The following is a 110,836-nucleotide window of genomic DNA, read 5'->3' on the forward strand; positions in this document are numbered from 1 at the left end:
CCAATACTTTGTGTCCGAAGCTACGGTTTACCGCCTGCTCAAGGCCCACGATCTGATCACCAGCCCGGCATACGTCGTGGTGAAAGCGGCTGATGTGTTCCATACCAAGACGACCCGGCCGAACGAGATGTGGCAGACCGATTTTACCTACTTCAAGATCATCGGGTGGGGCTGGATGTATCTCTCCACCGTGCTCGACGACTTCTCGCGCTACATCATCGCCTGGAAGTTGTGCACCAACATGCGGGCCGAGGATGTGACCGACACGCTGGATGTAGCGTTGGTCGCATCCGGATGCGACAGCGCCACGGTGTTGCACAAGCCCCGGCTGCTCAGCGACAATGGTCCCAGCTACATCGCGGGCGAACTGGCTGAATACATCGAGGCCAACAAGATGAGCCACGTGCGCGGCGCCCCGATGCACCCCCAGACCCAGGGCAAGATCGAGCGCTGGCACCAGACCCTTAAAAACCGCATCCTGCTCGAGAACTACTTCCTGCCCGGCGACCTTGAGGCCCAGATCGAGACCTTCGTCGAGCACTACAACCACCGCCGATACCACGAGAGCCTAAACAACGTGACGCCCGCAGACGCCTACTTCGGCAGGGCACCAGCCATCATCAAACAACGCGAAAGGATCAAGCGACAGACCATTGAACATCGGCGCTTGCAACACCGTAAGCTCGCCGCCTAAAACCCAACAACAGACGAGGCCCGCACTCCGCTAATTTACGCCGCGACCTGTGCCAAATGTTCTGACGACGGACAGCCGAGCCGGGTGGACACCGAATTCGCCATCGCTGCCGACCTGCGGCGCATTGGTGACAGCCACAATCCCAACGACCCGCATTTTGCCGAGTTCAAGGCAATTCTGCTCAAGCGTTATGGAGTCAGCAAGGTCGAGGACTTGCCGTTCAACTATCGCGGCGTGCTCGCGCAGGAAGGCGAGCGGCTGACCTCCGGACTGTTCAAGCGCTATGCTGCGCGTGCCGCCGATATCCAGAATGCGCAGGTCGATCGGCTGACCGTGCTCGGCGTGATCAGCCCGGCGCTCGCGGTGCGCCGCGCCTCGATGACCGGCGCTGCGACCGATCTTGGGACGCATCTGGCGTTCCTCGCCGCCGCCGAAGCCTATCGCTATGACATGGTGCAAAAGCTCAACGGGCTGCAGGCCACTGCGGTCGCCAGCGCCGACGATGCGGCGCGCAGCAAGGATCCGATTGCCGACCGCCGTACCCGCATCTCGGCGGATTTCTGGAAGTCTATCCCCGATTTCGACTTTGCCGCGCCCAGTCCCGCCCAGCGCGCCAGCGCGATGGCGATGCCCCTCGCGGTGCTTGGCCTGTGGGTCGCACTGGCCCTGGCCCTGTTCGCGGTCGCGAGCCGTCGCCTCGAGAGGGCACGCGCATGACCAGTATCTCGCGCGAAATCTGGCTAGTGCTGCGCAGCAGATCCGCGATGCTCGCGCTGCTGCTGCTCGCGATCTGCGCGAGCGCCGCAGTCGGACTTGGTCTTGCAAGCGTCGCGCGTGATCGGGCTGCGATCGACCGCATGCTCGCTGGGCAACCTGTCGAGGAACGCGCGCTTGAGGCATTCGTGGAGGATGCTGGATCGGGCGCCTATTACGGGTTTCAGCCCACCTGGGATGCGCCATCGGACCTTGCCTTTGCCGCACTGGGCAGCCGCGACATCGCGCCCGCCATGCTGCGCGTTCGCTCGCTGGCGCTCGAAGCGCAGATTTACGAGAACGAGGCGGCCAATCCCGAACTCGCGCTGCCGGGCCGGTTCGATCTCGCCTTTGTCGTGATCTATCTTGCGCCGCTGGTGCTCATCGCCTTGTTGCATGATCTGTGGTCGGGCGAGCGGGAAGCCGGGCGCTATCATGCGCTCGCCGCGCTGCCGGGGGCGAACCGGCGGCTGTGGAGCGCGCGCGTACTGGTGCGCGTTGGCGGTGTTCTCCTCGCCCTGCTGCTGCCGTTTCTGGTCGGCGCGCTGATCGCGGGCACTGCACCGCTGCGTGCGACAGGCTTTGCCGGGCTGATCGTGCTGGTAGCGGTGCTTTGGACTGCGATCATTCTGGTCGTCGCACGGCGGGGCGCGCGGTCGGCGGTGCATGCAGCATCGCTCGCAGCGATCTGGTTCGCGCTGACGCTCGTCGCGCCTGCGGGCGCGAATCTTGCCATCAATGCCGCGGTGCCGGTGCCCGACGGGGCAGCGCTGGCGCGCGAGAATCGCGAATATGTTCATGCCGGATGGGATCGTCCGCGCGACCAGACGATGCGCGATTTCCTCAAGCTCTATCCAGGGCTCGCCCCAGGTGCGGCGATCCCGCAAACCTTCAGCTGGAAATGGTATTTCGCCTTCCAGCATCTGGGCGACCTGCATGTCGCCGAGGAATCGCGGGCCTATCGCGAGGGGATCGAAAGGCGTGCCGAGCTTGCCAAGGCTGCCGGATGGCTGTTGCCGCCTGCAGGCCTGGCCCAGGCGATGACCGCACTGGCCCGCACCGATGTCGCCGCCCAGCTTGACTATCAGATGCGCATTCGCGCTTACCACCAGCGCCTGCGCGAGTTCTATTATGATTATCTGTTCAGCGAAAAACCTTTCGGCCCGGAAGACCTGCAGCGCGTTCCGCGCTTCGATCCTGCTATCGGCGGCTAGTCTTTCCCTTTCGTCCGCGGCGCAGGCGCAGCGCGTCACCGACAATGCCGCTGCCGGGGCCGAAGATGCGTTCGGCACCAGCATCGGCAACGAGCGGGTCGGGCTGTACAGTGGTAGCGACGTGCGCGGCTTTTCGCCGGTCACCGCCAACAATATCCGGCTGGAGGGGCTGTATTTCGACCGTCCGGCCTCGTTCACCGATCGCCTCGTGCAGAGCAATGTCGTGCGCGTCGGTCTGACCGCGCAGAACTATCTCTTCCCCGCGCCCACCGGGATCGTCGATTACAAGATCCGCCCGGCGGGCAATGATCTGGTGGTCAGCACCATGCTGGGCCTCAACAGCTGGGGCGGCGGCAGGCTGGAAATCGACACACAGATACCGGTGATCAAGGACAGGCTCAGCCTGGTGGCGGGCGCAGCCGGTTTTGTCGACGAGCTCGCTCCCGGCAACCAGTCCTTCTTCGGGTCCTATGCGCTGGCAGCGCGCTGGAAGCCGGGGCGCAATATCGAGGTGATCCCCTTCTGGAGCCGGATAGACCTGTACAATCGCGAGGCCGCGCCGCTGTACACGCCGGAAGGCGCGTTCCTGCCGCCCAGGATCGAGCGACGGAAATTCCCCGGACCCGAATGGGCGGACCAGCGCAATACGGTGCAGCATTACGGCGCGCTGACCAAGGCGGGGCTGGGGAGTGGCTGGGATCTGGCAGCGGGGCTGTTCCGATCGACGTCCGACAGCGCGACCAATTTCGCGACCAATTTCACGGCGCTGCGCCCCGACGGCACGGCGGTGCGTCGCATCACCAGCGACCCACCGCTGTCGCTCGCCGGAACCAGCGGCGAATTGCGGATCAGCAAGAGCTTCATCGAGGGCCCGCGCCGTCATACCCTGCATGCCGCGCTGCGCGGGCGCGAGCGGGTGAGCCGCTATGGCGGCGGGGCATCGGTGACCTATGCGCGGGCGCCGGTCGACGAGCTGCTGGATGCGCCCGAGCCCGATTTTCGCTTCAATCCGCAGACCGGCGAGACGGTGCGTCAGGCGATTGCGGGCATCGCTTACGACGGGCGCTGGCAGGGTGTCGGCGGGCTGAGCGTCGGACTTCAGCATACCTGGTATCGCAAGCGCGTCGATCGCCCCGGCGCGCCGCTGGCGCGCACCGACGATGAGGCCTGGTTGCCCAATGTCACCGCGTCGATCGAGGCCACGAAGCGGCTCGCCTTCTACGGCGGCTTTACCAAAGGGCTGGAAGAAAGCGGCATCGCGCCCGACAATGCCGCGAACCGGACCGAGGCGCTGCCCGCCATCCTGACCAGCCAGGTCGATGCCGGGCTGCGCTGGAAGATTCCGGGCGGAATGAGCTTGGTCGCGGGCCTTTTCGATGTGCGCAAACCCTATTTTGCGGCCGACAGCGCCAATCTGTTCCGCGAACTGGGCGATGTCCGCCATCGCGGTGTCGAACTTTCCGCAACCGGCACTCTGGTGCCCCGGCTGACCGTGGTGGCAGGCGCGGTGCTGATGAAGCCGCGCGTCACCGGCGAAGCCGTGGAGCAGGGAAGAGTCGGACGCAGGCCCCTGGGTCAGCCTTCGCAGATCCTGACGCTGTCCACGCAGTATGAAGTGCCCGGGCTCGATGGCGTGCAACTCACGCTCAACGTCACGCATCGCGGAACCCGCGCCGCCGATACGCGCAACCTGGTCATCCTGCCCGCGCGCACGATCGTCGATGCGGGTTTTCGCTGGCGGTTCGACCTGGGCGACAATCCCGCGCTGCTCAGGGTTACGATGCTCAATGTCGCCAACACCTATGACCTCGCGCTGATCGGCAGCGGCAGCTATCAGGTGAATGCCCCGCGACAGGTCACGATGTTCCTGACGGTCGATTTCTGAAGCGGCAGCCCGTCTGTATTGACGGCGGCGTTGCCATTCTTGTTCCGCCTGTTGGTCTGGTCTATCTGGCCGCAAGCCAATCAAGGTCTATCGCGGAGTTCTCAATGCGCCATTCTGTTTTGCTTGCGTCTACTGCCCTGCTGCTGGCTGCCCCTGCATGGGCTGAAGAAGGCATGTGGTTGCCGGGACAGACTCCCGCGCTGGGCGACAAGCTGAAGGAGGCGGGGCTTGAGCTTGCGCCTGCGGACCTCGGCAATCTCAAGGTGGCGCCGCTCAACGCCATCGTGTCTCTGGGTGGGTGTTCAGCCTCGTTCGTCAGCCCCGAAGGGCTTGTCGCGACCAATCATCACTGCGTCTATGGCTCGATCCAGTATAACTCGAAGCCGGGCCAGGACTATCTGACCGATGGGTTCCTCGCAAAGACCTATGGCGACGAGCTTCCTGCGGCGCCGGGATCGCGCATCTATGTGATCGAGGATCTGCGCGACGTTACGGCGGCAATGAACAAGGGTGTGACCACCAAATTGTCGGGGATCGAACGCTACAACCGGCTGGAAGCGAACCGCAAGGCGCTGATCTCGGAATGCGAGAAGCAGGCGAACCGTCGGTGCGACGTTCGCCCCTATTTCGGCGGGCAGACCTATTTCCTGCAGCAGCAGCTCGAAATCAAGGACGTGCGGCTGGTCTATGCACCGGCGGGCGGTATCGGCAATTTCGGCGGCGAGACCGACAACTGGCAATGGCCGCGCCATACCGGCGATTTCGGCTTCTACCGCGCCTATGTCGCGCCGGATGGTTCGTCGGTGCCCTATGCGAAGGAAAACGTGCCCTACAAGCCCAAGTCCTGGCTGAAGATCGCCGACAAGCCGCTGCGCGAAGGCGATTTTGTGATGGTCGCAGGCTTCCCCGGCGTGACCCAGCGTCACTGGACCGCTGCCGAAGTGCGCCATAACTTCGAGCAGGTCTATGCCACCGACCAGCAATTGCGCGCCGATTATTCGGCGGCGATCGAAAAGGCAGTCAAAGGCAACAAGGAGGCCGAGATCAAATACGCTTCGATCCTCAAGGGATCGGACAATTACAAGAAGAAGCTGCTCGGCGAGATTGCCGGGGCCGATGCCATCGACCTGCTGGGCCGCAAGGACCGGGCCGATGCGGAATTCCGCGCCTGGGTGGCTGCGGATCCGGCGCGCACCAAGATGTACGGCCAGGCGCTGACCGATCTCGACGCGCTGGTGGCGGAGTCCAACCAGGCGCGGGTCGACAGCCTGCGCCTTGCCACGATCAACCGCGCGCAGCTGCTTACGTCGGCGCAATTGCTGTATCGCTGGGCCAAGGAGCGCGAAAAGCCCGATGCCCAGCGCGAGCCAGGCTATCAGGATCGCGATCGCCTCTCGATGCGCGAACGGCTGACCCAGGTCGAGCGCCGCTTCGATGCGGGTGTCGACCGCGTGCTGTTCGAACAGGCGCTGGGCGAATATGCCAAGGTTGCCGCAGACAAGCGCAACGCGCCGCTGGAAGCGAAGATCGCCGAGATCAGGATGGACCGGCTCTATGGCGATACCCGGCTTGGCAATACGTCTGAACGCATCGGCTGGATGGACAAGCCGGCAGCCGAGTTCGAGGCCTCGAGCGATCCCTTTATCCAGCTCGCCGTCGCTGCCTATCCGGGCCAGAAGGCTGATGAGGACAAGGCCAAGGAACGCGCCGGTCGTCTGCAGGCGGCACGCTCGGCGGTGATGGCGGGACAGATCGCCTTTGCCAAAGAACAGGGCCGCACACTCTATCCCGACGCCAATGGATCGCTGCGCTTCACCTATGGCAAGGTGATGGGCAAGCAGCGCGACGGGCTGATCTGGACGCCGTTCACCACGGCCGAGGGTCTGGTCGCCAAGCAGACCGGCCGCGGTGAGTTCGACGCGCCCAAGGCCGCGATCGACAAGTTGAAGGCGCGCGATTTCGGGCGCTATGCCGACGCGAAGCTGGGCACGCTGCCGGTCGATTTTCTCTCCACCGTCGACATTACCAACGGCAATTCGGGGTCGGCCACGCTCAATGCGCGCGGCGAATTTGTCGGTCTGGCGTTCGATGGCACGCTTGACGGCGTGGTGTCGGACTGGTCGTACGATGCCGCGATCAACCGCACCATCCATGTCGACAGCCGCTTCATGCTGTGGACGATGGACAAGGTGGATGGCGCGCAGCGCCTGCTCACCGAAATGGGTGTCGGCCAGTAAGGTTTCCTGTCAAGGGCAGCGCTATTCGGCGCTGTCCTTGCGGGTGCGGAACAGCTCTCGGTCTTCGGGTCCGAACCCGCGCCGCCAGATCACCCAGCCATAGACGCCCAGAATGGCGGGGATGCCGAAGGCGAGTTCGGCCCATTCGGGCAGCTTGGTAAAGCCCCAGCCCACGGCGGTCGCTGCTGCCCCCGCCCATACGAGGGCCCAGCGCCAGCCATTGACCGGCGCACCGAGCAGCTTCGAGAGCAGCCGCGCCTTGACGATCGAAGCGAAACCGAGGGCCAGTGCCAGTGCCAGCGCGACGCTCGCCGCCTGGAACAGCGGTGGCAGGCCCAGCGCCTGGGCGCTCAGGATCAGCGCGACGCTCAATCCGCCCTGCAGCGCCAGCATGGCGAGCGAGATCATCAGGTTGCGGTGGCGCGCGATATAGACCAGCGCAGCCTCGCTCACTGCTGCAGTTGCCGCGACGACCTCTGCCGCCAGCAGAAAGGCCAGCGCGCCCGTACCTCCGACGAAATTCGGTCCCACCAGGCCCATCACCCCTTCGCCCGGAATGCCGAGCGCCAGGGCAACGCCCAGTTGCGCGGCAATGATCCAGAAACCGACCTGGCTGACCTGGCGAGCGATCTCGGCCATCTTGCCGCTCTGCAGGTTGCGCGCGATCACCGGGCCCAGGATGGGGTCGAAGCTGGTCTTGAGCTTCTGCGGCAGACTGGCGACCTGTTGCGCGATGTAATAGACGCCGACCACCGCTGGTGCTGCGAACAGCCCCAGCACGGCAAGATCGAGGCGGCGGCTGCCCCATTCGATCGCATCTGCAGCGGCCAGCGGAGCGTTGCGCCGCGCCATGCGGAGCAGCTTGAGCGGGCGCGGCATCCAGCCTGCAGGCATCCCGTAGTTGCGCAGCATGGGAATGATCGAGGCGATGAATGCCGCCACCATCGAGGCGATATAGGACAGTATCAGGCCGTCGGTCGGCGTTAGATAATAGAAGATCCAGGCGGTGATGCTGATCGTCCAGGGCTCGATGATCGAGCGCGCGCGGACCGTTGCGGCTATGTCGAACCGATAGGCGAGCGCCGCCAGCGCCACGTCCGATCCGGCCACGGCAAAGATCACCAGCGGCAGCAGCCGGTCGATCTCGCCTGCGGTGCTGTTGGGGAACATGATCTCGGGCAGCAGCATCAACCCTGTCGCGGCAATGGCCGAGGCGACGAAGCTGACCAGCATGCCGTCGGCGACCACCTGGGCGTGGGGACGCGACGTACGGGCGAGCTGGGCGGCCAGGCCGCGCTTCAGCCCGAGCGTGGCAAGCTGCGCGGCGAATTCGACGACCAGAATGGCATAGGCGAAGCGGCCCAGCGCCTCGGCTCCGTAAAGGCGCCCGGCGATGAAAAGAAACGGCAGGCGCGCCGCCAGGCGGAGCAGAAAGCCGAAGAAATTGGTACGCCCGCCCTTGGCCAGCGCCTGGATGTCTCCGCCCTGTCTGGGATCATCGCCCGATTGCGCGGCGGCATCCGGCCCGGATGCAGCATCCGGTGACTCGGGTCTGTTGTGCGGCGGCGATGATGTCAAAACAGGATTTCCAGGGCCAATCAGGCAAGCTCTTAAGCAGCTTTGCGGTGCTTTGGCTAGGCGGCGCGTGTCCGGGCAGCGAGCGCTGCGGCTCCAGGAAAATTTTTACAAGGCGTTGCAACCCTCCAACGCCCCACCCGTAGAGGCCTTCATGCATTGTGCATCAACAGGGAAGTGGAGCGAAATATGCGTAAACTGATTCTCACCAGCGTCGCCAGCATCGGCCTCATCAGCCTCGGCGCGTGCCAGAGCGAACAGGCCGACCAGGTCGAAGACCAGGCCGAAGCCCAGGCTGACGCGATCGACGACATGGCCGATCAGGCTCCGACCGAAGCCCAGGAAGATGCCCTGGAAAACCAGGCTGACGCGGTGGAAGCGGCTGGCGAAGAAAAGGCCAACGCAATGGATGACAACGGCGAAATCGCTCCCAGCGAAGTTCCCGGAACCACTCCGAACCAGTAAACCTTCCCCTTCGAAGGTAACAGGCGGCGGCGGATCGAAAGGTCCGCCGCCGTTTTTTGTTTGTCATCACAAAAGTCATAGAGATGCATCCGAAACGGACCAATCAGGTGCTGTGAACAGGCTCAGAATGCCAGCCCGTGATTGACTTGTTGGAAAATGTTGCTGATATGTTCTTGCCGTTTTTCCTGACAGGAGCGGCAAGATGCGGGATTCGGCGCATGGGCAGCAAAGCGGCTTTGCGATCTGGATGCGAACAGGGCGCTGGCCGAATCCCGAGGCGAGCGCCGGGATCGAGCGCAAGTTCAATCCTTGGCACGATCCCGACGACGGGCGCTTCACCTTCGCAGGCCAGGGTCGGCATCATGGGTCGGGCGGCGCAAGGTCCGCGGCGACGGCACCACGCAAGCGTAGCTCGATCAATCCAGGCGGGGGATCATTTGGCGGTGCGGGTGCCAGTGGCTCGTTCGGAAAGCCGGCACCGGTCAAGCCAAAGCCTAGGCCAGCGCCACAAAAGCGCCGGCATCTGCCGGGCAGTCTTCCTGCCAAACCCGCTCCATGGCCAAGGCCCCCTGTCAGGCCTGCGCCAGTCCAGCCTGTCAGAACGCCTCCGCTGCGACCCGTCAAGCGCAACGGATATACATATCACCTCGATAAAAGGGGCGACCCGCACGAAATCGAGGTTCCGAAGCTGGGCACCGAAGCGAAGACGCCACGCTCACGATCGGCGCAGCGGAATGCGGGCAAGCCTGACCGGCTCCCCACCGATGACGGTGGTCATTTCATCGCACATCGGTTCAACGGGCCCAATGACGCCTTCAACCATTTTGCGCAGGACAGGTCGTCGAACCGTGGCCGTTACCGCGTGGTCGAGCAGATATGGGCCGACGCTCAAGCCGAAGGCAAGGATGTGTCGTTCAAGATGAAGATCGACTATCCAAAAGGATCAAGACGGCCTGACTTCGTCCATATCTGGTATAGCACTGGAGGGCCGACCATTTATGAAAAGATAGATAATCGGCCCGGCCACTCACCAGTCAAGCTTAAATCACGGAGGAAAAAATGAGCGACTGGATGACCGAGATGGCTGACATCATTCATGATGTCGCTTGCAATCTTGTCCGCAAACATGGAGCCGACAATCGAGGAATCCTCGTTTTGGCTGACCTTGACGGCGGCGTCCGTTATTCGGTTTATGTAGGTAGGCAACGATTTGTGGAGTATATCTTCGTCACCGAAGACGAGTTCACAAATGTCGATCTTCTCAATGATCTCAGGTTCGTGCCACCACCTGACAAGGTGCCGCTGGGAATCGAGATTTTCATCAAGGACGGAGGAGCATCCTCAAAGATCGTGTATCCACAGGATGTGCCCGAAGATCAGCTGCCTTATGATGACCGAGAGTCATTTGTCATTTCCTATTTCGGGGATTTTCCGATCAGATATCCGCCCATGCCCAGCGACGCGCAGAAACTTCCTCGCACGGGATGGCGTACAAAGATGCGCTGAGCGACGGGCAGAGCCGTGCCTAGCGTACGACAGGGGGAAACAATGTGGAACGTGGGGCCCAGGCGATGGAAAGGCGAACTGATTGCTGATCTCGTCTCGACCCTGCGCGCAGAGAGCAGCTTCAGTCCCCTCGGCACGCTCCTAATTGCAGCGGTCGAAAGCCGATACATGAGCCTCGCGCGGTTCTTGGATCGTGGCAGCTATGTCGCTTTCGCTCAGCCCGATTATGAAAAGTATCGCGACACGCTGCTAGAGCTCTGGGCCATGGAGCCGCTCAGCAGCCGCTGGGACGAAATGCATTGTCTTGTCCGTGGCGGCGACACGCGGATCACGTATCTATACCCCGAGGATATCGTGACCGACGTTCCCGAGCTCGACCGCTGCTGCGACGCAGCCCAGGCCGTGTTCGGCTTGAAAAAGATCGTTTTTCCGCACGGTCGTGGCAGCACTCAGATCAGATAGCGTTGCCGATACCCATCACCCGCTGTTCCTCAGCGCCGTCGCGATCGCGTTGATCGAGAGCTGGATGCCTTCGGAAATGCGCTCGTCCGCCTCGCCTGCGCGGTGGCGCTTGATCAGCTCGATCTGCAGCAGGTTCAAAGGCTCGATATAGGGCAGGCGCAGGCGGATCGAGGTGTCGAGCGCGGGGTTGTTCGCCAGCAGCCGCGGCTGGCCGGTGATGCTCAGCAGACTGTCGTGCGCAGCGTTCCAGCCTGAGCGGATTTCCCCGAATACATGCTCGCGCAAGGCCTCGTCGGGCACAAGTCCTGCATAATGACGCGCGATGGTCATGTCCGATTTGGCGAGCACCATTTCCATATTGCCGAGCAGCGCCTGGAAAAAGGGCCAGCCCTGCGCCATCGCGGCGAGCAGCCCCTTGTCGGCAAAGCCGCCCAGTGCTTGTCCCACGCCATACCAGCCGGGCAGCATGATGCGCGCCTGCGCCCAGCTGAATACCCAGGGAATGGCGCGCAGATCCTCGATCCGCTGGCTCTTGGAGCGGCTGGCAGGGCGCGATCCGATCTTCAGATCGGCAATCTCGCTGATCGGGGTAGCCGCGCGGAAGAACTGGTTGAACCCTTCGGTGCCGTAGACCAGATCGCGATAGGTGCGGAAGGCATCGCGCGAGATCATGTCCATCGCGGCGGCAAAGCGCGTCTCGTCGGCCTCGCTGACCCCGTCATGGTCGAGCGTCGCGATCAGGGCGGCCGAGGTGATCGCCTCGAGATTGAGCTCGGCACTCTCGACCGTGCCGTACTTTGCGGCGATGACCTCGCCCTGTTCGGTGATGCGGATGCGGCCCTGCACCGTGCCCCTGGGCTGCGCGCGGATGGCGGCGAAGCTTGACCCGCCGCCGCGCCCGACTGCGCCGCCACGGCCGTGGAACAGCTGCATCGCGATGCCGGTTTCGGCGAAAACCTTCGCCAGCGCGCGGCTGGCATGGTTGAGCGACCAGGTGGAGGTGAGATAGCCGCCATCCTTGTTGCTGTCCGAATAGCCGACCATCACCTCCTGATAGCCGCGCGCCTTGACCAGCGCGGCGATCTCGGGCAGCGCGAAATACGCGCGCATGATCTGCGGCGCGTTCTCCAGGTCGCCGATCGTCTCGAACAGCGGAACCGCCATGATCGCGGCCTGCGGTACGGCACCGGGGCGATAGAGACCGGCTTCCTTGAGCAGCAGGTTCACCTCGAGCATGTCCGACACGCTTTCGGCCTTGCTGATATTGTACGCGGTGATCGATTGCGGCCCGTACCGCGCGTGCGCCTGTGCCGCTGCCTCGACGATCGCGAGTTCCTTGACCGTTTCCTCGCCATAATCGTGCCAGCGATTGATCAGCAGCCGTGAGTGACCCAGCTCGGCACGCAGCAGCGCGATGCGCGCCGCCTCGTCGAGCGCGGAATAATCGGGGCAGACGCCCGCGACCTTGAGCAGCTCGCCGACGACGCGCTCGTGCACATCGCTGTTCTGGCGCAGGTCGAGCGTCGCGAGGTGGAAACCGAAGATTTCGACCGCGCGGATCAACCGGCCCAGCGCGCCGCCGCTTGCCAGAATTCCGGCGCCATTATCCGCCAGGCCATTGGCAAGCACCACCAGATCGCGCCGCAGATCGCCCGGGCTCGCATAAGCCTCGCCATCGATCGCGGAAGGCCGCGGCGGCTGCTTGCCGGTGAGCGCAACATGCGTGGCGCATAGCCGCGCATAGATGCCAGCGAGCGCGCGGCGATAGGGCTCGTCGGCGCGGCTGGGGGCGTTGTCGCCGCTGCTTTCCGCCAGTTCCAGAACGGCAGAAGGCGTGTTCGACAGACCGGTGGCGATGCTGAGATCCTGGCCGAGTGCATGGACGCCGTCGAGATAGTGGACGAGCGCGGTTTCGGCCTGCCGTCCCAGCGCATGGCGCAGCGCTTCTGCGGTGACAAAGGGGTTGCCGTCGCGGTCGCCACCGATCCAGCTGCCCAGCCGCAGGAAGGCGGGCGGACGGTGGCCCAGCACGCGCTCCCACCGGGCATAGAGCATCGGCAGCACCGGCAGGAACACGTCCTGCATATAGGCGCGCGCATTCTCCACTTCGTCGGCAACGAACAGCCGCTCGCGGCGCAAGGGCCGTGTCTGCCAGAGCAGCGCGATCTGGCGGTGCAACGCCTCGTCGATCCGATCGCCGCTGGGTGTCTCGTCAAGCCCCGCATCGCGCAGCTTCATCAGGTCCGCGACGCGGTTCTTGTGGTCGATCATCGACTTGCGGCGGACCTCGGTGGGGTGTGCGGTCAGCACCGGGACGATAAGGCTATGGGCCAGCAGATCGTTGATCGCTTCATCGGCAACGCCATTCTGGCGCAGCCGTTCGACGGCCTCCGCAACGGTCGCCCCGTTTTCCTGCGCAACGCCCTGCCGGTCCTCGGCCAGATTGGCGAGCATCGAGAACAGCATGAATCCGCGCACGAAGGACAACGTATCGTCAAGGTTCAGCGCCTCGAGCCCGGTATCGATCTCGTCCGCGCCAGCAATGCCGCGATGGCGATCGACGCTGGCGGAGCGGATATATTCGGTCTGGCGGAACAGCTTTTCGCCACCATAGGCACGGATGACGTCGCCCAATATCCGCCCCAGATAGCGGATATCGGGGTTCTGACTGATCGGGGCGAGGGAAGCGGTGTCAATATCGGCCATGCAACGATGCTGCAATGCAAAATGGCTGCGGTCAAGCCTGTCTGTCAAACGGCTGCAATCGTTTGCGTTACGGACGGCCTGAAAAGTCTCGAATTTGTCATGGCTTCGTGACACAGCGACACCGCTATTGAAGGAGTCCCGTTGCATGAACCGTCCACTCGCCGCCCTGCTGTGCCTGGCCGCTCTGTCCGCCACACCCGCGCTGGCCCAGCACAATGCGCCCAAGGAAGCCGCACCCGACAAGGAGCGGGGCGAGCAGACCGCAGCCGATTATGCCGCGCAGGGTCAGGAGCAGTTGCAGGCACGGCTCGCGATGCAGGCGCGCAACGGCAAGGCCAAGAACCTCATCATCTTCATCGGCGACGGCATGGGGGTGAGCACGCTCACCGCAGGTCGCATCTGGCAGGGCCAGAAGGCCGGGCGTGACGGTGAATCGACCGAAACCGCGATCGACGCCATGCCCTATTCCGCGCTGGTCAAAACCTATAGCCATGACTTTCAGGTGGCCGATTCCGCCGCGACCGCGACGGCGCTGGTCACCGGTACCAAAACGCGCTCGGGCATTCTCTCGGTGACGCCGGCGGCGCTGCGCGGCAAGTGCGAGACGGCGGCGGGCAAGGACGTGCCGACCCTTTTCGAACAGGCGGAAGGCGCAGGCAAGGCACTTGGCCTCATCTCGACCGCGCGCATCACCCATGCAACACCAGCCTCGACCTATGCGCACAGCGTCGATCGCAACTGGGAGGCGGACAGCGAGCTTCCCGCCGGTGCGACCTGTCATGACATCGCGCGCCAGCTGGTCGAATGGCCGCATGCCAGGGGGCTGAAGCTTGTGCTCGGCGGTGGCCGCGCCGCGTTCATGCCCAAGGACCAGACCGATCCCGAATATGCAGGCAAGAAGGGCAGCCGCGCCGATGGCCGCGACCTGATCGCCGAATGGAAGAAGAAGCATCCCAAGGGCCAGTATATCTGGAACGCGGCGCAATTCGCGGCGCTGAACCCGGCGGACAACGCGCCGGTCATGGGCCTGTTCGAACCCAGCCATATGCAGTTCGAGGCGGATCGCGCGAACGACCAGGCGGGCGAACCTTCGCTGGCGGAGATGGTCGAGCTGGCAGTCAAGAAGCTGGGATCGTCAGAGCAGGGCTATGTGCTGATGGTCGAAGGCGGGCGCATCGACCATGCGCATCATGGCGGCAATGCGCACCGCGCGCTCGACGATACGATCGCGTTCGATGCGGCCATCGCCAGGGCGCTGGAGATGGTGAACCTGGACGAGACGCTGGTACTGGTCACCGCCGATCACAGCCATGTCTTCACCATCGCCGGCTATCCGCCGCGCGGCAACTCGATCTTCGGGCTGGCGAGCGTGACCGAGGACGGCGAGCCGATCACCGCCAAGGACGGCAAGGCGTACACGACATTGGGCTATGCCAACGGTCCCGGTGCCAAGGTGGGCGAACAGCGCGCCGATCCGGCTGAGGAGGATACCGAAGCGCTGAACTATCTGCAGCAGTCGCTCGTCCCGACCTCGGGCGAGACGCATGGCGGCGAGGATGTCGTGCTCAAGGCGGCCGGCCCGCAGGCGCAGCTGTTCCACGGCACGATCGAACAGCACACGATCTATCACATCGCGAAGCACATTCTGGGGCTGTGACTCCCTCAAAATCCTCCCCCAGCTTGCAGGGGGAGGGGGACCGCCCGCACAGCGGGTGGTGGAGGGGCAGCGAGTGCGTGCAACGATCAAATGACGTGCCATCTCGCTTCCCCTCCACCACCGACCTTCGATCGGTGGTCCCCCTCCCCGAGACAAGCTCGGGGAGGATTTCGGTGAGGGCGAGCGGCTACTTCCCTATCGGATCCGCCTTGGCGTCCGCACTGTCGGCGTAAGTGGGCGCGACACGCGCCTTGCTGGCCTGTTCGAAGGCATAGCCGGCCTTGATCACCGCATGGTCCTGCCACTGGCCACCGATGATCGACAGGCCGACGGGCAGCCCGGCAACATAGCCCATCGGCACGGTGATATGCGGATAGCCCGCGACCGCGGGCAACTGGCTCTGGCTTGGACCGATGCTGTGATCGCCATTGACCAGATCGCTGACCCAGGCGGGGGCATTGCTGGGGCCGACCAGGAAGCGGACATTGTGCGTCTTCAGCAGCTTGTCGATCCCTTCCGCCCCCGCGAGCCGCTTCGACTTGGAGAGCGCCTCCTTGTACTCGGGGTCGTCCGGCCCCTTCTCGCTCTCGCCCAGATCGAACAGCGACTGGTCGAACCAGGCCAGTTCGGTTTCCGCGTTCGCTGCGTTGAACGCGATCACGTCCTTCAGCGTGCGCACGGTCACCTGCGGAGGCGTGGTCGCGAGATAGGCGTTGAGGTCGGCCTTGAGCTCGGTCATCAGCACCTTGAACTCGGCCTCGCCCAACCCGTCGAGCCCAGAGTGGCTGTCCGCGATCTCGACCAGTTCGGCTCCTGCGGCCTTCAGCTTCTCCAGCGCCTGCGCAAACGCCGCCTGCACGCGCGCATTGCCGCCGCGCCGGTCCATCAGCACGCCGATCCGCACACCTTTCAGATAATCGGACGAAAGATCGGCCGCATAGTCGGTCTTGCGCTTGTCGGCTTCGGCAGTTGCCGGATCGGCGGGGTCGGTCCCGGCCAGCGCGGTCAGCAGCAGCGCCGCATCGGTGACCGAGCGCGCCATCGGGCCTGCGGTGTCCTGGCTATGGCTGATCGGAATCACATGCGTACGCGACACGAGGCCGAGCGTGGGCTTGAACCCGACCAGGCCGTTGATGGACGAGGGGCAGATGATCGACCCATCTGTCTCGGTACCTATGGTTGCCGCCGCGAGGCTCGCCGCTGCTGCCGCACCGCTGCCCGAGGAAGAACCGCAGGCATTGCGATCGAGCGCATAGGGGTTCTTCACCAGCCCGCCGACGCTCGACCATCCGCTGACCGAATCGTTCGAGCGGATGTTCGCCCATTGCGACAGGTTGGTCTTGCCCAGGATGATCGCACCTGCCGCGCGCAGCCTTGCCACCAGCGGCGCATCGCGGTCGGTGACATTGGCGAGCAACGCCGTCGATCCGGCGGTGGTGGGGACGGGGCCCTTGGCTTCGATATTGTCCTTGATCAGCACTGGAATGCCATGCAGCGGGCCGCGCAGTTTTCCGGCCTTGCGTTCGGCGTCGAGGGTGCGGGCGTCCTCGATCGCGCCGGGCATGACAGCGATCACGCTGTTGAGCATCGGTCCCTGGCGGTCCAGCGTTGCAATTCGATCCATATAGGCCCGGACCAGTTCCTCGCTGCTGACCGCGCCGGTCCGGAGCATCGCGGCGAGTTCGGAGATCGATTTCTCCTCGACCTGAACCGCCAAGCGCGCGATGCGCGGCGGCTCGGTCTGGGCGTGGGCAGCGATGGGGGCGAGGGCGGCAAGAGCCAGGGCAAGGGTGCGCATGGGCGCCACGATAGCGCGCACCGGCGGCCCGGCAAGATGGGGCATGCGATTTTTGCGCTGCCTCTGGCGCACGCCCCCGCCCACGCCCATATCCCCGATCATGCCGGACAAGCGTTATACCAAGTCGACTCTGCCCGAGAAGGTCTGCGAGGCGTGCGGCAGGCCCTTTGCCTGGCGCAAGAAATGGGCGCGCGACTGGGACAATGTGAAGACCTGTTCCGAGCGCTGCAAGGGCGATCTCAGGCGCAAGAACCGCGCGGGATAATCAGGCCGAAGCGGCAATTCGCTCCGCGATTGCCACCAGCTGCCGCGCCTGTTCCAGATGGAGCAGTTCGGCCATTCTGCCTTCGACCCTGATCGCGCCCTTGCCGGCATTTTCGGGCAGCGCAAAAGCGGCAATGACGGCATGCGCCCAGGCGAGTTCCTCGTCGCTGGGGGAGAAGACGGCGTTGCAGGGCTCGACCTGATCGGGATGGATCAGCGTCTTGCCATCAAAGCCGAACAGCAGCCCCTGGCGCGCCTCGGCCTCGAACACGGCCAGATCGCGAAACTCGTTGCACACCCCGTCGAGTATCGCGACGCCGTGCGCGCGCGCGGCGGCTACCGCAAATGTCAGGATCGGCAGGAAGGGCGTGCGCTCGGGCGTCAGCCGCGCCCGCATTTCCTTGGCCAGATCGTTCACGCCCATGACGAAGGTCGACAGCCGCGTCGAACGGCCCAGCGCGGCGAGTGCGTCGAGATGCGGAAGGACCGCGCAGGTCTCGATCATCGCCCATAGCCTCAGCCGCGACGGCGCGTCGGCGAGCGCGGCGTTGCACGCGGTGATGTCGCTCGGGCGATTGACCTTGGGTACCAGCACGCCGTCCACGTCCGCCTGCGCGACAGCGGCGACGTCATCCTGACCCCAGGGCGTATCGAGCGCGTTGACGCGGATGATCAGTTCGCGATGCCCGAAGCCGCCTTCTGCCGCCGCCGCGATCGCTGCTTCTCGCGCAATCTCCTTGGCCTCGGGCGCGACCGCGTCTTCCAGATCGAGGATGATGACATCGGCAGGCAGGCTGCGCGCCTTGGCCAGGGCCCGTGCGTTGGATGCGGGCATGTAGAGCGCGCTGCGACGGGGTCTTGCGATGTCGGACATGGAGCCTCCTGCCAGTTTCATGCGGCGGGATTAGCACCCAGATAGCGGAAGGCAACCACGGTGAGGTCGTCGCTGGGATCTGCGCCGTTCTCGAAGCCGCGGACCGCGTCGCGCAGGCTGGAGACCATCGCCGCGGCGCTGGTCTGGTCCGTCAGCAATGCAGCCCGCGTGCGGTCATTGCCGAAGAGCTGACCCGCTCTGTCCTGTGCTTCGGTGACTCCATCGGTGATCAGAACGATGGCCTCGCCGGGCTGCAACACGATGGCCTCGGCCGGCCAGGGATAATCCATGATGCAGAAGGGCGGTCCTCCCTCCATCGCCTCCTCGACCACCCTGCCGTCGCCCGTGATCCGCAACGGATTGTCATGGCCCGCATTGACGAACTCGGCGCGGCCGCTGGCAAGATCGAGTATGCCGAGCAGCATGGTGAGCCCCAGGGCATCGCCGCTGTCGCGCATCAGTTCCTCGTTCAGCATCGCGGCGGTATCGGCAAGCCCGCCGGGGCTGCGCAGCATCACGCTGCGCGACAGGGCCTTGGACAGGGCCATGAACAGCGCCGCAGGCACGCCCTTGCCGGTCACATCGGCAATCAGGATCACGATGCGATCCTTGTCGAGCCGGATGATGTCGTAGAAATCGCCGCCGACCGATTTGGCCGCTTCAAGCTGCGCGGCAATATCGATGCGTGGGTCGAGCTTCGCCAGAGCGGCACGATCGGGCAGCATGCCCAGCTGGATCGCGCGTGCCGCCCCCAGCTCACCCTCGCTGCGATTCTGCGCATCGCGCAGCGCTGCACGCTCGCGCCTCGCCTCGCCGAACAGCGCGGCAAACACCGCGAGCGCGCTGCCGCTCGCCAGCAGCAGCGGACGGATCGGATCGAACAGAAGGTCGCCAAGGCTGAACAGCAGCCAGCTCGCCAGCGGCAGGCCGGCGCCCGCCATCATCAGCACCAGCCAGCGGCTTCGAGCGCCCGCCTGACTGGTGGCGAGAACGAGCAGCACCATCGCGAGCAGCGCTCCGATGATCCATTCTGCGGCCCTGACGATCGGCGGCCGCACAAGCCAGCCGCCCCGGCGGATGGCATCTGCGGCCTGGGCCTGGACGAGGACCCCGTACATTTCCGAACCGAGCGGGGTCGCAACAATGTCCTGCGTGCCCTCTGCGGTCAGCGAGACAACCACGATCTTGTCCTTGAGCTGCGACAGGTCGAACTCCTCCGACATGATCTCGATCGCGGAATGGATCTGCGTCTGGGGCAGATCTGCAAAATGCAGCCGCATCCGCCCCTGGGCGTCAATCGGGATGCGGCGCTGGCCGATGGTCACGCTGGCGGGGTCGACGACGATCTGCGGATCGGTGCCGCTCTGCTGTTCGATGGTGACACGCACCATCTCCAGCGCCAGGCCGGGGACCAGAACCTCTCCGGTCTTCAGGACAAGCGGCACGCTGCGCACCACGCCGTCGGCATCAGGCGCGCCGTTGAGCAGGCCGAAACCGGGCGCGCGTGCCTCCAGCGCCGCCAGATTGCTCTGCACCAGCGGATAACGGACCAGAGCTGGCGGCGGCGAGCCGGTGATGGTGGCCCATTGCGTCAGATTCGCGGGCTCGGCGCCGCCCAGTGTGACGCCGGCACGGCCCAGCACCACCGGCGCGGCGCTGATTGCGTCTGCAAATTCGTCGTCCATGCTGCCCAGCCCGTCGAGCCAGGCCTCGATGGCCGGATCATCGGGCGCATAGAGCCGCGAGAAGCGGGTCGGACTGACCGCATCGGGCTCGACGAACAGAATATCGAAGCCGATGGCAGCGGCGCCGCCTTCGGCGATGCGTCTGGTCATCGTTGCCAGCACCCGGCGCGGCCAGGGCCAGCTGCCGATCACTTCCAGGCTTTCATCGCCGATGGCAACGACACGCACGTCGCTGCCAGACAGGTCGCGCGGTGCAAGATGCTGCCACCCGTCGAACACTGCATTCTCGGCACGCGGGTTCAGCGCGAGGCTGAGCAGGGCGGCGAGGGCAAAGCCTGCCAGCGCGGCCAGCCACATCCCCCGCCGGGGGATCGCAGGACGCGATGGGCTAGAGCTGGACTTCGAGGCCGTCATAGGCGCACAGCACCTCCAGCGGATCGTGCTCGCGGGTCAGTTCCTCGTAGCGCATGCTTTCGGCGTGCATCCGAGCGATGTCGGCATCCGAATAGACCGGTTCGTGATGGAACAGGGCGAGCCTCTTGGCACGTCCGCCATGGCACAGGTCGATCGCGACGATATTGCTCGAATGGCCCCAGTCTTCCTTCATCGACACGCTGTCGGCGAGCGAATACATGGTGTCGCAGATCACCAGATCGGCCTCGCGGAAGAAATGCGCGACATCGGCTTCGCCTTCCATCTTCTCCAGCTTGTGCTCGCTGTCGGTGCTGAACACCGCCACCTTGCCGCTGGCATCGGTGAAGCGATAGCCGAAGCTGCTGTGCGAATGGTGCTGTTCCATCACCTCCACCTGCACTGCACCGATCCGATAGGTCTCGCCGGGCTTGAGCGTCACGAACTCGATCCTGGCGCGCAGCCAGTCGAAAGAGACCGGGAACGAGATTTCCTCCTGCTGCCGCCGCAGCGCGGTTTCTGCATCCTCATGCCCGGAATGGATCACGATATGGGCATTGGGGTCGAAGGCCGGCACGAAGAACGGGAAGCCCATGATATGGTCCCAGTGCAGATGCGACATGAAGAAATGATAGGTACGGGCATGGCCTTCGGAACAGCGGCGCATGGCATCAAGGCCGAAGCCGCGCAGGCCGCTGCCCATGTCGCAGATGATGAAGGGATCGCCAGCCGCCGGATCGCCAGCCTCTATCTCGACACAGGTGGTGGCACCGCCAAAGGTTCCGCTGGTGGCGAAGTCGAGCTCGTTGCGGGCGAAGCTGCGCGCCTCGTCGAGATCGGCAAAGCTTCGGCCCGAAGCCGCCAGCAGCGCCTGCGCCACCTTGTCCTGCACGATCGTGGCCGTCGCTGCGACAGGCAGCGACCCGCGCGTTCCCCAGAACCGGACCAGCATGGCATCTCCCCCCTGTCGTGCCTTGGCGTCCCCATGTCGCCGTTGAACTAGATTGCAGTCTCGATGGTGTCGGTGACGGCGAACAGCTTGTCATAGCGGCTGATCGCCAGGATCTCGCGCATGACCTCGTTGGGACGGGCCAGCGCCATCGCCACGCCTGCGGCATCAGCCTGGCGCTTGGCCAGTGTCAGTGCCCGCAATCCGCGCGAGGACATGTAATCCAGCCCCGCCAGATCGACGATCAGCTTCTTGCCGGCACAATCGGCAGCCAATGTCACGCTGCTCACCAGATGTTCGGTAAAGGCTTCGGCGGTGGCCTCGTCGACGCGGCCATCGGGACTTGCGACGATACAGCCCTGAAGCTGGGCGCTGGACCACTGCATATCTTCTGCCTTTCGCATAGGACGCGAAGCTTAGCGCCAATTTGACTCGGTGGGAAGTTGCCCCGGCCCGGTCCCTGAAAGCTTTACAATTGCGGGATTTGTTGCCCGCAGCCGTCCTTATGCGATAGAAGGCAAGGGATGACAGATGGGGAGAAGGTCGCTGGACGGATTGCGCTGCAGGAATTTGCTCCTGCCGCCCCGCGATCCATGTGCACCGATTGCGGCATCTCGCGCAGCAGCGATCCCAAGGCCTGCGGCCGCGCCTGCCAGTTCATCAAGCCGGATTATCCGCGGCTGGAACGCAAGGTCCATGGTCGCGAGCGCGATGCCGAAAAGCCCGATGAGCTGTTCTTCGGGCCGTTCAGGCGGATGGTCGCGGCCGAACTGGTAACGCCGTCGCTGGGCGCGCAATGGACCGGAATTGTCACCCGCATCGGCGAGCGTCTGCTGGAAACCGGCGCCGTGGATGCGGTGCTCGCCATCGGCCCCCATCCCGAAGACCGCTGGCGTCCGACGCCGGTGCTGATCACGCGGGCCGCAGACATGGCCAGCGTGCGCGGCATGCGGATGGGTTATGCGCCGCTGCTGGCGTTGCTGGAGCCGGCGCGGGCAGCGGGACACAGGCGGATCGCGCTGATCGGCATTCCCTGCCAGGTCTATGCGTTGCGCGCGCTGGAGGCAGAGCTGGGCTTCGAGCGCATCTATGTCATCGGAACGCCCTGCGCCGACAATACCACGACCGAGAATTTCCATCTTTTCCTCAGCTTGCTGTCCGACAAGCCGGACAGCATCTGCTATCTGGAATTCCGCTCGGATTATCATGTGGAGCTGCGCTTCGATGACGGAACGGTGCGTGAAGTCCCGTTCCTGCAGCTTCCCATCTCGGACCTGCCGCCCGATTTCTTTCCGCTCACCTGCCGGACCTGTGTCGATTACACCAATGTGCTGGCTGACATCACCATCGGCTACATGGCCGGCGGCGGCAAGCAGTGGCTCGTCGTCCGCAACGAGCGCGGTGAGGAACTTGTCGCGTTGCTGGGCGACGAACTGCGCTCGCAGCCGGTTATCTCTGCCGGCAATCGTGCAGGTCCGGTCAAGGGCTTTCTGGTCAATACGGAACGGGCCGCGGGCGGTCTGCCGCTGCGCCGGATGCCCAAGGCATTGCGCGGCCTGTTCGGCTGGCTGATGCCGCGAATCGGCCCGCGCGGCGCGGAGTTCGCAAGAGCGAGGGTCGAGATGAAGGCGATCGAGACCGTGCTGCACCTGCGCCGGTCAGCGCCCGCCAGGATGAAGTCGATGATTCCCGGTCATGTCTGGGAACTGGTCAGACGCTATGGCCTGGAGCCTTTGCCCGGCGAGCGTCCGGACCGGCCGGAGCCTCCTGACCTCTAGCGTGCAGTGGAGGTTCAGGGCCGCCTGGCGAGCCATATGGTGTGCCGCGCGCCACCGCCCGTCCGCCGTGCCCGGACGATCTCCTCGGCCACCGAAAAACCGGTCTTCTGCAGACGCCGGGTAAAAGCTGCATCGGGGCCGCTCGACCAGACCGCCAGTACGCCGCCCGGTTTCAGGGCGGCCCAGGCCTGTTGCAATCCCGTGGCGGTGTAGAGCGCGTCATTGCCTTCGCGCGACAGGCCATCCGGCCCGTTATCGACGTCCAGCAGGATGGCATCGTAATGACCGGCCCCTGCGCGGATGATCGCGCCGACATCGCCGACATGCATCTGCACGCGAGGGTCGTCCAGAGTGCCTTCATGGAGATGCGCCATCGGTCCGCGGGCCCAGTCGACAATCTCCGGCACGAGTTCGGCAACTTCTATCGCGGCATCCGAACCGAAGGCGGCGAGCGCCGCACGCAAGGTGAACCCCATGCCCAGTCCGCCGATCAGGATGCGCGGGGCGACCACGTTGCCGATCTGTGCCCGGGCAAGCGTGCTCATGGCCTCTTCCGATCCGCTGAGCCTACTGTTCATCAGCTCGTTCGCGCCCAGCATGATGGAATATTCGCTGCCCCGCCGGATGAGACGCAATGGCGCATCGCCGCCAGGTACGTGGGCCGTGGCGATCAATTCGCGCGGGATCATCCGCCGCATCTTCCGGATGCGGTGATGGCGGAGCAGTGCGGGCGTTCTGTCATGTCTTTCCGCTAGCCGCTCCTTTCGGACAGGCATAGCCCCATAGCTGCGTGGCAGCGGACAATGTGCCGGGTCGCGCGGGCTTGGCCCGTCGCGCCGGGGAACCGTTTCATCGCTCCGCCGTACCTCAGCCAGGATGACCTGCCCCGAAACGCGCGGGATCGGCATCGAGACAAAACAGGAGGAACATATGGGTTTGATTCTGGCGCTGATCATGGGCGGCATCATGGGCTGGCTGGCCAGCAAGGTGATGAATCGCGACGCGCAGATGGGCATTTTCTGGAATGTCGTGGTCGGCTGTATCGGTTCGGTGCTCGGTCGGTTTCTGTTCGGCGGCCTGATCGGCGGCGGAAGCCTGCGTGCGGACGCGTTCGATCCGCTGACGCTGCTGACATCGTTCCTCGGCGCGGTCGTGCTGCTCGCCATTGTCAATCTGGTTCAGCGCGGACGCGCCCGCTGATCGCGCCATCGCTTGCGGGGCGCGCACGAGACACAATCCGCCAGAAGGCGCCGGACCCCGCGTCCGGCGCCTTTTTTGCGCCTGCCATAACCTGGAACAATTGCCATCAGGCCTGACACGTTCTAAGGGCACCGCCTGCAGCGCAGCATTATGGCTTGCGCGCGGTGACTTAATTGGATAACACAGCTCCATGACGTCTCCCCGACGCAGTCGCGTCCACGGGGGGCAGCTTCCATCGCTGATGGCGTGCCCGGCCTTCAATCCTCATCGGGCCAAGGTTCATCCGGCGACAGGATTATCAGATTTGGACGGATCGGGCGATGAATTACGAGAGCAGCTTTGGCGGGGATACGATCACCGCACGCAGCGAAGATCTGTACGGTTCGGAGGGCGAGGTCGAAACCCGCTCGCGTCGCCGCAACACCATCATTGCAGCCATTGTCGCGCTGGCGGTGCTGATTGCAGCAGGCGTGTACTTCTTCGGCGGAAAGCCTGAGACGGCGGCTGGCGAAGGCGCTCAGGCCGGCGCGGGGACGACCGATTCGCAGGCGCCAGCCGTGACCGTGATCGTGCCGGGGTCCGGTGCTGTCGAGCGCGTGATCAATGCAACCGGCACATTGGCCGCCCGCCGGGAAATGCCGATCGGCATCGCGGGCGAGGGTGGTCAGGTCGTTCGCGTTCTGGTGCAGCCGGGCGACTGGGTGCGCACCGGCGAAGTGCTGGCCGTGATTGATCAGGATGTCCAGGCCCAGCAGGCGCGTTCGCTCGCCGCGCAGATCGAGGTGAGCCAGGCCGACGCTGTTCTGGCGCAGAACGAACTCGATCGCGCGCTGCAGCTTGTCGGTCGCGGCTTCATTTCCAAGGCTGATGTCGATCGGCGGCGTGCAACCCGCGACGCGGCGGTGGCGCGGGTGGAAGTTGCGCGCGCCCAGCTGCGCGAAGCGCAGGCCCGTAACGGTCGGCTGAGCATCCGTGCCCCCGAATCTGGTCTCGTGCTCGAGCGCAATGTCGAGCCCGGTCAGGTGGTTGGCGCCGGAAGCGGCGTGCTGTTCCGCATGGCCGCCGGCGGCGAGATGGAACTGCGCGCGCAAATGGGAGAGGCGGATCTGGCAGCGCTCAGCGTCGGTGTGCGCGCCGATGTGCGCCCGGTGGGGTCGGACAGGACGTTCAACGGCCGTGTCTGGCAGGTCGCGCCGATCATCAACGAAACCTCCCGTCAGGGAATTGCCCGCATTGCCCTGGGTTATGACAAGGCACTGCGCCCCGGCGGTTTTGCCAGCGCAGCGGTGATCAGCGGATCGAGCCAGGCACCGGTGCTGCCTGAATCTGCCGTGCTCAGCGACGACAAGGGCAGCTATGTCTATATCGTGGGCAAGGACAACAAGGTCGAGCGGCGCGATGTGACCACGGGTACGGTGACCTCGCGCGGCATCGCCATTGCCAGCGGCATCACCGGCAAGGAGCGGGTCGTGCTCTATGCGGGCGGCTTCCTCAATCCGGGCGAGACCGTGCGGCCGCAGATGCAGGGCGGCAAGCGCAGCTGATCGCGCAACACCGGTGGCGCTCCTGCTTGCGCCGACGGTCGTCGAACACCCGCGTGCGTTGGTCGAGACAATGGCCTGCAACCGGACGTTGCAGGCGCCTACGGGTTGCACGGGCCATGCATCTGGCCGTAATGTGAAAACGTAGCTGGACCGGGCATTGGGTCTGGCGGGACGAGGACAAAGCGATGAACTTCAGGAACATATCGGCCTGGTCGATCCGCAATCCGATCATCCCGCTCGTGTTTTTCACTGGCCTGCTGTTTGCCGGTATCCTGAGCTTCATGCGCATGGACGTGGTGAACAACCCGGACATCGATTTTCCGGCCGTGCAGGTCGTGATCTCGCAGCCCGGCGCGGCGCCGACCGAAATCGAGAACCAGATCACCCAGCGCATCGAAGCGGCGGTGCGCAGCATCAACGGCGTCAAGAATATCAGTTCGACCGCCAGCGAAGGCAGCTCGAGCACGTTTGTCGAGTTCGAGATCGGCACGGATACGATCGAGGCGGTCAACGAGGTCAAGAATTCGGTCGACCAGATTCGCGGCAGCCTGCCCGAAGGCATTCTGGAACCCTCGGTGACCAAGGTCGACGCAACGGGCGAGCCTATCGCCTATTATGCCGTGGAAGCCGACGACATGACGATCGAACAGCTGAGCTGGTTCGTCGATGACACGGTGACCAAGCGGTTGCTTGCGATCGACGGCATGGCTGAAGTGGATCGGTTCGGCGGCGTCAGCCGCGAAATCCGCGTGGTTCTGGATCCGCAGAAGATGCAGTCGCTGGGCGTCACGGCCGCTCAGGTCAACAACGCTCTGCGCCAGATCAACATCGATGCGGCAGGGGGGCGCGCCGATATCGGCGGCACCAAGCAGTCGCTGCGCGTGCTGGGCAATGCCGACAACGCGTTCGATCTCTCGCAAGTCCAGGTGCCGCTCGGCGGTGGGCGGACCATCAAGCTGACCGATGTCGCAACGGTGACCGATGGTTACGGCGAACCGACCTCGATCTCGAAGGTGCGCGACAAGGAAGTGGTGAATTTCGCCATGACCCGCTCCAAGGGCGCATCGGACGTGTCGGTCTATTACGACGCGCTTACGGCGATGGACGAGCTCAAGAAGGAAAATCCGGGCATCGAGTTCATTCCGCTGGGAACGAGCGTCAAATATACCGAAAGCCAGTATGAAAGCTCGATCGCATCGATGATCGAGGGCGCCGTCCTTGCGGTCGTCGTGGTGTTCTTCTTCCTGCGCGATTGGCGCGCGACGATCATCTCTGCCATTGCCATCCCGCTGTCGGCGATCCCGACCTTCTGGTTCATGGACCTGCTGGGCTTCAACCTCAACTTCCTCTCGCTGCTCGCGCTGGGTCTGGTGGCCGGCGTGCTGGTCGATGACGCGATCGTGGAGATCGAGAATATCGTCCGGCACATGCGCATGGGCAAGTCTGCCTATCAGGCGTCGATCGATGCAGCCGACGAGATCGGCCTGGCCGTGGTTGCGACCTCTTTCTGCATCGTCGCCGTGTTCCTGCCGGTCGGGCTGATGCCCGGCATTTCGGGCCAGTTCTTCAAGAATTTCGGCTTCACGGTCGTCGTTTCGGTGCTGATGAGCCTTGCCGTCGCGCGCATGATCACGCCGATGGTCGCGGCCTATTTCCTTGAAGCCAAGGGCCATGCCTCGCATGGCGAAGGCCGTCTGATGGACGGGTACATGAAGGTTCTTGGCTGGTCGATGGACCAGAGCCGGGCGCGCGCCTTTCGTGGCACCAATCCGAGCCGCCGCCGCAAGATCGCGGCCATGTTCCTCGACCATCGCGTCTGGATGATGGGAATCGGCCTGCTCGCCTTCGCGCTTACCGTGGTGCTGTTCGCGATCACCCCGGCGCAGTTCCAGCCGACGATCAACGAGGACAACAGCCGCATCCAGATCGAGATGGTCCCGGGCACGACCCTGGAACAGACCAAAGTGGTGGCCGACAAGGTGGCGGCGATCATGTATCAGCAACCCGAAGTCGAGCGTGCCCTGATCCGCATCCGCGAAGGCAATGGCACGATCTTCGTGACGCTCAAGGAGGATCGCAAGAAGACCTCGATCGAGTTCGAGCGCGATCTTGCCGAGACCTTGCAGGCCATTCCCGATGCGCGCGTAACCTTCGCGTCGCAATCGGGCGGAGGCGGCACCAACCGCGATATCTCGATCATGCTGACCGGGTCCGATCCCGACAAGCTGGATGCCGCAGCCGGCACACTGGTCGAACAGATGAAAGGCCTGAAGCTGATCACGGGTCCGCGTGTCAATGCCGACATGCGCCGACCCGAGATCATCGTGAAGCCACGCGCTGATCTGGCGGCGCAACTGGGGATCACCACCACCTCGCTGAGCCAGGCCATTCGCATCGCGACGCTTGGCGAAATCGAACAGAATGCGGCGAAGTTCTCGCTCTCGGATCGCCAGATCCAGATCCGTGTCGTGCTGCCCAAGGAATCGCGGTACGATTTCAAGACGATCCAGAACCTGCCGGTGCAGACGGCAGCTGGCGGATCGGTGCCGCTCAGCCGCGTGGCCGATATCTCCTTCGGTTCCGGGCCCACGACCATCCAGCGGTACAATCAGGAGCGTCGCGTTTTCGTGGGCGCGGACCTGGCGCCGGGCGTCGTGACCGGCGAGGCCATGACTGCAATCAACAACCTGCCGATCATGAAGAACCTGCCCACCGGCGTCAGCAACAAGCCGTTTGGCGAGCAGGAGTGGCAGGCGGAACTGGCGATCAACTTCGTCATTGCGCTGGTCTCAGGCATCCTGCTGGTGTTCGCGGTCCTCGTGCTGCTCTACAAGCGGTTGATGTCGCCGCTGGTGAACATGGGCTCGCTGGCCCTGGCCCCGCTGGGCGGCATCTTCCTCGTCTGGGTCGTTGGCCAGCCAGTCTCGATGCCTGTGCTGATCGGGGTGCTGATGCTGCTGGGCATCGTGTCGAAGAACTCGATCCTGCTCATCGACTTTGCCATCGAGGAAATGCATCGCGGCGTGCCCAAGCATGAGGCGATCATGGATGCGGGCCACAAGCGCGCGCAGCCGATCGTGATGACGACGGTCGCCATGACCGCAGGCATGGTGCCGACTGCCCTGTCGCTTTCGGGCGATGGTGCATGGCGCGCGCCGATGGGCACGGTGGTGATCGGCGGCCTGATTGTCTCGACATTGCTGACGCTGGTGATTGTTCCGGCCGGCTTCAGCCTGGCCGATGGCGTCGAAAAGCGGGTGGGCCCGTGGCTGCGCAATCGCTTCCTCACCTACAAGCCCGGCGATGACCGGCATGATTCGCCAGAGGTTCAGCCGGCCGAGTGACCGGTCCACACCGTACGATGTCTGCTGCCAACCCGTCCAGACAGGCTGATCCGGCCTGGCGCATGCGCGCCATCGCGACCGGCATGCTCGTGGTCATGGCCGGAATATTCCTGGCGACGCACTGGGCCGAGGCGCATGTCGATGACCGCTGGGGCTATGTCCGCGCCTTTGCCGAGGCGGCGATGGTGGGCGGGCTGGCCGACTGGTTTGCGGTAACCGCGCTGTTCCGCCATCCGCTGGGCGTGCCGATCCCGCACACGGCGATCATCCCGCGCAACAAGGACCGCATCGGCGACACCATGGCGCAGTTCCTGCGCAGCAACTTCCTCACCCCGCTGGTCGTGGCGCGCCGGATGCGCACCATGAATGTCGCAGCGGCAGCGGGGCGGTTTCTCGTCCAGCCGACCGGCGGCGAGGGCCGATTGCGGCTCGGCGCATCGAACATGGTCGCCGATGTGCTCGAATCGCTCGATCAGGACCGGCTGGGGGGCAACGCCAAGGAGGCGCTGAAGGTCCAGCTGGAAAAGCTCGATGTTGCGCCGCTGCTTGGGCAGATCCTGAGCGCGGCGATCGCCGACAACCGCCATCTGCCGCTGATGGACGGGATCATCAAATGGACCCAGCGCACGCTGTTCGCCAATGAGGAACTGCTCAAGGAAATGGTGCGCTCACGCGCCAATTCGATCATGCGATGGACGGGCCTCGACGAGCGGCTTGCCACCGGAATTATCGACGGCCTGCACAATCTGCTGTTCGATATGGCCGAGGATGTCGACCATCCGCTGCGCCACAAGGTGGAGGAAGGGCTGGAAACACTGGCCTATCGACTGCTCAACGATCCAGAAATGCAGGACAAGGTGCGCGGCATCAAGTCGGAGATGCTTGCCAACCCCGCGATGGCGCGCTGGCTCGATGGTCTTTGGGAGCGCAGCCGCGCCGCCCTGCTGCGCGCAGCGCGCGATCCCGATAATGCCCTTTCGGGCCAGTTCGGAGATGGGTTGAGGCAGATCGGCGAATCGCTGATGAACGACCCGCGCATGCAGATGCAGATCAACCGCTTTGCGCGGCGCACGCTGGTCGGCATCGCCAACCGCTATGGCGACCAGATCGTGCGGCTGGTGTCGGAAACGGTGCGCCGCTGGGATGCGCAGACCATTACCGATCGCGTCGAGAATGCCGTGGGCAAGGACCTGCAGTTCATCCGCATCAACGGGACGCTGGTGGGTGGGCTGGTGGGCTTGACGATCCACACGGCGACGGTGTGGCTGGGATAAACGCGCGGCGGTAGACTCATCCCGTCACCCTGAACTCGTTTCAGGGTCCATCTTTCGTCACGCAGCTTCGGTTTTTGCGGCGCGATGGATCCTGAAACAAGTTCAGGATGAAAATTGAAGAACCCCCTTATCAGCCCGCCAAAGCTTCACCCATCGCCCGCACCGCCTCGACCTTTGCGAACAACGGCCCCCAGTCGTCGCGCTCGGCGATGGCCGCCCAGATGCTCTCCACCTCGTCGATCAGCATCGATTGCGGTGCATTGCCCTGCCAATAGGGGTGCTTGCGGTCACGCGCGGCCGCATAGCCCGTCTTGACCTCGCCGAACGCCGCCCAGAGCGCCTCGCCATCGCTGCCGTGCAGCGCTTCGGGGCATTCGGGCGCCGCATCGCCCATCCACGCGAAGAAGAACTCGTCGATGCCCACGCCACCCTGCAGCATCAGCGCCTCGGCCGCGCCGATCAGCACACGGTCCTGCTCCAGCCCCTGCGGCACGACGCCCAACCGCCAGCAGAAGCGCCGCGCCAGCGCCTCCTGATAGAGCGGGCCGAAACGCTCGAGCGCAGCAATCAGCGGCGGCGCGTCGCTGATCAGCCGCAGCGCGACGGCAAGCTGACCCAGGTTCCAGTGGATCGCCTCGGGCTGCCGCCCAAAGGCATAAAGGCCGCCATGGTCGAAATAGGCAGCCGTAAAGCCCGGATCCCATTTCGGCGCGAACCGCCACGGGCCATAGTCGAAGCTTTCGCCGGTGATGTTCATGTTGTCGGTGTTGAGCACGCCGTGCACGAAGCCTGCGACCATATAGCTTGCGGCCAGATCGGCCATGCGCTCGACCGCAAGGTTCAGCAGCAGCGCAGGCTCGTTCTCGCCGGTCCTGCCATCATAGAGCGCATCGAGCGCATAGCGCACCACCCGGTGCATCTTATCCTCGTCATCCTCATAGGCGATGCGCTGGAAGGTGCCGAAGCGGATATGGCTATGGCTGAGCCGCACCAGCACGGCGGAGCAGGTCGGCGAAGGCTCGTCACCGCGCCACAGGCTCTCGCCGGTCTCGATCACCGAAAAGGTCTTGCTGGTATGGACACCCAGCGCCTCGAGCATTTCGGTCGCCAGGATCTCGCGCACCGCACCCTTGAGTGTCAGCCGTCCGTCGCCGTCACGGCTGAACGGCGTCTGGCCCGATCCCTTGGTGCCGAGATCCAGCAAGTCCCCCTTGTCGTCACGCATCTGCGCGAAGAGAAAGCCGCGGCCGTCGCCGATCTGGGGATTGTACACGCGGAACTGGTGCCCGTGATAGGCCAGCGCCAGCGGCTGGGGCAGGTTGCCGGGCAATGGCGCGAACCGACCGAAATGGCGGCACCAGGCGTCATCATCCAACGTCTCCAGACCGACGGTGGCTGCCTGTCTGTCATTGCGAAAGCGCAGCCGCGTTTCCGGAAAATCGGCGGCCTTGACCGGGTGCGCGATGGCATCGGCAATGTCCAGAATGGCGGGATCGGCGCGATAGGCTTGCGGTTCTGCGGTCATCGGGCGATAGTGGGGCGTGAAGGGAGCCTGCGCAACCATGGCGAGCGACAATCGGAGCTATAGCGACGGGTTCTGGTGGTCCAACGACGGCTTGAGGCTGCATTTCCGCGATTATCCGGCGGCGCCCGAGCATGCGGATCGCCCGCCGATCATCTGCATTCCGGGTCTGACCCGCAATGCGCGCGATTTCGAGAAGGTGGCCGAGCGTCTGGCAGGCCAGTGGCGTGTGATCTGCGTCGACCTGCGTGGACGTGGCGACAGCGCCTATGCCAAGGACCCGATGAGCTATGTACCGCTGACCTATGTCCAGGACATGGAGGCGCTGCTGCGCGAACAGGCCATCGACCGGTTCGTCGCCTTCGGTACCTCGCTGGGCGGTCTCATCACCATGCTGCTCGCCTCGACCCGGCCGGGCCGGGTGGTGGGCGCTCTGCTCAACGATGTCGGTCCGCAGCTCGAGCCTGAAGGCCTTGCGCGTATTCGCGACTATGTCGGCCAGGGGCGCTCGTTTCCCACCTGGATGCATGCGGCGCGCGCGCTGTCCGAAGCGCAGGGCGCCGTCTTCCCCGGCCATGGGGTGAGCGAATGGCTCGATCTTGCCAAGAAGACGATGAAGATCGGACCCGGAGGACGGATCGTCTATGATTATGACATGAAGATCGCCGAGCCATTTGCCGTCCCGGGCGGCGAGGCAGGGGTCGATCTGTGGCCGGCACTCGGCGGTCTGGCGACGGCGCAGGTGCTGATCGTGCGCGGCGCGCTGTCCGATGTGTTTGCCGAGGCCACGGCTGAGCGGATGCTGGCGATGCTGCCGCATGGCGCGCTGCTCACGGTCGCGAACAAGGGGCACGCGCCATCGCTCGAAGAGCCCGAGGTGGCACAGGCGATCGACCGCATGCTGGCCCAGGTCGATACAGGGGGCGATTGCGGAGTTGGTACGGCGGCGCTTGCGGAGTTGGTACGGCGGCGCTTGCGACCCAGGCCTGAGCAGCTATAGCCTCGCCCCGATGAAACCTGCCCGCATCCTGCACCTGCACAGTACCTTCGACCTTGGCGGCAAGGAGGCGAGGGCGGTGCGCCTGATGAACCATTTCGGCCAGGCAGCGCAGCACACGATCCTGACCGCGGTGCCCGATGCGCTGGGTGCGCGTGCGGCGATCAATCCCGGCATCCGTGCCGATTTTCCGAACAACGCGCCGTCGCTCGCGGGCAAGCCCAATCTGGCGCGCTACAGGCAGTTTGCCGACTATTTCGCCAATTTCGACCTGATCCTGAGCTATAACTGGGGTGCGATGGATGGGGTGATGGCGCGCACCATCTTCAACTCGATCACGCCGCTGCCGCCGGTGATCCACCACGAGGACGGGTTCAACGAGGACGAGGCGGTCAAGCTCAAGGCCAAGCGCAACTGGTTCCGCATGGTGGCCCTTGCGCGCACGGATGCGCTGGTCGTTCCCTCGCACACGCTTGAGCAGATCGCGCTCAAGGTCTGGAAGCAGCCCGAAAGCCGGGTGCGCCGCATCCCGAACGGCATCGATGTTGCTGCCTATGCCAAGCGCCCGCAGAAAGGCGCGGTCCTCGGTTTCCAGCGGCGCGATGGCGAGATTGTCATCGGCACGCTGGCGGGCTTGCGCGCAGTGAAGAACCTGCCCCGGCTGGTGCGCGCGGTCGCGGCGCTCGACCGGCCCGTACGGCTGGTGATTGTAGGGGAGGGGCCCGAGCGTGCTGCCATCGAAGCGGAGGCGGCAAGGCTGGGTATTGCCGATCGTCTGCTGATGCCGGGATTTCTCAAGAACCCGGCGCGCTATGTCGGGTTGTTCGATATCTTCGCCTTGTCGTCGGACAGCGAGCAGCAGCCGATTTCAGTGATCGAAGCAATGGCGGCGGGATTGCCGGTCGCAGCGCCCATGGTGGGCGATGTCGCGCACATGGTCGCGCCCGATAATGCCATCCTGCTCGGCGAGCCGGGCAGCGAGGCCGGGCTGATCGACAATCTGAAGCGTCTGGCCGATGACCCTGCGCTGCGCACCGCGCTCGGCAATGCCAACCGAGCCAGGGCCGAAGCCGAGTTCGACGAGCGCAGGATGCTGGAACGCTATGCCGCCCTATATGGCCGTGCGATGGGTCGGCCCGAATTCGGGCGCTGACCCCGAAGCTCAGCCGCGCATGATCGCTTCGGCGGCGTCGCTTGCAAGTCTGTCGGCACGCTCGTTCTCCGGATGGCCGGCATGGCCCTTGACCCAGTGCCATTCGACGGTGTGACGGGCCACCGCGCCGATCAGTTCATGCCACAGATCGGCATTGCGCACGGGCTTTTTCGAGGCGGTCTGCCAGCCGTTGCGCTTCCAGCCATCGACCCATTTGGTGATGCCGTCCTTCACATAGCTGCTGTCGGTATAGAGCAGCACGTGGCACGGCTCGATCAGCGTGTCGAGCGCGCGGATCGCGGCCATCATCTCCATGCGGTTGTTCGTCGTGTCGCGCTCGCCGCCCGACAGTTCCTTTTCGTGTTTGCCGTAGCGGATGATCGCGCCCCAGCCGCCAGGGCCCGGATTGCCCTTGCACGCGCCATCGGTGTAGATTTCGACCGTCTTCATCTTCGTTCAATCCAAGCCCAACCGATGGTCCGGTTCAGCCGAACAGCCCGGCCTTGGCCGGGTCTGCATAAAATATCAGCCGCCGGGCAAAAGCCATCGGATCCTTGCGCGTCACCAAAGCATCGGGCGGCGTATTAATCCAGTCATAAGCGCGACTTAATGTGAAGCGCAGTGCCGATCCACGTGCCAATATGGGAAGCGCGGCGATTTCTTGCGGAGTCAGCTTCAGATTGGCGTGATATCCTTGCAAGAGCGCGTCGGATACTGCGGAATCGAACTGGCGACCATCGGGCGAAAAGCACCAGGCGCTGTGCGTCACGGCAAGATCATAGGCGCGCGCATCGCGGCACGAGAAATAGAAATCGATCAGACCGCTGACACTGTCGCCCAGCATCAGCACATTGTCGGGAAAGAGATCGGCATGGATCACCGATTGCGGCAGGTTCTGCGGCCAGTGTTCCGCAAGAAAGGCGAGTTCGCCTTCTACCAGCGCCTCGAGAGCCGGATCGATCTGCTGCCACTGGCCGTCGCATCTGCCAGCCAGTTCGTGCCAGCTGGCCAGCCCCATGCTGTTTGGCCGCGCGCCGTCAAAATCCGCGACCGCATGATGCATCCTCGCCAGCGCTTCGCCCGCAGCCCGGGCCTGGGCCGGGCTGGGAGAGGTCAGCGATATGCCTTCCAGGAATTCGATGAGGCAGGCAGGCCGTCCGGCGAGCTCGCGGATCTGCACGCCATTGCGATCGGCGATCGCGCGGGGGACGCGGCAGCCGCGCTCTGCCAGATGGTCGAGCAGCGCCATGAAAAACGGCAGATCACCGGGATCGACACGCTTTTCGTACAGCGTCAGGATGAAGCGATGACCATCCTTGCCGCCGCGCGTCTCGACCAGGAAGTTGCTGTTCTCGACGCCCTCGGCAATGCCCTTGAAGCTGATCAGTTCGCCGGTGTCATAGTCGCGAAGAAACCGCGCCATCATTTCGGCGCTGACATGCGTGTAGACGGCCATCAGGCAGCATCGGCCTCTTCGGCCAGGGCCCGGGGCAGCTTGAAGGTGATGCGTTCATCCACCGTCTTCACCCGTTCTTCCGTCACGTCGAAATGGCGGCCCAGCATGTCGACCACTTCGCGGACGAGGATTTCGGGAGCGGATGCGCCTGCAGTGAGCCCCAGTGTCTGCACGCCATCGAACCAGCGCAGTTCGATCTCGACTGCACGCTGGATCAGCTTGGCCCGAGTCCCCTCGCGCTCCGCCACCTCGACCAGGCGCAGCGAATTGGAGCTGTTGGGGGCACCGATCACCAGCACCAGATCGCAATCATCGGCCATCACCTTGACCGCTGCCTGGCGATTGCTGGTGGCATAGCAGATATCCTCTGCCTTGGGGCCGACAATGGCCGGGAAGCGCGCCTTGAGCGCATTGATGATCTCGGCGGTATCATCGACCGACAGCGTCGTCTGGGTGAGGAAGGACAGCTTGCCTTCATCCTCGAACGACAGTCTTGCGACATCCTCGACTGTCTCGACCAGCGTCATGTGACCAGGCTCTACCTGGCCGAACGTGCCGACGACCTCGGGATGGCCACGATGGCCGACAAAGATGATATGGCGTCCTGCCTCGACCTGCCGTTCGGCCTGGCGGTGGACCTTGGACACCAGGGGGCAGGTGGCGTCGAGATAGTTGAGCCCGCGTTCGGCGGCCTTGTGCGGCACCGCCTTGGGCACGCCGTGCGCGGAAAACACGACGGGCACGCCATCGGGAACCTCGTCCAGCTCTTCGACGAATACCGCGCCCTTGGCCTTGAGGCTATCGACGACGAACTTGTTGTGGACGATTTCGTGCCGGACATAGACCGGAGCGCCATATTTGTGCAGCGACAGCTCCACAATCTCGATGGCACGGTCCACCCCGGCGCAGAAGCCGCGCGGCGAGGCAATCTTGACGAGCAGCGGAGGCTTGGCGGTTTCGGTCATGTTCAGAAAGGCTTTCGTAGTTCGGCACAACTCTTAGGCGATGCTGGGCGCGCTGGGAAGCCTATCCCAGTTCAAGTCCGTATCGCGGCAGGAAAACGCGAGAATCTGGCCGTTGCGCTGGAAGGCGTCGGCAGATAAGGAGCGTTGCACTGTGGCCTCGAAGGATTTCTGTTTGCATATGCCCAATCTGCCCATCAAACCGTCGATCGCCATCATGGGGGCGGGGATGGCGCTGCTCGGTCTGGCGGGCTGCGCGGAAAAGAACCAGCTGGTCGTGGACTCCGGCGTGGGCGTCAGCTCGACCCTGTCGGCCTGCCCGAACACCGCCATTCCCGAACATACCGGCGACGTGACCGTGTTCAACCCGCCGAGCAGCCGCGATGCCGCTGCGATCGACGTCGTTGCCACCATCACCAATGTGCGCCCCACCTGTGACGAGACCGGCGCGGAGATCTATGCGACCGCTACATTCGACGTGCTGGCGCGGCGCAGCGACAATCGTGGCGCGCGCACCGTGACGCTGCCCTATTTCTCGACCATCATGCGCGGCGGCAACACTGTCGTCGCCAAGCGGCTGGGATCTGTGACGCTGAACTTTGCCGATGGTGAATATCGCGCGCAGGCGCAGGCGAGCGGCGCGGGCTATATCAACAAGGCAGCGGCGACGCTTCCCGAGGACATTCGCGAACGCATCACCCGCCGTCGCAAGTCGGGCGACCCGGATGCCGCGATCGATCCGCTGAGCATCCCGGAGGTACGCACCGCGCTGCAGCGCACCAGCTTCGAGCTGCTGATCGGCTTCCAGCTGACGCAGGAGCAGCTGCAATATAACGCGACGCGATGAAGCCAGCGCACTCCTCTCTCCTTCAGGGGAGAGGATACATGGCCTTGTCAGCTTGCTGACCTAGGCCATGTTGGAGAGGGGAGCCGCGCACGCGGTTCGCACTTGCCCCTCTCCGACTGCGACTAGGCCTGCATGCAGGCCAAGTCTCGATGTCCTCTCCCCTGAAGGGGCGAGGAGTTTGGATGCGAACAAGGCCAACACGATGACTCTCTACACGCTTTTCACCCAGCATCTTCATGACGCGCTCGACGCGCTCGAGGCCTCCGGCACGCTGCCAGCAGCCCTCAACCGCACCGCCGTCACCGTCGAACCGCCGCGCGATGCGGCGCATGGCGACCTCGCCACCAACGCCGCGATGGTGCTCGCCAAGCCGGCAGGAACCAACCCGCGCGCGCTGGCCGAGGCGCTGGCAGCGGAGCTGCGCAAGATCGAGGCGGTGACCGAGGTCGAGATCGCCGGGCCCGGCTTCCTCAATCTGCGGCTCGCCCCCTCGGTCTGGGCGGACGAGCTCAATGCCATCGCGGCGCTGGGCAGGGATTACGGCCGGTCGGAGCTCGGCAAGGGCAAGACGGTCAACATCGAATATGTCTCGGCCAACCCGACAGGTCCGATGCACATGGGCCATTGTCGCGGCGCGGTGGTCGGTGATGCGCTGGCAACCTTGCTCGAATATTCGGGCCACAAGGTGATCCGCGAATATTATATCAACGATGCGGGTGGACAGGTCGATGTGCTCGCGCGCTCGGTGCACTGGCGCTATCGCGAGGCGCTGGGCCTCGAAAGTGGCGAGATGCCCGAGGGCCTGTATCCTGGCGACTATCTCGTGCCGCTGGCGCAGGAACTGGCCGGCGAATTGGGCAATGCTCAAGCCGATGCGCCCGAAGGCGAATGGCTCGTCCCCTTCCGCAAGCGCGCGGTCGCCGCGATGATGGACATGATCCGCGCCGATCTTGCGCGGCTCGGCATCCATCACGATGTGTTCGCGTCGGAGGCCGAATTGCAGGCGGCGGGCAAGCCCGAGGCCGCCGAGGCGGTGCTGCGCGAAAAGGGCCTGGTCTATGATGGCGTGCTTGAAGCGCCCAAGGGCAAGGTGGCCGAGGACTGGGAACCGGTCGAGCTGCCGCTCTTCCGCTCGACCGCGTTCGGCGACGATCAGGACCGCCCGATCCGCAAGTCGAATGGCAGCTGGACCTATTTCGGCGCGGACCTCGCCTATCATTTCCAGAAGCTGCAGGATGCCGACGAACTGATCGACATCTGGGGCGCGGACCATGCCGGCACCGTCAAGCGCATCAAGGCGGCGGTCGCGGCGCTGACTGACAATGAAGCGCGGTTCGACGTTAAGCTGGTGCAGATGGTCAAGCTGATGCGCGGCGGCGAGCCGCTCAAGATGTCCAAGCGCGCGGGCAATTTCGTGACGCTGGCCGATGTCGTGCAAGAGGTCGGCAAGGACGTCGTGCGCTTCACCATGCTGACCCGCAAGGCCGATGCGCAGATGGAGTTCGATTTCGAGAAGGTCGTCGAGGCATCGAAGGACAATCCGGTCTTTTACGTGCAGTACGCGCACGCGCGGATCCATTCGATCCTGCGCAAGGCCGCTGGCGAGGGGCTGGCGCCATCCGCCGATCATCTGGGCACGCTGGGCAGCGAAGAGCAGGCGCTGATCGCGCTTGCGGCGCAATTCCCGCGCATCGTCGAGGCCGCCGCGCTCAACCGCGAGCCGCACCGCATCGCCTTCTATCTGGGCGATCTGGCCGCAGCCTTTCACGCGTTCTTCAATCTGGGCAACGATCGCACCGACAAGCGTATCGTTCTGGCGCATGACCCCGAGACCAGCGGCGCGAGGCTTTTCATGGCGGCAAATATCGGGCAAGTCATCGCCAACGGCCTTGGCCTGATGGCGGTGGAGGCGGCGACGCAGATGTGACGCCGGGCCTGCCGGGCCAAGCGACGGCGCGTTGATGGGGCGGATGAATGAGCAATCGGCTGGATAATGGGGTGGATGGCGAGCTGCGGGATCAGTCCCTCGGGCTGGACGCCGATGATGACCGGCTGCCCTGGCTGGAATCGGTGGACGACGTACCGGCGAACGACGGCAATGGCGCCAAGATCTTCGGCTTCGTCTTGCTGGGGTTGGTCGGGCTTTCGATCGTGCTCGCCGCCATTTGCTGGCTTGGCGGATCGGGGAGCGCGCCCGAAGGCGATGGCAGCCTGATCGCGGCGCCGCAGGGCGATTACAAGGTCCGCCCCAAGGACAGCCAGGAGCAGAAAGTCGAGGGAACGGGCGATGCCAGCTTCGCCGTCAGCCAGGGCGAGCAGCCGACCGGCCAGCTGGCGGATGCTGCCGGTGCCCCGCCGCCTCCAGGCAGCGCGCTGGTGCAGCTTGGCGCCTATACCGACGAGGCCAGTGCTCTGACCGGATGGCAGACGCTGAGCCAGCGGCATGAAGTGCTCAAGGGCCTGGATCGCCGTATCGTGCAGGCGACGGTTGATGGCGGCACCGTGTTCCGTCTGAGTGCGGTACTGGGTAGCCCCGCCAGTGCGAACCAGGTTTGCGACCAGCTCAAGAAAGCTGGGCAAAACTGCCTTGTGGTGCGTTGATTTCTGCGTCCGTCCGGTCGTAAACCGGAAGGATGAAGCCTGTCATCTTCGGCCTTGCCGGTCTCAGCCTCTCGCCTGACGAAGCCGCCTTTTTCAGGGATGCTGCGCCTGCGGGCTATATCCTGTTCGGCCGCAATATCGAGACGCGCGCGCAGCTTCGCGCGCTGACCGACAGCTTGCGCGAACTGCACGGCGATGACCGGCTGCCGATCCTGATCGACCAGGAAGGCGGGCGCGTATCCCGCATGAAGCCGCCCGAATGGCTCGCCTTTCCGCCCGGCGCGGCGTTCGACAAGCTTTACGATATCGCCCCGGCGAGCGCGATCGAGGCGGCCCGGGCCAATGCCGAGGCGCTGGCGCTCGATCTCGCCGAGGTGGGCATCACGGTCGATTGCCTGCCGCTGCTCGATGTCGCGATCCCCGGCGGTACGCCCGCAATCGGTGATCGCGCGCTCGGGCAGGAACCGCTGCGCGTGGCTGCGCTAGGCCGCGCGGTGCTCGACGGGTTGCGGCGCGGCGGCGTGCTGGGCACGATCAAGCATATGCCGGGCCATGGTCGCGCGCTGGTCGACAGCCATATGGAACTGCCGCGCGTCACTGCGAGCGAAGAAGAACTCGAGCAGGACATCGCCCCGTTTCGTGCGCTCGCCAGCGCCGAGATTGGCATGACCGGGCACATATTGTTCGAGGCCTGGGACAAGGAGCGCTGCGCCACGCATTCGCCGTGGATCGTCGAGCATATCATCCGCCAGCGCATCGGCTTCGAGGGGCTGCTGCTCAGCGACGATCTCGACATGAAGGCGCTGGCCGGCCAGGTGCCCGACCGCGCGGCACGGGCGATCGAGGCGGGCTGCGACATTGCGCTCAACTGCTGGGCGCGGATGGACGAGATGATCGGCATCGTGAACGCCCTGCCTGATATTTCCGATGTCTCCCGCGCGCGGCTTGACCGGGCGCGGGCGGCGATCAACCCGGTGGCCGACTGGTCGCATCAGGCCGAGCTGATTGCCAGACGTGACGCGCTGCTGGCGCTGGCGTGACCGCCGATGACCTGATCATCGGCGCGCCGCCGGCCGCGCTCGATCCGTCAGGCGGCGACTATATCTTCTTCCGCGAACCCGTGCCCGCCGCCACCGCCGCAGCCGAAGCCCTGCTGATCGATGTCGATGGCTGGGAAGGCCCGCTCGACCTGCTGCTCGATCTCGCGCGGCGGCAGAAGGTCGATCTGCGCCAGATATCGATCCTCGAGCTTACCAACCAGTATCTCGGTTTTATCGAGAGCGCGACCAGCCTGAAGCTGGAACTGGCCGCCGATTATCTGGTGATGGCCGCCTGGCTCGCCTATCTCAAGTCGGCGCTGCTGCTGCCCGGCGATCCCGAGGTGGAGCCTTCGCCCGAGGAGCTGGCACTGCGGCTGCAACTGCGCTTGCAGCGCCTTTCCGCGATGCGCGAGGCGGCGGCGCGGCTGCTGGGCCGAGACCGGCTGGGCCGCGACGTTTTCGCTCATGGTCAGGCTGAAGGCTTGCGGCTGCTCACCAGGACGCGGCACGATTGCTCGCTGTTCGACCTGCTCGCCGCCTATGGCCGCGTCAAGCAGCGCAGCGAGCCGGTGGTGCACATGGTCAAGTCGCGCAAGGTGATGACGCTGGAAGATGCGCTGGCGCGTCTCTCCTTCATGCTCGGCACCGCGCTCGACTGGACCGAGCTCAGCGCCTTCCTGCCCGAGACCGCCGATCCGCAGCTCAAGCGCTCGGCCAAGGCCTCGACCTTTCTCGCGCTGCTCGAACTGGCGCGACAGGGACGGGTCGAACTGGCGCAGGAAGAAGCGTTCGCGCCGCTTCAGGTGCGCAAGGCCGGATGACCGGGTCCGATCCCATCGTGCGCGCAGTGGAGGCGGCGCTGTTCGCGGCGATCGAACCGCAGACGGTGGAGCAATTGCGCGCGCAGATCGGTGACGAGGCAGATATCGCGGGCGCGCTTGAACGGCTGGTCGGCGACTATGCCGGACGCGGGGTCGAGCTCGTCGAACGCGGCGGGCGCTGGCATTTCCAGACCGCTCCGGACCTTGCCTGGCTGCTGCGGCGCGAGACCGAGCAGACGCGCAAGCTGTCGCGCGCGGCCACCGAGACGCTGGCGATCATCGCCTATCACGAGCCGGTCAGCCGCGCCGAGATCGAGGCGATTCGCGGCGTGCAGGTGAGCAAGGGCACAATCGACGTGCTGATGGAAGAAGGCTGGGTTGCCCCTGCCGGACGCCGCGAGGTGCCGGGCAGACCATTGATCTATGCCACCACACCCGCCTTCCTCACCCATTTCGGTCTGTCCAGCCGCCGCGATCTGCCGGGTCTGGAAGACCTCAAGGCTGCAGGTCTGCTTGATCCGGTCGATCTGGCGCTCGAAGGCGCGCTGGGCACCGACGCTACGGACGACTTATCCGAAGAATCGGATTCATTGCTGGAAATGCCGGACGAGGGGGACTAGATAGCCGCCAGGCTTTCAGGAGATTTGCCATGGGATCCTTCTCCCTGATGCACTGGGTTATCGTGCTGATCATCATCGTCCTGCTGTTCGGCGGCGGACGCATTTCCTCGATCATGGGTGACGTTGCCAAGGGCATCAAGAGCTTCAAGAAGGGCATGGCCGACGATGAAGACGAGCCGGTTCAGCCCAAGCGCCCCGTGGCGCAGATCGAGGCGCCCCCGGCGCGTACGATCGACGGCACCGCGACCAGCACCGAAGAGCGCAAGCCCGGTTAAGTTTAGGCCGGTCCGTCGCACCGGCCCGCATGAAGGCGTGACCATGTCATGATGGACATCGGATCGACCGAATTGCTGATGATTGTCATCGTGGCGATCGTGGTGATCGGCCCGAAGGACCTGCCGCGCGCGCTCTACAAGGTGGGGCAGGTGATCGGCAAGGCCAAGGGCATGGCGCGCCATTTCCGCAGCGGGCTGGACGCGATGGTGCGCGAGGTCGAGCTGGAGGAAATGGAGAAGAAGTGGAAGGCGGACAACGAGCGCATCATGCGCGAATATGCCGCCGCCAATCCTCCCGCTTCCCCTGCAGTGACGCCCGCACCGGAACCGAGCCCGGCGATGGAGCCGCTCGCCGAGCAGCCTGCCGCCATTCCTGCCCCTGCCACGCCGGTGACCGAGGGTGAACGGTGAGCAGTACCGATGAAGACATCGACGCCTCGCGCGCGCCTTTGCTCGATCATCTGATCGAGCTGCGCCAGCGGCTGGTCCGCTGCGTCATCGCGCTGCTGATTTCCTTCGGCATCTGCTTCTATTTTTCCGAGCACATATTCTCGTTCCTGGTCGTGCCGCTCAAGGATGCGTTCGGCGATGGCGGCGGACGACTGGTCTATACCAAGCTGTACGAGGCGTTTTTCGTGCAGGTGAAGGTCGCGATCTTCGCCGCCTTCTGCCTGTCCTTTCCGATCATCATGAACCAGATCTGGGCGTTCGTCGCACCGGGCCTGTACCGGCAGGAAAAGCGGGCGCTGCTGCCGTTCCTGTTCGCTACCCCGGTGCTGTTCACTTCCGGCGCGGCGCTGGCCTATTATGTCGTGATGCCCACGGCCTTTCATTTCTTCCTGCAGTTCCAGGGGGAATCGGGCGGACTGTCGGTCGAGGCGCTGCCCAGCACCGATGCCTATCTTTCGCTGGTGATGCAGTTCATCCTGGCCTTCGGGATCAGCTTCCTGCTGCCGGTGCTGCTGATGCTGCTCAACCGCGCGGGCATCGTCAGCCGGGCGCAGCTGATCAGCGTGCGCCGTTACATGATCGTCGCGGCCTTCATCGCCGCGGCCATATTGACGCCGCCCGATGTCGTCTCGCAGCTGATGCTCGCGATCCCGCTGATCCTGCTCTACGAACTGAGCATCGTCGCCATCTGGTTCACCGATCGCAAGGCGGTGAAGGACAAGCCTGCCGAGGAAGCTGCCGACGCTCCTGCGGAAGCGCAGTCGGAACCAGCCGAATAGTCTATTTGCGCAGCGCGTCCACGCAGGCGGCGCGATCAACCGACTGCCCGTCCTTGCGGCGGGCATCGACATAGGTGGCGATCTGCGCGCCGCCCGCGCCTTCGGGATAGAGAAACACGTCGAGCACGCAGGCCTGGCCCACGAACTGCAGCTTGCGCGCGTCGAATTCGCGCACATCCAGTCGGGGCGTGCCGAACATCCGTTCGAGATCGCGCTGGCCTTTGCCGAGTACCGATTCCAGCCCCTTGATCGGCAGCGTGGTGCTGCGCGCAGGGAGCGTGGGGCGCACCGGCGCGACCGTCTTTTGCGGCGCCGCGCAGGCGGCCAGCCCTACGCTCAGCGCAAGCAGTACGGGATAACGCATCAGACCTTCCCCCCGGCCGCGCGCAGATGAAAGAGGTGCGTGGCCATCGCCGCGGCTATAATCGGCGCGAGCAGATTGACCAAGGGCGCGAGCAGCAACAGGTTGGCGATCAGCCCAAGCAGGAAACGGCTGGTCCGGGATGCGCCTGCGAGCCCCAGATGCGGGTGCCGCGCGGCGACCATCTCGTCGAGATCGCGCCCGACCAGCACCGCGTTGACCGCCAGGAACAGCATCGGCGCGCCGATGCCAGTGAACAGCAGGATAAGCGCAAAGGGCAGGGCGATGGCATTGTAGAGCAGCGCGCGCATCAGGCTGCGCAGCGCCATTGCGATCGACGGCCCGATCGGCAGGTCGCGCGCGCTCGCGGCGGCATCCGGATAATGCTTGCGCTCTACCGCGATGACGATGCGGTCGGCGAACAGTTGCAGCACCGCGATCACGACGACGCGCCACCAGAACCAGAAGGCGATGATCGTCGCCACCGCCGCCAGCACGCCGGTCCAGTCGGCATAGCCGGACAGCGGCCCGCCATAGCGCGCCATCGCCCAGGCCAGGCCCTGCCACAGCGCCCAGCCCGATGCGGCGAAGATCAGCAGCGCGCACAGGATCGTCCAGAACAGCGCGCCGAGGATCGCACGGTCACCCAGTTGCCCGAGGCTCTTGAAAAACGCGTTCAGCATCATGGCCGGTGTCGGCCAATTCCTGCGCCCGGTCAATCGGGCTGCATTCGGGCTTGAACCCGTGCGTCCAAGCCTCTAGGCGCGCGGCAACCGTTTTTCCGCCAGACCGAAAGCACAGCCTTCATGACCAGCCCCCGTTTCGACGTCCTCGCCATCGGCAATGCCATTGTCGACGTGATGGCCCCCGCCGATGATGCGCTGCTCGCAAAGGAAGGGCTGACCAAGGGCGGCATGATGCTGATCGATGCCGACCGTGCGACTTCGCTCTATGCGGCGATGGGTCCGGCGCAGGAAATCAGCGGCGGTTCGGCGGCCAACACGCTCGCTGGCATGGCGGCGATGGGCTGCAAGTGCGCGTTCATCGGCCAGGTCGCTGACGATCAGCTCGGCGAAGTCTTCGCGCATGACGTGCGCGCGCTCGGCATCGATTACGCGACGCCGGTGCGCGCCGGGAGCGACGTGCCGACCGCTCGCTGCCTTATCCTGGTGACGCCCGATGGCCAGCGCACGATGAACACGTTCCTGGGCGCATCGCAGTTCCTGCCCGCCAGCGCTCTCGACGCCGCGATGATCCAGGATGCGGCGGTGCTGTATCTCGAGGGCTATCTGTGGGACCCCGAAGAGCCGCGCGCCGCGATGCGCGCCGCCATCGATGCCGCCCGCTCGGCAGGCCGCAAGGTTGCCTTCACCCTTTCCGACGCCTTCGTGATCGATCGCCACCGCGCCGATTTCCTCGACCTGCTGGACAAGGGCCAGATCGACATCCTGTTCTCGAACGAGGCCGAAATCTGCTCGCTGGCACAAGTTGACGATTTCGAAGCCGCGGTCGCCACCGTCTCGGCCAAGCTGCCGACCCTGGTCGTCACCCGCAGCGAAAAGGGCGCGATCGCGATCCATGACGGCCAGCGCTACGCCGTCGCCGCCGAGCCGATCGACAAGGTCGTCGACACCACCGGCGCAGGCGACCTGTTCGCCGCCGGTTTCCTGGCAGGTCAGGCGCAGGGCCGCGATGTCGAGACTTCGCTGCGCATGGGCGCGATTGCGGCTGCCGAGATCATCTCCCACTTCGGCGCGCGCTCGTCGGTGGACCTCAAGGCGCTGGTGGCGCAGAAACTGGGCTGAGGGTGAGGCGGGTCCGGGGGTGATCGCCGGACCGTTGGCCAAATTGGAATGGTAGCCGGAATTCGTAGTTTTCTGCGGCCTCTTGTCGTGGTTGCTTTTGGCAGGGTGTTTCGATTGCACCAAAATCAAAAGCTTCGTGGAAAGCTGCCGTTCCTGTCAAGCGGCTAGCAGGTCCTGCGCTGCACTGGCGGCCGCTGTCACGTTGACCCACAAGCAATGTTCGATGAAGTCGTCATCACTCTTGTCACCTACAACCTTCAGCAAAGCGTCCAAAGCTCGCTTCACAGCACCTACAGCAGCGACCTCCTCGGGATTCAAAAAAACAACGCCAATGCCACTTTCATCAAAATCATGGTCATCGAAGAAGAAGTAGCACACCTCGTCTATTCCAGATGAGAGTCCTTCCTGACGCTCTTGCTGCCAGATCGTTCGGGGATCTTCGGCTGCCAACTCACCAATATAATGGCTAAGCTCCTTTCGAAGCTGAGGAGCGGCTAAAGATAAAACCTTGTCCATGCCAGCATAGTGCCGCTAGCTTAAGGTGGCTGCAAGGGGATCGCTTGCTGAAGCTAGGGCTTTTTCCTCAACGTCGCAAAAGCAGTCACTACGTCCGCTCAGCCTGAGCTTGTCGAAGGCCCCGCGATACGGCCAGCGTGGGCGCGGGTCCTTCGACTACGCGGGCTGCGCCCGCTGCTCAGGATGAGCGGGGGTGGTTAGGGGCGATTTTGGCGCGCAAGGGTGCGTTGTCGCGCGTTCCCCTCCCTGCCAGGGAGGGGTTAGGGGTGGGTCGGCGTTGTAGCGCGACACAAAAATCGGGAGTCCCGGACAAGACATGCTGGAGCACTTAGCACCGTCGAATCGAGACGATCGCGCTGGCCTTCACCGCTACCTCGTTTCCGGCATCGGCAGTAACGACGATGAAGCCATCGTCGTCGTAAGCGGACAACCCTTTGATCACTAGAGGGTCAGGACACCCTGTGATACGGAGCTCGACATAAAAGTCCGGCGTGTCGAGCATCGCGTCGATATGCTCCCAAACACCTTGGTCACTGTAGGGCATCGATCATCACCTCCTGAAGCCTGCGCGTCACCCTTTGGTGATAATCAGTTCGCGAGCGGGAGTCACTGCCCCGCTGCGGCGATAGTTGAGGGTGACCTCCTGGAGGGTGAACCCGGCGAAGATTTCGCGGATCTCCGGGGTGTCGTTGATGGAGAGGATAAACGCCCCCTGAAGGGCAGCTAAGACGTCCCTCAAGCGCCCGAAATCGGCCTCTGAGAATAGGTCCTTTCCATAGTCGTCGGTGCAGCCCCAATAGGGCGGGTCGCAATAGAACAGCGCGCCAGGCCGATCATATTGCCGAATCATCTGCTCAAAAGGTCGGCACTCGATGATGACCCCGCTCAGGCGCTCGTGCACGTCCTCCAGCATCGCCCCCAGCTTCGTCAGATCGAACCGCGCGCCATTGGTGTAGCTGACGCCGAAGGTGCGCCGGTCGACCTCGCCGCCGAAAGCCAGGCGCTGCAGATAGAGGAACCGGGCAGCTCGCTCCAGATCGGTCATCGTTTCTGGATCGACCTTCATCAGCCGCTCGAACTCGGCGCGGCTGCTGAGCTGCCATTTCAACGTGTCCATGAACTGCGGATAATGCCGCTGCAGGATCCGGAAGAGGTTGGCGACGTCGCGGCTGCGATCGTTGATGACCTCGCACACCGGACGATGCTTGCGGCGGAAGAACACGCCACCCATGCCGACAAAGGGCTCGGCATAGAGCTTGTGATCCATCCGGCTGATCATTTCCACCAGTCGGCCGGACAGGGCACGCTTGCCGCCGACCCAAGGAGCGACGGGCTTCACCGGACGGACCGGCGTCAAAAGACTCGACTCTTTCATTTCTCACATCTCATAAGGCCCCTGCCGGTGCGCCGGTGGAGGGGATCAACGGGCCGCTGCAGCGGCCTTGAGATGCGCGGTCACTTCGCGCGGCTGCGGGGCGTTGCCGCGCCCCTTGGCCTCCCTCCTGTCAGGAAGTCGGCCAGGTCTGCGATTCCATGTCGATCGGCGATTCCGGTTCGCCGGTGCGAATAAAGAACTCCTCGGCCTGGACGACTTTGAACTCGCCGTCGCTGAAGAGCTTTCGTGCAGCCTGAGCATACTGAGGCGCATCAGCCGGTGCTCGCAGCGCCTTGATTACCGCCTCTTTGTCGAGTTCTTCCTTGGTGCGGATGAACCCGCGCGCGCCTTTCCACCTTAGACCCTTCAGCCATGCGAGCGCGGCCTCGGCGTTCATGCCCTTGGGCAGCTTAAGCTTGGGCATGCCGGTGCGCTCGCCGAGCGTGACGGGACCGAGCTCGATCGAGCGGCGCTTGCCCTTAGTCAGCTCGGCCGAGTTGGCAGCCCACCAGGCGCGCAGGCCCGTGAAGGCGTGCTGAAGATGCGGCTCGATGTTCTCCATCCTTCGCGCATGATCCGCCTTGGCCTTGGCGATCTGGTCGTCGAGCAGCTGCTGCGACCAGCTCGCGGTGCGCTCCGCTTCCACATAAAGCTGAGCCAGCGCGATCGCCTCGCCTCTGGTCTGCGGTGCCTCGACGGCGGCCGCCTTCCTGCGCTTGGCCATCAGATCGACCCTCCGAGGTCATCATCGGGCGCAATCGGCCAGCCCGCGCCCTCCATGTCCAGGTCGCGCAGCTGCTGCCGATAATGCGCCCAGTTGGCCTTGAGCGACGGGTCATCGGCCAGCGTGTCGGCAAGCTGGGTCCAGTCGCTGGCCGCGAGCAGGCGATCGCGCTGGGCGCGGCGCGCGGCGAGCCGCTCCTCGGCCGAGCGCACCTGGTCGACCGCGACGGGCTTGCCGCCGCGCGCGATGATCTGCCTGCCCTTGGCGACCTCGGCCATGAGCCGGGCGTGATCGGCATCGCTGATCGGCACCGCGTCATCGGGAATTTTGCAGGCCGGGTTGGGGATCGTCTGGGGCCGCTTGCCCGCCTTGCGCTCGCGCGCAGTCTGCGGCTTCTCGATCTCGAAAGCACCGTGGATCGCCTCGTCGAAGAACGATCCGGTCGAAGGGCTGAAGAACTTGCTCATGGGGTTGCTCCTTAGAAACCGATGGCGAAGACGACGCCGATCGTGCCCTCGTCGCGCGCGCTGAAGACCGTCACGGTGCTGGCCGACCGGTTCGAGACGAACGGGTCGTTGTCCTGGGCGTTGGTCAGCGCAGCGCCACCCGAGAAGGTCGCGAAGACGCACTGGCTGGGGAAGGTCGTCGGCAGCGTGACATTGGTCGATCCGTTGGCGCTGACCGATGCGGTGACCCACTGCATGATCACGCCGCCGAGCAGCGTGATATAGCCGCTCGCCGCCAGCGACTTGCCGCCGATGCCGCCTGCCAGCGCCAGCGGGGTGACGGCCTTGGTATCGTCTGTGCCGGCGGCGACCTCTGCCGCGCTTGCCTTAGGGACCGTGATGACGCGATTGGTGGTCAGGTCGCCGCCGCCCGTCGCCAGCCCAGCGCCGGTAACCGTGAGAGTCGTCGGCACTGCGCCGTCGCCATCGCCGACCACGCCCGCGATCATAGCCACGATCGCGTCGCGCAGCTGGTCATAGTTCCCCTTCTCAAGATCGATGCCGGCGTCCTCGATCACCTTGGCGACATTTTCCTGCATGTCGTTCAGCCAGGCCGCACCGAGCCGCGTGGCCTGCTGGCCGATCGCCGGGTTGCCCTCCTGAAACAGGCCGGCAACGGCCCCTGATGTGTCAATCCTGTGCATCTTGATGTCTCCTCAAACGGCAGGGCCAGGGTTGGTGAAGTCGATCCAGAAGGCGGCGTCCGGCTCGATCTGATAGGCAAACAGCGCCGCAGTGTGCGCGGGCGCGGCGCGGCGGATGGCGCATTCGATGTCGATCGCGCCGAAGCCGCGAAGCCTGCCGCCGACCTCGTCGCCCACCTTCAGATAAGCGAAGAAGTCGGCGCTGGTCGGCAGGTCACCCTCGAACGGCTCGACATTGACCGTCCATCCGTGCGGTTGCCTGGCCGCGAACATCAACGACCAGCGTGGCCTTGCCGCCGACCTGGACCTTGTCTGCGCTGGCGCTCGGGGAGCCGGGCACCTTGGCGCGGGGCATCGCTGCGCGCGGCGAGATCGGCTTGCTCATGTTGTCGAGCCAACTGCCCGGCTTTGGCCTCGACGCGGGGCGACGACGCGGCGTCCCATTCTGCCGCGCATCAAGCTCCTGGAGCCCGCGAACGGCGGCGGCCCGATCCTCCGACGAGCTAAACCACCCGTCGCGGATATTCTCGAGCTGCTTGCGCTGCACGTCCGCTTGCCAGCGCGACCAGGCGGATGCTGCCCTGCCGATGAACGCAATGATGGTGCCGAGGACGCTGACGATAGCCTGCATGCCATCGGCGACCGCCTGCCAGTCGGTCTCGGTGACGAACTTGTAGCCCCAGTCAAAGGCGCGTTCGAGCTTGTCGCCAATACGCTCAGCCCAGGCTTGCAGCCTGCCGTCGGACGCCATGGTCTCGACGCGGGCGAGGATTTCCTCGAGCCGCCCCTTGACCTTGTCGAACACGCCTGCGTCGGCAACGGCCAGCTGGAACTGCGTCCATTTGTCCTTTAGGTTGGACAGAAGCCCGAAGAACGTTCGGCTCTGGGCCTTCATGCCACCCCCATAAAGCTGTGACATTTGTTCGAGCACCAAGCCCTTGATTCCGAGAGCCGTCTTCTGCGTTGCCTGCGATATCTCTTTGCCGTTTTTGACGTAGCTCAGCGTGACCTTGTCACCTTCTTGCCGAGCCGTAATGCCGAATTCCTTGAGCCTTTCAAATTCGAAGCGCATGGCGTCGCCTAATGCTTCGACACCCATCTCCAAGGGGACCGCTGTGCCAGAGGTTGCATCGCCTAGTGTCCGAAGCGATCCATCCACTGGATCGATTCCATAGAGTTTCAGCCGCCTAAATGCCTGAGCGACATCCTGAAGCTCATAGGGCGTTTCAGCTGCAAATTTTGAGATCCAAGCCATCGACTTCTTAGCTGCGCCAGACGAGCCCATCAGACCTGTCAGTGCGATTTCGATCTGCTCAAACTCACCCGCCGTCTTGAACATGTCGAACAGCGCAAAGCCGGTAGCACCCGCGCCCGCCGCCGCGCCCCATTTGGCCAGGCCCAGTGCAGCACCGCCGACATACCGCAACAGCCGACCCGCTGCGAAGCCTGCCTTGTCCATGGCTCGGCCGAAAAGGTCGATGCCGTTGGGCCCGGCCGCCCGGTTAGCTGCCACAAGCATGCCGAGCATCTTGGCACGCAGCGCCTGGACTTTGCCGCCTAGCCGATCGACCGACCCACCGGCGCGGTTGACCTTGCGCGCGGCGCGCTCGACGCCATCGCCCATGCGCTGCACACTGTCACGGACGCGGCGCACGGGTGCGCTGATCCGGTCGACCGCTTGCAGCAGAAGGGAGAGCTTGAGCGCCATGCGTCAATCAGCCTTGCCAAAGATGCGGACCGCCTGGGCGGTCCAGAACGCGATATCGTCGAGGTCCATTGCCATCAGCTCGGATGGCTGGAACCGGAAATGCCCTGCGAGGTCGCCTAGCCGGTCGCCCCAGTCTTCGGGCCATCGGGCAAAAAATCGCTGACCACGTCCGAAAGGTCGCCAAAGTCCTCGGCATCGAGCTTCTCGATGACCTCGATCTCCTGGCCGGAGAGCGCGGCGATCAGCGCGATCATCATGCCGACCATCTGGCTGCCATAGCTGTCGACCAGACGCAGGTCCCTGGCAGCGGGGCGACGGAGCTTCAGCTCGGTGATCGACTCGTCGCGGATGCTGCCGTCGCTCTGACGGAACTGGAGGGCGACGGGATGCTTGAGCCGGTGGATCGTCTGCGCGGCCATCAGAGCAGCTCCTCGGCCGGCGGCCCCATCATCACCACGGCGGCCTTGCCGTCGTTGCTGGTGAGCGTCGCGGCTTCGCTCACATAGGCGTTGCGGATGACATAGGTCTGGCCGGTATCGGTCTTGAACGAGACCGTCGCATTGTCGATCGCGCGGATCTGCGCCAGCGATCGGCCCTGCTTCACCAGCAGGCTGCAGTTGAGCTGCGACGGCCGGGGGGTCTCGTTGAAGCTGCCGGCGTCATAATCGCCGATGACCGAATTGCGGGTGACGCCGCCGATATCGAGCGTCGATTGGCCATCGGTCGGCCAGCGTTCGCCGTCAACCGTGATGGTCGCCTGGCCGACGACCTTGTTGGGATTGGACATAGAGCCTCCTTATGAGCGCATGAAAGGGTTTTGAGCGGGCCTTCAGAGCCGGAACTGGACCTGGGCGGCGAAGCTGCGGAACTGGTTGACCAGGTCCGGCGGCACGAGCGCGTTGACGCGGTTCGGATCACTACCGTCGCGCTCGACGATCAGGTCGGCGACGAACTGATCGAGCTGCTCGACCAGGCCCGCTTCCTCCAGCTCGCGGAACAGCGCGACGATCTCGGCCCGGATGATGCTGGGCGTCACGATCGCCTGGCCGCGCGAGAATGCGTTGCCGTCGCTGGCCAGCTTGTGGCGCGGGAACTTTGTGGCGATCCGGATTCGCAGCGCCTGGCGGAAGAACGCCAGCGTGTGAACCGTCTCCATGTCGAGATAGGCGGTGTCGTCCAGCCCGGCCGCGTTGGTCTGCCAGGTCGTGATCGCCCGCTCGATGCGCACTGTGCCGTCCTGGTCCGTCGCATAGGTGGCGATGCCATCGCGCAGCAGCAGCTCGCGCTCGGCGCGGGTGAAGCGCGCCCCCTCCTTGGGGCCAATCACCAGCGGCAGCGCCAGCGTGTGCAGCGGCCGGGCTGGGTCGATATGCGAGTAATAGCCGCAGATCGCGCCATAGCTCGATGCGAACTCCCAGGGCGGGGTCGGGCTGGCACCGGTGCCGATGATGCTGATAAGCTGCGAATTGAGCGCGCCGCCGAACGCCGAGGCCGCAGCCTGGTTGCCGGTCTTGGCGCCATAGGCCATGCTTTCCAACATGCGCACCGGCCCCCAGCGATCATCCAGCTCGGTCTTGGCCGCGCCCAGGATGGTCGCCGTCGCGGTGCCCAGGATGATCGTGCGATAGTTGCTGTCGCCGACAACGGGCCAGACGGTCGCATAATCCGGGTCGCCCGCACCATTGGCCATGGCGACGATCGCCAGCGCGATTCCGGCAGGCAGACCTTCGCCCTGGTAATGGCTGTGGCGGACATCGATGTCGTTGCCGCACGTGCCCTTGTGCCGGGCGGTCAGAGTGACGACCGCCGCGTTGACCGTCGCAGTCACCGGCAAGTCGAGCGCCGCGTTGATCGCCGCGCCGATCGCTGTGGCTGTGTTGTTCGCGCTCAGGCCGCTGGCGACCGTCACAGGCACGCGCTGGCCCGCGATCATCAGCGCGATCGTGCCCGCCGCCGTCGAAGGGCCGGTGACCGTGATCGTGCCGGTCGCGGCGGTACCGGCGTCGAGATCCGCGAGCGGGATGACTGTCAGTTCCGAATAGCGATCCGCCGCCTTGACCATGCGCACCATGCGAGTGAGCATCGATGCGCGACCGAACAGCGCGCTGGCGGCCCCGGCCTCGGCGACCACCACCGGGGCAAGCGCTGCAGCGGTCCCGGCCGCCAGCTTCTGGCCGATGACCAGGATGCGGTTGGGCAGCGCCGGCAGGCCGTTGGTCGCACGGCTCGAATCGAACTCGATATACTGACCGGGGACGCGCAGGCCCACGGGGATGCTGTTGAAGCTGATCGTCATGAAGTGGCTCCTTCAAGGGTAACGGTGTCGGTTGCGTCTGCCGGTTCATCATCGGGCAGCTCGGGGCCGATGCCGCCCAACGGCGGGACGTCCCAATTGGCGTGGAAGGTTTCGAAGCTGGCGAGCTCGCCATCGGCGATCAGCGGCATGATCGGCACGCGGACCTCCCACTCGAACGCAATGAGCGAGATCTTCGCATTGCGCGTTTCGGGAGTGCGGGCGACCAGGGCCAGGCGGCGCGGCCTGATCGGGCCAAGGCCGTCAAGCCCAAGGTCATTGCCTGCCAGCAGGCCGATCGCATCTAGCGCGAGCTGGTAGCTCCCCGGCTTGGCCTCGCCACCGCCGTGGCGCGTTGCCTGCTCGTTGCCGAGATGCTCCGCGCCCATGACCAGGGCGAACCGGGCGAGGCCATAGGTTACGCCCTCATCGTCCTGCTCCATGCTGACCAGGCCGAGAAAGACGCACCAGGCACCCGGCCAGCGCAGAGGCCCCTTCAGGTTCTTCAGATACTCGTCCCATTCGTCGGGATAGGTTTCGAGCGTGCGATAGACATAGCCCAGCCGACCGTCGGCTCCGGCATCGCGCAGCACGTCGATGACGGCGTTCTCGATCGCGGCGATCATGGCCAGCGCCTCGTGCACGGGTCTGTCAACGCTTCGACAAAGGACAGCGCGATCAGCGACACCAGCGCAAGCGGCCAGAATAGCGCGACCATCACGCGGCCGATCGGCTGGTCGTTCATGAGCGGGCCGAAGATGAACCACAGCATGGCGGCAATCACCGCCCAGACCGTGCCGCCCAGGATCAATGCCGCGCTCATCCCTCGATCTCCGGAACCGCGCCGCGCTCATAGTCCTCGGCCAGCGCCAGGATTTCTTCCTCGTCGTCGGCGCTGAGGCCAAGAAACGGACGTGCAGGCATGATGACCTCGCTGACGCGCCGGAAGCCAAGGCCACCGGGCAGCGCAAAGGTCAGATAGTCGCCGTTCTTCGGTCGGATCGTTCCGCCCATCTGGTGGATGCGCGCGTAGATCAGGTTCGTGCCCACCTCGGCTTCGGTCGCCGAGGCGCGATGCGTGATCGAGCTCTTGAGCCTGGCGCTATCGGTCAGCGTCTTGCCGCCCTGTTCGCGGGCGCGGCGCGAAGGCGTCCACTTGCTGCCATCGGGCGCGGTCTCGGTATCGAAGCGCTCGATCGTGCTCGATTCGAGATACAGGCCGATGCCGTCCATCAGGTCGGACAGGTCGCCATTGGCAGCGGCTAGTGCCGCCAGCCTGGCGTCGATCGCGGCCGAGCCGGCGACGCGTGCAGAGATGGAAACGCCAGCCATCAGAAGCTCTTGAGGCTATCGCGGCCGAACGTGTTCGGCTGGCCCGGGAACATGATCGCATCAGGGCGCGGCTCGGCGACTTCCTGCCCGCCATCGAGCACGATCGTGCCAGCGCTGATATCGCTGAGCCGCTTCATCGCGTCCTTGTGGCGATCCTTGACATGCTCCGGCCGGTCGCCGCGCCACAGCTCCTGGAATGCCAGGTCGCAGGCGATATCGCTGAGCAGCTGGTTGCCGGCGAGCAGCGCCACATCCTTGTGACGGCGGGCGACATAGCCGGTGATGATGGCATCGGCCCTGATCAGCGCGGCGTCGACGCGTGCGGCGTCGATCTCGCCGGTGCCTTCCTCGTCGGTTAGCTGGACCAGGTCCCGCGCCTCGAAGCGAGCCTGCATATCGGCAAGGGTCGCAAACAGGGGCACGTGACGGGTCCTTTCGATCGATCAGAGCAAATGCCGGGTGCGTTCTAACGGGCAAGAGCGCACCCGGCTGGAGCGGGCCGCGTCAGGACGCGGCCTTGGCCTCGGACGCCTTGGGCTTTGCAGCCTTCGGCGCGCGACCCGAGGGCTTTTCGGGTTCGGAAGCGGGTGCGGCGACCGGTGCGGGAGCAGCGTCCGCAGCCGGTTGTTCTTCTCCGGAAGGCGGGGTCGCCGCTTCCGTCGCTGTCTGCGAAGCATCATCACCCGTCGCCGCCGCAGCGTCGGATGCCAAACTGGGCTCAAGCGGAGTTTGGCTATCAGCGCCGCCCTCCTCGCCCGTTCCGGTCATGAATTTCGCCAGGGTATCCTGCATGTCGACCAGGTCTGCAGGCTCGATCACCCGAAAGCGCTCGCCATCGCCAAGCTCGCAGATCAGCTCGGACTCGTTCACGAGAAGACCCAAGGTCACGAGCGTCAGATTGCAGAGCAGCAGAATGATGGGCTCATGCCCGAAGGCCATCCCGGCGCGGCGGAAGCTGCGGCTGCGCGCGGTGACGCGCAGCTGCAGAATATCCTCGCCCGACATCATGCCAGCCACGGCGCGACCATCAGCTCGGCCGTGCCCTTCCATTCGTTGGTTTCGCCGCCAGCAGCATATTCGCTGTTGAGCAGCTTACGGGCCGCGCTCTCGTTCGATGGCGCGACGACGAGCAGGTTGGGCATGATGCCCAGCGGGCGGCCATAGTCGCCCTTGAAGTTCTGCATCGCGGCGCGCGCAGCGGCATAGTTGGCGGCGCTGAGGGTGTCCTTCGAGCCATAGGCGAACTGCCAGAAGCCGAAACCGACATTCATCCGCGCGTCGGCCCCGTAGAGGAACTCCTTGCGGCTGAAGACATTGTCGTCCGTCGGCTCGTCCTTGCTGACGAACTGGAAGTCCTTGCGAACCTGCAGCAGGATCGGCTTGAGCGCGCGGCTGGTGTCGATCAGGAACCAGGGTGAGCCTGCGCCGCCGCCCGAGTTCGACACCGAGACGGGAACACCATCAGCATCGAGCACCGGGTGATCGGTGTCGAAGAAGAACTGGCCGTCATAGCACTTGGTGTTGAAGCCGGCCTTCAGCAGGTCGAACACCAGGCGGCACTTGTGCGCGCCGGTCGACAGGCCCATCTCGCGGAACAGCGGGCCATAGATGCCGATATTGTCGTCCTCGATATCGTTGCGATCGACGCCGATCGTCAGCTCGAAATCGCGGTTCTTGATCGTGTAGTCGTGCTGGCTGATGTTCTGCACGACGCGATCGCCAAACCATTCGCGAACATTGGGCACCTTGCCCAGCCAGCCGTATTCCTCGCGGCCATTGGTCGAGGGCACGAGGGTCGAGACCATCTCGTGCTGCACCGGAGCCTGCGCTAGGCCCTCCTGGTAGTTGCCCTTATAGCCGACGCCGAGCGTGGCGAGGTTGCCCTTGTTGATAAGCATGTGAGGTGAGCCTTTCTGTTACGCGAAGCGAACCCAGACGCCCTGGGCGTCCACGTCCACGACCTTGCCTGCGATTGAGCGGGTGTTGGTGCCGCTCGTCTTGGCCACCGTCTGATCGTCGACGATGTAGCAATCGTCGCCGATCTCGGCCCGAGTGATGGCATCGGTCGAGCCGCTGTTGGCGAACCGGAACACACCCTTGAAGACGCGGACCTTCAGGTCTCCGTTCGAGCCGCCCGTGTTGTCGACGGCTTCCTGGGCAACGCCGTCGGCCACCAGCGTGGTGGCGGTCGAACCGGGGACAGCCCAGCCGGTTGCCGAGAGGCATACGATTCCACCCGCAAAGATCACGGCATTGGCGGCGACATCACGCGAGAACACGTCGGCCTGGGCAAGGCGCGGCGTGGCGCGGTCCTGGGTAAGCGCGGTCATCAGTTCTTCCCTTCGTCACGGGCCTTGAGGAACTGATCCTCGGTCAGGCCCAGCTGGCTGGCGATTGCGGATTCCTCGGCGGTCAGCTTGCTTTTGTCCGCGTCGGTCTTGGTGTTGAGCATGTCGCCGGCCGCGAACGGCACAGCGGCGTCGAGGAAAGAGTGAAAGCTGGCCAAGTCCTTCTTCGCCAGGTCGAGGGCCCAGTCGCGCTGGACCGGGGGGACCTTGCCATCAGCAACGGCCTGGTCGACGGCGGCGATCGCTGCAGCCTCGGCTCCTTCGCGAACCGTCTTGGCCAGCGCATCATAGCTAGCGCGCGGCACGAACTGGGCGGGGTCGATTGCGGCGGTCTTCTCCGCCAGGGCGGCGGCGATGGCAGCACCATCGGCATCGGCGGCAAGCCCGACAGCGACGCGGACCTCGCCAAGCGTCGTGTCGATCGCCGCCAGCTGGGCCGACTGCGCGGTGGACTTTTCCATCATGTCCTTGATGGCGGCGAGGACTTCCTCCTCGCTGGCGTCGTCGGCAAGGCCGAGCGCCGAGGCAATAGCTTTCATGGACTTGGTGTCTCCTTCGTCATCATCCGCCTCGTCTGTATCCATGTCCGCAGACGCGATGGCGGCCAGGTCGAGGTTGGGGGAATTGGTGAGGCCCGCGTTGACCAGGCGCGTGATGCGGCCGTCCTTCTGCGCGAACCGGAAATGCGGGGAGATGTAGCGATACTCGCCCGCCTGCAGCGCCTGATGCGCGGCGGCGGTCCATTCGACCTGACCATGGATACCATCGGCCTCGACGGTCAGCGCCTTGATCCAGCCCGCCGCCCTGGCCGTGCCGCCCTTGGGCACGGCCAGCACGCTCTGGTGGTCATAGTCGATGAAGAGCTCGGTGCCGTTCTGGACCGCGAGCGTTGTGTCGATCACCGCCTGGGCGTGCGCTGCATCGGCCAGGCGATACGGGCCGCGACCGTCGCGGCCATAGATCGGGTCGCCAAAGGGAAGCAGCTGCACCTTGGTGCGGACCTTGCCCTCGGCATCGAGCGCGGCCTGCGACGTGGCGATCGCCACGGCCGTGCCAGCATCGGGGGAGGTTTTGTGCTTCGTCATGGTGACAAAGCGATAAGCCAAGGCCGATGCTCAGATAGGGCTGTGGTCCTGCAGCACCTTTTGTCGGCTCCTTCAGCCTGGCTTAACCGGCTTCGGGACTGCTGGCAATTGCCGCTTCAGCGCTGCCAGACGATCTTGCCGCCGCCTGCCGATCGCAAGGGGGTCGTCCGCCAACCAGCGCGACCGATATCGAACGCGACGGTGCCGGCGAGATAGCGCCGCATCAGCATCATCCGGCCGGTCTTGTCGCGCACCCAGACCAGGCGGATCGTGTCCGGCCTTGCCAGGGCAGCCAGGCCGAGCTCGTAGCGCCGCAGCTGCGACCGGTTGGGGAGCTGCAGATCGCCGCGCGGGCTTCGGAACAGGCCCGCGCCGATCGCGAACGGCCAGCCGGTTGCGTCGCGCCAGATCTTCCCGCGCTGGATCTCGCCGGCTTCCAATTCGAAGGGCCGCAAGAGCCGCTTCAGCACCTTCTCGGCGTCCGCTGAAAGGTCGGCCGCAGCCGTCGCATCACCCTCGCCAGGCTGGCCGGGCATCGGCTTGGGGCTGAGCGGATCGAGATAGGCCTTGCCGACATTGAACGAGAAGCCGGGATCGATGCCGCGTTCGGTCCGCGTGATCTCACCGGTGCGGCGGTTGACATAGTCCTTCTGGGGGAAGCGCACCGGCTGATCGGTCACCTTCTCGCCGCGCCGGTCGAGCATGCGCTGGTTGGCCGGGCGCGCGGTGCAGCGGCAATTCCATCCGCAAGGCGGGTAATGCGTATCCCACCAAGGATCATCGACCGGCAGGATCGTCTTGTGCCAGGCCCCGTGCTCGGGCCGCTCGCGCCCGTCCTTGACCGATTCGTAGATCAGGAACGGGAAGACCCGCTTCTGGCGCTGGATGCGCTCCCATCGCCCGGCCGCATAGGCGCTGCGCAGATTGGTGTCGAAGATGGTGCGCAGCCTGGCCGGGCTGCCGAGCTGGACGACGCGCTGCTCGCCGGTCAGCGGATCGGTTTCCAGGCTGCGGCCCCACCAGCCACGCGCCATCAGCAGCGGGGTGAGCTGCTCGCGGAAAGTGGCAAGCGTCGTGCCATTGACCAGCGCGTCATCGACCGCTTGGCGAATGTCCTCGAGCAGATCGCGCGACATGGCCTTGGCCACGGTGAACGCCTTGGCATGCTCTTCCTGCCAGACATCGCGCCAGTCGAAGCCGAAAGCGATACCCTTGGCGCGGAAGAACGCGATCGCCTCTTCGGGCAGCAGCAGCGGCGGCGTCTCCTCGAGCATGTCAGGCCCCGATCAGCGGGCGACCGGCATCGTCGGCCAGGGCGGCGACCGTGTTGGCTGCCAGGACGCGGGTCAGTGCCCAGCTCTGGCGGCGATACCGCACGAAACCCGGCTCGAACCTGCTGCCCTGCCGGGCGCGATAGCCTGCGATGACACCGATCGAGACGTGATGCCCGGCAATGCCGAGGCACGCATCGATCGTCGCCTTGGCATCCTCGCTATACCAGGCACGGCGGACAAGCCCTCCGCCGATATCGAGCGCATGCAGAACCGTCACCCGCGCCGATAGGAGGTCCGCCGGCAGCATAAGCGCATCAAGCCGGACGCGGTCGGCTTGCCCGAGCTGTTCGCCCGGCTGGACCAGAAGGCCGCGCGGCGTGCCATCCGGCAGATGGTCGAACCGGGGAACGCCGGGACCCGCCGTAGTGACGGCACCTGCCGCATTCCGATAAGCCGCCGCCGTCGGCCGCGTGAACGCGAACGCGATATCAAAGTCGCCCTGGTCGAGATCGCCGTCAGCCATCGGCCGCTTCGCCACCTTCGCCGCGCGCCTCGATGTCGCCCAGCAGGCGCGAGCCGAAACCCGCACGCGCCAGCACCGATTGCATGGCGCTGACGTCCATCGCCTGGAGCGCATTGATCAGCCCGTCGCGAACATCCTCCAGGCTCTCGGCGCTTTCGAGCAGCGCGTCGATCGGTCCGCGCATCGGATCGACAAGCGCCTGCCAGTCGTCCAGCGCCTCGTCGATCGCGCGATCGATGCCGTCCGGCTGTCGTTCCGACTGCGCAGCCGCGACCGCCCCTTGATCCTGATTGCCCCCTGTGGGCGATTTAAAGGGCTCTAAGGGGGCGCTCGCCGGATTTTTCCGTATGTCGGGGGCTGCCGCGTCTCCTGGGGCTTCTCCGGGCGAATTTGAGGGGGTCGAAACCTGCAGGGGTTCTTCGCCCTCTTCCGGTGCCGGAAGACCAGCCCGCTCGCGCATCTGGGTGCCTCCGATCTTGACGCCCATCGCCGCCAGTTCCTTGGCATTGGCGATATCAATAGCTGCGTCGATCTCATCCGGCCTGCCGATGCGGATGCGCGGATAGGTTGTGCGCACGCCCCGGTTGAGCATGATCATCGGCACGACAATGTCGCGGTTGATCGTCGCGCTAACCAGCTTTGCGTCCGCGTCCATGATGTCGCCGCGCACATCGTTGTGCACGTTCGCCTGGCCGGAACCAAGGCCGCCCGCCTGCGCATCGGTGGTGTTGGTCTGGCCCAGCACCGCCTTGCTGAACTGCAGGTCCCAGAACTCGGCCTTGCTGCGCCACAGATCGTTGGGCGCGGTGCCCGCCTTTCGGTCGATGAACTCGACTTTCATCGTCTCGGGGATGGTGCCCCAAGCGTCAGCCCCCAGCTGGGTCAACGCGTTGGCCAGGATGCGCTTGTTCGCCTCGGTCTCGTTCGGGCCGTATTTGCCCAGGCGCAGCGGGTGGCCATAGCCCTCCAGGAAGATGACCCAGTCCTTGATCGCATAATTCTTGAACAGATAGCCCCAGGCGAGCGCGCGCATCAGCCCGCCCCGGATCGGCAGGCCGCTCTTGGCCTTGTGCTCATGCACGACGAACTTGGCGGCGGGCAGCCGCTTCGTGCCCTCGTTGGTGCGCAGGCGCAGATCCTCGCCCGTCGTCCGGTCATATTCGAAATGCCGGGGATCGCGCCACTTGATCCGATCCGGCGTCCAGAGCTGCGCCGTCGTCTTCCAGATGATCTCGCAGGCCGAGCGGCCCTTGCCGATCGCGTCGAGGATGTCGAACAGCGCCAGCTCCAGCGCGCCGGTGTCCAGCCAGTCGCGCACCAGATCGGCGTCGGCCTGTTCCTCGGGGCTGTCGCCAGCCGCATCGACCTCGATCGGAAGCGCGCAGACCGCGCGCTTGCGCGTGCCCAGGATCGAGAGGATGTGCAGGTCCTTTTCCTCGATCTCCTCGGCCAGCTCGAAATAGGCGATCTCGTCGCCACCCTCGGCCGCGCGTAATATCTGGCCCAGCTTGCGCGGGTCCATGCCCTGGGCCGGATGGCCCGACTGGATCGAGCGCACCGAGCCGACGGATGGCGCGGCTATCTCGCGGCGCAGCGTGTCCATTATCATCGGCCGGCCATCGGCCCAGACCAGCGGGGGAGGTTTGGTTGCCATCTGCTGTTCCTTCACCAGGCACCGCGCGCGGGCATGCGGGTGCCGCGCGGGTCGCGCCTGTTGTCATTCTGGGGAGCGCGGCTGGGCATGCCTTGCCGGCTGTCGCTGGAGCTCCCGAAATACTCGTAAAGCGCACCGCCGAGCTGATAGGCGCGCCACGCCAGGGCATAGGCCCAGAAGCGGTCGGCATGGACGTCGCCATCGTTGACGATCCGGACGCTGCCCGATTCCTCGCTGCCCATCTTCTTGAGCGCCATCAGGTCGGCGCGCGTGATCGCGTCGGACCGTATGCGGACCTTGCGCTGCTCGAAAGCCTTCTTGAGCCCGATCGCCAGGTCATAGCGGTTGGGGCCGGTCAGCAGCTCGCCATAGACCCGGGTTGCCCCGTGCTTGATGATCAGATCCTCGACGACCTTCTCGCCCATGCCGGTCTGGTCGACGCGGGCCTGCACGACGCGGCGGCGCAGGAACAGCCCGTCGAAGAACGCGTCCTGGTGCGCGAAGGTCTGGCCGCTTTCCTCGTAAGTGTCGCGCTGCCAGAGCACGTCGCCGATCAGCTCCATGCAATATTGCACCTGGCCGTCGCGGCGGCGGGCCACGTCGCGGCCGACATAGCACAGCCCGCCGGCATAATGATCGGGCAGGCCGCATTCGGGATGCTCGGCCGCGATGATGTCCTCCAGCGCGATCAGGCAGCCCGAACCGGTCTTGGGAACGCAGTCGAGCTCTTCCTCCGCGTCCTCGCCATAGGCGGCTCGGATCTCCGCTTCCCATTGCTCCTTGCCCGGCAGCTCGGTGCCCTTGGTCCGCGCGACCAGGGCAACGCGCTCGTAGAGCCCGGCCTCCATCGCATCGGCGAAGGTGATCTTCATCGTCTGCCCGGCGCGCTTGCCCGCTCGTATCTCGTCGAGCAGCACGTTGAACGGGTTGGCGACGCCGTCATGGGTCGAGATGACCACGACCTGGCCGCCCCAGATCAGCAGCGCCATGGCCGACTTGATGACCTCGTTGACGTTCTTGTGGAACGCGGCCTCGTCGATGATGACGATGCCCTGCTTTCCTCGCAGCGCACGCGGCACGCTGGGCAGCGCGGTTACCCGGAAGCCGCTGGCAAAGCGGATGCTGAAGGCCTTGACCCCATGCTCGCGGCCGTTCTCGTCGGTATAGAGGACCTCTTCTTCGACCAGCTCGCCCGCGACCAGGCCAAAGGCCCGCGCCCACATGGCGCAGACCTCGATAAACTCCAGGGTCATGTCCTTGTCATAACCCATATACCAGACGTTCTGCCCACCGGCATCGACGGCGCTTGCTGCCTTCAAGGCGGCAAAGGCAGCAACGCCCCAGGTCAGTCCGATGCGCCGGCTCTTCTCGATGACCAGCAGCGCGGTGCCGGCGAACAGCTTGTCGACCGTCTTCTGCTGATAGCCGAGCAGTAGGTCGCCCTTGGGCAGCCGCACGATCGCAGCCTCGGCCGCAGCGCGATCGCCCTGGATTTCGCGGCGGCGGATTTCCTCGTCGCGCTTGGCCTGGTCAGCCGGTGACAGCTTCACGAATCGCTCCCCAGAACGGCGTGGCGGATCGCTTCGACGGTGTCCCTGGACAGGCCCTTGGCGCGTGCCGCCGTGGTCGCCTTCTCGGCCGCAGCCTTGGTCGCCTTCTCGGCCGCGCGGCGCTCGGCCTTCTCGACCACGTCCAGGTCCGTCTTGCGCGCCAGCGCCAGGTTGCGCAGCGCCTCGGAGAATTCCTTGGCCTCTTTCGGAGTGAGCTGGATGCCATTGCCGTCTTTCTCGGCAAGCATCAGGCGGAACATGTTCGCGTGCAGCAGCTGGCCGTTCAGGTCGAGCAGCTCGGACTGGCTGGAGTTGCCAGCCTGTTTGGCGAGCGCCTCGGCATACGCCTGGGTTTCGCGCATCTCGCTGCTGATATCGGCAAGGGTCCGCACATGACGGCCGAGAGCGGACCGGCTGATATGGCCCTGGCCCATCTTGATCAGCTGGTCCCTGATCTCGTCGATCGTCCAGCCCTTGTCGATCCGCAGCTCGTTGATGAGCGCGCGGATCTCCGGGTCCAGCCGGTCGATGCTGGACAGCGTATGCTTCAGGGGTTTGGGACGGGCACGCCGCGCCATGTCAAACTGCCGTGCCGGGGCTGGGCTTCTGCACGCCGGGAGCGTGCGACTTGCCCGCCGCAACATCGCCGCCGCGCTCGCTCAGCGTCGCCACCATGACGGTCGATGCGCCCGGCCGCAGGATGGTAATCAGGCGCTGCTCTTCCAGCCAGGTCAGGTGTCCGCGCATCTGATCGCGGGTGCAGACCAGGCCATGCGCCTCGACGCTCTGGTGCAGGATGCTGTCATTGGCGAAATAGCCCGGCGCATCGGCCAGTAGGCGCAGGATGCACAGGCGGATATGCGCCGCATGAAGATCTGCGAAGCTGCCGCTCATTTGCCGTTCACTCCCTTCTCGAGGAAAAAGTCTTCCAGTCGGCGCACGCCCTGGGCGGTGCGGTCGGAAAGCTCGCGGTGCCCGTCGAGCTTGGTCTCGATCCGCGCCAGGTCCGCCTTGGTTGCCATCTGGCCGACGCTGCGCTCGATCGCCTCGAACCTGGTCTCCAGCTCGCGGACCTCGCCCTTGATGGTCATCAGGTCCTTGCTGATCTTGCCTGTGTTCTCGGGGTTGGCCCGGCCATGACGAAACGCCACGACAATGCCGATGATGATGAAGGCCATGATGGCCAGTTCGAAAGGGCTAGTCGGCGGCATGTCGGGAATCCTCGGGTATCTCTGGCTGAGCGAACAGGTCGGGTTGCTCGGGTGGCGGTGGCGGCTGGCCGATCGCACGGCGCAGGCTTGCCATGATCTGGGTGCCGATGAGCTCGATCACGCTGAAGCCTGCGAAGCCGAGGCCGATCGACACGACCAGGGCGAACAGCAGGCCCGGCCTGCTGTCGATCACCCAGACCAGGGCCAGCAGTGCCAGGATTGCCGACACAGCCAGGTTGCGGCCGAGCGACAGCGACGGGTTGCCCTTGGGGCTGAGAGGCCGTGCCAGGAGCACGCCAATTACCGCGACGGCAGACGTGACGATCGGAACTGAGACGCCCAGCACATCGGCGCTGTAAGGCGTGGCCTGGTGAAGGGGTTGCGTCGCTGCTGTGGCAGCGAAGGCCGGTGGCCAGAGCGTCATGAACGCCATTGATGCGGGCTTGATGGTCATGCCAGGCCAAGCTGTTCGACCGCAGCGCGGCCATATTGCTGAAGCTCGAAGATGCCGGGGTGGTTGCCGCCTGCGCCGATATTGGTGGAGCAAAGCGCCTCGGCGGGCATGCCGATCGCACCGAGATTGCGATCATCGGCAATCGCCGTCGTGCTGATGAAGGCCGCGCCCGAGTCCATGGCGGCGGCTTCCAGAGCGTCGCAGGTGTAGCGCCAGTTGCTCACACTTTCGTCTGCGTGAGGCCGGGGACAGCCCATGACGATCGGGATCGCACCCTCTGCCTGAAACTGCCCGACCATGTTGACGATGTTTGCATAGGTCGAGGTGCTGCCGCGTTCGTTCATGCCGAAAGCGATCACGACGGCATCAAGGGATGCAGCCAGCGGCACGGCGATGCGGGCAGGCCACAGGCCGTTATTGTCGCTGTTCGCGCTCGTGGTCCCACCGATGCCGTAATTCAGATAATCGACAACATCAGCGCCCGCGAGCGCATCAAGCGCCGCCTTGATCGACCAGTTCCAGCCAATCTTGGTGTGGACCTGGCCGGACCCGTCGCCGAAATCGAACAGCGGCAACAGCGCGAGCGTGTCGCTGGGATAGGCCGAGAAATAGACCGATCGCCTGTCGCGCCATTCGCCATTCGCCGCATATCGAACCGCCGCATCGCTTGGCGCGCCCGTCTGCAGGGCAGTGATGCTGTCGCCATAGCCGCCCCAGTTGATCGCATCGCCGCGCATCGCCTTGCCGATCACGGGGCGCAACAGGCCACGATTGCGCTCGGCATGGCGCGCCATGTTTGGTTCCTGGCCGATCTTGATCAGCCCACGGAACTGCGCGCAGTTGACCGCCCCGACCGCGCCACTGTCGCGAACCAGCGCGCGGGCTAGCAAGACCTTGCCGGCAGGCGTGGCTGGCAGATACTCGATCGCGTCAAGTTCCTCGTCGCGCTGTTCGGTCGCCTCAGTTGAAATCGCCCCGGTCAGCCGGTCAGCGTAAACCCCGAACGCCCATTCTTTTCCAGCAGCGGCGGCGGTGAATGTCACAGTGTCGCTGACAGCCACCTCATTGCCGTTGGCAAACAGCTTACCCGAGACGGTCAGATTGTTGCCGACCAGCGCGACATCAACGCTGGCACTGCGGAACGGGTCAGCCTTGACCGCTCCGGCACCGGTATCGAACAGCTCCGTCGTCACCGCAAAGGCCGGGCGGATGGCGATGATGGGGATGGCTTCCCAAAAACCGGCGGCTTGTCCCTCAAAGCGATACCAGCCATACTGATATTGCTGGGTCGCGCCGCTGACCGGGCCGTGCGACAGATTGTTATACTGCGGCACATCCGAATTGTTGACGGCGACCACATCGAAAATCAGCAACGTGCCATCCGGCGCCGTCTGGCCGCCGAGCGGGATCGTCGCGACACCGCCGACGCCGGAAACCAGACCAACCTCGGCAAGCGTGAATTCGCGCGTGTCAATAACCGTGTCGCCAGCATTGCCCGGCTGGCTGTTCAGCCAGGCATCGGTGCTCAACCTGCTGGAACGCTTGACTATGATCTTGGTCGCCGCGCTGCTGGTGAACGTGAAGGGAACCAGCAGGGTGGCAAGAGGCGTGTCCGCGGGCACATCTTCGCCGCCCATCACTGCGACAGCAAGGTTTGTGCTGTTGCCGGTGCTGTAATTCCCTGCTGCCGGGCGATCGACTGCGGTCGCGATGATGGTGTCGAAGCTCGCGTTCACCTTGGCGTTCGTCGCGATCGTATCTGCTAAAAGGGCAGCGGCGATGGCTGCACTTTCACCTGCGGCCTCTTCAGAAGCCGATGCCTGATCAACCAGCGCCTGGACTTCGGCACTGGCGTCGGCAGACAGCTTCTCGAACTGTAACCAGTTGCCAGTGCCGGGCGCGCCGACCTTACGCCACCATCCATTCTTGGCCGGGTTGGGGTCTGCAAATACCAGGCCGATGCTGTTGGCGGGATAGTCGAGCAGCGCCTGCAGGTCTGCCTCTTCCTCGGTCGTCTCGTCGGTCGAGATCAGCCTGCCAAGCAATTGCCGGATTTGAAGCTTTTGCATCGGCCCGCCAGGCTCCTGCACGGCGGTCAGCGCATTCGGGCTGACCGCCGTGGCTGCCGGCAGCTGCTCAAAGGATCGCGTCTCAAGGTCGCTCATCTGGGGCACTGGTCCTTCGCGTCGTGAATGCGGCCTTCCACCAGGCCGAGGTAGATCAGGGTGTCGGACAGCCAGGCCATGCCCGGCTCATTCCCGTTGATGACGGCATCGGCCGAAGGCTGCGGCTTCATGGGCAGCGCCGCCGTGATCTCGGGCGGGCAAACCGTTCGAACGATCGTGCGCGTCTCGATCAGCGGGTCGGGCTCGATTGATGGGCGGTCAGTCGGCGAGGTCGCGCAGGCATGAAGCATCGCAGCGGATAAGGCTGCCAGCATCACGCGGCGCACGGGCGATCGTCTGGGCATGGGCTTGGGCTTTCTGGTTGGCCGTGGCGGCGCGGGTTTCGGCGCGCAGCACAGCAAGGTCCTGCGCATCGATCAGCGCGGCGATGGTTTCGTTGGCCTGGGCGAGCTCGCCCTGGGCCAGCTCGCGGGCAAGAAACTCGCGCTTGACCTCGGCCGAGCAGACCAGCCGGATCGCGGCGCGACTTTTGATCAGGTCGGGCGCGCCGAGCGCATGGTCGCAGGCCTCGGCGCGGCGCTGCGCCTCGATTGCTTGGCGCACCTTGGGCAAGCAGGCGTCGATCGGCTTGTCGGCCGCGCTGGCGGCCTTGTCGCAGGCAACAGCAGCGTCGGCCTTGGCCTTCTGGTGGAAGCGGTCGGCAGCGAGACCGAAGAGCGCGCCGATCGCAATCGCCAGGCCAGCCAGGCCCAGGAATCGCCAGATGGGAAAGCCGCCCATCATGCAGCACCTCGCGCGAACTTGGCATGCGCGGCAGCGATCTTCTCGTCGTAGCGGTTGTCTGCGAAGCCGCTGCCGTTGTAACCGCGCGCAAAGGGCTGGCAGTCGAGCGCCCGATTGCTGATCTGGCGCAGGGCCGGGACGAGCTTCTTGTTCATGATTAAGGTCACGAACGCATCACCGCCATCGATCGGGTCACGCCCGCCGCCTCATAGCGCTCGATCCGCTGCACCGCGTCCAGGCGGCGCTCGGCCTCGGCCCTGGTCTTGGCGTTCTGCGCCTCATACCAGCTCCACAGCTGCGATGCCGCGATGCCCGATGCGTCGTCGGGCGAGGCGTGGACCTGCCCGTCGATCGAGATGCCGCGCCGGACCAGCTCGGCCCGCGCGATCGCCGGCAGGATGCGGATCGAATATTCGAGACCGCCGCCCCGGCCAGCGCGCGGGCGCGCCAGCGGAGCGCCCCGGCTGTCCACCGCCAGCGCCCAGCGCTCGTCTGCGGCGCGCTCGTTCACCTTGCGCTTGATGCGCGGCAGTCCGGGCAGGGCCAGCTCGGCCAGCTCTGCTGCGGTGAACCACGTCTTTGTGCCTGACTGGATCAACGTCCGCCCCTCTTCATCGGTTTTGCTATTGTTGCGAGCATTCGCTGGCGGGCCTTCAGCTCCGCCACCTGCCGGTCGATGTTGCCCATCTCTGTCAGGATCATTTCATCCCCAACCACCAGAGCCGCGCCGATCCGGCGCATCAGCGGATCGATGACATCAATGCGCCCCGTCACTGCGATCAGTGCCAAGGCCCGGTGGAAGGGAATGTTATGGTTGCCACGCGCCTCGGACGCATAAGCATCGAGCATCAGTGCCGAGACTTCCTCGTCCAGTAAGGCTGACATCGCGCCTGCAATCTCTTGCCGCGAGCGCGGATCGCCCTTCAAGACCATACTGACGCCAGCCGCTGTCATGGCACCGAGACCAGCCAGATCGGCGGGCTTGGTTGCAGGCTTAGGAACTTCAAAACTGAAGCCCAGCTGGCTGCTGTCAAAGGAAGGGCGGCGCTTGCGGGTCACGGGCGCGCAGGCTCCTGCGGTGCCCAACGGGAGCATGCCGGTGCGTTGACCTTGATGTCGGTGCCGGGTCCCTTGGTCCAACGGATCAGGGCGCATTTCGGGAAGGTTTTCGCCCCGCCTTGGACGCGGCGAATGTGGCGGCAGGTCTTGCACTTTTCGCCAGCAGGACCGGTGCCAGGCTGCGCGGCATAACCGCTCTTGCGCTTGCGCTTGCCGCTGACCAGCCGGATGCTCGGCCTTTCGGTGAGCGGCATGTCGAGCGCCAGTTGGATACGGGGATCGATCGGCATCAGCCGTGCTCCCCCATGCCCAGATCGCGCGCGTGCTCGATCACCTGCTCGGCCTGCATCGGCTCGCGCTTGCCGCTGACCCGATAGCGGCGGACCATGGCGCTGCGGTCGGTGCAGTCGACCAGGATGCAGCGCGCCTTCAGGAATCGGATGGCGGCGTCCAGCCGCGCTTGGCGCTCGGCGATCGGATCGGCCCGCAGCGCCGGTGCGGGCTTGCGCGGGTTGCGCGGGGCGGCGATCGGGCGGGCCTGGATGGGTGCGCTCGGTGCAGTCGCCGGGCGCAAATCGAGCTGACCTGCGATCTTGCGGATCATCGCAAGCCGATCGACCTTCAGCTCGGGCGCTGCGGCGTCTCGCTCTGCATCCGGGCGAGCAGGTCGGGTGGCAGCTCCTGGTCGAGCCGATCGAGAAACGACGCGAGGCGCGCGGTCGCTGTCATCAGCTCGTCCTTTTGGTTCGCCCTGATCGGCCCCGGCCTGTCCAACCCGGTCATGCTCGCCGCCAGCGCGACGTTCTTCGGGGTCAGCGGCAGCATGGGCAGGCTCCTCGGCATCTGCAGGAAGGGATGGCGCGGTCGGCTCGGGATCGCGAAGAGCCGACCGCGCCCCGTCGTCACAGCCACGAGGGGGTTCAGACTGTGGGACGGATGGGAAAGATGCGGCCTCGTCGACGATGACGAAGCCCTGGCGTCCGCGGATTGCAGGGACAGTAAATTCCGCCTCGCTGGTCGCGCGATCGAAGCCCGAGAAGACCGGCTTTTCCGGGTAGGAATCGCAGTCGGGCCGCATGCATGCGGGCACGTCAGCGGGGTCGATGCGGCGCGCGGGCAGGCTGCCCTTGACCTGATCGGCGAGCTTGATCCGCTCAAGCGGTAGATAGGCGGCATCGGTGCCCGCGTGGATCATGCCGAGCAGCGCCCGGACGGTATCGGCGGTGATGCCCCTAGCACGGCGGATATTGGGACGGGATTCGCGCATCATCAGTTCCTCATCATCCAGGGGGCGTCGAAGTCTTCGTGAGGGGCGCTGCAGGGCGGCTCGATCGGCGCAGGCGGCGTCGCCTGGGCGATCGCGCGGCGGGTCTGCTGCATGCGCTGCTGGGCCAGCTCGCGGGCGTCGCGGCGCAGCATGGCCTTGGCCTCGCGCAGCGTGATCCCGTGCGCGACGGCCAGCTCGAACGTCCGCCGATGCGCCCGCCACTTGTCGCCCTGCGCGCCCATCACTTGTGCACCTTCAGGGTCTTGGGGCGCGGCTCGATCCAGATCGTTCGGGTTTCACCCGGCTCGGTCTCGGCAAAACGCTCCCAGACCACCCACATGAAATCGACCTTGCCGTGACGGAAGGCGTTCTCGCCCAGCGCCTCGACGACATCGCCCGGCGGCATCGAGGGGCGCTCCGACAGGATCAGGATGAAGCGCGGCGGATGCTCGTTGAACAGCTTGTGCCGCCCCTCGCTCGCCAGCCATTTGACCGGCAGCAGAGCCGCGATCGTGTTGGCCTTCAACGCAATCGCCTTGCGGATGAACTTCTCGGCCAGGCCCTTGACCTTGCGCCCGCCCTGCACCGAATAGGGCGGGTTGAAGACGATCGACTTGTTCTCACGCGCGTCGAGCAGGCTGGCTTGGTTGCCAAGAAAGTCATGCTCGAACAGGAACAACGGGTCGCTGGTGCGCGCCTCGATGTCCGACCCGGCGACCCAGTGGCCGCGAGCGATGAACGGGCGCAGGGTATTGCCCATGCCGCAGCAGGGGTCCCAGATCAGGTCATCGCCAAACCAGTTCTCGTAGCAGCCGCAGAGCGGACCCTGCAGCGTCTCGATCAGCTTCTCGGCGCACCAGGACTCGTCGACATACCAGTCCCACGGATGCCGAGTCGCGGCGCTGGAAAGCTCGCCGCCGCTCATGCCTGCACCTGTCGGATAGCGGCGAGCAGCTTGGCCGATCCGGCGCGAATGCTGGCTTCCTCGACGCGTTGGTCATCGCGACCGCTCAAATCGGAAACGATGCTGTCGACTTTCTTCGGCTTGATGTTCAGGGCAGCAGCAATGTGCGCCTTGGTGAAGCCGTTGTCCCACAGGTCCATGACCCGTGTTTCTTGGGGAGTGCAGCTCATACGCGGAACTCCATCTTCTTCTCGGGATGGGCGCGCTCGATCGCCTTGCGCAGCTCTCGGCTGCCCTTGCGGATGCGATCTTCGAACCCGCTGTTGCTGATGCCGTACCTGCTCACGATCGTGCCGACCGTGAACGGCTTGATGTCGAGCAGCAGCGCGATCTCGCCGTTGCGAAACCCGCGATCATGCAGCTCCATCACCCGCTGTTCGCGCTGGGTCATCATGATGCGCTCTCCCGCTGCAGGCTCTGCTTTGCCGCCTTGATCCAGGCGGGCAGCAGCTTCTCCTCACCCTCTTCATGGGTGACCACGGCGGACACGCCAGCGATGCGCAGATTGAGGCCGACTTCGCCGCCACGAACCGTCGCGCCCAGCGACAGCTGCACTTCGCCCATGGCGCTGATCCACGGCATCGCGCGCACCAGCGCCTCGACATAGCCGAGCGACCAGACCAGCTTCTCGCGTTCGGCGCGGGTCATCGTGCTGCCCCCAGATGCTGCGGCACGATCCAGCGCGACGGTGGCGGGGCCATCACGTCTTCGAAGGTGCCATCGGCTAGGTCGATCGCGTTGCGGGCGGCGTCGAACGCCTCGGCATAAGCCTGTGTATCGCGGGCACGCCACGCGCCGTGGATCGCCCTGCGCGTCCGCTCGGGCACCTGCGCCCAGTGCGCACCGCAGAACAGCTGGCCCTTGGCGACAGGCGCGCGGCAATGAGTGGCGGAGCAGCGCTTCATCGTGCCCTCCGCGCGATCGAGAACTCGAATATCCAACGGCCCCAGGAGATATAGACCGCATAGCCCTCGGCCTCGCCTGCGCTGTCGCAATGAGTGCACTCGGTGATGTAGCCAGATGGCAGCCAGCGCTTCATGACAGCCACCCCGCGTGCCAGGCGATGGTGACATAGGCGACGGTGCCGGGAAGCGCCGCCAGGGTCATCAGGCCCCAGAATTTCAGGCTCTCGCGGAGCGTGGCAGGGCGACCGTCGTTCATGCCTTGCCTCCCTCGATCTGATAGGGTGCGAGATCGAGCGGCCGCATCGAGGACTCATTGCGCGGGCAAAGAAGGAATACAGCAAGATCAGGGCCGCAAACGGCAGCTGATCGAGCCCAGCGTTGGATGCTCCTATCGCTATAGCCATAGCCATGGGCAGCCAGCTTCGCCGCGAGCGGCACCCCCAGCGCACGAGCTTCGGCGAAGAAGCTGATCGCCTCAAAGCGCCGCCGCGCTTCGTGCTGCCAGTGCATAGGTGCTGACTGAAACCATTCGGTCTGTGCAGATGAAAGGCTCACTTCTGGCCTCCCTGGCGAGCCTTGCGCTCGGCAAGCAAAGCATCGCAGATTGCATCCAGTGCTTTGTCTGGCACTGCTGCGGCGATTTGCGGAGCTGCGCTTGTCCAGTCGTTCGACGACCAGCGATTGAGATTAGAAAACACCCGATCAACGGGACCCTTCGGTAACGGCGACTGACCGAGCTTCGCTTCCCTGATCCCGACGATTTCCTTCGCCTGGGCGATCGTCAGGCCGAGCGGATATTCGAGCAGGCAGTCGATCACCGCGCGGCGATTGTCGAGATCGCCGATCTCGGCGAGCTCCATGACGCTCTTGCGCTTCTGCCCGATCGGGTGACGGGCAAGGTCTTCGTAATGGTCGGGCAGCGGCGCGATGATCTGGCGGTGGATCAACAGATAGTCGCGCAGCGAGCGCGAGGTCATGCCCAGCGCCTCGGCAGTAGTCTGGACCCAGCCATATGCGTGGGAAATCGTTTCCCCCGCATTTTCAGCTTCAAGGCTAGCGAGCGTTTCGGCGCTATGCTGGACGCGGTCTTTTTCTGCTTCCCAGCGTGCCCTGGCTGCAATCTGCTGCTGGGTTCCTTCCGGATGCGCCGCGCGAAACTGCGCCTCGTAGACATCGGCCAGAGCCCGAACGAACAACGCTTTCTCGATCGGCCCGAAGTCCCGGCGATGCATGTTCTCGGACGCCTCGATCAGGCGGAGCTGCAGCTCGTCACCCTCGACGATGATGGCCTTGACCGTCGCCAGGTCGGCCCGCTTCGCGCCCTCCAGGCGATGCAGGCCAGCGACTAGAATGAAAGGCTTGCCGCCCTTGCGGCCAGGGCGGACCTTGATCGGATCATTCTGCCCGTCGCGCGCCATCAGCGCGCCAAGCGCTGCCGCCTTGTCATGCCAATACAGCCCAATCCGCTCGCCGCGTTCGACAGCATTCGGATCGATCTCGATGATCGTGTCGGGGGCCATGTCTATTTGCCCCCCCGATTTAGAGAGTGCGCTGGCACCAGCTTGGCGCTATTTTCCATTTCCATGGATTCTTGCACTGCCTGCTCGACAGCCTCGCTCACCCTGCGGCTGGGTCGCCCGCGAAACAGATCGCTCACGGACGTGGGCGGCAAACCCTTGAGCTTTTGGAACTTTTTGACCGAGCCGTATCGTTTTCGGATTGCGGCCTTGATGTCCTCGGGATGGAGCGACTGATGGAGCATGTTTTGTGAATCCAACATTCTGTTACACGATATTGGATATCGCACATGATTATGTGCTTTGCAAACATCTTTTTGGATTTTGCTCACACGATCATGTGCGCCATTGCCGTTCTCGCATATTGGAGGTCCGGTAATGTCGGTGCTTGAAACGATCGGCCAGCGCATCAGGGACGAGCGGTTGAGGCTCGGGCTCGGTCTCGCTGACTTCTCCGAGAAGGCCGGAGTCCATAAAAACAGCCAGTCGGCCTATGAGGCCGGGCGTACCAGCTGCAACGCCGTGTATCTGGCGATCCTGGGGGACCTTGGCGTTGACCTCAGTTATGTCTTTACCGGCAAGCGATCCGACGGCACCCTGGGGTTTCAGGAGCAATCGCTGCTGACCATGCTGAATGCGCTGAGCCTGCGCGAACGGGAGGCCATTTACAGTGCGGTTTCAGTGCTCGCCGGCAACGTGGTTGACCTGGGTAGCTACGGCCACGGCAAGACTGCGCGCGCGCCTTCGAAGCTCAACAGCGAAAAGATCGGATTCTTGCCGGAGCCTAGCGACCAATGACGCCCAGGTGTAAATGCACGACGATATCCGCTATTACGAACGTGACCGAACCCTCGGAGGGCACATGAGCAAGAAGGTGCAATCGGAATTCGCATCGCCGCTGCTTTACGGTGCAGGGCTGGGTTTGCTGGCCGTGATCGTATGGGTCGGCCTCACCTTTGCTGGGGGACGAGAGAACCATGGTCCTGCCGAGGCAGCCGAAGTCGCGCAGGAAGATGCTGAGCGCGCGCAGGCCGCCATTGATACGGCAGCACGGCGTGCCGCCGAGCGCGCAAAGGGCTTTCACTGTTTGAGCGCTTGGGATGGATCACACACCGGTCTAGTCGATCAGGTCAAAACCGGGTTGCGGAACCCCACTTCCTTCGAGCATTCATCGACGGAAGTCGGGCCTTTGCTGCGCACTAACAACCGGCCGATTAAGATGGTTTATCGTGCTGAGAATGGCTTTGGCGGAATGAACGTTGAAACGGTCTGGGGTGCAATGGATCAGGATACCTGCGGGGTTACCATTATCTCCGACCCGGCGCAGATCGAGCAACTCTTACCGGCGGAATGATCGTCCCACTTCCGTTCATCTTTGCAGCGCGCCGCCGCCGCCGATCTCTCGGAATCATCGGCTTTTCGAGCCAGTCGCTTTCTGGGACCTGGCCGGTCCCACTTCCAGATGCAGCTTTGCCGGTGATCGACGCCACGATAGGCGAGGGCGACGCGGCCTGAAGGCCCGATTAAAGGCCACTTATTGACGCTTAAGAGAGCCTTGAAGGATTGTCGCTGGAAACCCGGCCGACTCCAACCTAACCTGTCCGGGCGTTGTCTAATTAACCATCGACTCTAGACAACGCCCCAAAGCGCCAAATTTTTGGGAGACCCCATGAATGCCCCGGATTTCCGCCAGTCATCCCACGTTGGCCCACCTAATGCCGAGCAATCCCGGCACTCCGATCACTCTTGTCCCCTAACAGGCGTCTGGATTCAACCTAGCTGGCGCGCTGTGGGCGCTTACCCACCCCCTGCCCCTCCCTTGCAGGGAGGGGAGCTTCGTCTTGTTCGTCGCGCGGTGTGGTAAGCCCTCTCCCCTTCAGGGGGGAGGGTTTGGGAGGGGGGAGTGCTCTACGCAGGCCCCTCTCAGCTACGGCTAATCAGCCAAGCTGATAAGCCTTCGCATCTCTCCCCTTAAGGGGAGAGAGCATTCTGGCATGCCGAACAGCCATTGATTTGAGGAAAAAACAAAACTCCGGCGGAGCATGTCGCTTCAACGCACAGGGCTTCACAATATATGAGAGGGGCCGCCGGGAGTCACAGCTCCCTGCGCGGCCCATCACATGGTCAGCGGCCGGAAGTGCCGCCTTCGGAATGTATGTCGCGCTTCTTCAAGCGCCTGCCCTGACCAAAGGGCAGAAGGCTATCAGCCGCGAACACTCCGAATGGACTTGACCGACCCTCTTGCTGAACCATGAGACATCGGATCACCTCCTTTCGCTATGTTGAAACCAAGTGAAGGGCCATTCGCAAAAACCCGGTTTTACTGGGGTTTCTGACGATCTGTATTCCTTGCACCCCTTATGTGAATCATCGCCGGGGCCATCGCAAGTCTTGTAATTCAATTTTTTCCGGGTAATCATCTCGCGCTCGCAAAACGTCGTGTGCGCGGTTAAGAACCGGCCCCATGGCAGAGCAGAACCCCCGCCCATCTCCGGACAAGCCGCGCAAGGCGCGGGTCGATCAGTTGCTGGTCGATCGCGGGCTCGCCGAGAGCCGTTCGCGCGCACAGGCGCTGATCCTGGCGGGGCTGGTGTTCGCGGGCGAGCGCAAGGTCGCCAAGGCGGGCGAGACGGTGCTGAGCGATGCCGCGATCGAGGTGCGCGGGCGTGATCATCCCTGGGTGTCGCGCGGCGGCATCAAGCTTGCGCATGCGCTCGACCATTTTGGCATCGATGTGACCGGCATGACCGCGATCGATGTAGGATCGTCCACCGGCGGCTTTACCGATGTGCTGCTGACGCGCGGCGCGGCGCATGTGTTCGCGGTCGACAGCGGCACCAATCAGCTCGCATGGAAGCTGCGCCAGGACGACCGTGTCACCGTCCACGAGCAGACCAGCGCACGCATCCTCACAGATGCGCATATCACGCGGCGGATCGATATCGTGGTGTGCGATGCGAGCTTCATCGCGCTCGACAAGGTGCTGCCGGTACCAATGTCCTTCGCGAAGGCAGGCGCGTGGCTGGCCGCGCTGATCAAGCCGCAGTTCGAAGTGGGCAGGGACCAGATCGGCAAGGGCGGGGTGGTGCGCGATCCCGAACTGCACCAGGCGGTGTGCGACCGGGTGATGCACTGGCTGGAAAGCATCGACTGGCCTGTCACCGGGCTGACGCAAAGCCCGATTACGGGACCGAGCGGCAATATCGAATTCCTTGTCGCGGCACAGAAGGGGCGCAGCTGCTGACCCGAAGCGGCACGGATTTCCTTGGTAAACCGCGCTGGCATGCGTCAAACGAATCCGATATGCGAAGGGTCAAGCCCTTTTGCGGGCAGGAGAATTCGCTTCGATGAATGAAATCGCCTCTCCCGGTCAGCTCCGTCTCGCCTTTCTGCGCTGGGCGCTGCTGTTTGTTCCGCTGGTTGTGCTGCTTGGCTTTGGAGTCAGCAATTTTTCGGGATCGGGTGAGGAGAATCGCTGGTTTCAGGCGCTGATCAAGCCCGAAGCGCAGCCGCCGGGCGCGGCGTTCGGCATTGCCTGGTCGATTCTCTACGTGATGATGGGGCTCGCGCTGACCGTCGTGGTCACGGCGCGGGGCGCCCGTCTGCGCGGCCTCGCGGTGCTCCTGTTCTTCGTCCAGCTGGGCCTCAACCTTGCCTGGCCGATCTATTTCTTCCGCATGCATCAGGTTTCGGGCGCATTCTACCTGCTCGTCGGCGTATTCGTGGCGGCCTTTGCCACGACGATCGTGTTCGGGCGGATCCGGTCGCTGGCGGCCTGGCTGATGGTGCCTTATCTCGCCTGGCTGTGCTTCGCCTCGGTGCTGAACAAGCAGATCGACGAACTCAATCCGAATGCCGAGCAGCTGGTGGTGCCCCGCGATGCGCAGCGCATCCAGCTGGCCCCGCCGAGCCCGTAACCCGCCTTGCGGTTGGCGTCCCAGCGCCCCACATGCTATGGCATTCACGATCGAGAGAGGCCCGGTGCGCCTCGGCAAGGAGCCTATCATGCAGAACAAGTCCGAATTCGGCGGTGATTTCGCCAAGTTCATCAACGGCCTCGCCGGCACCGTTGCCTGCATGAGCCGTGAGGCGGGCGAAAGCGCGCGCGAACGCACCCGCGAGTGGATCGCAGGGCTGGATTTCGTCAGCCGCGAGGAATTCGACGCGGTGAAGGAAATGGCGGCCAAGGCGCGCGAAGAGGCCGACAGTCTCAAGGCGCGTGTCGCAGCGCTCGAATCCGCGCTTGCGACCAAGGGCGCAGGCGAGGCCGAGTAAGGCGAAATTACCCCTGCTTATCCACAGTTTTTGAACAGACTTCGCGACATGGCGGATGGTGGTCCACCGTCCGCCCATTGCGCGCAGCCGGGCATCGGGTCATCTTGAACATGTGCCACGGGGCGCGAAAGGAATTTCATGAACGAACAGCAGCTTGACCTGGACCGGGAAGAAGCCGCGCCGGTCGACATGCTGGCCGCGCTGTTTGAGGCACGCGGCTGGCCGTGCGAGATGGTGGGCGAAGACGAGCTTCTTACCGAGGTCAAGGGCAGCTGGACCAGCTATCAGCTGCGCGCCATCTGGCGGCATGAGGACAATGTGCTGCAGTTGCTGGCCATGCCCGATATTCGCGTGCCCGACGACAAGTTTGCGGTGATCTGTGAGGCTCTGGCGCTGATCAACGAGCAGCTCTGGCTCGGCCATTTCGACATATGGTCGAACAGCGGGGTCGTGCTGTATCGCAACGGCATGATGCTGGGCAGCGATGCCATGCTGGGCCTCGATCAGGCGCAGCTCGCGGTCGAGGCGGCGATCGACGAGTGCGATCGCTTCTATCCCGTCTTCCAGTTCATCCTCTGGGGCGACAAGAGCCCGCAGGAAGCGCTGGCGGCGGCGCTGATCGACACGCAGGGCGAGGCTTGAGAGTCTTCAGATAGCGCCTGATTTCTTCCCGTTTGTCCCGAGCGAAGTCGAGGGACGTGATCGGGAGCGGTGGCGCATGCGTCCCTCGACAAGCTCGGGACAAACGGAGGTGGTCAGGGTGACACATCCATTCCCCCAATCGCTGCTCGTGATCGGCTCGGGCAATATGGCCGGCGCGATGCTGCGCGGCTGGTTTGCGCAAGGCCTCGATCCGGCCAGCGTGACCGTGGTCGATCCCTCGCCGCGCGATCTGTCGGCAGGCGTGCGCCACCTGACCGGGATTGCGCCTGACATTGCCCCGCCAGACTGGCTGCTGCTCGGCATCAAGCCGCAGATGCTGGGCGATGTCGCACCACAGCTGGCGGGGATCGACCTGTCGCAGGCGCTGGTGGTCTCGATGCTCGCGGGCGTCGAGTGCTCAGGCCTTCGTGCCGCCTTGCCAAGCGCACGCGCGATCGCCCGTATCATGCCGAACATGGCGGTGAGCATCGGCCAGTCGGTTACCGCGCTTTATGCCGAGGGGCTGGGCGAGGCGGATCGCGATCGGCTCGAATCGCTGTTCGCCATGCTGGGCACGGCCGAATGGCTGGCGGACGAATCGCAGATGCACCTCGTCACCGCGCTGAGCGGTTCCGGCCCCGCCTATCTGTTCCGTTTCATCGATTCGCTCGGCAAGGCGGCCGAAGGTCTTGGCATGCCCGCAGATCAGGCCGCGCGCTTCGCCATGGCAATGGTGCGCGGATCGGCCGAGCTTGCGCACCGGTCGGACGAGACGCCCGCTCAGCTCGCCGAGCGCGTCGCCAGCCCCGGCGGCACCACCCGCGCCGCGCTAAATGTCCTTGATGCCGACGCTGCGCTGGACCGGCTGTTGGCCGAGGCGGTCGATGCCGCCGCAAAGCGCAGCGTCGAGCTGGGTCAATAGTCCCGGTCAGCCACAGGGCAGGTCGTAGAAGGTCCGGATCTTTGCCCAGGCCTCATCTGCCGTCTCGACAAAGCTGAACAGGTCGAGATTGCCCGGCGAGATCACGCCCTCTTCGGCCAGCGCCTCGAAATTGACGACGCGGTTCCAGAAGTCCTTGCCGAACAGCATGATCGGGATCGGGGCCATCTTGCCGGTCTGGATGAGGGTCAGGAGCTCGAAAAACTCGTCGAACGTGCCAAAACCGCCCGGAAACACGGCGACCGCGCGGGCGCGCAGCAGGAAGTGCATCTTGCGCAGCGCGAAATAGTGGAACTGGAACGAGAGGTGCGGGGTCACGAAGCGGTTGGGCGCCTGCTCGTGCGGCAGCACGATGTTGAGCCCGACCGAATCCTTGCCGGCATCCGCAGCACCGCGATTGGCCGCTTCCATGATCGAGGGGCCGCCGCCCGAGCAGACGACGAACTGGCGCTTGCCGTCCTCGACGACGCCGCATTCGCTTGCATATCGGGCGAGCTTGCGGGCTTCGTCATAATATTTCGCCTTGGCAACCAGCCGTTCGGCGACCTTCTTTTCCTCAGGACTGCGCGCGCTTTCGACCAGCCCTTCGCACTTGTCGGGCGCGGGGATGCGTGCCGAGCCGTAGATGACCAGCGTCGAACCGATTCCCGCTTCTTCCAGCAGCATTTCGGGTTTCAGCAGCTCGAGCTGGAAGCGCACCGGCCGCAGCTCCTGGCGCAGCAGAAATTCGGTATCGTCAAAGGCCAGGCGATAGGCCGGGTCCTGGGTCTGGGGGGTATCGTGCACCGCCTGTTCGGCAGTGCGGGCATCTTCGGCGGCGCGACGGAAGCGCGGCTCGGTCAGGTCTTTCTTGGTCATCGCCCGCAATTAAGGGGCGAATGCCCTATCGGCAATAGCCTTGCCCGCTCATGTCGACATGCAGATGGTCGCGATGCGCCGCATTGTATTGGGGGCCCAGCACGGTGCCGAAGCGCTTGCAGGCGCTGGCATGGATGGTGCGCAGAAAGGCACGTTCCTGGTTGCTGCCGTTCCACCCGTCCTTCACCGTGATGCGGCGGCCATCGGCCAGCACGAAGGCCGCGATATCGATCGCATTGGCATGAGCATGCTGCGACAGCTTGAGCGATCCGGCGATATTCCGGCAGGCATAGCTGCCCATGGTCTCGATCCTGACCAGCGGGCTGCCCAGCATCTGCTCGGCGGCGCGCGCGATGCCATATTGCGCCCATCCGGCAAAGCGCTGCGCCAGTTCGCAGCGTACCGGACCGATGTTGCTGATGGCCAGCTCGCTGCCACTGCGGCCCGGCTCCGTCAGGCTGATGGCCGACAGCCGGACGCTGCCGAGCTGCGAGCATCCGGCGCCGAAGGTCTGGTCGGGCACGGGCGTGAAGCGCACGCGCGCCTGGCTGAGCTGGCTGAGGCACTGGCGGGTCTCGGCCATGGGCGGGGCGGGGAGAGCGGGACGCATGGCCTGCTGGCTGCGCGCGGGGGCAGGCACCGGCGCGCGCGACAGCCCCCTGCCTTCGGGCAGCATCGAACAGCCCGCAATGAGCACCGACAGCGCGGCGACAAGCGCCATGCGCTGCAGTTCGGGCGATTCGATCATGGTGCTGAAACGCGGATCGATGCGGCGCGGCGCGGACCGTGCACTTGTGTGCAGGACCGCGCCCTCGCCAGCGTTCATCTCCACCGGATTGTCACCGCTCAGGGGCAGCGGACCTCCGGCAGCCAGGGAGGGACCTTGATGAACGCCTTGTTTCATGGCGTTGATCCTAATCAATGAAATTTAACCCTGTTGTTCCGAGAATGGTTAATGTCGCGATAGGCATGAAAAGCCGGGCATTGCGCGGTTCTTGCGACGGGGCTAGCGATGGGTGAGACAAAATCGCGCGGGCTTACGGGGTATTGGAAACACGATGTTGCGACTGATCAACGTGCATGGATTCTTCTGGCTGCTGCTGGCGGTTCCGGCGATTGGCATGACCATCGGCTTTTTGCGCGACCCGGTAACGGCATTCGACCTGATCCATCCCAGCGGCGAATTTTCGGTGCGCTTCATGATCATGGCGATGATGATCTCGCCTTTGCGCGCGCTTTTCGGGCGGCAGCGCTGGCTGGACTGGCTGCTGGCGCGGCGACGCGCGCTCGGGGTTGCGGCGTGTCTTTGCGGCCTGCTGCACCTTGCCTTCTATCTCTATGACATGGGCGACTGGGGCATGATCGCAGAGGAGGCGCTCATCTTCTCGATCTGGACCGGCTATGCGGCGCTCGCCATCTTCGTCGCCATGGGGGTGACCAGCAACAACGCCTCGCAGCGGGCGATGCGCGCAAACTGGAAGCGGCTGCAGCGGCTGGTCTATCCTGCCGCCTTGCTGATCGCGCTGCACTGGGTGTACGTTGACGGCGAAACCATGGGCATGATCGTGCACTTTGCGCCTTTGCTGCTTCTGGAAACCGCGCGAGTCATGCTTATGTTCAAGCGGCGTTCAGCGCGATCTGGCACAGGGGCTGTGACAGGCTGATCGTCCGAGAGGAGAGGGATACCCATGAAGTTCGCACAAGCCATGCTGGCAGTCGCCGCTGCCACCGCCATGCAGTTTTCCGCCAGTCCGGATGCCTTTGCCACCGGCAAGATGAAGTGCGATGCCGGTCCCCAATCGGGCTGGAAGAGCCGGACCGATCTCGAGGCCAAGCTGAAGAAGGATGGGTGGACGATCAAGAAGTCCAAGGTCGATGGCGGTTGCTACGAAGTGTACGGCGTCACCCCCGAAGGCCAGAATGTCGAAGCCTATTTTCACCCGGTGACGATGGAAAAGCTGCTCGTCTCGCAGCGCGGCAAGGTCATTTTCAAGAAGTGATAGCGCGCCGCCTTGTGCATTGATTGCGCAAGGCGGCCTGCTTCTGGCACTGTCCGGCAATTGGTGATTGCTTTTCGTGCAATCCGCCACTAGGGCCGTCGACGGGCCACGCGGTCCCAACGCCGCGCGTGCTCTCTGCAAGGAGAGACTTACATGACTGATACCGTTGGTGCGGGCACCCTGCTCGCCAAGAAACCTGCTACCCTGCCTGCTCGCCCGTATTTTTCGTCGGGCCCATGCGCGAAGCCTCCAGGCTGGTCGGCAGAAAAGCTTTCCACCGAATCATTGGGTCGCTCGCACCGGTCGAAGATCGGCAAGGCGCGGCTGCAATATTGCATCGACCTGATGCGCGAGCTTCTGAAGCTTCCCGACACCCATCGTATCGGTATCGTGCCCGGATCGGACACCGGCGCTTTCGAAATGGCGATGTGGACGATGCTGGGCGCCCGGTCGGTGACCGCCCTTGCCTGGGAAAGCTTCGGCGAAGGCTGGGTGACCGACGCCGCCAAGCAATTGAAGCTCGATCCGGTCATCCTGCGCGCCGATTATGGCCAGATTCCCGATCTGAACGCGGTCGACTGGTCGCATGACGTGCTGTTCACCTGGAACGGCACGACTTCGGGCGCACGCGTGCCCAATGGTGACTGGATTGCCGATGATCGCGAGGGCTTGAGCTTTGCCGACGCCACCAGCGCGGTGTTCGCCTATGACCTGCCCTGGGACAAGATCGACGTCGCCACCTTCTCCTGGCAGAAGGTGCTGGGCGGCGAGGGCGCGCATGGCGTGCTGATCCTCGGCCCCCGTGCGGTCGAGCGGCTTGAGACCTATACGCCGGCCTGGCCGCTGCCCAAGGTGTTCCGCCTGATGAGCAAGGGCAAGCTGGCCGAAGGCGTGTTCAAGGGCGAGACGATCAACACCCCGTCCATGCTGGCGGTGGAAGACGCGATCTTCGCGCTCGAATGGGGCAAGTCGCTGGGCGGCGCGGATGCGATGATCGCGCGCTCCAACGCCAATGCTGCGGCGCTCGATGCCATCGTGCAGGCGCGTCCGTGGCTCGGCCATCTCGCGCCTGATCCCGCCACGCGTTCGACCACCAGCGTCTGCCTGACGGTCGAGGGTGCGGACGAGGCCTTCATCAAGGCCTTTGCCGGACTCCTGGAAAAGGAAGGCGCGGCCTTCGACATCGCGGGCTATCGCGATGCCCCGCCGGGCCTTCGCATCTGGTGCGGTGCCACGGTCGAGACCGCCGATATCGAGGCGCTCGGTCCCTGGCTCGACTGGGCCTATTCCGAGCTCACTTCCAAGTGATTTGAACCGGGTTCCCCGCCAAGGCGGGGACCCATCTCCGGCGCGTGCACCAGGTGCAGCCGTCTGGAGATGAACCCCTGCCTGCGCAGGAGACCGGCACCTTCTTTCCGACACAAGGATATTCCCATGCCCAAAGTTCTGATTTCCGACAAAATGGACCCCAAGGCCGCGCAGATCTTCCGCGAACGCGGTTGCGAAGTCGATGTCATCACCGGCCAGACGCCCGAAGAGCTCGCTGCGATCATCGGCCAATATGATGGCCTCGCCATCCGTTCCTCCACCAAGGTGACCAAGGCGATCCTGGATGCGGCGACCAATCTCAAGGTCGTCGGCCGCGCCGGGATCGGCGTCGACAATGTCGATATTCCCGCGGCTTCGGCCAAGGGCGTGGTTGTCATGAACACGCCGTTCGGCAACTCGATCACCACCGCCGAGCACGCCATCGCACTGATGTTCGCGCTTGCCCGCCAGCTGCCGGAGGCCGATGCCTCGACCCAGGCCGGCAAGTGGGAAAAGAACCGCTTCATGGGGGTCGAGCTGACCGCCAAGACGCTGGGCCTGATCGGTGCGGGCAATATCGGATCGATCGTTGCCGATAGGGCACTGGGCCTGAAGATGAAGGTGATCGCTTTCGACCCGTTCCTGACGCCCGAGCGCGCCGTTGAGCTGGGCATCGAGAAGGTCACGCTCGACGAGCTGCTGGCGCGCGCCGATTTCATCACGCTGCACACGCCGCTGACCGATCAGACGCGCAACATCCTGAGCAAGGAGGCGCTCGCCAAGACCAAGAAGGGTGTGCGCATCATCAATTGTGCGCGCGGCGGGCTGATCGACGAGGCGGCGCTCAAGGAAGCGCTCGATTCGGGCCATGTCGCAGGTGCAGCGCTTGATGTGTTCGCCACCGAACCGGCGCACGAGCATCCGCTGTTCAACACGCCGAACTTCGTCGCGACCCCGCATCTGGGCGCGTCGACCAGCGAGGCTCAGGTCAATGTCGCGATCCAGGTCGCGGAACAGATGGCGGACTATCTGGTCAAGGGCGGTGTCACCAACGCGCTCAACATGCCCAGCCTGTCGGCTGAGCAGGCCCCCAAGCTCAAGCCCTATATGGCGCTGGCGACCAATCTGGGGCGTCTGGTCGGGCAGCTGGAGAGCGACCGCGTCAAGAGCATCGCGATCGAGGTCGAAGGCGCGGCGGCAGAGCTCGACATGAAGCCGATCACTGCGGCGGTGCTCGCCGGCTTCATGAGCGCGTTCAGCGATGCCGTGAACATGGTCAACGCGCCGTTCCTCGCCAAGGATCGCGGGCTCGACGTGCGCGAAGTGCGGCATGACCGCGAGGGTGATTATCACACCCTGGTGCGCGTCTCGGTCGAGACCGCGGATGGCGAGCGCTCGGTTGCCGGTACGCTGTTCGGCAATGCCACGCCGCGTCTGGTCGAGATTTACGGCATCAAGATCGAGGCCGATCTGGGCGGGCACATGCTGTACATCGTCAACCGTGACGAGCCCGGCTTTATCGGTCGTCTGGGATCGACGCTGGGTGAGGCCAATGTCAACATCGCGACCTTCCATCTCGGCCGCCGCGAGGCACGCGCCGGCGGTGAAGCGGTGCTGCTGCTGTCGGTCGACGGTGCAGTGGCCGAGCCGGTGCTGTGGAAACTGTGCCAGCTAGCCGGCGTCAAGTCGGTCAAGAGCCTGAAGTTCGGCTGATCCCGGACAGGCCCTGCCTCGCGCCTGACGGCCCGGGGCAGGGCATCCGGTCTCTTATTTGTCCCGCCGGGCCAGCGAAATTGTCGGGCGATAGGTATTCTGCATCGGCCTGAACCGGGTGAACACATGGTTCTCCAGGGGCTTGTTGACCTTGCTGTCCCAGTTCGAATTGTTGAAGGACAGGCTTTCCACCTGTCTGGTGTCGATCCGCATGTCCGACGTCAACTGGGCTCCGAACTGGCCGTTGCGGACCCAACGCACTTCCGCCTCGAAGCGGCCAAGTCCGGGACGGTCGATTTCGACGACATCGCCGGGAAAGAGAGGAGCGGCGCACCGCCCCCCGATTCCGCCGCTGGATATGTCGCGAATGACACCATCGGCGCTGCCGAAGCGTTCGTGGAACACCGTCACCTTCATCAGCCGATGAACGCGCGGTTCGCGTTCCGGCATTGTCGCATCGCTCTTTAGCGGTGCATCGAAGGTCGAGTCTGTCAGTCCTTTTTTGCCGAATGACATGGTGGGTGCGTCCTTTGGCTCCCACCGCTAAGGAAAAACCCTTAAATCGAGGTAAAGTCGATCCCGATCCTTCAGACCAGATCGAAGCGTTCGAGATACTGTTCGAACTGGGCCTCTCCAAGGCTGGTCAGCGTCACCCGGGTGCGGCGACGGTCGGACCGGTCGGGCAGCATATCCGCATAGCCCTTGTCGCGCAGCTGATGAATCAGCCGCAATGCGGTGCTCTCCGGAGCATCGCTCATCAGGCACAGGTCGCTCATCGACATCTGCGTGCCATTGCGCTTTGCAGCGAGCAGCGCGACGAGCATGTCCCAGAGCGGATTGCGCAGCTTGAGTTCGGGAAAGCAGCTGCTCCGCAGCCGCGCCGCCTGCTGCTCGCGCATGATCAGCCGGTTGCGCCGGTCTCCGTCCGACTGAGGGGCTCGGCCATGATCGCTGGGGGGGGCGTCCGTTCGTACCGGGCGATGCCAGGCGGAGGCGGAACGTGTGCTGGACTCTCTGACTAAGGATTTCACGTGCATTTTCCTGTTGCTGCTCGCGCGCCCATGGCCAGTCTTTACCAAACCACGTCGACCAGCACGGCCGAGCAGGAGGAGATGGCTCTTGTCCCGCAGGTTCTTGCAGTATTCTCAATCGCTTACCACCCCAGTTTTTGGGGGATAGCCCAGGAACTGGGGCATTTATTGCCACCATAACGGATCAAATATTTCGCCGATGCCGCGCTTTGTTGCCCGCACAAGCATGGCCAGTACCATGAAGATTGACAAAAATTGCGTCGGTTCGGGCAGTTGGGCGCGCCGGCAGGCCTGATCCGGCCTTGCGTCGATTGCTCTTTCGGGGCTTGAGGATAAAAGCTCTGCCGACGTGATCTCGAACGGGGAATGCCAATGCAGAATGTTGCGAACCTTGCCATGCGATCCTGGTTGTTTGCTCCTGGCGACAGCGAGAGAAAGATGATCAAGGCGACCGACAGCGCTGCCGATATCGTGCTGCTGGATCTGGAAGATGCGGTTTCAGCCGAAAACAAGCCACGCGCCCGGCTGCTGGTGCGCGATCACCTGGAAAGCCTTGCTCCGGCAGGGCGGTCCCGGGTCTGGGTTCGGACCAACCCGCTCGATGGGCCTTGGACGCTCGAAGACCTGGCTGCGATCATGCCTGCCAGGCCGGGCGGCATCATGCTGCCCAAGGCGCGCGGTCCACACGATATCGAACTGCTCGACCATTATCTGTCCGCGCTCGAGGTCGCAAACGGCATTGAGCGCGGTGCGACGCCCGTGATCGCGCTGGTCACGGAAACGGCGGAGGCGATGTTCACCACCGGCGACTATAAGGGAGCCCCGCGCTTGGTCGCGATGAGCTGGGGCGCGGAGGATCTGGCCGATTCGATCGGCGCTGCCAGCAATCGCAATGCAGACGGCAGCTATGGCTTTACCTATGAGCTGGCGCGCAGCCTGTGTCTGCTCGGAGCGGCCAGCGCGGGTGTGGCGGCGATCGAAACGATCCAGGGCGATTTCCGCGATCTCGAAGGGCTGAAGGCGCGCGCCGAAAAGGTTCGGCGCGATGGCTTCGCGGGCATGCTCGCGATCCATCCGGCGCAGGTCGACGTCATCAACGCGGCCTTCACTCCAAGCGAAGCAGAGCTGGCAGAGGCGCAGGCGATCGTCGATCTGTTCGCGGCCAATCCGGGCGCTGGCACCATCGGCTACAAGGGCGGGATGCTCGATCGGCCGCATCTGTCGCGCGCGAGGCAGCTGCTGGCGCGCGTGGGCCGAGGCTGAACGCGACGCTCTCGCAAATTCTGCAACCACTCCCCTTGCGTTGCAAAGATGCAACACTATCTCCGTTCCACAAGGGCTAGATAGGGTGGAGAAACTCCCATGAACCTCGAGAAATTTACCGACCGCGCCAAGGGCTTTCTGCAATCGGCGCAGACCGTTGCCATCCGCATGAGCCATCAGCGGATCAGCCCCGAACATATCCTCAAGGCGCTGCTCGAAGATTCCGAAGGCATGGCTGCGGGCCTGATCGCGCGTGCCGGAGGCCAGGCCCCGGTTGCAGTGCAGGAAGTCGATGCCCTGCTCGCCAAGGTGCCTGCCGTCTCGGGCGGTGGAGCGCAGCAGACCCCCGGTCTGGACAATGACGCGGTGCGCCTGCTCGACAGTGCCGAACAGGTGGCCAGCAAGGCCGGTGACAGCTTCGTGACCGTCGAGCGGCTGCTGCTCGCCATCGCGCTCGCCAAGGGTACCAAGGCGGGCGATGCGCTGGCCAAGGCAGGCGTGACGCCCGAAGCGCTCAACACCGCGATCAACGATCTGCGCGGCGGCCGCACCGCGACCTCGGCCAGCGCCGAGGAAAGCTATGAGGCGATGAAGAAATATGCGCGCGACCTGACCGCAGTCGCGCGCGAGGGCAAGCTCGATCCGGTGATCGGCCGCGACGAGGAAATCCGCCGCACCGTGCAGATCCTGGCGCGCCGCACCAAGAACAACCCGGTGCTGATCGGCGAACCCGGCGTTGGCAAGACCGCGATCGCCGAAGGCCTGGCGTTGCGCATCGCCAATGGCGACGTGCCCGACAGCCTCAAGGACCGCCGCCTGATGGCGCTCGACATGGGCGCGCTGATCGCGGGCGCAAAGTATCGCGGCGAGTTCGAGGAACGGCTGAAAGCGGTGCTGGACGAGGTAAAGGGCGCCGAGGGCGAGATCATCCTGTTCATCGACGAGATGCACACGCTGGTGGGTGCAGGCAAGGGCGAGGGCGCGATGGACGCCTCCAACCTGCTCAAGCCCGCGCTCGCGCGCGGCGAGCTGCACTGCATCGGCGCGACCACGCTCGACGAGTATCAGAAGCATGTGGAGAAGGACCCTGCGCTCCAGCGGCGGTTCCAGCCGGTGTTCGTCGGCGAGCCCAATGTCGAGGACACGATCTCGATCCTGCGCGGGCTCAAGGAGAAGTACGAGCTGCACCATGGCGTGCGGATCACCGACAATGCGCTGGTCGCGGCGGCGACGCTGTCGAACCGCTATATCTCGGACCGCTTCCTGCCCGACAAGGCCATCGACCTGATGGACGAGGCGGCGAGCCGCATCCGCATGGAGGTGGAGAGCAAGCCCGAGGAGATCGAGGCGCTCGACCGGCGGATCATCCAGCTCAAGATCGAGGCCTCGGCGCTGGGCAAGGAAAGCGATGCCGCGTCGAAGGACCGGCTCGCCACGTTGCAGAAGGATCTGGCCGAGCTCGAGCAGCAATCGACCGAGCTGACCACGCGCTGGCAAGGCGAGAAGGACAAGATCAACGCCGAGGCCAGGCTCAAGGAAGAGCTTGATGGCCTACGCATCGAGCTCGAACAGGCGCAGCGCAACGGCGATCTCGCGCGCGCGGGCGAGCTGTCCTATGGGCGTATTCCCGAGCTGGAGCGCAAGCTGGCCGAGGCCCAGAGCCACACGGCCGGCGCGATGCTGCGCGAGGAAGTGACCGAGGACGACATCGCCGCCGTGGTGAGCAAATGGACCGGTATTCCCGTCGACCGGATGCTTGCGGGCGAGCGCGAGAAGCTGCTCGCCATGGAAGAGCATATCGGCAAGCGCGTCATCGGCCAGCAGGCCGCGGTCGAGGCGGTGTCCAAGGCCGTCCGGCGCTCGCGCGCAGGCCTGCAGGACCCCAACCGCCCACTCGGCAGTTTCCTGTTCCTCGGTCCCACGGGCGTCGGCAAGACCGAGCTGACGCGCGCACTGGCAGGCTTCCTGTTCGACGACGACAACGCGATGGTGCGCATCGACATGAGCGAGTTCATGGAGAAGCATGCGGTCGCGCGGCTGATCGGCGCGCCTCCGGGCTATGTCGGCTACGAGGAAGGCGGTGTGCTGACCGAAGCGGTGCGGCGGCGGCCCTATCAGGTCGTGCTGTTCGACGAGGTGGAAAAGGCGCATCCGGACGTGTTTAACGTGCTCCTTCAGGTGCTCGACGATGGCCGCCTGACCGATGGCCAGGGCCGCACGGTCGATTTCTCGAACACGCTGATCATTCTCACCTCGAACCTGGGCAGCCAGTATCTTGCCGGCATGACCGAAGACCAGAAGGTCAAGGATGTCGAACCGCAGGTGATGGAAGTCGTGCGCGGGCATTTCCGCCCCGAATTCCTCAACCGGCTCGACGAGATCATCCTGTTCCACCGTCTGGGCGAGGAGCATATGGCGCCGATCGTCGACATCCAGGTCGCGCGGGTGGCGAAGCTGCTCAAGGATCGCAAGATCACCATCGACCTGACCGACAGCGCACGCAAATGGCTGGGCCGGGTGGGCTATGATCCGGTCTATGGCGCACGGCCGCTCAAGCGGGCGATCCAGAAATATCTTCAGGACGCGCTGGCCGACAAGCTGCTGCGCGGCGAGGTGCCCGATGGATCGACGGTGCACGTCACCGATGGCGATGGTCAGCTTGTGCTGACGGTGGGGTGATCAACCTCTCCCCTCCCGCGTGCGGGAGGGGAGAGCTTAGGGCGGGGTGGGGCTTTTACCTAGCTCCCCCCGATCCCCCGCTTCGTCGTCAGATAGGTCGCGAAGCTGCCCAGCCAGTGGCTGCCTTCGTAATTCTTGTCGCTGACCGCCTTGAGACCGCTTTCGGCGTGCAGCTTTGCCGTGGCGAGCAGTGCGGGGATGCGCGGGTCGCCCTCGGGCAGCGCGCTGGCAATCCCCTCCATCGCCCAGGCGCGCGAGAGGTTGACGCCATCGAGATGCACCAGCTTGCCGTCGGTGGGATCGCGCACCTCGCCGGGCGTGAGCCAACCCGTCCCGCCATCCGTCGGAATTTGCGGCAGGAACTTGCCCAGCCATGCGGGATATTCGGCCTGCGGCATCACCCGGCGCATCAGGTCTGCCTCCATCAGGCAGGGTGACAGGAAGTCCTCGCCCGAAGGCTCATAGGCAAGCGGGCAGTTCACGTCCGCGCGGTGGAACTCGAGCGATTTCGCCACCAGCTGCTTTTCGAACGCATCGTTCTTCACCCGGCGGGCATAATCGAGCATCAGGCCGAAGGCGAACGCACTCTGGTTATGCGTGCCGAGCCGGATCGGATAGGCGAGCTTGGGCAGCCATGCCTCTGTCTCTCCGACGATCTTCTGTTCGAGCGGGCGCAGCGTCTCTCGCCAGGCCTTGAGCTTGGGGTCCTCGCTCTCGTCGAGTTCGGCCACCAGTTGCAGGAACCACGCAGTGCCATAGGGTCGCTCGAAGCCCTTGCGGCCCTCGCCCTCGATGTATTCGAGTTCGGCCGCGATATTCTCGCGCGTGAAGCTGCGGTCGAGCGCGGCCAGGATCGCGGGCTTCATCGGCGAGGCGGGATCGGTCTTCAGGATGCGCACCAGCAGCCAGTGGCCATGGACCGAGCTGTGCCAGTCGAAACATCCGTAAAAGGCGGGCGTCAGTTCGCTCGGCGGCTTCGCGTCGCCATCGTCATTCAGCACGTGCGAGATCTTGTTGGGATATTCCTTGTGCACGCAGGTCAGCGCCAGCCGCGCGAAGCGATCGTTGACGGCATCGGGCCGCGCTTCGGGAATAGCGATCGAATCCTTCTCGTCGTTCGGTTCTGGCGATCCGCAGCCTGCCAGGAGCAACGCTCCTGCCAGCGTCCATCCGGTCCAGATTTTCAAGGTCTTGTCCCTTTCATCGCTTGGTCGGCGAATACACACGATAAGCCGGGATGTTACAAGCATCAGACGGCATGAAATGTTTGAAAAGCCCGGGAGCCTGAAATGCGCATTTCCTGTCTTGCGGCAGTGCACAATAACTGTCACATCTTATGCCAATGACAGGGGATAAACCGCACTTTGACGAGATGCTGCTGCCCGACGGTTCGGTGCGCGCACCCTATAGCGAATTTTGCGAATGGTATGGTGCGCAGGATGCATCTCGCCTCCGCACCAAGGCGCGCGATGCGGAGAATTTCTTCCGCCGCACCGGCATCACCTTTGCTGTCTATGGCGATGAGGAGGCGAGCGAGCGGCTGATCCCGTTCGACATTGTGCCGCGCATCATCTCGGGCCGCGAATGGGCGCGCCTCAGTCGCGGCATCGAGCAGCGGGTGCGCGCGATCAACGCCTTTCTGCACGATATCTATCATCGTCAGGAAATCCTGCGCGCAGGCCGCATCCCGGTCGAGCTGATCGCGAAGAACGAGGCTTTCCTGCCGCAGATGATCGGCATGGACCCGCCAGGCGGCATCTACACGCACATTATCGGCGTCGATATCGTCCGCACCGGGCCCGACCAGTTCTATGTGCTCGAGGACAATGCACGCACCCCCTCGGGCGTGTCGTACATGCTCGAAAATCGCGAGACGATGCTGCACATGTTCCCCGAGCTGTTCCGCAAGGTGCGGGTGCGCGAGGTGTCGGACTATCCGCGCAAGCTGCGCCGCTCGCTCGCCGCCAGCGCGCCGCGCGCGTGCAGCGGCCCGCCCGAGATCGCGGTGCTGACGCCCGGCATCCACAACAGTGCCTATTTCGAGCACAGCTTTCTCGCCGACCAGATGGGGGCAGAACTGGTCGAGGGGCATGACCTGCGCGTGATCGACGGCCGCGTCGCGATGCGCACGACCCAGGGCTATCGGGCGATCGACGTGCTCTATCGCCGCGTCGATGACGATTTTCTCGATCCGCTGACCTTCCGCCCGGATTCGGCCCTGGGCGTGCCCGGCATCATGGACGTCTACCGTGCGGGCGGCATCACGATCGCCAATGCGCCGGGCACCGGCATTTCGGACGACAAGGCAATCTACAGCTACATGCCCGAGATCGTCGAATTCTATACCGGCGAAAAGGCGATCCTCGAAAACGTGCCGACCTGGCGCTGTTCGGAAGCGGACTCGCTCGCCTATGTGATGGAGCATCTGCACGAGCTGGTGGTGAAGGAAGTGCACGGATCTGGCGGTTACGGCATGCTAGTGGGTCCGGCGGCGAGCCGCAAGGAGATCGCCGCGTTCCGCCAGAAGCTCAAGGCGCGGCCTGGCAATTATATCGCGCAGCCCACGCTCTCGCTATCGACCGTGCCGATCATGACGCGCCAGGGGCTCGCCCCGCGCCATGTGGACCTGAGGCCCTTCGTGCTCGTCTCGCCCAATGGCATCGACATCACGCCCGGCGGGCTCACCCGCGTCGCGCTCAAGAAAGGATCGCTGGTGGTCAATTCCAGCCAGGGCGGCGGCACCAAGGACAGCTGGGTGCTGGACGAATGAGCGCGGGCATGATGATCGGGGGGACGCGCTGATGCTGGGCAAGACCGCAGGCGGCCTGTTCTGGATGCAGCGCTATCTCGAGCGCAGCGAGAATATCGCGCGGCTGGTCGATGCCGGTTTCCGCATCGCATTGACGCGATCGGAAGCCGCCGAGGACGAATGGGCCTCGGTACTGACCACCGCAGGCGTCCGCCAGGCCTATGCGCAGCGCTATGAGAAGGTCGATGGATCAAGCGTCATCAATTTCCTGCTGCGCGACAAGACCAATCCATCAAGCGTGCTCTCGGTCATCGAGGCGGCACGCAACAACGCGCGCCTTGTCCGCACCGCGCTCACCCGCGAGGTGTGGGAGGCGACCAACGAATGCTGGATGACGCTGAAGGAAGCGCTGCGCACGCAGATTTCGGACAATGAATTGCCCGACGTACTGAGCTTGATCCGCCAGCAAAGCGCCCAGGTGCGCGGCGCGCAGAGCGGCACGATGATGCGCAACGACATCTATTTCTTCGCGCAGCTCGGTACCTTCGTGGAACGCGCCGACAGCACCGCGCGCTTCCTCGACGTCAAATATTACGTGCTGCTTCCCTCGCTGTCCTATGTCGGTTCCAGTCTCGACAACGTGCAGTGGGAGACCATCCTTCGCTCGGTCTCGGCCTATCGCGCGTTCCGCTGGCTCAATCCGGGTGAGACCAACCCGCGCAATATTGCGCAGTTCATGATCCTCGATCAGGTCATGCCGCGTTCCTTGTCCTTCTGCGCCAGCCGGATGGCCGGTGCGCTGGAGGCGATCGCGCGCGAATATGGCGGAGCAGGGGAAAGTCTGGTCCAGGCGAGCGCGCTGAGCCAGGAGCTTGCCGCGACCAATATCGACATGGTCGTCGACAATGGGCTCCACCAGTTCATCCAGGACTTCATCAAGCGCAACAACAGCATCTCGGCGCAGATCGAGCAGGAATTCCGCTTCTACCATTGAGGCAGCGGACAGGGTTCAAGGGGTTACGGGTCACTCATGCGGCTGCATATCGTTCACCGGACAAGCTATCATTACGATACGCCCATGCCTTATGCGCTGCAGCGGCTGCGCATGATCCCCAAGGATTCGCACGGGCAGAAGGTGCTGCGCTGGAAGACCAGTGTCGATGGCGGAACCAAGCAGGTCGAATATTACGATCATCACAACAACCATGTAGAGCTGTTCAGCTTCGACCCCGACCAGCATGACATCATCATCGAGTGCGAGGGCGAGATCGAGACCAGCGACCATGCCGGGATGGTCGGCCAGCATATGGGCTCCGCGCCGCTGTGGTACTTCAGGCGGGAGACGCCATTCACCCGCCCGGGACCTTCAATCCGCAAGCTGCTGCGTCAGTTCGAGGATCCCGGTACAGACGAGGGCGATCCGCCGCGGCTGCACGCGCTTTCGGCGCTGGTCCGCGGAGCGGTCGCTTACGAGATCGGCCAGACCGGGGCCACGACGACAGCGGAAGAAGCGCTGACCGCTGGCCATGGCGTGTGCCAGGACCACGCGCATCTGTTCATCACGCTGGCCCGGATGCTGGGCTATCCGTCGCGCTATGTCAGCGGGTATCTGCTGATGAACGACCGGATCGAACAGGATGCGGGGCATGGCTGGGCCGAGGTGCATGTCCAGGGCCTGGGCTGGGTCGGCTTCGACATTTCCAACGGCTATTCGCCCGACGAGCGCTATGTCCGCGTCGCGACCGGGCTCGACTATCGCGAGGCGGCGCCCATCGCGGGCATCACCTTTGGCAGCGGCACCGAGGCGATGACGGTCACGTTGCAGGTGCAGCAGGTCCAGCAATAGATCGGCCCGACTTTTCCACAACGCCCATTGCCGCTTGACCGATTGTTGCGCATGACGCCTTATGCGCGCCATGCGAACGAAGGGGGAGGACGCTCCTATGACATATTGCGTCGGGATGCGCCTGGACAAGGGGCTGGTGTTCATGTCGGACACCCGGACGAACTCGGGCGTCGACAATATCAGCACCTTCAAGAAGATGTTCACCTGGGAAAATCCGGGCGACCGCTACATCACCGTGATGACCGCCGGCAATCTTGCCACGACGCAGGGGGTGGTCAGTGCGCTGGAGGAACGAACCAAGGCCCCGCACGAGCGCAAGCCTTCGATCATGGAAGCACCCACCATGTTCCAGGTCGCGCGGATCATAGGCGAGACGCTGCGCGACGAGATCCTGCGGACCCGGTCCATCGCGGGGGAGAGCGCATCGTCCACCTTCAGCGCCTCGATGATCGTCGGCGGGCAGATTGCGGGCATGGAGCCTAAGCTGTTCATGATCTACCCCGAAGGCAATTTCATCGAGGCGGGCGACGACACACCATTCTTCCAGATCGGCGAGACGAAATATGGCCGCCCGATCCTGGTGCGCGCCTATGATCGCGACATGTCTTTTCATGATGCGATCAAGCTGCTGATGGTGTCGTTCGATTCGACGATCAAGGCGAACCTGTCAGTCGCGCTTCCGCTCGACCTGCAGATCTATGCGTCGAACAGCTTTGCCGGACGCAACCGCCGCATCCAGGCAAGCGATCCCTATTACAATCTGATCGCCGACCAGTGGAGCGACGCGCTGAAGAGCGCCTTTCACTCGCTACCCGATTATACCGGGTGATGCCGCTTGCGCCCGCTTGCGCTGCGCCCTAATTTGGATGCATGAACACCAGAACGCGCAACATCCTGATCTTTCTTGGCCTTTCCACAGCCGTCGTCGCGGGCGGCGGATGGTATTTCCTGAGCGGGGATACAGCAAGGCTCGACATTGCCGAGGTCAGCGGTCCGTCACCGGAGATCACCGCGCCGCGCAAGGAAACGTTTCCGACGATCAATGTCGCAGACGTGAAGCCGTGGGGCGCGAACGAGGCTCCCGAGGTTGCCGAAGGGCTGACCGTTGCGCGCTTTGCCGACGGGCTGGATCATCCACGATCGATGCTGGTGCTGCCCAATGGCGACGTGCTGGTGGCAGAAACCAACAGCCCGCCGCGTGAAAATCCCGGTATCGAGGGCATGGTGATGCGTCTGCTGATGAACAAGGCGGGCGCGGGCGTCAAATCGGCCAACCGCATCTCGCTGTTGCGCGACAGCGATGGCGACGGCAAGGCAGAAACGAAGACACCATTTCTGGAAGGGCTGAACTCGCCTTATGGCATGGTTCTGATTGGCGACACGCTCTATGTGGCGAATACCGATGCCGTGATGGCCTTTCCCTATTCGGAAGGCCAGACGAAGATCACTGCCAAGGGTCGCAAGGTGCTGAGCCTGCCTGCACAGAAACCCAACAATCACTGGACCCGCAACCTGATTGCCAATGAAGACGGGACCCGGCTCTATGTTGCGATCGGCTCAGCCAGCAACGTTGCGGAAAAGGGGCTGGAGGTCGAAAAGGGCCGCGCGCGGATCATCGAACTCGATCTCAAGACCGGCAAGAAGCGCGATTTCGCGGTCGGCCTGCGCAATCCGGTCGGTATGGCCTGGGAGCCCAATTCGGACGCGCTGTGGACCGTCGTCAACGAACGCGACATGCTGGGGTCCGACCTCGTCCCCGATTACCTCACCAAGGTGGAGGCCGGCATGCATTTCGGCTGGCCGTGGAATTACTGGGGCGGATACGAGGATTTCCGCGTCGAACCGCGACGACCCGAGCTGCGGGAATATACCCGTCGTCCCGATTATGCGCTTGGCACCCATGTCGCGCCGCTCGGCCTGACCTTTGCGAGCGAGGCGGCTTTGGGTAGCGGCTATGCCAATGGCGCATTCGTCGCGCTTCACGGATCCTGGAACCGCAAGCCGGCCTCGGGCTACAAGGTCGTGTTCGTTCCGTTCGGCGAGAATGGTCGTCCGGCAGTCACGCGCAATGCCGAAGGCAAGGTGACGGGCGGGTTACCGGTCAACGTGCTCTCGGGCTTCCTTACCAAGAGCGGCGACGCAAAGGGCCGCCCCACCGATGTCACCATTGACAGCAAGGGCGCGCTGTTGGTCACAGATGATGTCTCGGGCATCGTCTGGCGCGTGAGCAATCCGCAGGTGAAGGCAAGGCCGGTCGAAACCGCGATGCGGTGAGCATCATCGGCGATCGCTTCCCAAAGCCCTCCCACTTGATGGGGGAGGGTGGGGTGGGGGGATCGCGCCGGGTCAAGCATCCGTGAGCAATCGAACCCGGTCACATAACCGCCACCATCACCCCCACCGCCGCGACATGGGTGGCAAGCAGCCCAGTCTCCGCAGCCTTGCCCAGCAAGGGGGGGGGAGGGGGCCATGCTGGTGCGTGCTTCTTGCCTCACGAAAGTGGCACGGGAAAATTGAGCATGAAAAGCAGGAACTTGCCCGGCTCCCCTGCGTAAATCCTGCATGACCGATACAAACGACAACAACTCGCCCGTGCCCGATCAGGTGCGCCTGGCGGAGAAGGCGTTGAAGCTGAAACAGCAGGATGCGCAGCGCGACGATCCGGACTATCTGGAGCGTCAGACCGACACCGCAGATCAGGGCCGGATCGACGGTCCCAGTGACCATGATCCGCCGATGGGGGCGCTCGACGCCGAAGGGCACCGCCCCGTCCTCGAACGCTCCAGGAAGGTCCGCTGATCCATGCACATCCAGTTCAACACCGACAATCGCATTACCGGCGACCAGTCGCTTGCCGCACAGGCCGAGGACATCATCACCTCACGCCTTGACCGCTTTTCGAGCCGGTTGACCCGCGTCGAAGTGCATCTGGCCGATGTCAACGGTCCCAAGGGTGGCAGCGACGATATCGTCTGCACGCTCGAAGCCCGTCCCGAAGGCGGCAAGCCGGTGACCGTCAAGGGCAATGCAGGTCAGGTCGAAAGCGCGATCCGCGATGCTTCCGACAAGATGCAGGCGCTTCTCGACACGCATTTCGGCAAGATGCGCACGCACTGATCGTCCTCCCGCCCAAACGAAAAGGCCCGCTGTCACGGCAATGACAGCGGGCCTTTTCTTGTCTGCGCTCCGGCGCGTTTACCAGATGCGGATGCGCTGCTCCGGCGGCAGATACAGTGCGTCGCCCGGCTGTACGTTGAACGCCTTGTACCATTCGTCGAAATTGCGGACGGTACCATTGGCGCGGAAGTTTGGCGGCGAGTGCGGATCGGTGTTGAGCTGCTGGCGCAGATATTCGTCGCGCGACTTGTTCCGCCATACCTGCGCCCAGGCCATGAAGAAGCGCTGGTCGCCGGTCAGCCCGTCGATCACCTTGTCTTCCTTGCCATTGAGGTGGATCTTGTAGGCGCGATAGGCCATCGAGAGACCGCCGACATCGCCGATATTCTCGCCGAGCGTCAGTGCGCCGTTGACGCAGGTCTTGCCGTCATCGAGCGGGCAGAGCGCGCTGTATTGCGCGACCAATGCGCTGGTCAGCTTCTTGAAATTGGCCTGGTCCTCGGGAGTCCACCAGTCGCGCAGCACGCCGTCGCCATCCGACTTGGAACCCTGATCGTCGAAACCATGGCCCATTTCATGGCCGATGACGCCGCCGATCGCGCCATAGTTCACCGCCGGGTCCGCCGACAGGTTGAAGAAGGGCGGCTGCAGGATCGCAGCGGGGAAGACGATCTCGTTGCGCGGCGGCGAATAATAGGCGTTCACCGTCTGCGGCAGCATGAACCATTCGGTCTTGTCGATCGGCTTGCCGAGCTTCGACAGATTGTCGCGATAGGCCCAGGTGCCCGCCGCGATCGCATTGTCCAGCGCCTTGCCGGGGGTGATGGTCAGCGTGTCATAGGTCTCGAACTTTTCGGTATAGCCGATCTTGGGGGTGAACTTGGCAAGCTTGTCGCGTGCCTCGACCTTGGTAGCCTCGCCCATCCACTTGATGTCGGTCAGGTTGGCGGCCATCGCCTTGCGCAGATTGCCGACCAGCTCGTCCATCGCGGCCTTGTTCTCCGCCGGGAAATAGCGATCCGCATAGATCTTGCCGACGATCTCGCCCATCGAGCCTTCGACCGCGGCGACCCCGCGCTGCCAGCGCTCGCGCTGCTTCTGCTGGCCACCGAGAACCGTGCCGTAGAAGGCGAAATTGGCGGCATCGATGTCCGAAGGCAGCACGCTGGCAGCGTTCGAGAGGAAACCGGCTGCCAGCCAGGCCTGCCAGGCCTCGATCGGCGCGGTGTTGGCAAGCGTGAACAGTCCTTCGATGCCGGTGCCAAGCTTGGCGGCCTGTTCGGGCGTCAGCTTCTCGGCGGCGATCTCGTCGGCCGTCGGGGTCAGCTGGCGGACGACGAATTCCTGCTGGCCATCGACACCCACGGTCTTGATGAAGGTCTCGACCGGGAAACCATTGCCGAGCGCGACCATCTCGGCCTTGCTCAGCTTGTTATAGGTGAGGTTGCGGTTGCGGCCGATCGCGCGGTCCCAATGTGCCGTCGCGATCTGCTTTTCCAGGTCATAGACCATCTGAGCTGCCTTGGCCGGGTCGGCATAGCCCGCCTTGCCCATCAGGAAGGTCAGATACTGCATATAGGCCGCGCGGACCTTCTGGTTCGCCTCGCTGTCGACCAGATAATAGTCGCGATCGGGCATGCCGAGCCCTGCCTGGGTGACCTGGAAGATATACTTGTCGGTCTGCTTGGAATCGATATCGACATAACCGGCAACCGGGCTGCGGAAGCCGGGGGTGGCGAACAGCCTCGCCAGATCCTGGCGCGTCTTCACCGCCTTGATCTTGTCGAGATAGGGCTGGGCTGGGGCGAGGCCTGCTGCGTCAATGGCGGCCGTATCGAGATAGGCGTTATAGAAGGCCGCGACCTTGCCCGCGCCGGTGTCGATCGCCGGCTTGGTAGCGGCGAGCTCGTCGATGATCTTGCGCACGCGCTGCTCGGACTTTTCCGCGAGCAGGGTAAACGCGCCATAGCGGGCCCGGTCGGCGGGGATTTCGAACGTGTCGAGCCACTTGCCGTTGACATAGGCATAGAAGTCGTCGCCCGGCTTGACCGCGGGGTTCATCAGCGTCGTGTCGACACCCCATGTGCCCCAGAAATCGCGCGCGGTGGTGGTGACGCCTTCGGCGTCGGTGGTGCCGCCGCTGGCAGTATCGCCTGCGACTTCAGCCTCGATCAGCGTGTCGATATCGCCCGGCTGGGCATCATGCTCGTGCGCCTGAGCGGGTGCAGCCGCCAGGGCAATCAGCGCAGCGGACGCGAGCAGAAAATTCTTGACCATTCATAGCTCCCCGTATGTGTCAGAAGGCCCGAAGATACGGGCAATCGCCATCGGCCCGTGATGCACGGGCGGCGATGATGGTTGCAATCGTAATCAGGCCATAAGGGGGCTGCAAAGCTTTTCGGCAGGCGAACGCCCCTGATCGACAAACGGCTGGATTAGTCAGGCCGTGCCAATGGCGTCAGACGGGCTCCAGCGCGACCAGCCCGGCTCTGCGAGCACCTTGCGCCCCGGCAGCACGCTGCGACTCTCGGTTCCGGCGAGGTCGAGCGAATGTTCGCGGATGGTGCGCATTGCGTGCCAGTTGGCCGTGGCCCGGTCCTGCGTGAGGTTGACCGTCATATAGCCGCGGCTGCTGGTGTCGGCCCATTTGAGCTGCGGATTGCCCCGCACGAGCGCGCCCGCGACATCTCTGGGCGATATGGTCGGCGCATAGGCTTCGAAGCCCGGCGAACTGACCGAATGGCCTGCAAATTCGACACCGGCGGGCTTGCCATCTGCGGCGAGATCAAAGCCCCACGCATTGTGGCTGTCCCCGGAAAGCACGACCAGATCGGCATCTGCCGCCTGCGCCGACTTGAGCAGGGCTTCGCGCTGGACCGGATAGCCGTCCCAGGCGTCCATGTTGAACGGCAGGCCTGCCTTGCTTGCGGCAAGCCCGGCGGCCGAGCGGGTGCGCACGATCTCGGGCGCGTCCTTGGGCACCCAGTCGGCGGTTTCCATTGGCAGCTTCATCGAGCCCATGACGCATTGCTGCGCCCAGACCTGCCAGCGCGTGCCCGATGCCTTGGACGCCTTGAACTGGTCGGCCAGCCAGCGCGCCTGATCGTCGCCGAACATCCGGCGGCTGGGATCCATCCAGGTCTCGTCGCGGAACTTGGCCAGCGCCTTGGCCAGATCACCGCCACCGGCAAAGGCCTCGGCGAGTTCGGCAGGCTTGTCGCGGCCCGACAGGCGGCTTTCGGTGCGGATGATCGTGGCGAGGTTGCCGATCTGATAGCTGGCCCAAAGCGGATCGGCCGGGGTCAGGTCGGCCACAGGCATCCATTCGCGATAGACCTGCTTGGCGATGCGGCGGCGGGTGGCATAATCACCCTCAGTCGCGTCCTGATGGTTCTGCGCACCGCCCTTCCAGGCATCGTTGGCGATTTCATGATCGTCCCACATCGCGATCATCGGAACGCTGCGGTGCAGCGCCTGCAGATCGGGATCGAGCCGGTAGCTGGCATAGCGCAGGCGATAGTCGGCCAGCGTGATCATTTCGTGATCGGGCTGGACCAGACGACCGGCCAGCGCCTGGGCGCGGGTCGGGTACACGTCCGGACCGTATTCGTAGATATAATCGCCAAGGTGCAGCGCGAGATCGATGTCGTTGCGCGCGGCCGCATGGCCATAGGCGTTGAACCAGCCAAAGGGCAGGTTGGAACAGGAAAAGACGCCGATATTGAAGCCGCCGGTTTCGCCCTTGGGAAGAGTGCGGGTACGACCGACCGGCGACATGCTGCCGTCTTCAGCCACGAAGCGATAGAAATACCAGCTGCCCGGCGTGAGACCGCGCACGGTGATCTTCGCAATATGGTCGCGCGCACCGCTGGAGGTGACCGATCCGCCGCCGACGATCTTTGCAAAATCGGGCGACATCGAAAGTTCGGCTGTCAGACGCGCGTCGTTATCGGCGACATAGCGGGTCCACAGCAGCACCGAATCGGCGGCGGGCTCGCCGCTCGCCACGCCATGCGTGAAGCCGCGAGCCGCGAACAGGGCCTGCGCCGCACCGGGCAGCGAAAGCGCTGCAAGCCCGAAGGTTCCGGCCTTGATCAGCAGTCGGCGATCGATCGTCATGGTCATGGGTTTGCCCCTCTCAGATTGTGTTTGCGTCCATCGGACAGCGCGGGCGCCTTTTGGTCAAGGGACATTGCGGGCGTGTGACAATGGGCCTTGTGGTAAAAATTACAGAAATATGACATTAAGAGGTAATTTATGTGACATTCATATTGCCATCATTGTCACATAAGCGTAGCATTTGGCTCGTCACACATGGAAAGGATATGCCGACATGAACACCAAAGTTATCACATTCGCGGCCCTGGCCGCCCTCGGTATGGCTGCTCCGGCTGTTGCCCAGCCTGTGCAGAGCCGGGCGGCGGCGAACGAAATCGGCTATGAGAGCGGCTCGCTCGGCTATGCCGCGCTGCTCAAGGGCAATTATCCGGTCGCGCTCGAACAGATGCAGGCCGCAGAAAAACAGGTTTCCCCCGCCGCCCGCCGCGATCCCGCTCGGTTGATCAACATGGGGCTGGCTTATGCGAAGATGGGCGACACCGCCTCGGCGCGCCGCCATTACGAGGCTGCCATCGGCGCCGATCGCTCCTTTGATGTCATCCTGTCCGACGGGCGCGTGATGGACAGCCGCGTCGCTGCGCGCCATGCGCTGCGCCGGCTCGATCAGGGCTATGCCAGCCGCTGAGCCTCGCTGCCTTCAGGCATGGATAGCATTGCAAGCCCGGCCGGACATGCATCCGGCCGGGTTTCATTTTGGCCCAGGAACATGTGGCATTTAGGCCACGCGGGGCTTTATTTCGGGCCGTTGCGCAGCGCGTGCTGTTCTCCGGCAATTGTTTGCACGCTTTCGTCTACAGATAGTGAAGCCGTCGCAAGGCGCGCGAATCTGCGGGTTTGACCGCTGACCCGGCGAGATTGTCGCACAATCTTCACATAAGACTCCAAATCGTCACATACCTGTCTTCGACCTGTCATCGAAATGGCCCGTCAGGGTCATCATGCCTGCCTATCTGCCGCCCCGAACGGTGTTCCAGGGGGTGGGAATCACAACATCTCCGCTCGTTCCTCAAAAGGCTGACAGCGCCTGCTGTCCTGATTTGCGGAGATTCCAAGATGCTTAATGCACGTGTTCGTTCGGTCCTGATGGTTTCGGTGGCCGCTCTTGCCGTCACCGCATGCGGTGCTGATGACGTTGCCTCGCCGGGCGAAGGCACCATCGTCATCCCGGCTCCGGCCCCGGCTCCCGCCCCGGCCCCGGCACCGACGCCCACTCCGACCCCGACGCCCACCGGCCCGGCTGCCGATTGCCCCAATGGCACGGCCAATGTCGGCACCATCACCACCGGTTCGGGTGCGACTGTCCGCAACTGCCAGCTTTCGGGAACCATCACCTCCAACCTGGTGATCCCGCGCCGCGCCGGCACCGTCTATTCGCTGTCGGGTCGCGTCCAGGTCGGCATCGATGTCGGTCCCACCGCCAGCACCGGCACCCCTGCGATCCTGACGATCGAGCCGGGCGTGACCTTCTTTGGTTCGTCGGGCGCGGACTTCCTGCTGGTGAACCGCGGATCGCAGCTGTTCGCCGAAGGTACTGCCACCCAGCCGATCGTCTTCACCGCGCGCGACAACATCGTCGGAACCGCAACCGCCAATTCCAAGGGTCTGTGGGGCGGCGTCGTGATCCTCGGCCGCGCGCCGCTGTCTGACTGCGCCACCGGATCGCCGACCAACCCGGGCGGCACCCGCACCGATTGCTCGGGCGTCGTCGAAGGCACCAACGCCAATTATGGCGGCGCCGTGCCGGCCGACAACAGCGGCCGCATCGCCTTCTTCCAGGTCCGCTATTCGGGCTTCGAAGTCCAGCCGGGCAACGAGCTCAACGGCATCACCCTGGCAGGCGTGGGTTCAGGCACCTTCTTCCAGAACGTCCAGGTCTATAACAGCTCGGACGACGGCATCGAATGGTTCGGCGGACGCGTAAACGGCCGCAACCTCGTCGGTCTGGGCAATGACGACGACACGTTCGACATGGACCTGGGCTACAAGGGCTTCAACCAGTTCCTGCTCGGCATCCAGACTGCCAGCGCCAACCATGTGATCGAGGGCGACTCGAACGGCAACGAACAGGCTGAGCCGCGCACCGCCTGGTCGATGTCGAACGCGACCTTCGTCTCGACCCAGACCACGGCTGACGAAGCGGCCATCCTGCTGCGTGGCGGCATGGACTTTGCCGCCTTCAATAGCGTGCTGACCGGTCCCGGCTGGTGTCTCGATGTCGACTCGGCCGTGACGGTGCAGGCGACCGGCACCGCCGGTGCCGGTGACGAAGCCGGCCCGCCGCGCTTTGAATCGGTGTTCCTGAGCTGCCCCAACGCCTTTACCGACGATGGCAACGTGGCCGTCTCCGCGATCCAGGCGCTGTTCACCGGCGGTTCCAACAACGTGACCAACGGCACCTCGACCCTGTCGGGCATCTTCATCAACGGTGCGAACGAGACCGCCCGTCCGGTGTTCAACGTGACCGCGATCAACAGCTTCTACAACGCCGTCACCTATATCGGTGCCGTCCGCGATGCGGCTGACACGCGCTTCCAGGGCTGGACCTGCGGTCTTTACAGCACGACCCCGGCCTGCACCGCCGCGCCGAGCATTCCGACCACCTGATTGCAGACCGCTGACCGGTTACGGGGCGGCGGCGACACCACGCCGCCGCCCCTTTTTTGAATTTCTGGAGGGATTTATGGCGAAGTTCACGCCGCTTTCATTCGCTGCATTGCTGATGGTCAGCTCGGCGCTGGTTTCGCCGGCGGCCTTTGCCCAGGAAGCACCCGCGCCCCAGGCCGATGCTCCCGCTGCCGATGCCCCGGCTGAAGAGGTGCCGGCCGAAGACGATATCGAAATCTCCGGTCCCGGTGCCGGTGGCAACAGCGAAATCGTCGTGCGTGGCCGCTTCATCCCCAACCCGATCAAGGCGACGCCCGAAGTCGTCTCGGTGCTGAGCGAGGCCGATATCGCCCGCACTGCCGATGGCGACATTGCCGGATCGCTCCAGCGCGTCACCGGCCTCAGTGTCGTGGGTGGTCGCTTCGTGTTCGTGCGTGGCCTGGGCGAACGCTATTCGCTCGCGCTGATGAACGGATCGCCGCTGACCTCGCCCGATCCGCTGCGCCGTACGGTCCCGCTCGACATCTTCCCGACCAGTGTCATCGCCTCGACCACCATCCAGAAGAGCTATTCGGTCGATTATCCGGGCGAATTCGGCGGTGGCGCGATCAACCTCACCACCAAGTCGGTGCCGCGTGATCCGTTCTTCAAGATCGAGTTCAGCACCGGCGGCGATACCATCACCACCGGCGAGGTCGGCTATACCTATTTCGGTTCGTCGACCGACTTTACCGGCTTCGACAACGGTGCCCGCACGCTGCCGCGCAACCTGCGCGACGCCTTTGCTTCGGGCAATCCGATCACCGCCGGCGCCAATTTCACGCAGGCCCAGGTGCGTGACCTGACCGCGAGCCTAGCCAATGCCAACACCTCGCTGATCCAGCGCAACAACAACATTCCGGTCAACTTCTCCGGCCAGGTCAGCGGTGCCACCAACTTCCTTGTCGGCGATGTCAATATCGGCATCGTCGGTGCGGCGGGCATCAACAACACCTGGCGCACGCGTGGCGGCGTCCAGCAGATTTCGCAGGGCATCGTGCCGGTGAACGGTGTCGATACCCTGCTGCCCGACATCAATTTCAACTATCTGACGACCGAAAACCGCGTTGTCGTGAACGGCCTGTTCGGCGTTACCGCCGATGTCGGCGAGCACAAGTTCAAATGGACCAACCTGTTCATCCGCGACTCGCTCAAGGACGCCTCGATCCGCGAAGGCATCGATGCGCGCATCACCGATACTCGGCTGATCAACCGCAGCCGTACCAACTGGTTCGAACGTCAGCTGATCAACACGCAGTTCGTTGGCGAGATGAAGTTCGACGATTTCCGCCTCAACTTCCGCGGCAGCTATGCCAACTCGCAGCGTGAAGCGCCTTACGAGCGGACCTTCGATTACACGTTCAGCGCCGCTGCGAACGATTTCGTCAACGATCTGCAGTCGGCGGGCGAGGGCGCGCGCATCGCGTTCAGCGATCTGGACGACAATGTCTATGGCGCGAATGTCGACCTGGCGTACGAGACCGATATCGGCGTGCCGATCACGTTCAGCGCTGGCTACGCCTATTACAAGAACGACCGTACCTCGATCCGTCGCGATTTCCGCTTCCTGAGCGGCCAGGGCCCGCTGCCCTTTGCGGTGTCGCAGCAGCGCCCCGATTTCCTGCTTTCGGACTTCAACATCTATACCTTTGACGTCCGCCTGTTCGAAACCTCAGGCTCGAACGGCGCCGCAGCCTATGATGCAGGTCTTGAAGTGCATGCCGGCTATTTGCAGTTCGAGGCCGAACTGGCAGACAGCCTGCGTCTGCAGGCGGGTATCCGCTATGAGGACGGCGATCAGTTCGTTCAGCCGATCGACCTGTTCGGTCTGGGCAGCGCCAATCTGGTGCCGACCAACATCAGGAAGGACGACTGGCTGCCGGCAGCGACGCTGACCTGGAACCTCGCCGAAAACATGCAGTTGCGCTTCGCTGCGTCGAAGACCATTGCTCGCCCCCAGTTCCGCGAACTGGCGCCGCAGCAATATCTTGACCTTGAATTCGACCGCACCTTCTTCGGCAACCCGTTCCTGAAGAACAGCCGCCTGATCAACCTGGAAACCCGCTTCGAATGGTATTTCGAGCGTGACCAGCGCTTCACCGCAGCGATTTTCTACAAGGACATCAAGGATCCGATCGAGAATCTGGGCTTCCGCCAGGGGGACAATTTCTTCACCACCTTTGCCAACGCGCCGACAGCCACGCTTTATGGTGCGGAAATCGAGCTGGTGAAGTTCTTCGACCTGATCGATCTGGGCGGCACGTTCTTCGAGGAACGCCGCATGCTGATCGCGGCCAACTACACCTACACCAATTCCGACGTGAAGGTGACCGCGCAGGACATGATCGCCGATCCGCTGAGCGGGGCGATGGTGTCGGCTTCGACGATCTTCCGGACCGGCGGCTTTGCCCTTACCGGCCAGTCGGACCATATCGCCAATATCCAGTTCGGCATGGAAAGCACCGGCGAACGCCTGTCGCAGCAGACCATCCTGCTGTCATGGAACAGCAACCGCGTCACCAATCGCGGTCCGGCCGGCCAGCCCGACTTTGTCGAATTCACCGGCCCGCGTCTGGACTTTGTCTGGCGCGAAGGCTTCAAGCTGTTCAACAAGACGGGCGAGCTGAAATTCGAGGCGCGCAACCTGCTGAGCACCGACTATGTCGAGTTCCAGCAGCTTGGCAGCTCGGTCATTCTCAACAACGCCTATGAGATCGGCCGCGGCTTCCAGATCAGCGCATCGCTGCAATTCTGATTGCAGGGGCAGCCCAATCGGAAACTTGAATTGGGGGAGCCGGACATTGCGCCGGCTCCCCTTTTTATGTCCTCCGCCTCGGGCGGCGCAGCATCGCCTTCAAATAACTGTCACAAACTGGTAATCCAACCGTCACGGGCTGCGCCTAGCAGCATCGCGAGGCCATGGGGATCGGCCTGAAGCGGGGAGTGATTCGTGGCATCAGCGGCCCAAAATGGCGCGCAGACCGGCCTCAGTGCCTCGCTTTCCCGTTTCCGTCTGGCGCGGTTTCAGGGGCAGCAGAGCGGCCTGGCCCGATTTCTTCCGCAAGGCTTGTACGGCTGGGTGCGTGCGCTGCTTGTGCTGACGCTGATCATTCAGATCGCCCGCCTCGTCTGGACGATCGTCACGCCGATCGCGCCTCTTGGCGATTGGCAGGCGCGTCCTGCCAATGTCATGTCGCCCGCCGCACGCGCGGCCCTGTTTGCCAGTTTCGACGGCTTTGATCGCGCCGCTGGCGGGAGCGAGGATGCCAGCGCTGCGGTCACATCGCTGGACCTGACGCTGTACGGCCTGCGCATGAACGAGGCTTCGGGCGGAGGCTCCGCGATCATTGCAGGATCGGACGGCGTGCAGCGCAGCTATGCGGTGGGCGAAGAGGTGGCGCCCGGCGTCAAGCTTGTGCAGGTGCTGTTCGACCATGTCGTGCTCGAACGTGGTGGTACCCGCGAAAGCCTGTTCCTCGACCAGTCGGTCCCGGCAGAGACCGTCGGCGATGCGCCGATGACTGCGGCACCTGCCGGCGGCGCTGTGCCACCGCCCATCGTCCAGGCACCCGGCCCGCTGACCGCAGAGGCAATCACCGCCGGCATCGGCTTTGCCCCGCGCACCGAAAATGGCCGCGCGACCGGCTTTGCCGTAACCCCCCGGGGCGATGGCGGCGTGTTTGCGCAGGCCGGCTTCCGACCGGGTGACATTGTCGTCGAAATCAACGGCCGCAAGGTCAGCTCAGCTGCAGATGGCGCAGCGCTTTCCGGTCAGCTCAAGCCCGGCGCCCGCCTGTCGCTCAAGGTCGAGCGTGGCACCGAAACCCTTCCCATCGCGATCATCATTCCGGAACAATGAAAAAACACATCTCCCTTTTCGCGCTGGGCGTGGCCCTCGTATTTGCCCAGCCCGCAGCCGCGCAGCACAGCCTGAACGTGCGCGACGCCGATGTGCGCGCCTTCATCGAGGACGCTGCGCAGGTTACCGGGCGCACCTTCATCATCGATGGCCGGGTGCAGGGCAAGGTCTCGGTGGTCACCGACCGGCCCTTGAGCCGCAGCGAATATTTCGAGGTCTTTCTTTCCACCCTGCGCGCCAATGGCCTGATCGCGGTGCCGACCGCGAACGGGGCGTATCGCATCCAGCCGGTCGACGGCGCTGCCTCGACCCCGGGCCGGATCGGCAGCCGCGGCGCGCAGAACGAGTTCGTGACCGAAGTCTTCCGCCTGCGCGCGATCGACGCGACCACGGCGGTCGAGACGCTGCGCCCGCTGGTCAGCCGCGAGGGATCGATCACCGCCAATCGCAGCGGCAACAGCCTGGTCGTCGCCGATTATGCCGACAATATCCGCCGTATCCGCGCGCTGATCGGCCAGATCGACCGCGACAATGCGACCACCCAGGTCATCACCCTGGCGCATGCCGGCGCGCGCGAGATCGCAATGACGCTGCAGCAGCTTGCGCCTGCGCCCGGCGGCGGGGCCGAGGGGGGCGGCGGGGCTCCGCTGGTCTCGGTTGTCGCGGTGGATTCGAGCAATTCGGTCGCCTTGCGCGGCGATGCGCCGACGGTCTCGCGGCTGACCGCCATCGCCAAGGAGCTTGATGCGCGCGCGGCGAACGGCAGCGAGATTCGCGTGATCTGGCTCGATTATGCCGATGCCGAACAGCTGGTGCCGGTGCTGCAGATGATGGTCGGCGCCCAGGGTGGCGGTGCGGTCACGCCCATGGCGGCGACCTCGGTATCGGCGCCTGCTGCTGGTGCGGCCCCTACAGCAGCCTCTGCTCCGGTCGGCGGTGCGGTGGCGCTGTCCAACGGGCGCGGGCAGGCGATCATCACACGCTATGAAGGCACGAACGCCGTGATCATCTCGGCGCCGGTCGATGTCCAGCGCTCGCTGGCCGAACTTGTGCGCCAGCTCGACATTCGTCAGGAACAGGTGCTGGTCGAGGCGATCATCGTCGAGATTTCCGACCGGGTCGCACGCGAGCTGGGCGTGCAGTTCCTGATCGGCGGCAAGGACATTCCGTTCCTCGTGACGCCGTTTTCCAATGTCTCTCCCAACATTCTCGATATTGCCGGTGGCATATTGGCGGACAATCTCGACCAGACCACCACCGTCATCAACGGCAACACCGTCACCACCAGCACAAACAGCGCCATCGGCGACACGTTGCGCCAGAATGCCGCTAGCAGCATTCTGGGCGCGCGCGGCGGCTATTCGGGCTTTGCTGCCGATATCGGCAATAATCGCGTGCTCGGAGCGATCATCAACGCCGTGCAGGAGGACAGCGAGTCGAACATCCTGTCGACGCCGTCGCTGACCGTGAACGACAATGTGAAGGGATCGATCCTGTTCGGTCAGGAAATCCCGATCAGCACCGGCGAAGCGCTTTCGAACAATTTCGACAATGCCTTCCGCACGATCCAGCGCCAGAATGTCGGCATCGAGCTCGAGGTGAAGCCGCAGATCAACGCGGGCAACCAGGTCAAGCTCGACATCAGGCAGGAGGTCAGCTCGATCGTCGGCCCGGTCAGCGACGATTTCAACGAGCTGATCATCAACAAGCGCGAGGTGAAGACCACGGTCACGGTCAAGGACCGCGAGATCATCGCGCTGGGCGGCCTGCTCGACGACAACGAGCGCCGCACCATCCAGAAGATACCGCTGCTGGGCGATATTCCGATCCTCGGTGAACTGTTCAAGTCGCGCGGCAAGGAGCGCACAAAGACCAACCTGATGGTGTTCATCCGCCCGACCATTTTGCGGACCGCGGCGGATGCGCAGGCGCTTGCAGCGCGGCGCTACAATTTCGTCCGTGCCGCACAGATCGAGTTCGATCCCAAGGCAGAGCCGTCGCTCGACAAGATC

The 110,836-nt window shown here is 64.3% G+C and carries 118 protein-coding genes (1 of these 118 cut by a window edge); 53 read left to right on the top strand and 65 right to left on the bottom strand.

Translation table 11 applies throughout. From position 1 onward, the window contains the following. The 5 genes from C7451_RS00005 to C7451_RS00025 form a co-directional block, all read left to right on the top strand. The coding region (locus tag C7451_RS00005; protein WP_146215254.1) for a DDE-type integrase/transposase/recombinase at positions 1–694 on the top strand (694 nt) is incomplete at its 5' end. Positions 695–778: 84 nt separating this feature from the next. After that, positions 779–1,411, top strand: a complete 633-nt coding sequence (locus C7451_RS00010; RefSeq protein WP_244181442.1) for a DUF3526 domain-containing protein — start codon at positions 779–781, stop codon at positions 1,409–1,411. Then, positions 1,408–2,661 carry a DUF3526 domain-containing protein gene (locus C7451_RS00015; protein WP_110296947.1) on the top strand — a complete coding sequence of 418 codons (1,254 nt, stop codon included), beginning with the start codon at positions 1,408–1,410 and terminating at the stop codon, positions 2,659–2,661. Before C7451_RS00010 ends, C7451_RS00015 begins: the two co-directional genes overlap by 4 nt. Beyond that, positions 2,579–4,546 carry a TonB-dependent receptor domain-containing protein gene (locus C7451_RS00020; RefSeq protein ID WP_110296948.1) on the top strand — a complete coding sequence of 656 codons (1,968 nt, stop codon included), beginning with the start codon at positions 2,579–2,581 and terminating at the stop codon, positions 4,544–4,546. The genes C7451_RS00015 and C7451_RS00020 overlap by 83 nt, the downstream gene beginning before the upstream one ends. Before the next feature lie 104 nt (positions 4,547–4,650). After that, positions 4,651–6,783, top strand: a complete 2,133-nt coding sequence (locus C7451_RS00025) for a S46 family peptidase (protein ID WP_110296949.1) — start codon at positions 4,651–4,653, stop codon at positions 6,781–6,783. A gap of 21 nt (positions 6,784–6,804) precedes the next feature. On the opposite strand, the gene C7451_RS00030 is transcribed toward C7451_RS00025, so the two are convergent. Further along, entirely contained in the window at positions 6,805–8,259 is a 1,455-nt protein-coding gene (locus C7451_RS00030; protein WP_110297383.1) for a lipopolysaccharide biosynthesis protein, read from the bottom strand. A gap of 288 nt (positions 8,260–8,547) precedes the next feature. Between C7451_RS00030 and C7451_RS00035 the strand changes: the two genes are divergently transcribed. The 4 genes from C7451_RS00035 to C7451_RS00050 all read left to right on the top strand — a co-directional run bounded on the left by C7451_RS00035 (position 8,548) and on the right by C7451_RS00050 (position 10,791). Further along, positions 8,548–8,823 carry a hypothetical protein gene (locus C7451_RS00035; RefSeq protein WP_110296950.1) on the top strand — a complete coding sequence of 92 codons (276 nt, stop codon included), beginning with the start codon at positions 8,548–8,550 and terminating at the stop codon, positions 8,821–8,823. Between the two features lie 202 nt (positions 8,824–9,025). Beyond that, positions 9,026–9,886 carry a DNA/RNA non-specific endonuclease gene (locus tag C7451_RS00040; protein ID WP_244181444.1) on the top strand — a complete coding sequence of 287 codons (861 nt, stop codon included), beginning with the start codon at positions 9,026–9,028 and terminating at the stop codon, positions 9,884–9,886. Continuing rightward, positions 9,883–10,329, top strand: coding sequence for a hypothetical protein (locus tag C7451_RS00045; RefSeq protein ID WP_110296951.1), 447 nt, complete (start codon positions 9,883–9,885; stop codon positions 10,327–10,329). The genes C7451_RS00040 and C7451_RS00045 overlap by 4 nt, the downstream gene beginning before the upstream one ends. 42 nt (positions 10,330–10,371) lie before the next feature. After that, positions 10,372–10,791 (top strand): hypothetical protein, encoded by a 420-nt coding sequence (locus C7451_RS00050; protein WP_146215255.1) that lies wholly within the window; start codon positions 10,372–10,374, stop codon positions 10,789–10,791. 15 nt (positions 10,792–10,806) lie between these two features. Here the strand turns inward: C7451_RS00050 and ppc are convergent, their stop codons facing one another. Beyond that, positions 10,807–13,497, bottom strand: a complete 2,691-nt coding sequence (gene ppc, locus C7451_RS00055) for a phosphoenolpyruvate carboxylase (RefSeq protein ID WP_110296953.1) — start codon at positions 13,495–13,497, stop codon at positions 10,807–10,809. 145 nt (positions 13,498–13,642) lie between these two features. Between ppc and C7451_RS00060 the strand changes: the two genes are divergently transcribed. Next, positions 13,643–15,154, top strand: coding sequence for an alkaline phosphatase family protein (locus C7451_RS00060; RefSeq protein ID WP_110296954.1), 1,512 nt, complete (start codon positions 13,643–13,645; stop codon positions 15,152–15,154). A gap of 187 nt (positions 15,155–15,341) precedes the next feature. Here C7451_RS00060 and C7451_RS00065 read toward each other — a convergent pair whose 3' ends face one another. After that, a complete protein-coding gene (locus C7451_RS00065; protein ID WP_244181446.1) occupies positions 15,342–16,997 on the bottom strand; it encodes an amidase in 1,656 nt (551 codons plus the stop codon). A gap of 55 nt (positions 16,998–17,052) precedes the next feature. Here C7451_RS00065 and C7451_RS00070 point away from each other — a divergent pair, with 55 nt between their 5' ends. Further along, the gene (locus tag C7451_RS00070) at positions 17,053–17,217 is read left to right on the top strand and encodes a DUF2256 domain-containing protein (protein ID WP_023839412.1); all 165 of its coding nucleotides are present in this window, start codon (positions 17,053–17,055) and stop codon (positions 17,215–17,217) included. Here the strand turns inward: C7451_RS00070 and C7451_RS00075 are convergent, their stop codons facing one another. From C7451_RS00075 to C7451_RS00090, 4 genes are read right to left on the bottom strand one after another with little or no spacing between them, the layout of a single operon-like run. Continuing rightward, positions 17,218–18,090 carry an HpcH/HpaI aldolase/citrate lyase family protein gene (locus C7451_RS00075; RefSeq protein ID WP_167398376.1) on the bottom strand — a complete coding sequence of 291 codons (873 nt, stop codon included), beginning with the start codon at positions 18,088–18,090 and terminating at the stop codon, positions 17,218–17,220. Positions 18,091–18,107: 17 nt separating this feature from the next. Further along, entirely contained in the window at positions 18,108–20,132 is a 2,025-nt protein-coding gene (locus C7451_RS00080; RefSeq protein WP_208625105.1) for a CHASE2 domain-containing protein, read from the bottom strand. A gap of 31 nt (positions 20,133–20,163) precedes the next feature. After that, entirely contained in the window at positions 20,164–21,138 is a 975-nt protein-coding gene (locus C7451_RS00085; RefSeq protein WP_110296956.1) for an MBL fold metallo-hydrolase, read from the bottom strand. A gap of 47 nt (positions 21,139–21,185) precedes the next feature. Then, the gene (locus C7451_RS00090) at positions 21,186–21,521 is read right to left on the bottom strand and encodes an STAS domain-containing protein (RefSeq protein WP_244181448.1); all 336 of its coding nucleotides are present in this window, start codon (positions 21,519–21,521) and stop codon (positions 21,186–21,188) included. Between the two features lie 138 nt (positions 21,522–21,659). On the opposite strand from C7451_RS00090, the gene C7451_RS00095 reads away from it, so the two are divergent. Further along, positions 21,660–22,913 (top strand): Coenzyme F420 hydrogenase/dehydrogenase, beta subunit C-terminal domain, encoded by a 1,254-nt coding sequence (locus C7451_RS00095; RefSeq protein ID WP_110296958.1) that lies wholly within the window; start codon positions 21,660–21,662, stop codon positions 22,911–22,913. A gap of 14 nt (positions 22,914–22,927) precedes the next feature. Here C7451_RS00095 and C7451_RS00100 read toward each other — a convergent pair whose 3' ends face one another. Continuing rightward, on the bottom strand, positions 22,928–23,602 hold the full coding sequence (locus C7451_RS00100; protein WP_110296959.1) for a spermidine synthase: 675 nt from the start codon (positions 23,600–23,602) through the stop codon (positions 22,928–22,930). A gap of 241 nt (positions 23,603–23,843) precedes the next feature. Here C7451_RS00100 and C7451_RS00105 point away from each other — a divergent pair, with 241 nt between their 5' ends. The 4 genes from C7451_RS00105 to C7451_RS00120 all read left to right on the top strand — a co-directional run bounded on the left by C7451_RS00105 (position 23,844) and on the right by C7451_RS00120 (position 30,275). Then, on the top strand, positions 23,844–24,113 hold the full coding sequence (locus C7451_RS00105; RefSeq protein WP_060978063.1) for a GlsB/YeaQ/YmgE family stress response membrane protein: 270 nt from the start codon (positions 23,844–23,846) through the stop codon (positions 24,111–24,113). A gap of 320 nt (positions 24,114–24,433) precedes the next feature. Further along, positions 24,434–25,657: an efflux RND transporter periplasmic adaptor subunit gene (locus C7451_RS00110; protein ID WP_110296960.1), complete on the top strand. Its 1,224-nt coding sequence runs from the start codon at positions 24,434–24,436 to the stop codon at positions 25,655–25,657. 185 nt (positions 25,658–25,842) lie between these two features. Further along, positions 25,843–29,001: an efflux RND transporter permease subunit gene (locus tag C7451_RS00115; RefSeq protein ID WP_110296961.1), complete on the top strand. Its 3,159-nt coding sequence runs from the start codon at positions 25,843–25,845 to the stop codon at positions 28,999–29,001. Positions 29,002–29,018: 17 nt separating this feature from the next. Continuing rightward, positions 29,019–30,275, top strand: a complete 1,257-nt coding sequence (locus tag C7451_RS00120; protein ID WP_244181450.1) for a DUF445 domain-containing protein — start codon at positions 29,019–29,021, stop codon at positions 30,273–30,275. A 130-nt stretch (positions 30,276–30,405) separates the two neighbouring features. Here the strand turns inward: C7451_RS00120 and C7451_RS00125 are convergent, their stop codons facing one another. Then, positions 30,406–31,800: a protein adenylyltransferase SelO family protein gene (locus tag C7451_RS00125; protein ID WP_110296963.1), complete on the bottom strand. Its 1,395-nt coding sequence runs from the start codon at positions 31,798–31,800 to the stop codon at positions 30,406–30,408. A 37-nt stretch (positions 31,801–31,837) separates the two neighbouring features. Between C7451_RS00125 and C7451_RS00130 the strand changes: the two genes are divergently transcribed. Together C7451_RS00130 and C7451_RS00135 are read left to right on the top strand one after the other, a co-directional pair. Further along, entirely contained in the window at positions 31,838–32,797 is a 960-nt protein-coding gene (locus C7451_RS00130) for an alpha/beta fold hydrolase (RefSeq protein ID WP_110297387.1), read from the top strand. A 10-nt stretch (positions 32,798–32,807) separates the two neighbouring features. After that, positions 32,808–33,947, top strand: a complete 1,140-nt coding sequence (locus tag C7451_RS00135; RefSeq protein WP_110296964.1) for a glycosyltransferase family 4 protein — start codon at positions 32,808–32,810, stop codon at positions 33,945–33,947. Between the two features lie 9 nt (positions 33,948–33,956). Here the strand turns inward: C7451_RS00135 and rnhA are convergent, their stop codons facing one another. Genes rnhA through ispH form a run of 3 tightly spaced genes read right to left on the bottom strand, consistent with a single transcriptional unit; the run spans position 33,957 to position 36,368 of the window. Next, positions 33,957–34,397, bottom strand: coding sequence for a ribonuclease HI (rnhA, locus tag C7451_RS00140; protein ID WP_110296965.1), 441 nt, complete (start codon positions 34,395–34,397; stop codon positions 33,957–33,959). A 34-nt stretch (positions 34,398–34,431) separates the two neighbouring features. Continuing rightward, positions 34,432–35,403, bottom strand: coding sequence for a homoserine kinase (thrB, locus tag C7451_RS00145; protein ID WP_110296966.1), 972 nt, complete (start codon positions 35,401–35,403; stop codon positions 34,432–34,434). Next, the gene (gene ispH / locus C7451_RS00150) at positions 35,403–36,368 is read right to left on the bottom strand and encodes a 4-hydroxy-3-methylbut-2-enyl diphosphate reductase (RefSeq protein WP_110296967.1); all 966 of its coding nucleotides are present in this window, start codon (positions 36,366–36,368) and stop codon (positions 35,403–35,405) included. Before ispH ends, thrB begins: the two co-directional genes overlap by 1 nt. A gap of 178 nt (positions 36,369–36,546) precedes the next feature. Between ispH and C7451_RS00155 the strand changes: the two genes are divergently transcribed. The 9 genes from C7451_RS00155 (at position 36,547) to tatC (ending at position 43,798) form a co-directional block, all read left to right on the top strand. Further along, positions 36,547–37,212 carry a hypothetical protein gene (locus C7451_RS00155; protein WP_110297388.1) on the top strand — a complete coding sequence of 222 codons (666 nt, stop codon included), beginning with the start codon at positions 36,547–36,549 and terminating at the stop codon, positions 37,210–37,212. Positions 37,213–37,414: 202 nt separating this feature from the next. Next, entirely contained in the window at positions 37,415–39,139 is a 1,725-nt protein-coding gene (gene argS, locus C7451_RS00160; RefSeq protein WP_110297389.1) for an arginine--tRNA ligase, read from the top strand. Positions 39,140–39,186: 47 nt separating this feature from the next. After that, positions 39,187–39,813, top strand: a complete 627-nt coding sequence (locus C7451_RS00165) for an SPOR domain-containing protein (RefSeq protein WP_110296968.1) — start codon at positions 39,187–39,189, stop codon at positions 39,811–39,813. Positions 39,814–39,845: 32 nt separating this feature from the next. Further along, positions 39,846–40,853, top strand: coding sequence for a beta-N-acetylhexosaminidase (gene nagZ / locus C7451_RS00170; RefSeq protein ID WP_110296969.1), 1,008 nt, complete (start codon positions 39,846–39,848; stop codon positions 40,851–40,853). Positions 40,854–40,915: 62 nt separating this feature from the next. Then, complete coding sequence (locus tag C7451_RS00175; RefSeq protein ID WP_110297390.1) at positions 40,916–41,674, top strand: segregation and condensation protein A; 759 nt, start codon at positions 40,916–40,918, stop codon at positions 41,672–41,674. After that, the gene (gene scpB, locus C7451_RS00180) at positions 41,671–42,294 is read left to right on the top strand and encodes an SMC-Scp complex subunit ScpB (protein WP_110296970.1); all 624 of its coding nucleotides are present in this window, start codon (positions 41,671–41,673) and stop codon (positions 42,292–42,294) included. The genes C7451_RS00175 and scpB overlap by 4 nt, the downstream gene beginning before the upstream one ends. Before the next feature lie 29 nt (positions 42,295–42,323). Further along, entirely contained in the window at positions 42,324–42,569 is a 246-nt protein-coding gene (locus C7451_RS00185; protein WP_110296971.1) for a twin-arginine translocase TatA/TatE family subunit, read from the top strand. A gap of 48 nt (positions 42,570–42,617) precedes the next feature. Beyond that, complete coding sequence (gene tatB, locus C7451_RS00190) at positions 42,618–42,980, top strand: Sec-independent protein translocase protein TatB (protein ID WP_110296972.1); 363 nt, start codon at positions 42,618–42,620, stop codon at positions 42,978–42,980. After that, positions 42,977–43,798 carry a twin-arginine translocase subunit TatC gene (gene tatC / locus C7451_RS00195; RefSeq protein WP_110296973.1) on the top strand — a complete coding sequence of 274 codons (822 nt, stop codon included), beginning with the start codon at positions 42,977–42,979 and terminating at the stop codon, positions 43,796–43,798. The genes tatB and tatC overlap by 4 nt, the downstream gene beginning before the upstream one ends. Position 43,799: 1 nt before the next feature. Here the strand turns inward: tatC and C7451_RS00200 are convergent, their stop codons facing one another. Then, on the bottom strand, positions 43,800–44,162 hold the full coding sequence (locus C7451_RS00200; RefSeq protein ID WP_110296974.1) for a hypothetical protein: 363 nt from the start codon (positions 44,160–44,162) through the stop codon (positions 43,800–43,802). Beyond that, positions 44,162–44,845: an EI24 domain-containing protein gene (locus C7451_RS00205; RefSeq protein ID WP_244181501.1), complete on the bottom strand. Its 684-nt coding sequence runs from the start codon at positions 44,843–44,845 to the stop codon at positions 44,162–44,164. The genes C7451_RS00200 and C7451_RS00205 overlap by 1 nt, the downstream gene beginning before the upstream one ends. Positions 44,846–44,965: 120 nt before the next feature. Between C7451_RS00205 and C7451_RS00210 the strand changes: the two genes are divergently transcribed. Next, on the top strand, positions 44,966–45,964 hold the full coding sequence (locus C7451_RS00210) for an adenosine kinase (protein ID WP_110296975.1): 999 nt from the start codon (positions 44,966–44,968) through the stop codon (positions 45,962–45,964). Positions 45,965–46,120: 156 nt separating this feature from the next. Here C7451_RS00210 and C7451_RS00215 read toward each other — a convergent pair whose 3' ends face one another. The 44 genes from C7451_RS00215 to C7451_RS00420 all read right to left on the bottom strand — a co-directional run bounded on the left by C7451_RS00215 (position 46,121) and on the right by C7451_RS00420 (position 73,785). Then, positions 46,121–46,480, bottom strand: coding sequence for an SCO4402 family protein (locus C7451_RS00215; protein ID WP_110296976.1), 360 nt, complete (start codon positions 46,478–46,480; stop codon positions 46,121–46,123). A 328-nt stretch (positions 46,481–46,808) separates the two neighbouring features. Beyond that, positions 46,809–47,024, bottom strand: a complete 216-nt coding sequence (locus tag C7451_RS00220; RefSeq protein WP_110296977.1) for a hypothetical protein — start codon at positions 47,022–47,024, stop codon at positions 46,809–46,811. Between the two features lie 27 nt (positions 47,025–47,051). After that, complete coding sequence (locus C7451_RS00225; RefSeq protein ID WP_110296978.1) at positions 47,052–47,855, bottom strand: DNA adenine methylase; 804 nt, start codon at positions 47,853–47,855, stop codon at positions 47,052–47,054. Between the two features lie 130 nt (positions 47,856–47,985). After that, complete coding sequence (locus C7451_RS00230; protein ID WP_110296979.1) at positions 47,986–48,579, bottom strand: host-nuclease inhibitor Gam family protein; 594 nt, start codon at positions 48,577–48,579, stop codon at positions 47,986–47,988. Next, positions 48,579–49,046: a phage tail assembly chaperone gene (locus C7451_RS20080; RefSeq protein WP_208625106.1), complete on the bottom strand. Its 468-nt coding sequence runs from the start codon at positions 49,044–49,046 to the stop codon at positions 48,579–48,581. The genes C7451_RS00230 and C7451_RS20080 overlap by 1 nt, the downstream gene beginning before the upstream one ends. Positions 49,047–49,057: 11 nt before the next feature. Then, positions 49,058–49,729, bottom strand: coding sequence for a gp53-like domain-containing protein (locus tag C7451_RS00240; RefSeq protein ID WP_110296980.1), 672 nt, complete (start codon positions 49,727–49,729; stop codon positions 49,058–49,060). Between the two features lie 12 nt (positions 49,730–49,741). Beyond that, the gene (locus C7451_RS00245) at positions 49,742–50,002 is read right to left on the bottom strand and encodes a hypothetical protein (RefSeq protein WP_110296981.1); all 261 of its coding nucleotides are present in this window, start codon (positions 50,000–50,002) and stop codon (positions 49,742–49,744) included. Beyond that, entirely contained in the window at positions 49,944–51,257 is a 1,314-nt protein-coding gene (locus tag C7451_RS00250) for a tape measure protein (RefSeq protein ID WP_146215256.1), read from the bottom strand. The genes C7451_RS00245 and C7451_RS00250 overlap by 59 nt, the downstream gene beginning before the upstream one ends. 296 nt (positions 51,258–51,553) lie before the next feature. Further along, positions 51,554–51,856, bottom strand: a complete 303-nt coding sequence (locus C7451_RS00255; protein WP_110296983.1) for a phage tail assembly protein — start codon at positions 51,854–51,856, stop codon at positions 51,554–51,556. Beyond that, positions 51,856–52,224 (bottom strand): phage tail tube protein, encoded by a 369-nt coding sequence (locus tag C7451_RS00260; RefSeq protein WP_110296984.1) that lies wholly within the window; start codon positions 52,222–52,224, stop codon positions 51,856–51,858. The genes C7451_RS00255 and C7451_RS00260 overlap by 1 nt, the downstream gene beginning before the upstream one ends. A gap of 42 nt (positions 52,225–52,266) precedes the next feature. Beyond that, entirely contained in the window at positions 52,267–53,733 is a 1,467-nt protein-coding gene (locus C7451_RS00265) for a phage tail sheath C-terminal domain-containing protein (protein ID WP_110296985.1), read from the bottom strand. Continuing rightward, the gene (locus C7451_RS00270) at positions 53,730–54,356 is read right to left on the bottom strand and encodes a phage protein Gp37 (protein ID WP_167398377.1); all 627 of its coding nucleotides are present in this window, start codon (positions 54,354–54,356) and stop codon (positions 53,730–53,732) included. The genes C7451_RS00265 and C7451_RS00270 overlap by 4 nt, the downstream gene beginning before the upstream one ends. Then, positions 54,353–54,553, bottom strand: coding sequence for a hypothetical protein (locus tag C7451_RS19880; protein ID WP_167398378.1), 201 nt, complete (start codon positions 54,551–54,553; stop codon positions 54,353–54,355). The genes C7451_RS00270 and C7451_RS19880 overlap by 4 nt, the downstream gene beginning before the upstream one ends. Continuing rightward, positions 54,550–55,062, bottom strand: coding sequence for a phage virion morphogenesis protein (locus C7451_RS00275; RefSeq protein ID WP_110296987.1), 513 nt, complete (start codon positions 55,060–55,062; stop codon positions 54,550–54,552). Before C7451_RS00275 ends, C7451_RS19880 begins: the two co-directional genes overlap by 4 nt. Continuing rightward, positions 55,062–55,484, bottom strand: a complete 423-nt coding sequence (locus C7451_RS00280) for a gp436 family protein (protein WP_110296988.1) — start codon at positions 55,482–55,484, stop codon at positions 55,062–55,064. The genes C7451_RS00275 and C7451_RS00280 overlap by 1 nt, the downstream gene beginning before the upstream one ends. A gap of 82 nt (positions 55,485–55,566) precedes the next feature. Further along, entirely contained in the window at positions 55,567–56,079 is a 513-nt protein-coding gene (locus tag C7451_RS00285) for a hypothetical protein (protein WP_110296989.1), read from the bottom strand. Then, positions 56,067–56,960, bottom strand: coding sequence for a Mu-like prophage major head subunit gpT family protein (locus C7451_RS00290; RefSeq protein WP_110296990.1), 894 nt, complete (start codon positions 56,958–56,960; stop codon positions 56,067–56,069). The genes C7451_RS00285 and C7451_RS00290 overlap by 13 nt, the downstream gene beginning before the upstream one ends. Positions 56,961–56,978: 18 nt before the next feature. After that, positions 56,979–57,392: a hypothetical protein gene (locus C7451_RS00295; protein ID WP_110296991.1), complete on the bottom strand. Its 414-nt coding sequence runs from the start codon at positions 57,390–57,392 to the stop codon at positions 56,979–56,981. Next, positions 57,392–58,495: a phage protease gene (locus C7451_RS00300; RefSeq protein WP_110296992.1), complete on the bottom strand. Its 1,104-nt coding sequence runs from the start codon at positions 58,493–58,495 to the stop codon at positions 57,392–57,394. Before C7451_RS00300 ends, C7451_RS00295 begins: the two co-directional genes overlap by 1 nt. A gap of 116 nt (positions 58,496–58,611) precedes the next feature. Next, complete coding sequence (locus C7451_RS00305) at positions 58,612–59,769, bottom strand: phage minor head protein (protein ID WP_110296993.1); 1,158 nt, start codon at positions 59,767–59,769, stop codon at positions 58,612–58,614. Between the two features lies 1 nt (position 59,770). Further along, entirely contained in the window at positions 59,771–60,292 is a 522-nt protein-coding gene (locus C7451_RS00310; protein ID WP_110296994.1) for a hypothetical protein, read from the bottom strand. Next, on the bottom strand, positions 60,285–61,946 hold the full coding sequence (locus tag C7451_RS00315) for a DUF935 domain-containing protein (protein WP_146215257.1): 1,662 nt from the start codon (positions 61,944–61,946) through the stop codon (positions 60,285–60,287). Before C7451_RS00315 ends, C7451_RS00310 begins: the two co-directional genes overlap by 8 nt. Positions 61,947–61,957: 11 nt before the next feature. After that, positions 61,958–63,496: a phage terminase large subunit family protein gene (locus C7451_RS00320; protein WP_110296996.1), complete on the bottom strand. Its 1,539-nt coding sequence runs from the start codon at positions 63,494–63,496 to the stop codon at positions 61,958–61,960. Continuing rightward, positions 63,493–64,074, bottom strand: a complete 582-nt coding sequence (locus C7451_RS00325) for a phage protein Gp27 family protein (RefSeq protein WP_167398379.1) — start codon at positions 64,072–64,074, stop codon at positions 63,493–63,495. The genes C7451_RS00320 and C7451_RS00325 overlap by 4 nt, the downstream gene beginning before the upstream one ends. 1 nt (position 64,075) lies before the next feature. Continuing rightward, on the bottom strand, positions 64,076–64,390 hold the full coding sequence (locus tag C7451_RS00330; protein ID WP_110296998.1) for a VpaChn25_0724 family phage protein: 315 nt from the start codon (positions 64,388–64,390) through the stop codon (positions 64,076–64,078). After that, positions 64,387–64,707, bottom strand: coding sequence for a hypothetical protein (locus C7451_RS00335; RefSeq protein WP_110296999.1), 321 nt, complete (start codon positions 64,705–64,707; stop codon positions 64,387–64,389). Before C7451_RS00335 ends, C7451_RS00330 begins: the two co-directional genes overlap by 4 nt. Beyond that, on the bottom strand, positions 64,694–65,161 hold the full coding sequence (locus C7451_RS00340) for a hypothetical protein (protein ID WP_110297000.1): 468 nt from the start codon (positions 65,159–65,161) through the stop codon (positions 64,694–64,696). The genes C7451_RS00335 and C7451_RS00340 overlap by 14 nt, the downstream gene beginning before the upstream one ends. Further along, complete coding sequence (locus C7451_RS00345; RefSeq protein WP_110297001.1) at positions 65,158–67,326, bottom strand: SGNH/GDSL hydrolase family protein; 2,169 nt, start codon at positions 67,324–67,326, stop codon at positions 65,158–65,160. Before C7451_RS00345 ends, C7451_RS00340 begins: the two co-directional genes overlap by 4 nt. After that, on the bottom strand, positions 67,323–67,577 hold the full coding sequence (locus C7451_RS00350) for a hypothetical protein (RefSeq protein ID WP_110297002.1): 255 nt from the start codon (positions 67,575–67,577) through the stop codon (positions 67,323–67,325). Before C7451_RS00350 ends, C7451_RS00345 begins: the two co-directional genes overlap by 4 nt. Further along, positions 67,546–68,070 carry a hypothetical protein gene (locus tag C7451_RS00355; RefSeq protein ID WP_110297003.1) on the bottom strand — a complete coding sequence of 175 codons (525 nt, stop codon included), beginning with the start codon at positions 68,068–68,070 and terminating at the stop codon, positions 67,546–67,548. Before C7451_RS00355 ends, C7451_RS00350 begins: the two co-directional genes overlap by 32 nt. After that, positions 68,067–68,225 carry an N-acetylmuramidase domain-containing protein gene (locus C7451_RS00360; RefSeq protein ID WP_110297004.1) on the bottom strand — a complete coding sequence of 53 codons (159 nt, stop codon included), beginning with the start codon at positions 68,223–68,225 and terminating at the stop codon, positions 68,067–68,069. The genes C7451_RS00355 and C7451_RS00360 overlap by 4 nt, the downstream gene beginning before the upstream one ends. A gap of 8 nt (positions 68,226–68,233) precedes the next feature. Beyond that, positions 68,234–68,668 carry a DNA-binding protein gene (locus C7451_RS00365; protein WP_110297005.1) on the bottom strand — a complete coding sequence of 145 codons (435 nt, stop codon included), beginning with the start codon at positions 68,666–68,668 and terminating at the stop codon, positions 68,234–68,236. After that, a complete protein-coding gene (locus C7451_RS00370) occupies positions 68,665–69,129 on the bottom strand; it encodes a hypothetical protein (protein ID WP_110297006.1) in 465 nt (154 codons plus the stop codon). The genes C7451_RS00365 and C7451_RS00370 overlap by 4 nt, the downstream gene beginning before the upstream one ends. After that, a complete protein-coding gene (locus tag C7451_RS00375) occupies positions 69,126–69,419 on the bottom strand; it encodes a hypothetical protein (RefSeq protein ID WP_110297007.1) in 294 nt (97 codons plus the stop codon). The genes C7451_RS00370 and C7451_RS00375 overlap by 4 nt, the downstream gene beginning before the upstream one ends. Next, positions 69,419–70,399 (bottom strand): prolipoprotein diacylglyceryl transferase, encoded by a 981-nt coding sequence (locus C7451_RS00380; RefSeq protein WP_110297008.1) that lies wholly within the window; start codon positions 70,397–70,399, stop codon positions 69,419–69,421. Before C7451_RS00380 ends, C7451_RS00375 begins: the two co-directional genes overlap by 1 nt. After that, a complete protein-coding gene (locus C7451_RS00385; RefSeq protein WP_110297009.1) occupies positions 70,399–70,638 on the bottom strand; it encodes a hypothetical protein in 240 nt (79 codons plus the stop codon). Before C7451_RS00385 ends, C7451_RS00380 begins: the two co-directional genes overlap by 1 nt. Then, complete coding sequence (locus C7451_RS00390; RefSeq protein WP_110297010.1) at positions 70,638–71,321, bottom strand: TRM11 family methyltransferase; 684 nt, start codon at positions 71,319–71,321, stop codon at positions 70,638–70,640. The genes C7451_RS00385 and C7451_RS00390 overlap by 1 nt, the downstream gene beginning before the upstream one ends. Next, on the bottom strand, positions 71,318–71,530 hold the full coding sequence (locus C7451_RS00395; protein WP_167398380.1) for a helix-turn-helix domain-containing protein: 213 nt from the start codon (positions 71,528–71,530) through the stop codon (positions 71,318–71,320). The genes C7451_RS00390 and C7451_RS00395 overlap by 4 nt, the downstream gene beginning before the upstream one ends. Then, complete coding sequence (locus C7451_RS00400; RefSeq protein WP_146215260.1) at positions 71,527–71,754, bottom strand: helix-turn-helix domain-containing protein; 228 nt, start codon at positions 71,752–71,754, stop codon at positions 71,527–71,529. Before C7451_RS00400 ends, C7451_RS00395 begins: the two co-directional genes overlap by 4 nt. Beyond that, positions 71,751–72,008, bottom strand: coding sequence for a hypothetical protein (locus C7451_RS00405; protein WP_110297013.1), 258 nt, complete (start codon positions 72,006–72,008; stop codon positions 71,751–71,753). Before C7451_RS00405 ends, C7451_RS00400 begins: the two co-directional genes overlap by 4 nt. After that, a complete protein-coding gene (locus C7451_RS00410) occupies positions 72,005–72,265 on the bottom strand; it encodes a hypothetical protein (protein ID WP_110297014.1) in 261 nt (86 codons plus the stop codon). Before C7451_RS00410 ends, C7451_RS00405 begins: the two co-directional genes overlap by 4 nt. Positions 72,266–72,395: 130 nt before the next feature. Next, positions 72,396–72,521 (bottom strand): hypothetical protein, encoded by a 126-nt coding sequence (locus tag C7451_RS20360; protein WP_279629478.1) that lies wholly within the window; start codon positions 72,519–72,521, stop codon positions 72,396–72,398. Further along, positions 72,518–72,820 (bottom strand): hypothetical protein, encoded by a 303-nt coding sequence (locus tag C7451_RS00415; protein ID WP_146215261.1) that lies wholly within the window; start codon positions 72,818–72,820, stop codon positions 72,518–72,520. The genes C7451_RS20360 and C7451_RS00415 overlap by 4 nt, the downstream gene beginning before the upstream one ends. Further along, positions 72,817–73,785: a ParB/RepB/Spo0J family partition protein gene (locus C7451_RS00420; RefSeq protein WP_110297016.1), complete on the bottom strand. Its 969-nt coding sequence runs from the start codon at positions 73,783–73,785 to the stop codon at positions 72,817–72,819. The genes C7451_RS00415 and C7451_RS00420 overlap by 4 nt, the downstream gene beginning before the upstream one ends. A 375-nt stretch (positions 73,786–74,160) precedes the next feature. Between C7451_RS00420 and C7451_RS00430 the strand changes: the two genes are divergently transcribed. The 7 genes from C7451_RS00430 to proC all read left to right on the top strand — a co-directional run bounded on the left by C7451_RS00430 (position 74,161) and on the right by proC (position 79,621). Continuing rightward, a complete protein-coding gene (locus tag C7451_RS00430) occupies positions 74,161–74,580 on the top strand; it encodes a helix-turn-helix domain-containing protein (protein ID WP_110297018.1) in 420 nt (139 codons plus the stop codon). Between the two features lie 13 nt (positions 74,581–74,593). Further along, the gene (locus C7451_RS00435) at positions 74,594–75,136 is read left to right on the top strand and encodes a hypothetical protein (RefSeq protein ID WP_110297019.1); all 543 of its coding nucleotides are present in this window, start codon (positions 74,594–74,596) and stop codon (positions 75,134–75,136) included. A 1,110-nt stretch (positions 75,137–76,246) separates the two neighbouring features. After that, positions 76,247–77,026, top strand: a complete 780-nt coding sequence (locus C7451_RS00440; protein WP_110297020.1) for a TlyA family RNA methyltransferase — start codon at positions 76,247–76,249, stop codon at positions 77,024–77,026. A 103-nt stretch (positions 77,027–77,129) separates the two neighbouring features. After that, positions 77,130–77,699 carry a TspO/MBR family protein gene (locus tag C7451_RS00445; RefSeq protein ID WP_110297021.1) on the top strand — a complete coding sequence of 190 codons (570 nt, stop codon included), beginning with the start codon at positions 77,130–77,132 and terminating at the stop codon, positions 77,697–77,699. Positions 77,700–77,787: 88 nt separating this feature from the next. Next, positions 77,788–78,057 (top strand): accessory factor UbiK family protein, encoded by a 270-nt coding sequence (locus tag C7451_RS00450; protein ID WP_110297393.1) that lies wholly within the window; start codon positions 77,788–77,790, stop codon positions 78,055–78,057. A gap of 138 nt (positions 78,058–78,195) precedes the next feature. Further along, positions 78,196–78,699, top strand: coding sequence for a type III secretion system chaperone family protein (locus C7451_RS00455; protein ID WP_023839217.1), 504 nt, complete (start codon positions 78,196–78,198; stop codon positions 78,697–78,699). Positions 78,700–78,817: 118 nt separating this feature from the next. Beyond that, positions 78,818–79,621 (top strand): pyrroline-5-carboxylate reductase, encoded by an 804-nt coding sequence (gene proC / locus C7451_RS00460; protein ID WP_110297394.1) that lies wholly within the window; start codon positions 78,818–78,820, stop codon positions 79,619–79,621. A gap of 6 nt (positions 79,622–79,627) precedes the next feature. On the opposite strand, the gene C7451_RS00465 is transcribed toward proC, so the two are convergent. Together C7451_RS00465 and C7451_RS00470 are read right to left on the bottom strand one after the other, a co-directional pair. Next, positions 79,628–80,497 carry an LOG family protein gene (locus tag C7451_RS00465; protein ID WP_110297022.1) on the bottom strand — a complete coding sequence of 290 codons (870 nt, stop codon included), beginning with the start codon at positions 80,495–80,497 and terminating at the stop codon, positions 79,628–79,630. Positions 80,498–80,522: 25 nt separating this feature from the next. Beyond that, the gene (locus C7451_RS00470) at positions 80,523–81,401 is read right to left on the bottom strand and encodes an extensin-like domain-containing protein (RefSeq protein WP_341866604.1); all 879 of its coding nucleotides are present in this window, start codon (positions 81,399–81,401) and stop codon (positions 80,523–80,525) included. Between the two features lie 154 nt (positions 81,402–81,555). Here C7451_RS00470 and C7451_RS00475 point away from each other — a divergent pair, with 154 nt between their 5' ends. The 4 genes from C7451_RS00475 (at position 81,556) to serA (ending at position 85,518) form a co-directional block, all read left to right on the top strand. Beyond that, a complete protein-coding gene (locus C7451_RS00475) occupies positions 81,556–82,161 on the top strand; it encodes a protein-methionine-sulfoxide reductase heme-binding subunit MsrQ (RefSeq protein ID WP_110297023.1) in 606 nt (201 codons plus the stop codon). Between the two features lie 24 nt (positions 82,162–82,185). After that, entirely contained in the window at positions 82,186–82,497 is a 312-nt protein-coding gene (locus C7451_RS00480) for a PepSY domain-containing protein (RefSeq protein ID WP_244181453.1), read from the top strand. A gap of 153 nt (positions 82,498–82,650) precedes the next feature. Continuing rightward, positions 82,651–83,805 carry a phosphoserine transaminase gene (locus C7451_RS00485; RefSeq protein WP_110297024.1) on the top strand — a complete coding sequence of 385 codons (1,155 nt, stop codon included), beginning with the start codon at positions 82,651–82,653 and terminating at the stop codon, positions 83,803–83,805. A 126-nt stretch (positions 83,806–83,931) separates the two neighbouring features. Next, on the top strand, positions 83,932–85,518 hold the full coding sequence (gene serA / locus C7451_RS00490; protein ID WP_110297025.1) for a phosphoglycerate dehydrogenase: 1,587 nt from the start codon (positions 83,932–83,934) through the stop codon (positions 85,516–85,518). 54 nt (positions 85,519–85,572) lie between these two features. On the opposite strand, the gene C7451_RS00495 is transcribed toward serA, so the two are convergent. Continuing rightward, on the bottom strand, positions 85,573–86,034 hold the full coding sequence (locus C7451_RS00495) for a PilZ domain-containing protein (RefSeq protein ID WP_110297026.1): 462 nt from the start codon (positions 86,032–86,034) through the stop codon (positions 85,573–85,575). Positions 86,035–86,105: 71 nt separating this feature from the next. Continuing rightward, positions 86,106–86,417: a winged helix DNA-binding protein gene (locus C7451_RS00500; RefSeq protein ID WP_167398381.1), complete on the bottom strand. Its 312-nt coding sequence runs from the start codon at positions 86,415–86,417 to the stop codon at positions 86,106–86,108. Between the two features lie 504 nt (positions 86,418–86,921). Here C7451_RS00500 and C7451_RS00505 point away from each other — a divergent pair. Continuing rightward, the gene (locus tag C7451_RS00505) at positions 86,922–87,812 is read left to right on the top strand and encodes an HpcH/HpaI aldolase/citrate lyase family protein (RefSeq protein ID WP_110297028.1); all 891 of its coding nucleotides are present in this window, start codon (positions 86,922–86,924) and stop codon (positions 87,810–87,812) included. A gap of 99 nt (positions 87,813–87,911) precedes the next feature. After that, positions 87,912–90,491, top strand: coding sequence for an ATP-dependent chaperone ClpB (clpB, locus tag C7451_RS00510; protein ID WP_110297029.1), 2,580 nt, complete (start codon positions 87,912–87,914; stop codon positions 90,489–90,491). A 59-nt stretch (positions 90,492–90,550) separates the two neighbouring features. Here the strand turns inward: clpB and C7451_RS00515 are convergent, their stop codons facing one another. After that, a complete protein-coding gene (locus C7451_RS00515) occupies positions 90,551–91,678 on the bottom strand; it encodes a DUF2891 domain-containing protein (protein WP_244181455.1) in 1,128 nt (375 codons plus the stop codon). Between the two features lie 155 nt (positions 91,679–91,833). Here C7451_RS00515 and C7451_RS00520 point away from each other — a divergent pair, with 155 nt between their 5' ends. The 7 genes from C7451_RS00520 (at position 91,834) to C7451_RS00550 (ending at position 98,203) form a co-directional block, all read left to right on the top strand. Next, positions 91,834–93,261 carry a circularly permuted type 2 ATP-grasp protein gene (locus C7451_RS00520; protein WP_167398383.1) on the top strand — a complete coding sequence of 476 codons (1,428 nt, stop codon included), beginning with the start codon at positions 91,834–91,836 and terminating at the stop codon, positions 93,259–93,261. A 31-nt stretch (positions 93,262–93,292) separates the two neighbouring features. Next, complete coding sequence (locus C7451_RS00525) at positions 93,293–94,234, top strand: alpha-E domain-containing protein (protein ID WP_110297032.1); 942 nt, start codon at positions 93,293–93,295, stop codon at positions 94,232–94,234. A gap of 36 nt (positions 94,235–94,270) precedes the next feature. Next, positions 94,271–95,086 carry a transglutaminase family protein gene (locus C7451_RS00530; protein WP_110297033.1) on the top strand — a complete coding sequence of 272 codons (816 nt, stop codon included), beginning with the start codon at positions 94,271–94,273 and terminating at the stop codon, positions 95,084–95,086. 97 nt (positions 95,087–95,183) lie between these two features. Continuing rightward, a complete protein-coding gene (locus C7451_RS00535) occupies positions 95,184–95,915 on the top strand; it encodes a proteasome-type protease (protein ID WP_110297034.1) in 732 nt (243 codons plus the stop codon). A 41-nt stretch (positions 95,916–95,956) separates the two neighbouring features. Next, entirely contained in the window at positions 95,957–97,360 is a 1,404-nt protein-coding gene (locus tag C7451_RS00540) for a PQQ-dependent sugar dehydrogenase (RefSeq protein ID WP_110297035.1), read from the top strand. Positions 97,361–97,648: 288 nt separating this feature from the next. After that, positions 97,649–97,885, top strand: coding sequence for a hypothetical protein (locus C7451_RS00545; protein ID WP_110297036.1), 237 nt, complete (start codon positions 97,649–97,651; stop codon positions 97,883–97,885). Between the two features lie 3 nt (positions 97,886–97,888). Beyond that, positions 97,889–98,203, top strand: coding sequence for an HPF/RaiA family ribosome-associated protein (locus C7451_RS00550; protein ID WP_110297037.1), 315 nt, complete (start codon positions 97,889–97,891; stop codon positions 98,201–98,203). Positions 98,204–98,281: 78 nt separating this feature from the next. Here the strand turns inward: C7451_RS00550 and C7451_RS00555 are convergent, their stop codons facing one another. Together C7451_RS00555 and C7451_RS00560 are read right to left on the bottom strand one after the other, a co-directional pair. Then, positions 98,282–100,480, bottom strand: coding sequence for a M13 family metallopeptidase (locus C7451_RS00555; RefSeq protein ID WP_208625107.1), 2,199 nt, complete (start codon positions 100,478–100,480; stop codon positions 98,282–98,284). 162 nt (positions 100,481–100,642) lie between these two features. Next, positions 100,643–102,328, bottom strand: coding sequence for an alkaline phosphatase D family protein (locus C7451_RS00560; protein WP_110297038.1), 1,686 nt, complete (start codon positions 102,326–102,328; stop codon positions 100,643–100,645). 208 nt (positions 102,329–102,536) lie between these two features. Between C7451_RS00560 and C7451_RS00565 the strand changes: the two genes are divergently transcribed. From C7451_RS00565 to gspD, 5 genes are all read left to right on the top strand, one after another. Further along, complete coding sequence (locus tag C7451_RS00565) at positions 102,537–102,947, top strand: hypothetical protein (RefSeq protein ID WP_110297039.1); 411 nt, start codon at positions 102,537–102,539, stop codon at positions 102,945–102,947. 428 nt (positions 102,948–103,375) lie between these two features. Further along, the gene (locus C7451_RS00570; RefSeq protein ID WP_110297040.1) at positions 103,376–104,926 is read left to right on the top strand and encodes a hypothetical protein; all 1,551 of its coding nucleotides are present in this window, start codon (positions 103,376–103,378) and stop codon (positions 104,924–104,926) included. A gap of 76 nt (positions 104,927–105,002) precedes the next feature. Next, on the top strand, positions 105,003–107,720 hold the full coding sequence (locus C7451_RS00575; protein ID WP_110297041.1) for a TonB-dependent receptor domain-containing protein: 2,718 nt from the start codon (positions 105,003–105,005) through the stop codon (positions 107,718–107,720). A gap of 195 nt (positions 107,721–107,915) precedes the next feature. Continuing rightward, complete coding sequence (locus C7451_RS00580) at positions 107,916–108,824, top strand: type II secretion system protein N (protein WP_244181457.1); 909 nt, start codon at positions 107,916–107,918, stop codon at positions 108,822–108,824. Beyond that, positions 108,821–110,836, top strand: the 5' portion of a protein-coding gene (gspD, locus tag C7451_RS00585; RefSeq protein WP_110297042.1) for a type II secretion system secretin GspD. 183 nt of this gene lie beyond the right edge of the window; only the first 2,016 of its 2,199 coding nucleotides appear in the window; it begins with the start codon at positions 108,821–108,823; the stop codon falls past the right edge of the window. Before C7451_RS00580 ends, gspD begins: the two co-directional genes overlap by 4 nt.

The sequence above is a fragment of the Blastomonas natatoria genome, from assembly GCF_003201955.1.
Taxonomy (GTDB): Bacteria; Pseudomonadota; Alphaproteobacteria; order Sphingomonadales; family Sphingomonadaceae; genus Blastomonas; species Blastomonas natatoria.

Bases quoted from the DNA above. Each gene is read 5' to 3' on its own strand.
- C7451_RS00090 (WP_244181448.1), bottom strand. From the start codon at position 21,521: ATGCAGTGGTCCAGCGCCCAGCTTCAGGGCTGTATCGTCGCAAGTCCC.
- C7451_RS00525 (WP_110297032.1), top strand. From the start codon at position 93,293: ATGCTGGGCAAGACCGCAGGCGGCCTGTTCTGGATGCAGCGCTATCTC.
- scpB (WP_110296970.1), top strand. From the start codon at position 41,671: ATGACCGGGTCCGATCCCATCGTGCGCGCAGTGGAGGCGGCGCTGTTC.
- C7451_RS00220 (WP_110296977.1), bottom strand. From the start codon at position 47,024: ATGCCCTACAGTGACCAAGGTGTTTGGGAGCATATCGACGCGATGCTC.
- C7451_RS00070 (WP_023839412.1), top strand. From the start codon at position 17,053: ATGCCGGACAAGCGTTATACCAAGTCGACTCTGCCCGAGAAGGTCTGC.
- C7451_RS00230 (WP_110296979.1), bottom strand. From the start codon at position 48,579: ATGGCCAAGCGCAGGAAGGCGGCCGCCGTCGAGGCACCGCAGACCAGA.
- C7451_RS00440 (WP_110297020.1), top strand. From the start codon at position 76,247: ATGGCAGAGCAGAACCCCCGCCCATCTCCGGACAAGCCGCGCAAGGCG.
- C7451_RS20080 (WP_208625106.1), bottom strand. From the start codon at position 49,046: ATGAGCAAGTTCTTCAGCCCTTCGACCGGATCGTTCTTCGACGAGGCG.
- C7451_RS00400 (WP_146215260.1), bottom strand. From the start codon at position 71,754: ATGATGACCCAGCGCGAACAGCGGGTGATGGAGCTGCATGATCGCGGG.
- C7451_RS20360 (WP_279629478.1), bottom strand. From the start codon at position 72,521: ATGAACGACGGTCGCCCTGCCACGCTCCGCGAGAGCCTGAAATTCTGG.
- C7451_RS00450 (WP_110297393.1), top strand. From the start codon at position 77,788: ATGCAGAACAAGTCCGAATTCGGCGGTGATTTCGCCAAGTTCATCAAC.
- C7451_RS00135 (WP_110296964.1), top strand. From the start codon at position 32,808: ATGAAACCTGCCCGCATCCTGCACCTGCACAGTACCTTCGACCTTGGC.
- C7451_RS00020 (WP_110296948.1), top strand. From the start codon at position 2,579: ATGATTATCTGTTCAGCGAAAAACCTTTCGGCCCGGAAGACCTGCAGC.
- C7451_RS00360 (WP_110297004.1), bottom strand. From the start codon at position 68,225: ATGAACAAGAAGCTCGTCCCGGCCCTGCGCCAGATCAGCAATCGGGCG.
- C7451_RS00485 (WP_110297024.1), top strand. From the start codon at position 82,651: ATGACTGATACCGTTGGTGCGGGCACCCTGCTCGCCAAGAAACCTGCT.
- C7451_RS00540 (WP_110297035.1), top strand. From the start codon at position 95,957: ATGAACACCAGAACGCGCAACATCCTGATCTTTCTTGGCCTTTCCACA.
- C7451_RS00245 (WP_110296981.1), bottom strand. From the start codon at position 50,002: ATGTTCGCGGCCAGGCAACCGCACGGATGGACGGTCAATGTCGAGCCG.
- C7451_RS00075 (WP_167398376.1), bottom strand. From the start codon at position 18,090: ATGTCCGACATCGCAAGACCCCGTCGCAGCGCGCTCTACATGCCCGCA.
- C7451_RS00410 (WP_110297014.1), bottom strand. From the start codon at position 72,265: ATGAAGCGCTGCTCCGCCACTCATTGCCGCGCGCCTGTCGCCAAGGGC.
- serA (WP_110297025.1), top strand. From the start codon at position 83,932: ATGCCCAAAGTTCTGATTTCCGACAAAATGGACCCCAAGGCCGCGCAG.
- C7451_RS00470 (WP_341866604.1), bottom strand. From the start codon at position 81,401: ATGAAACAAGGCGTTCATCAAGGTCCCTCCCTGGCTGCCGGAGGTCCG.
- C7451_RS00250 (WP_146215256.1), bottom strand. From the start codon at position 51,257: ATGCTCGGCATGCTTGTGGCAGCTAACCGGGCGGCCGGGCCCAACGGC.
- C7451_RS00120 (WP_244181450.1), top strand. From the start codon at position 29,019: ATGTCTGCTGCCAACCCGTCCAGACAGGCTGATCCGGCCTGGCGCATG.
- C7451_RS00205 (WP_244181501.1), bottom strand. From the start codon at position 44,845: ATGATGCTGAACGCGTTTTTCAAGAGCCTCGGGCAACTGGGTGACCGT.
- C7451_RS00420 (WP_110297016.1), bottom strand. From the start codon at position 73,785: ATGGCCCCCGACACGATCATCGAGATCGATCCGAATGCTGTCGAACGC.
- C7451_RS00395 (WP_167398380.1), bottom strand. From the start codon at position 71,530: ATGAGCTGCACTCCCCAAGAAACACGGGTCATGGACCTGTGGGACAAC.
- C7451_RS00315 (WP_146215257.1), bottom strand. From the start codon at position 61,946: ATGGCAACCAAACCTCCCCCGCTGGTCTGGGCCGATGGCCGGCCGATG.
- C7451_RS00480 (WP_244181453.1), top strand. From the start codon at position 82,186: ATGAAGTTCGCACAAGCCATGCTGGCAGTCGCCGCTGCCACCGCCATG.
- C7451_RS00085 (WP_110296956.1), bottom strand. From the start codon at position 21,138: ATGCTGGTCCGGTTCTGGGGAACGCGCGGGTCGCTGCCTGTCGCAGCG.
- C7451_RS00575 (WP_110297041.1), top strand. From the start codon at position 105,003: ATGGCGAAGTTCACGCCGCTTTCATTCGCTGCATTGCTGATGGTCAGC.
- C7451_RS00295 (WP_110296991.1), bottom strand. From the start codon at position 57,392: ATGACCGCGCTTACCCAGGACCGCGCCACGCCGCGCCTTGCCCAGGCC.
- rnhA (WP_110296965.1), bottom strand. From the start codon at position 34,397: ATGAAGACGGTCGAAATCTACACCGATGGCGCGTGCAAGGGCAATCCG.
- C7451_RS00065 (WP_244181446.1), bottom strand. From the start codon at position 16,997: ATGCCCCATCTTGCCGGGCCGCCGGTGCGCGCTATCGTGGCGCCCATG.
- C7451_RS00015 (WP_110296947.1), top strand. From the start codon at position 1,408: ATGACCAGTATCTCGCGCGAAATCTGGCTAGTGCTGCGCAGCAGATCC.
- C7451_RS00375 (WP_110297007.1), bottom strand. From the start codon at position 69,419: ATGCCGATCGATCCCCGTATCCAACTGGCGCTCGACATGCCGCTCACC.
- C7451_RS00200 (WP_110296974.1), bottom strand. From the start codon at position 44,162: ATGCGTTATCCCGTACTGCTTGCGCTGAGCGTAGGGCTGGCCGCCTGC.
- C7451_RS00570 (WP_110297040.1), top strand. From the start codon at position 103,376: ATGCTTAATGCACGTGTTCGTTCGGTCCTGATGGTTTCGGTGGCCGCT.
- C7451_RS00310 (WP_110296994.1), bottom strand. From the start codon at position 60,292: ATGGCTGACGGCGATCTCGACCAGGGCGACTTTGATATCGCGTTCGCG.
- C7451_RS00130 (WP_110297387.1), top strand. From the start codon at position 31,838: ATGGCGAGCGACAATCGGAGCTATAGCGACGGGTTCTGGTGGTCCAAC.
- C7451_RS00240 (WP_110296980.1), bottom strand. From the start codon at position 49,729: ATGCACAGGATTGACACATCAGGGGCCGTTGCCGGCCTGTTTCAGGAG.
- ispH (WP_110296967.1), bottom strand. From the start codon at position 36,368: ATGACCGAAACCGCCAAGCCTCCGCTGCTCGTCAAGATTGCCTCGCCG.
- C7451_RS00390 (WP_110297010.1), bottom strand. From the start codon at position 71,321: ATGAGCGGCGGCGAGCTTTCCAGCGCCGCGACTCGGCATCCGTGGGAC.
- C7451_RS00270 (WP_167398377.1), bottom strand. From the start codon at position 54,356: ATGATCGCCGCGATCGAGAACGCCGTCATCGACGTGCTGCGCGATGCC.
- C7451_RS00475 (WP_110297023.1), top strand. From the start codon at position 81,556: ATGTTGCGACTGATCAACGTGCATGGATTCTTCTGGCTGCTGCTGGCG.
- C7451_RS00300 (WP_110296992.1), bottom strand. From the start codon at position 58,495: ATGACGAAGCACAAAACCTCCCCCGATGCTGGCACGGCCGTGGCGATC.
- C7451_RS00110 (WP_110296960.1), top strand. From the start codon at position 24,434: ATGAATTACGAGAGCAGCTTTGGCGGGGATACGATCACCGCACGCAGC.
- C7451_RS00495 (WP_110297026.1), bottom strand. From the start codon at position 86,034: ATGTCATTCGGCAAAAAAGGACTGACAGACTCGACCTTCGATGCACCG.
- C7451_RS00275 (WP_110296987.1), bottom strand. From the start codon at position 55,062: ATGGCTGGCGTTTCCATCTCTGCACGCGTCGCCGGCTCGGCCGCGATC.
- C7451_RS00520 (WP_167398383.1), top strand. From the start codon at position 91,834: ATGACAGGGGATAAACCGCACTTTGACGAGATGCTGCTGCCCGACGGT.
- C7451_RS00385 (WP_110297009.1), bottom strand. From the start codon at position 70,638: ATGGGCGCGCAGGGCGACAAGTGGCGGGCGCATCGGCGGACGTTCGAG.
- C7451_RS00435 (WP_110297019.1), top strand. From the start codon at position 74,594: ATGCACGACGATATCCGCTATTACGAACGTGACCGAACCCTCGGAGGG.
- C7451_RS00025 (WP_110296949.1), top strand. From the start codon at position 4,651: ATGCGCCATTCTGTTTTGCTTGCGTCTACTGCCCTGCTGCTGGCTGCC.
- C7451_RS00185 (WP_110296971.1), top strand. From the start codon at position 42,324: ATGGGATCCTTCTCCCTGATGCACTGGGTTATCGTGCTGATCATCATC.
- C7451_RS00265 (WP_110296985.1), bottom strand. From the start codon at position 53,733: ATGACGATCAGCTTCAACAGCATCCCCGTGGGCCTGCGCGTCCCCGGT.
- argS (WP_110297389.1), top strand. From the start codon at position 37,415: ATGACTCTCTACACGCTTTTCACCCAGCATCTTCATGACGCGCTCGAC.
- C7451_RS00560 (WP_110297038.1), bottom strand. From the start codon at position 102,328: ATGACCATGACGATCGATCGCCGACTGCTGATCAAGGCCGGAACCTTC.
- C7451_RS00225 (WP_110296978.1), bottom strand. From the start codon at position 47,855: ATGAAAGAGTCGAGTCTTTTGACGCCGGTCCGTCCGGTGAAGCCCGTC.
- C7451_RS00535 (WP_110297034.1), top strand. From the start codon at position 95,184: ATGACATATTGCGTCGGGATGCGCCTGGACAAGGGGCTGGTGTTCATG.
- C7451_RS00430 (WP_110297018.1), top strand. From the start codon at position 74,161: ATGTCGGTGCTTGAAACGATCGGCCAGCGCATCAGGGACGAGCGGTTG.
- C7451_RS00165 (WP_110296968.1), top strand. From the start codon at position 39,187: ATGAGCAATCGGCTGGATAATGGGGTGGATGGCGAGCTGCGGGATCAG.
- C7451_RS00500 (WP_167398381.1), bottom strand. From the start codon at position 86,417: ATGCGCGAGCAGCAGGCGGCGCGGCTGCGGAGCAGCTGCTTTCCCGAA.
- thrB (WP_110296966.1), bottom strand. From the start codon at position 35,403: ATGGCCGTCTACACGCATGTCAGCGCCGAAATGATGGCGCGGTTTCTT.
- C7451_RS00125 (WP_110296963.1), bottom strand. From the start codon at position 31,800: ATGACCGCAGAACCGCAAGCCTATCGCGCCGATCCCGCCATTCTGGAC.
- C7451_RS00445 (WP_110297021.1), top strand. From the start codon at position 77,130: ATGAATGAAATCGCCTCTCCCGGTCAGCTCCGTCTCGCCTTTCTGCGC.
- C7451_RS00530 (WP_110297033.1), top strand. From the start codon at position 94,271: ATGCGGCTGCATATCGTTCACCGGACAAGCTATCATTACGATACGCCC.
- C7451_RS00465 (WP_110297022.1), bottom strand. From the start codon at position 80,497: ATGACCAAGAAAGACCTGACCGAGCCGCGCTTCCGTCGCGCCGCCGAA.
- C7451_RS00105 (WP_060978063.1), top strand. From the start codon at position 23,844: ATGGGTTTGATTCTGGCGCTGATCATGGGCGGCATCATGGGCTGGCTG.
- C7451_RS00040 (WP_244181444.1), top strand. From the start codon at position 9,026: ATGCGGGATTCGGCGCATGGGCAGCAAAGCGGCTTTGCGATCTGGATG.
- C7451_RS00545 (WP_110297036.1), top strand. From the start codon at position 97,649: ATGACCGATACAAACGACAACAACTCGCCCGTGCCCGATCAGGTGCGC.
- C7451_RS00215 (WP_110296976.1), bottom strand. From the start codon at position 46,480: ATGGACAAGGTTTTATCTTTAGCCGCTCCTCAGCTTCGAAAGGAGCTT.
- C7451_RS00335 (WP_110296999.1), bottom strand. From the start codon at position 64,707: ATGCCGCCGACTAGCCCTTTCGAACTGGCCATCATGGCCTTCATCATC.
- clpB (WP_110297029.1), top strand. From the start codon at position 87,912: ATGAACCTCGAGAAATTTACCGACCGCGCCAAGGGCTTTCTGCAATCG.
- C7451_RS00080 (WP_208625105.1), bottom strand. From the start codon at position 20,132: ATGTGGCTGGCCGCGCTGGCAGGCTTTGCCCTCGCCGCCCTGCTCAGC.
- C7451_RS00330 (WP_110296998.1), bottom strand. From the start codon at position 64,390: ATGAGCGGCAGCTTCGCAGATCTTCATGCGGCGCATATCCGCCTGTGC.
- C7451_RS00035 (WP_110296950.1), top strand. From the start codon at position 8,548: ATGCGTAAACTGATTCTCACCAGCGTCGCCAGCATCGGCCTCATCAGC.
- C7451_RS19880 (WP_167398378.1), bottom strand. From the start codon at position 54,553: ATGAGCGCGGCATTGATCCTGGGCGGCACGGTCTGGGCGGTGATTGCC.
- C7451_RS00455 (WP_023839217.1), top strand. From the start codon at position 78,196: ATGAACGAACAGCAGCTTGACCTGGACCGGGAAGAAGCCGCGCCGGTC.
- C7451_RS00305 (WP_110296993.1), bottom strand. From the start codon at position 59,769: ATGCTCGAGGAGACGCCGCCGCTGCTGCTGCCCGAAGAGGCGATCGCG.
- C7451_RS00290 (WP_110296990.1), bottom strand. From the start codon at position 56,960: ATGCTTATCAACAAGGGCAACCTCGCCACGCTCGGCGTCGGCTATAAG.
- C7451_RS00155 (WP_110297388.1), top strand. From the start codon at position 36,547: ATGCCCAATCTGCCCATCAAACCGTCGATCGCCATCATGGGGGCGGGG.
- C7451_RS00325 (WP_167398379.1), bottom strand. From the start codon at position 64,074: ATGGCGCGGCGTGCCCGTCCCAAACCCCTGAAGCATACGCTGTCCAGC.
- C7451_RS00210 (WP_110296975.1), top strand. From the start codon at position 44,966: ATGACCAGCCCCCGTTTCGACGTCCTCGCCATCGGCAATGCCATTGTC.
- C7451_RS00100 (WP_110296959.1), bottom strand. From the start codon at position 23,602: ATGATCCCGCGCGAATTGATCGCCACGGCCCACGTACCTGGCGGCGAT.
- C7451_RS00555 (WP_208625107.1), bottom strand. From the start codon at position 100,480: ATGGTCAAGAATTTTCTGCTCGCGTCCGCTGCGCTGATTGCCCTGGCG.
- C7451_RS00350 (WP_110297002.1), bottom strand. From the start codon at position 67,577: ATGCTTCATGCCTGCGCGACCTCGCCGACTGACCGCCCATCAATCGAG.
- C7451_RS00340 (WP_110297000.1), bottom strand. From the start codon at position 65,161: ATGACCATCAAGCCCGCATCAATGGCGTTCATGACGCTCTGGCCACCG.
- C7451_RS00260 (WP_110296984.1), bottom strand. From the start codon at position 52,224: ATGTCCAATCCCAACAAGGTCGTCGGCCAGGCGACCATCACGGTTGAC.
- C7451_RS00345 (WP_110297001.1), bottom strand. From the start codon at position 67,326: ATGAGCGACCTTGAGACGCGATCCTTTGAGCAGCTGCCGGCAGCCACG.
- ppc (WP_110296953.1), bottom strand. From the start codon at position 13,497: ATGGCCGATATTGACACCGCTTCCCTCGCCCCGATCAGTCAGAACCCC.
- C7451_RS00355 (WP_110297003.1), bottom strand. From the start codon at position 68,070: ATGATGGGCGGCTTTCCCATCTGGCGATTCCTGGGCCTGGCTGGCCTG.
- nagZ (WP_110296969.1), top strand. From the start codon at position 39,846: ATGAAGCCTGTCATCTTCGGCCTTGCCGGTCTCAGCCTCTCGCCTGAC.
- C7451_RS00095 (WP_110296958.1), top strand. From the start codon at position 21,660: ATGACAGATGGGGAGAAGGTCGCTGGACGGATTGCGCTGCAGGAATTT.
- C7451_RS00045 (WP_110296951.1), top strand. From the start codon at position 9,883: ATGAGCGACTGGATGACCGAGATGGCTGACATCATTCATGATGTCGCT.
- tatB (WP_110296972.1), top strand. From the start codon at position 42,618: ATGATGGACATCGGATCGACCGAATTGCTGATGATTGTCATCGTGGCG.
- C7451_RS00405 (WP_110297013.1), bottom strand. From the start codon at position 72,008: ATGACCCGCGCCGAACGCGAGAAGCTGGTCTGGTCGCTCGGCTATGTC.
- C7451_RS00565 (WP_110297039.1), top strand. From the start codon at position 102,537: ATGAACACCAAAGTTATCACATTCGCGGCCCTGGCCGCCCTCGGTATG.
- C7451_RS00380 (WP_110297008.1), bottom strand. From the start codon at position 70,399: ATGATGCGCGAATCCCGTCCCAATATCCGCCGTGCTAGGGGCATCACC.
- C7451_RS00255 (WP_110296983.1), bottom strand. From the start codon at position 51,856: ATGGCCGCGCAGACGATCCACCGGCTCAAGCATCCCGTCGCCCTCCAG.
- C7451_RS00050 (WP_146215255.1), top strand. From the start codon at position 10,372: ATGTGGAACGTGGGGCCCAGGCGATGGAAAGGCGAACTGATTGCTGAT.
- C7451_RS00550 (WP_110297037.1), top strand. From the start codon at position 97,889: ATGCACATCCAGTTCAACACCGACAATCGCATTACCGGCGACCAGTCG.
- C7451_RS00060 (WP_110296954.1), top strand. From the start codon at position 13,643: ATGAACCGTCCACTCGCCGCCCTGCTGTGCCTGGCCGCTCTGTCCGCC.
- C7451_RS00505 (WP_110297028.1), top strand. From the start codon at position 86,922: ATGCAGAATGTTGCGAACCTTGCCATGCGATCCTGGTTGTTTGCTCCT.
- C7451_RS00115 (WP_110296961.1), top strand. From the start codon at position 25,843: ATGAACTTCAGGAACATATCGGCCTGGTCGATCCGCAATCCGATCATC.